This window comes from Actinoplanes derwentensis, assembly GCF_900104725.1.
In the GTDB taxonomy this organism is placed as follows: Bacteria; Actinomycetota; Actinomycetes; order Mycobacteriales; family Micromonosporaceae; genus Actinoplanes; species Actinoplanes derwentensis.
In genome coordinates, this window is the sequence record NZ_LT629758.1 from 286,744 (window position 1) to 401,694 (window position 114,951).

Consider the following 114,951-nt stretch of genomic DNA (forward strand, 5'->3'; position numbering starts at 1 on the left):
GAGGTGTCGGCAAGGGTGTTGGTGCTGCCCGCGGCGAGCTGGACGACCAGCTCCTTGACCTCGGTGGCGGCGATCGCGGCACTGTCCGAGCTGGTGATCGAGGCGCCGTCGAGGATCAGGGTGACGGTGGCGTCCGGGGCGTTCACCACGATCTGCCCGGCCAGCTCACCACTGACCGTGTAGGTGCCGGCCGCGGTGATGGTGACCGTGTTCCCGTCGACCGTCACACCGTCGGCGCTGGAGGTGGCCGAACTGCCGGTCAGGGTGATCGTGCCGGTGGTGCCGGCCTCGTCACTGCCGGCGCTGTGCACCTCTTTGTCGGCAGCCAGAACGGTAGCGGCGTTCTGGGTGCCGTCGACGGTGGAGGCGTCCACGGTCGTGGTGACCGCGACCTCGGTCGCCGAGGTGGAACTCTCCGACGAGGAGCAGCCGGCCAGCATGGCGGCGGCCAGGACCAGGGAGCTGACGGCGGCGATGACCTTATTGCGGAGTCTCATCAGAACCCTTTCATGAAGTTGCGGAGGACGGGACGCCAGCGGTTGGCGGGGAGTTCGGGACGCAGCGCGGCGAGCCCGGTCGCGTACTTCGAGATCGAGCAGGGCCGGTGCCCGAGCGACCAGAGCAGCCGGTCGACGTCCGAGGCGGCTCGCGCCGACTTGGTCTCGATGATCACCGAGTGCGGCATGTGGGTGGTCGAACCGTCCGGGAGTTGCCAGGTCAGGCCGGTGTCGATGGTGACCCGGCTGCCGGTGGACGGGACGAAGAGCGTGTTGCGGCGGTAGTAGGTCGCCATCACCGGCTGGAAATCGAGTCCCTCCGGGCTGATCCCGGCGCCGGCCAGTGTCTCGGCGGTGTAGGCCCGGCCCTCATGGCCCAGGTCGGCACCGTTCCCGGCGTACGGGATCCGCTCCTTCACGGTCTGGCCCCGCCCGCCGCGGGTCTTCACCTCGACGAAATTCAGCCCGCTGTCCAGATAGGTGCGGACCCGGACCTTGAACCGGCGCCGCCGCTGGTAGGCCGCGGCGTGGAAGGCGTCGAGCCCGGCCGTGTCGAAGTAGATCGAGCGGTACCCGAAGGTGCGCTGCTGGTCGATCTGCAGGGCCCGCACGTCGTACGGCATCCGGTCGAGCACAGCCGGCAGCGCGTCGGCGGGCAGCAGGTACTTGCGGTCCAGTCGGGTCAGCAGGGCGGCCTCACCGACCAGTTCCGCCAGCGAGACCGGGGCGAACCGGTGGAAGTGCGGGACCTCGACGGTGACGCTCATCGGGCGTTCACCCGCTCCATCTGCGGGCCCAGCTCGGTGCGGATCCGCGACGCCGCGGCGATCCAGCGGACCTCGACCAGGGTGCTGTCGTTCACCATGTCGACCTGCTTGATCACCATGGTCGTCACCTGGCCGCCGAGCATCGTCTCCAGGTGCGTCTTGAGCGCGGCCTCGTCGGTGTAGGCGACGTCCAGCCGGACCAGCTGGTTGCGGTGCCGGCGGAACAGCGCCGGGTGGTCACCGAGCCAGAGGGCCGCGATCACCAGAGCCATCAGGCCGAGGTGCAGCACGTCCATCACGTCACCGAGACCGGCGATCAGGCCCAGGGCGAGGGCGGCGAAGTAGTACGCGATCTCGTGCTGGCTGATCTCGTCGGACCGGAGCCGGATGATCGACAGGACGCCGAAGAGGCCCAGTCCGAGCCCGGCGCCGACGGCGGTGTTGCCGAGGACGATGGAGACCGCGAGAACGCCGATGTTCACGCCCAGGAAGGCGGTGACCAGGTCCCGCCGGCGGTGCCGCGGAAAATAGACACCGAAGGTCAGAACGAGGATCGCGACGAGATCCGCGGCTACGGCGAGCAACATGGTCACTTGGGGGCTTCCTTCAGGTGGTGTTCATCAGGTGTTTCCATTTCGCCGGATCTGCCTGTCGGCATCCTGTGAGCCTTCTATGGAGCGGATCAGAGGTTCGGAAAGTGTTCTTAGGTAACCCTTAGAAACTGCCGTCGGAGGTCTTAGAAGAGGTCGTCAGGGTTGGCCACCATGACCGCTACCGCCGTGCCCGACGTCCATCGACGGCTCCGCGCCACGCCCTCGTGGTGGCCCGGAGCCGGCGTGACCGCCGCCGGACTGAGCCTGCTGATCGTCACCGCCCTGTGGGTGAGCAACGGCGGGATCACCGATCTGACCAGCGGCGACGCGATCACCGCGGTTGGCCGGCTGACCGGTCTCTACGCCTCCGACCTGCTGCTGATCCAGGTGCTGCTGATGGCCCGGATCCCGCTCGTCGAGCGCGCCTTCGGGCAGGACCGGCTGGCCCGCTGGCACCGGTGGACCGGCTTCTCGTCGTTCTGGCTGATGATGGCCCACATCGTGACGATCACCGTCGGTTACGCGTCCGGCGGCAACGTGCTCACCGAACTGTGGAACCTGATCCTGAACTACCCCGGCATGCTGCTCGCGGCGGCCGGCACCGTGGCGCTGCTGACGGTTGTGGTCACCTCGATCCGGGCGGCCCGGCGCCGGCTGCGGTACGAGTCGTGGCACCTGCTGCACCTCTACGCCTACCTGGGCGTCGGGCTGGCGCTCCCGCACCAGATCTGGGCCGGTGAGGACTTCACCGGCACCGCGTGGGCCCGCGCCTACTGGTGGACCCTGTACCTGGCCGCGGCCGGCGCCGTCCTCGCGTACCGCATCGGGTTGCCGCTTGCCCGCAACCGCAAGCACCGCCTGACCGTGAGTCACGTCGTCGCCGAGGCGCCGGGACTGACCTCGGTCCACCTGTCCGGGGAACGGCTCGCCGAACTGCCGGTCCGGGCCGGTCAGTTCTTCCACTGGCGGTTCCTGGACGGCAAGGGCTGGAGCCGGTCGAACCCGTTCTCGCTCTCCTCCACCCCCGGCGGCGACATGCTGCGGATCACCGTGAAGAACCAGGGCGACGGCAGCTCCCGGATGGCCACGCTGAAGCCGGGCACCCGGGTGCTGATCGAGGGGCCGTACGGAAAACTGACCGGCGAGGACTACGCCGGTGAACCGGTCGTGCTGATGGCCTGCGGCGTCGGCATCACCCCGCTGATGTCACTGCTCGGCGAACTGCCCTTCCCTGACGGCGAGGCCACCCTGGTCTACCGGGCCCGCAACGAGGGTGAACTGGCGTTCCACCGCGAACTGGAGTGGTACGCGTCCCGGCGCGGCGTGCGGGTGGTGCCGCTGACCGGGCCGCGCGCCCGGCGTACCAGCTGGTTGCCCTCCGCGCTGTCCGCCAACAGCGACGCGGACGCCCTGCGGCAGGTGGCGCCTCAGATCGCCGCCTCCCAGGTCTTCATCTGCGGGCCGGAGGAGTGGGCCGGCGCGGCCCGCGCCGCGGCGATCGAGGCCGGCGCCCGCCCGGACCGTGTCCACACCGAACTGTTCGCCTGGTAAGGGAGATCTCCGACATGCCCCGCATCATCCTGTGGATGCTCTCCACCGTCGTCGGGCTGGTGCTGCTCTTCAGCTACCGCACCAGCACCGGACAGAGCACCACGACCGAGACCGTGGCGGTCGCGCCCGCCGAGAGCACGACGGCGGACGGCGAGACCTACACCGGTGACACCGTGCAGACCCAGGAGGGCGACGTCCAGGTGGTGATCACCGTCGCGGACGGCAAGATCACCGCGGTCAGTGTGCCGGTCTACCCCAGTGGCAGCCAGAAACACGACGAGATCAGCGGCAGCGCCATCCCGGTCCTGGTCGAAGAGACCCTCGCGGCCCAGAGTGCGGAGATCGACTCGGTGTCCGGCGCCACCTACACCAGCGGTGGTTACCGGCAGTCACTCCAGTCGGCGATCGATGCAGCCCAGCTTTAATGGGTCCATGCGGATCCTGGTGGTGGAGGACGACGCGGCCGTGCGTGACTCGCTGGCGCGCACCCTGCGGTTCGAGGGGTATCAGGTGGACACGGCCGGTGACGGCCGGGACGCCCTCGACGTGGTGCGGGCCGGCGAACCGGACGCGGTCATCCTCGACGTGAGCATGCCCCGGATGGACGGCCTGGAGACGTGCCGGCGGTTGCGCTCCGACGGTGTGGTGCTGCCGGTGCTGATGCTCACCGCCCGCGACAGCGTGGGGGACCGGGTGGCCGGGCTCGACGCCGGCGCCGACGACTACCTGGTGAAACCGTTCGCGCTGCAGGAGCTGCTGGCCCGGATCCGTGCGCTGCTGCGCCGCTCCCAGCTCGCCACGCCGCCCGCGGTCCTCGAGGATCAAGAGCTTTTGACCTTCGCTGACGTACGGATGAACCCCGGCACCCGTGAGGTGTGGCGAGGCTCGCGGACGCTCAAACTGACCCGTACCGAGTTCGGCATCCTGGAGGCGTTCCTGCGTCATCCCCGGCAGGTGCTGTCCCGGACCGCCCTGTTCGAACAGGTCTGGGGTTACGACTTCGGCGAGCAGTCGAACAGCCTGCACGTCTACCTCGGCTACCTGCGGCGCAAGCTGGAGGCCGAAGGGGAGACCCGGTTGCTGCACACTGTGCGGGGTGTCGGGTTCGTGCTGCGCGAGGAGCCCTTGTGAAAGCTGTGAAAGCCTGGTGGAACAGCCGGACGCTGCATGATCGGCTGTCGCTGCTGGTGACCGGTGCGGTGGCGGCGGCCGTGCTGCTGGTGTCGGCCGGGGCCTGGTTCCTGGTGGCACAGATCCAGCAGCGCAAGATCGACGCCGGGTTGCTGGCCGACGCCCGCACCATCGCCGAGAACCCGTGGCAGTGGCTGCAGTCGCAGGGCACCCGGCCCAGCCCCGGCGACCGCGAGATCGGCCCCTGCTGGCAGATCCTCGACCCGAGCGGCACCGTGGTCGGCGGGTCCGCCACCCGGCTGCCGGTCTCCGCCGCGGCGGTTTCGATCGCCACCACCGGGCACACCGAAGTGCAGGAGAAGGTGGCCCTCGGCCCCGGCGAATACCTGATGCTCACGGTGCCGATCGACGGCGGCGGCGCGGTCCAGGTGGGTGTCGACCCCAACCCCGACAAGCGGGTCCTCGCCCTGTTCGCGGCACTGCTCGCAGCCGGATGCGCGGCCGGGATCGCCGGGGCCGCCCTGCTCGGCCGGACCGTCGCCCGCGCCGGCCTGGCCCCGGTCGACCACCTGACCGAGGCCGTCGAGGACGTGGCCGTGACCATGGACCTGACCCGGCCGATCGAGGTCAGCGGCGAGGACGAGATCGCCCGGCTGGGCCGTTCGGTCAACGCCATGCTGACCGCGATCGACGCCTCCCGGCGGGCCCAGCGGGCCCTCGTCGAGGACGCCGGGCACGAACTGCGCACCCCGCTGACCAGCATCCGCACCAACGTCGAGCTGCTGCTGAAGGTCGAGAGCCGGCCCGAACTGGCGCACCGGCTGCCCCCGGAGGAGAAGGTCAAACTGCTGCACGACCTGGACGCCCAGGTCCGCGAACTGGCCACCCTAACCACCGAACTGGTCGAGCTGTCCCGCGAGGAGACCAGCCGGGAGACGATCGAGCAGGTCGACCTCGCCGAAGTGGTGACGGCCGCGATCGGCCGGGTGCGGATCCGCGTGCCGGGGATCGTCTTCGACACCGACCTGGAACCGGTGACCGTGCTGGGCCGCCCCGGCGAACTGGAACGGATGGCGGTGAACGTCCTGGACAACGCCGCCAAGTGGAGCCCACCCGGCGGCACCGTGGTCACCAGGCTGCGCGACGGGGTGCTGACCGTCGCCGACAACGGCCCGGGGATCGCCGAGGAGGACCTGCCGCACGTCTTCAACCGCTTCTACCGGGCACCCGACGCCCGGGCCATGCCCGGTTCCGGCCTGGGCCTGGCGATCGTCGCGCAGACCGCGGCCCAGCACGGCGGCGCGGTCAAAGCCGGCCCCAACGAACCACACGGCACGATCATGACGGTCACCCTGAGCCGGGTCTTCGCCACTTGATGTGAACGTCCCGAAGTGCTGAGGTGTCAGCGGAATCCGGAATGGACACTGGGGGCACACGTGGCGGACGAGACCGTCGGGATCATCGGGGCCGGCATCGTCGGCCTGGCCATCGGGCGGGAGATCACCCGGCGACGGCCGGGCACCCGGGTGGTGGTCGTGGAGAAGGAATCCGGCCCGGCCATGCACCAGACCGGCCACAACTCCGGGGTGGTGCACGCCGGCATCTACTACCCGCCGGGCAGCCTGAAAGCGGAACTGTGCACCCGCGGCCGGCTGCTGCTGCGGGACTACTGCGCCGAGCGGGGCATCGCCTACGACGAGTGCGGCAAGCTGGTCGTCGCGGTCCGCGCGGACGAACTCGGGCGCCTCGACTACCTGGAGAAACGGGCGCGGGAGAACGGCGTACCAGGGCTGTCCCGGGTTGATCCGGCCGGCATCCGCGAGATCGAACCGCACGCGGCGGGCCTCGCCGCGCTGCATTCGCCGGAGACCGCGATCACCGACTTCCCGGCGGTCGCGGCGGCGTTCGCCGCCGACATCCGCGCGGCCGGCGGCGAGGTCCACTACGACTTCCCGGTCCGCGCGATCCGCCGGGAGACCGGCCGGATCCGGATCGTCGCGGGCGAGCAGGACGTCACCGCCGACCGGCTGATCATCTGCGCCGGCATCCACAGCGACCGGGTAGCCACCCTGGCCGGGGACACCGCCGAACCGCGGATCATCCCGTTCCGGGGCGAGTACATGCGGGTCCGCCCGGACAAAGCGGACCTGGTCCGAGGCATGATCTACCCGGTGCCGGACCCGCGGTACCCGTTCCTCGGCGTGCACTTCACCCGCCGCGTGACCGGCGTCGTCGAGGTCGGCCCGAACGCGGTCCTGGCCACCGCGCGCGAGGGCTACACCCGCGCCGACCTGTCGATCCGCGACCTGGCCGGCATCGCCGCCTGGCCCGGCACGTGGCGGATGGCCCGGCGGCACTGGCGGACCGGTGTCAAGGAGGTCCGCGGTTCGCTGTCGAAGAGCCGCTACATGGCCGAGGCGATGTGCTATGTCCCGGCCATCGGCGCCGCCGACGTGGACCGCGCCGGAGCCGGCGTCCGCGCCCAGGCCCTGGACCGCGACGGCGCCCTGGTCGACGACTTCCGCATCCACCGCCTGGGCCCGATCACCGCGGTCCGCAACGCCCCGTCCCCGGCGGCCACCTCGTCCCTGGCCATCGCTGAACACTTGGTGGACCGCATCGACCTCCCGTGACGCGGCTGTCCTGATGCTCGACGGATGCGGCGACGGCAGCCGTCCGGGGAACCGCGCCGAGAGCCTCCTGAACGACGAGATCCCGCCCACGGCGTACCACGAACATTTCGGCATCGACCGCCGTGCCACCGGATCTCACCGGCGGCTGCCGAGCCGGGCGGTGAGATCCGCGTCTACCTCGGCCAGGACCCGCGGCGGTCGCGGGAAGACGAGACCACCAGGCCGGAAGACCACCATGCACGGGATGATCTCGTAGGTCTCCTCGCCCCGGAACACCCGCAGGAACCAGCGGTGCCCGCCGTCGGAGAGTTCCGCGCCGGTGATCTCGCCGAGCGGGACCCGGAAGCTCCGGGTGATCCAGTATTGGGTGACCGCCTCGTCGTCGATCACCGTACGCATCCGGAAACACCCGACCGGGAACAGCGCGCACACGGCGATCAGGAACAGGCCGAAGACCGCCTTCGACACCGTGTCGGCAGCCGGTTCCCGGACCGCCGGGAGCACGACCGCGACCGCACCCCCGGCGAGCATCGACAGGACGACGAAGCACCAGCCCAGCCACGGCAGGTGTCGATAGGTACGCGACGACATGCGCTCATCGTGCCGGACCGTGTCACGCCCGCCGACGGCACGCGGGTGCCGCCGGTCCTGGATCCCGGCACCGAGTAGCTCGGTGCCGGGATCCAGGACCGGATTCGGTAGATCAGGCGAGTTTCTTGGACTTCTTGATGGCGGCGGTCAGGGCCTCGATCAGCGGGGCGGAGCCGGCCCACGAGTAGATCGGGACGGCCTGCCACGGGAAGACCTGGTTGGCCTTGACGGCGGGCAGGGCACTCCAGCCGGGCTTGGACGCCAGGTCGTTGGGCTGCAGGGTGCCGGTGCGGGCGTCCAGGAAGATGATGTCGGCGTGGTACTTGTCGGCGTTCTCCCAGCTCAGCGACTCGTAGTAGTCGCCGCCGTCGGTCTTCTCCGGGACGATGATGTCGACGCCGAGTTCCTTGAAGTACATGATGTCGGACGACACCTTGGGGTTCGACACGTAGAAGATGTCGGCGGCGCCGGAACCGGCCAGGACCTTGATGCCGCCGGACGCCTTGGCGGCCTCGGACAGGTCGGCGGCGGCCTTCTCGAAGCGGGCCTTGTCAGCGACCACCTTGGCGGAGTTGAGGTCGGCGCCCAGGGAGGCGGCCAGCTCGGCGTACCGCTCGATCGGCTTGTTCAGCGGGACCCGGCCGACGGTGATGGTGGCGGTCGGGGCGAGCTTGAGGATCTGGTCCTTGCTCTCGTCCGGGAGGTACCAGTAGGCGCCCGCGTCGAACATGTGGGTGACCAGCAGTTCGGGGGCGAGAGCGGCGTACTTCTCGACCGAGAACTCGCCCCACGCGTTGCCGATGATCTCGACCTTGCTGATGTCCAGCGAACCGGCCTGGGTCTCGGCGGTGCCGTCGGCCTTCTTGGTCTCGCCGAAGACGCCGACGATCGAGTCCTGCAGGCCCAGGTCGACCAGGGCGGCGGCGGTGCCGGTGAAGGCGACGATCTTCTTCGGGGTGCTGTCGGCGGTGAGGTCCTTGGGCTGGTCGTCGGTGAACTTCCACGGGCCGGCCGCGGCGGTGGAGGCGGCCGGGGACCCACTCTCCGCCGACTCGCCACCACAGGCGGCGAGAAGGGCGCCGGCACCGACGGCGCCACCCGCGGCCAGCAGGCCACGACGGGACAAAGAAACCTGCGAGAACTTCATCATCAAGTCTTTCTGGGGTACGACCGGTCCGGTGACCGCGTGCGATGGTTAGGCTAACCTAACGAGCCGATCGCGCGTCAACACCATCTAGCACACCGGGACGGGAGAACCACGCTGTCCACCATCGACGCCCCTGCCCAACAGGGGTCACACCAACGCCGGCGTTCTTCCACGCGCCTGTTCGGACTTGTCGTGGCACTCGCCGCACTCGCCGCGGTGGCCGGCCTGAGCATCGGCTTCGGCGCCCGCTTCCTGTCCCCGGGCGACGTGTGGGCCGGGCTGTGGGATCCGGCGTCACCGTCCTACCGGATCGTCCACGAGATGCGGCTCCCCCGTACCCTCCTCGGTCTGATGGTCGGCATGGCGCTCGGCCTGGCCGGCGCCATCATGCAGGCCCTGACCCGCAACCCGCTCGCCGATCCCGGCCTGCTCGGCATCAACGCCGGAGCCGCGGCCGGGGTGGCCAGCGCCGCCGTCTTCTTCGGAGTCGGCACCTTCTACGGCTACGTGTGGTTCGCCCTGGCCGGCGCCGCGGTCGTCACCGCTCTGGTCTACGCCGTCGGCGGTGGCCGCTCGGCCACTCCGGCCCGGCTCGCCCTGGCCGGCGCCGCACTGAACGCGACCCTGTACTCCTATGTGTCCGCCATCCTGCTGTCCGACAGCCAGGCCATCGAGAAGGTCAAGTTCTGGACGGCCGGTTCGCTGGCCAGCGCCGACTTCGCCACCGTGCAGCGGCTGCTGCCGTTCTTCGCCGGTGGCCTGCTCGCCGGTCTGCTGGTGGCCCGGCCGCTGAACGCGCTGTCGCTCGGTGACGACGCGGCCCGCGCTCTGGGCGCCCGCCCGTCGGTGATCCGCGGCGCGGTGATCGTGGCGGTCACCCTGCTCTGTGGCGGCGCCACCGCGGCCTGCGGCCCGATCGTCTTCATCGGCCTGCTGATCCCGCACATGGTGCGCCCGTTCACCGGCCCGGATCTGCGCTGGCTGCTGCCGTACACCGCGATCCTGGCGCCGGTGCTGCTGCTCGCCGCGGACGTGCTCGGCCGGGTCCTGGGCAGTCCGGGCGAGTTGCAGGTCGGCACGGTCACCGCGGTCCTCGGTGGTCCCCTGTTCCTCTACCTGGTGCGAGCCGCGAAATGACCACCATGACGATCAAGAAGAAGGTCGGCGTACGACCCCGGGCCGTGGTCGTCGGGGCCGGCGCCGTGATCGCCACCTTCGTGGTGAGCGTGTTCACCCTCGGCACCGGCGATTTCGAGATCGCCCCGGCCGACGTGGTGACCACCCTGTTCGGCGAGGGTGAACCGGCGCACGAGTTCATCATCAACGAACTGCGGCTGCCCCGGCTGATCACCGCGATCCTGGTCGGTGCCGCCCTGGCCGCGTCCGGCGCGGTCTTCCAGTCGCTGGTGCGCAACCCGCTCGGCAGCCCGGACATGCTGGGCGTGACGAACGGCGCGAGCACCGCGGCGCTGACCGTGGTCATCCTCGGCGGCACCAGCACCCAGCTGTCGGTCGCCGCCGTGCTCGGTGGTCTGGCCGCCACCCTGCTGATCCAGTTGATCGCCGGGCGGGCGCTGCACGGTTTCCGGTTCATCCTGGTCGGCATCGGGATGGCCGCGATCCTCACCGGCGTCAGCGGCTATCTGCTGACCCGTGGGGTGCAGATGGAGAACGCGCGGGCGCTGCTCTGGCTCACCGGCAGCCTCGACGGGCGGGACTGGGATCAGGCCGTACCGATGGCGATCGTCCTGGTCCTGGTGTTGCCGGTGCTGTTGCTGGCGTGCGGGCCGGGACTGCGGATCCTGGAGATGGGTGACGACTCGGCGGCCGCGCTGGGTGTCCCGGTGCCGCTGCTGCGCAACGGGGCGTTGCTGTCCGCGGCGCTGCTGGTGTCGTTCGCCGCGGCCAGCGCCGGTCCGGTTAACTTCGTCGCATTGATCGCCCCGCACCTGGCGAAACGGCTCACCAAGGCGCCCGGCCCGAACCTGGTGCCGTCGATCGTGGTCGGTGCCCTGCTGCTGACCGGCGCCGACTTCATCGCCCAGCACCTCCTCGAGGACCGGGCCCTGCCGGTGGGTGTGGTCACCGGCCTGGTCGGCGGTGGCTACCTGGTCTGGCTGCTGACCACCGAACGCAAGGCCGGACGGATCTGAACGACGTGACAGGAGAAATGATGAGGCTCAGCGGCAGCGGGATGACACTCGCCTACGACAAGCGGGTCATCGCCGAGGACCTGAGTGTCGAGATCCCGGACGGCTCGTTCACGGTGATCATCGGGCCGAACGCGTGCGGCAAGTCCACCCTGCTGCGGGCCCTGTCCCGGCTGCTGAAGCCGACAGCCGGCACCGTGTTCCTGGACGGGAAGGACGTTCATTCCCAGCCGACTCGTACGGTCGCCAAGACGCTCGGCCTCCTCCCGCAGTCGTCGACCGCCCCGGACGGCATCACCGTGGCCGAACTGGTGGCCCGCGGCCGCTACCCGCACCAGAGCCTGCTGCGGCGCTGGTCGACCGAGGACGAACAGGTCGTCACCGAGTCGATGGAGGCCACCGGAGTCGCCGACCTGGCCGACCGGATCGTCGACGAACTGTCCGGCGGCCAGCGGCAGCGGGTGTGGCTGGCGATGGCCCTGGCCCAGCAGACGCCGTTGCTGCTGCTCGACGAGCCGACCACCTACCTGGACATCGCGCACCAGATCGAAGTCCTCGACCTCTGCGCCGAGCTGCACGAACGCCAGGGCCGCACGCTCGTCGCGGTGCTGCACGACCTGAACCACGCCGCCCGGTACGCCACCCACCTGATCGCCATGCGCTCCGGCCGGGTCGTCGGCTCGGGGCAACCGGCCGAGGTCCTCACCGCGAGCCTGGTCGAGGAGGTCTTCGGCCTGCCGTGCCGGGTGATCGACGACCCGGAGACCGGCACCCCACTGGTGGTCCCGGCCGCCCGCCGCCGCACTCCGGCGGTCTAGCCGTGGGTCAGGGGCGGTCCTTCTTGGGCAGGGTGGCGACAACAGTGTCGTAGGAGGCGTCGACCGCCTCCAGGATCTCGTCGTCGGGGATGGCTCCGGCCAGGCGTAGCTTGTTCCAGCCGTGCCGGCCGATGTAGGGGCTCACCGATGCGTCGTCGGGGTAGCGGGCCAGCCACTCGTCGGCGTCGTCGCGGCCGGTGCCGCATTTGACGCCCACAGTGGTGCCGTCGCCGAGGAACGCGAAGATCTTCGGGCCGACCTTGGCGACGATGTCGCCGTCCCATGGTTCGTCCTGCCAGGCGCCGGGTTTGGCGAGGCAGTAACGGAGCAGCTTTTCGCCGGTCACCTGCCGTGTCTACGCGATGAGGACCGAACGTGCAAGTACCGCCACGTTCTTTGCAAAATGGACAATTATTCCTTTACCGTCTAGGGCATGTCTGACCGCCCGATCTTCGTCGTCGGCTGCCCGCGCTCGGGCACCACGATGCTTCAGCTGATGCTGCACGCGCACCCGCGGATCGCGCTGCCGCCGGAGAGCCGGTTCCTGCTGCCGGCGTTCTACCGCCGTCACGAGTTCGGTGACCTGGACGATCCGGACCAGCGCCGGGCCCTCGGTGAGTGGATCACCAGCACTCAACATTTCGGGGATCTCGGCCTGGACAAGAGCGCTGTGGTGGACGCGGTCGCGGCGGCACCGGGCACGCTCGGATCGGCGCTCGGCACGGTCTTCAAGCTCTACGCCGGACGGTTCGGCAAGCCGCGCTGGGGCGACAAGCGGCCCGCCTACCTGCGTAATCTGCCGGCCATCCTGCGGCTCTTCCCGGACGCGCAGATCATCAACATCATGCGCGACGGGCGGGACTGCGTGGCGTCACTGAAGGAGACGCCGTGGCGGCCGGCCGACTTCGGGGAGCTGATCGATTACTGGGCGCGGTCAGCGGACGCCTCGCTGCGGGCCGCCCGCACCTATCCGGCGGACGTCTTCCACCAGGTGCGCTACGAGGATCTGACCGCCGACCCGGAGACCCGGCTGCGGGCGATCTGCGAATTTCTGGGGGAGCAGTACGCCCCGGCGATGGCCCGGCCGTCCGAACTGGCCCCGGTGGCGGTGCCGGCCTACAAGACGTGGCATTCGCTGACCCGGTCCGCGGTGACCACCGAACGGGTCAGCAGCTGGCAGCAGCGCCTGACCGAAGAGGAGGTCGCCCACTGCGAGGCGGTCTTCGGTGATCGGCTGACCCGGTTCGGCTACCAGCTGTCCACTCCGGGCCGGCGGACCACCCGGGTCCGGGCGGCCCGCACCTGGCTGGTCGTGCGGGACCGGCTCGGCCCGGCCCGGGACCGCGCGGAGGACGTGAAAGGGCGGTTGCTGGCCCGGCGACGCGGGCCGGCCCTGCCGGCCCGCCTCACCTGATGATGAAAGCGGTCACTCCTGGCCGGTGTACGCCTTGAGCGTGTTCGCCGCCTGCCGGCGTGCCGTCTCCGGATCGGTGCCGAACGCGATGTCCGCCTCGGTCCACGCGTCGGCGCTGAGCCGCATGAAGGTGATGCCGTCCTCGGACATCGACCACGCCATCGCCTGTTCCGGGGTGATCGACGACTCGGGGTGATGCAGGTGGTTGGCCAGGCCCCAGAACGCGCCCTCCCAGCCGAGGCCGACGGCGCCCGGTCCGTACTGCGCCCAGTGCTCGTCGTCGACGTGTGACACGTGCTCCAGCTCGAACCGGGTCCGGTCGCCCTCCGGGACGATCCGCACCTCGACCCAGCTCACCTGGTCGCCGAACTCCCAGGTCGCGGCGATCGAGCGCGGCTTGTCACAGGCGGTGATCGTGCCGCCGGCGTTGCCCTCGAACTGGTACCGCCCACCGAGCCGCAGGTCACCGGAGACCGGCAGGAACCAGCGGCTGATCCGTTCCGGGTCGGTGACCACGTCCCACAGGTCGGCGGGGTCGGTGTCGTGGACTTGGCTGATCGTCATCACCCTCGCCTCACCCGCTTCCAGGCCACGGGTGCCGATGGTCCGGCGTACCCCACTGATCTGCTCTTTGACGTCGATCATCCCGCGTTCCTCGTTTCGGCTGGTCCGGCGCCCTCGGCGAGTCGCCGGAGGCGCTTGCCGCGAGCCACCTCGGTGGACATCGCGGCGAGGTGCGGCGCCCAGAACCTCCGGAAGGGGGCCAGCCACTCGTCGGCCTGCCGCAGCGCGGTGTGATCAACCGCGTAGAGGCGCCGGGCGCCGTCGGGGCGCACGGTGGCGAAGCCGTTGTCGCGCAGCACCCGCAGGTGCTGGGACACGGCCGGCTGGGTGATGCCGAACTCCGCCCGGATGACAGCGGTGACGGCGCCGGAGGTCTGCTCGCCCTCGGCGAGCAGCTCGAGGATGCGGCGGCGAACCGGATCTCCGAGAACATCGAACGCATGCACTCCAGCACCCTATCAGAATAGTCTTATATAAGTATTCACTTAAAATAAAATGAGAGAGAGCCGGGCCCGCCCGGTGGAAGGGAGGCGGGCCCGGCGGCTTCTCGGTGCTCCTCCGTCAACCGGCACGCGGCCGGGCGGCGAAGAAGCACGCCGGGTTGGCGGAGCAGCGCCCCGTTACCCGGCTCGGAGCCGGTTGCGGAGCAGCGCGCCCGATTCGGTGAGCACGCTGGTGCCACTGAACGCCCCGGCGGCGCAGGTGCCCGGCTTGAGTGCCGCGCTGCCCTCGCTCGCGTCGGAGAACGTCCAGTTGGCGTAACCGATCTTCAACCGGTCCAGCAGGTCCAGCCAGGCGTTGGTGCTGGCCGTGTCGACCGCGCCGTCACCGGTGTAGGTGACCGTCCCGAACTCGGTCACGAACAGTGGCAGCGAGGCCGCCGCCCGCTCCACCTCGGCGCGGTAGTTGTCCTTGTGGGACGCCGCGTAGAAGTGGAAGGCGTACATCACGTTGGCCGCGCTGACCGGGTTGCTGACGATCTCCGCGGAGTTGCCGCCCTCGGAGACGCCGAGCGACGACCAGCCGCGGGTGCCGACGATCACGACACCGTCCGGGTCGTTCGCGCGGATCACCGGGATGACCTGGTCGGCGTAGTTCTTGATCTGCGCCCAGCTCACCCCGTTCGGCTCGTTGGCGATCTCGTAGATCACGTTCTTCTTGTTCGCGTGCCGGGCCGACACCTGGGCGAAGAACGTCTTGGCCCGCTCCAGGTTGAACGCCGGGTCGCCCGGAGTGAGGATGTGGAAGTCGATCAGCGCGTACATGCCGCGCTCGCTGGCCTCGTCGACCAGGGCGTTCACCCGGGCGGTGAACCCGGCCGGGTCGGTCTCGTAACCCTGCTCCTGCACGTACATCGAGATCCGGAGCAGGTCGGCGTTCCAGTCGCCGGCCAGCCAGTCCAGGGATGCGTCGGTGTAGCAGGCGGGGAACCACTGGAGGCCGTGTGTGCTCATGCCCTTGAGCTGGACCGGCTGGCCGCTCTCGTTGCACAGCTTGGTGCCGCAGACCTTCAGCTGCCCGTTGATCCCGACCGGGGTGCCGTCGTTGGAGGCGGACGGGCTCGGAGCCGGCGACGACGAGGAGGGTGACGGCGACGGGTTGGTGGTCCCGGTGCAGGAGACGCCGTTGACCAGGCACGCGGTCGGCCGCCCGGTGCCGCTGACGATGAAGCCGAAGCTGGTGGAGCCGCCCGCGGGGATGCCGGCGTTCCAGCCGGCCGGGGTGAACGTGTAGGTGCTGCCGCTGGTCGCGAGCGTGGCGTTCCAGGCCTGGGTGACCGTGGTGCCGGCCGGCAGGGTCAGGTCGACCTTCCAGGTGCTGATCGCCGTGGACCGGTCGTTGTTGACCGTGATCTGGCCCTGATAACCGTTGGTCCATGAGCTCTGCACGGTGAACGCCGCCGTCTCCGCACTCGCCGGGAGTGCGAAGAGAGCGGCGGAGGACGCGGCGACCACCGCTATCACTGTGGCTAGGATGGTGCCGGTTCGGCGTTTCACGGGGACATCACCTCGGGGGGATGATCGCGGGCCGGGGAAAACCCGCCCTGGGAGCGCTCCCAGGGCCTCCGACTGTAACGCCCGAGTAAATCGCTGTCTATTCGACGACCACCGCCAACGGCGCGATCGTCAGGCGTACCGGCGTGCCATGGGTCAATTCCGGCAAATCTCCGCTCGGCACCTGGGCGATCACGAGATGATCGCCGACGGACACCGTGACCCGGCTGAGCGAACCCAGGAAACTGGTCGTCAGCACCCGGGCGGCGGAGTCCGGATCCGGGGCCACCCCGACCGACTCCGGCCGGATCAGCGCCGTCACCGCACCGTCGGCGTGGGTGCCGACCAGCGGCAGCCGGGTGCCGAGCACCTCGACCGTGTCGCCCGCGACCGTGCCCGGCAGGCGGTTGCTGATGCCCACGAAGTCGGCCACGAACGGGGTCGCCGGCCGCAGATAGACCTCGGCCGGTGAGGCCAGCTGCTCCAGCTTGCCGGCCTTCATCACCCCGACCCGGTCGGCGATCGCGAGGGCCTCCTCCTGGTCGTGGGTGACGAAGAGGGTGGTGGTGCCGACCTCGGTCTGGATCCGGCGGATCTCGTCGCGCAGCTGCACCCGGACCTTCGCGTCCAGTGCCGACAGCGGCTCGTCCAGCAGCAGCACCTGCGGTTCGATGGCCAGCGCGCGGGCCAGCGCCACCCGCTGCTGCTGGCCGCCGGAGAGCTGGTTGGGGAAGCGATCCTCGAAGCCGCCCAGCCCGACCAGCTCCAGCATCTCCACGGCCCGCTTCAAGGACGAGCGGCGCAGGCGCAGGCCGAACTCCACGTTCTGCCGGGCGTTCAGGTGCGGGAACAGGCTGTACGCCTGGAACACCATGCCCATGTCCCTTTTGCTGGCGGGTAGCCGGGTGATGTCCTTGCCGTCGACCAGCACGCGGCCCGCGGTCGCCTCTTCGAGGCCGGCGAGGATCCGCAGCGCCGTGGTCTTGCCGCAGCCGGACGGCCCGAGCAGAGCGATCAGCTCGCCGGGGGAGATCGACAGATCCAGATCGTCCAGGGCGTGCACGGTGCCGAAGGTGCGGCGCAGCCCGTCGAGATGAACGGCGACGCCGGTCATGACTTCTTTCCCTTCAGAGAACCTGCGATGGACAGCACGATCAGCAGGACGAACGCGAACAGCAGAGCCGCCAGGGACACCGCCACCGACACGGTGGCGCTGCTCTTGCCCAGGTAGTCGATGGCGACCTGCAGATTGGTGCGATGCAGCAGCGAGGCGATGGTGAACTCGCCGAGCACCAGGGCCACGGTCAGGAACGCGGCGGACAGCACGGCCGACCGGATGTTCGGCAGCACCACCCGCACGATCACGGTGAACCAGCCGGCGCCCAGGCCGCGGGCCGCCTCGGCCAAAGTCTGCACGTCGATCGCGGACAGGCCGGTGTCGATGGCGCGGTAGGCGTACGGCAGGACCAGCACGGTGTACGCGAACACCAGCGTGATCGACGAGCCGCCGACGAAGTAGTTGACCCACGCGTACACCGGTGCCAGCCCGACCACCAGCACGATCGCCGGGATCGTCAGCGGCAGCAGGCACAGGAACTCCACCAGCGGCCGCAGCCGGGGCAGCCGCAGCCGCACCCAGATCGCCGTCGGCACCAGCAGCACCAGCATCAGCATCGTGGTCAGTGCCGCCTGCGCCACCGAGGCGAGGATGCCCTCGGCCAGCGCCGGATAGTCGGCGCTGAGTCTCGGCCAGTTCAGCAGCAGCGGCCAGGTCTCCGGGTCGCGGGCGCTGAACTCGGCCATCGCCACCAGCGGCAGCAGGAAGAACACGCCCATCACGGTCAGGACGGTCCACCGGAAGGCTATCCGAGCCACTTCGCCGTCCTTCTCTGCAGCAGGGCGTACAGGGCCATCACCACGGCCACGACCACCACCATGCCGAGCGCCATCGCCTTGCCCAGGTTCGCCTGACCGAGGACGACCTCGCTGGTCAGCGCACCGCGAATCTGCAACGGGACGATCGGGCTGCCCTGGCTGACCAGGGCGGCGGCGGTGGCGTACGCGGAGAAGGCGTTGGCGAACAGCAGCAGCGCCGAACCGAGGAACGCCGGCGCCAGCAGCGGCCCGGCCACCCGGGTCCAGTAGTGCCAGGTGCTGCCGCCGAGGCTGGTCGCGGCCTCGCGCCACTGCGGGCGGATGCCGTCCAGCGCGGGCAGGAAGACGATCACCATGAGCGGGATCTGAAAGTAGGTGTAGACCAGGGTCAGACCCGGAAGTTCGAAGAGCCACACCCCGTTGGCGTACGGATCCAGCCCGTGTTCCTGCAGCCAGACGGTCACGAAACCGGACAGCCCGATCGTCGCCAGGAACGCGAACGCGAGCGTGACCCCGCCGAACTGGGCCAGCACCCCGGCCGCCGCGGTGACCACCCGCCGGAGCAGGCCGTTCGGTTTACCGGTGACCAGTGCGTACGCCAGCAGCGCCCCGAACACCGCCCCCATCACCGCACTGGACGCCGACAGGGCGATGCTGCGCCCGAACGCCGCGACGATGTACTCGTCCCCGAGACCCCGGACGTTGTCCAGAGTGAACCCGCGCCCGCCGTCCCCGGTGAACGCGCCGATCACCACGACCAGCGTCGGAATGATCAGGAAGATCGCCACGTAGGCGAAGAACGGCACCGTCCCCAGCAGGGCACCGCCCCGCAGGCGCGGCCGGCGGGCCACACGCTGCGGAACGGCGGGTGCGCTCTCAGCCAATTGCCTTGGCCCAGTTCGCGCTCAGGTATTCCTTGGCCTTGGTGTTCTGCGCCTCGGTCGGGACCACCAGCGTGCCCTCCACCTTGGTCAGCGCGGCGTACGCGGTCGCGTCGATGGTGCCGGCCTTCGCCATCGCGTCGGCGCGGACCGGGCGGGCGCCACCTTTGAGCCACAGGTTCTGGCCCTCGTCGGAGTAGAGGTACTCCTGCCACAGCCGGGCCGCGGCCGGGTGCGGGGCGTCGGCGTTGATCGCCTGCACGTAGTAGGAACCGAGCACGGTGCCGGCCGGGACGAGCACCTTCCAGGTCGGCAGCTTCGCCGTCTCGGCGGCGTTCACGTAGTCCCAGTCGAAGACGACCGGGGTCTGCCCGGACTGGATGGTGGCCGAGCTCGGGTCGACGGGCAGGAAGTTACCGGCCTTCTTCAGGTCGCCGAAGAACTCGACACCCTTGGCGATGTCGTCGACGGTGCCGCCGTTCGCCAGCGACGCCAGCTGCACCCCACCGAACGCGGCACCGGCCTGGGTCGGGTCGCCGTTGAGCGCGACCTTGCCCTTGTACTCGGCCTTCAGCAGGTCGGCGACACCGGTCGGGGCCGGGACCTTGGCGCTGTCGTAGCCGATCGACATGTAGCCGCCGTAGTCGTTGACCCAGGTGCCGTTCGCGTCCTTGAGCTCGGCCGGGATCTCACCGAACTTCTCCACCTTGTACGGCGCGAACTTCGCCGTGTTGGCGCTCGCGACCGCGGCGGACAGGTCGAACACGTCGGGCGCGGTGTCCTGTCCCTTGTGCTGGTCGGCGGCGTTGATCTCGGCCTGGCTGGACCCGTCCGGCTGGTCCGAGACGACCTTGATGCCGTACTTGGTGCCGAACGCCTTGATGATCTCGCCGTAGTTCGCCCAGGTCGGCGGCAGGGCGATGACGTTGAGCTGACCCTCCGCCTTGGCGGCGGTGATCAGGGCCTCCAGACCGCCCAGGTCGGCGGCGCTGGTCGCGGTGGCCGCGCCACTGGTGGCGGCCTCCGACTCCTTCTCCGGCGGAGAGCAGGCACTGCTCAGGGCGACCATGGCGACGGCCGTGAGGGTCGCGGCCGCGGACCGGGCGAGGGTGGTGCGCACTGTTGTTCCTCCTTCTGCGGCACCGCAACCGGTGCGCGCTGGGTGGATCATGAAAGTGCTGAATTGAGGGCAGGCGTACGCAGAGAGACCGCACGGCGAATTCAGTGGGTCCCCAGCACCTTTTCACGTGCGCTGTTGATCGAAAAGGGTCGTTGAAGGACTGTTACACGCCCGCTGTCCGCCAGACACCACAAGAGGCCCCGTCGTCCCCTCTGGCGGGAGGGGACGACGGGGCCTCGGGACCGGAAAGCTCAGCTGTGGTCGCTGATGATGTCGCGGGTGTGCGTCGCCTGTTCAGCGAGAACCTGGCTGATCATCGCCTGGGTCTGGTTGATCTGGTCGACGATCGAACCGATCGCGGTGAGCGACCGCACCACGTTCTCCGCGTCGGTCTGGATCGTGTTGATCAGCTCGGTCACGTCCTGGGTGGCCCGGGCGGTGCTCTGCGCCAGATCCTTGACCTCGGTGGCGACCACCGCGAACCCGAGACCGGCCTCCCCGGCGCGAGCGGCCTCGATCGTCGCGTTCAGCGCGAGCAGGTTCGTCTGCGCGGCGATCGTGGTGATCACCTGGACCACGTCACCGATCTTCGTGCTGGACGCGGAGAGCCGCCCGACCACCGAGTTCGCCTCACTGGTGACGCTCGTGGCCTGCCCGGCCACCTGCGTCGCCTCCACCACGTTGCGCTCCACCTCGCGGATCGAGGCCACCAACTCGGCGCCGACGGTGCTGAGCCGGGCGCTCTCCCGGATCCGCTGCAACGCCTGCGAGACCAGGAACGCGGTGTTGCGCAGCGCGGCGGCCCGGCTGTTCGACAGGGTCAGCCGCTCGGTCGCGAAGAAATCAAGCGTGCCGATCACCTGATCCTGCACGATCAGCGGCAGGCAGACCCCCGACTTCACCCCGACCCGCTGAGCCGCCGGGGCGCGAACACAATCGGTCACCTCGGCCAGATCCGGGACGAAAACCATGTCCCGGGCCCGCCAGGTGCGGCCGGCCAGCCCGACCCCCGGCGCGAAACTCGCCGACTGAGTCACCTGCCGGAACTCCTCACCGGCGTCCCCGGACTCCTGGTTGAAGACGAGCGCGCCACGCTCGTCGTCGACCGACCAGAACGAGCCGTACGCCCACCCGAACTCCCGCCGGATGGTGTCCAGCGCCTCCCGGATCGTGTCCGCCTCCCGGTTCGACACCGACACGTGCCGCAGAACCGCGTTGACCGCGGCCAGGTCGGCGGCCGCCTCCGCCTGCCGCTCGGACTCGTTCACCCGTTCCATCGCCTGCGACACCAGCAGGCCCACACTGCGCAACGTGTCCATCCGCTGCTCGGACGGCTGCTCGTCGCCGGAGCCCTCGGTCGCGAAGAAGTCCATCGTGCCGACCACCCGGTCACCCTCGAAGAGCGGGAAGCAGACGCCGCTCTTCACCCCGACCCGCTGGGCCACCGGAGCGCGGACACAGTCGTGCACCTGCCCGATGTCCGGGACGAAGACCAGGTCCCGGCTGCGCCAGGCCCGGCCGGACAGGCCTACCCCCTCGGCGAACGACGCTTTCAGGGTGACCTCGCGGAACTCCGGCCCGGCGTCCCCGGACTCGACGGAGAACCGCAGCACCTTCGCGTCCGGGTCGATCCGCCAGTACGAGCCGTACGCCCAGCCGAACGACCCGCGGACCGCGTCCAGGGCGGCCCGCGCGGCGGCGGCGGAGGAGACGGCCCCGCGCAGCGCCTTCACCACGGTGATCACCGCGGACGTGTTCTGCCGTGCCTCGGCAGCCTCGTCCGCGAGCGCCTGCGTGGTGGTGGTGTTCCGGCTGTTCCAGCCCATGGTCCGCCCCCTGCCCGCGGGCGACGGCCTCGCCGCTCCAACCGTCGATTCGGCCGGAAACCGGAGAAATGAACACCGGAGACCGTCTTGCACCCGGTCCGCTCCGGATCAACCTGTGGCAGACTCTCGGGACCGACATCGGCCCTGATCAGCGAGGACGGTTCGTGACAGCACTGGAGCACGCCGTACCCGGCCGGGCCCGGGTCCTTCCGGCCCGGCTCGCCGCGCTCACCGCCGTGGCCGGGATCGTCGTGCACCTGATCCTGGCCGCCGGTCATGCCGGGCACGCGCCGGTGATCCTGGTCGCGCTCGGCGCGCTCGCCCTGGTCTGCGTGCCGTGCGGCGTCTCGCTCTGGCGCCGCCCCGGCGACCGGGCGTCCTGGGTGACGATGCTGACGCTCACCGGGATCATGACGCTGCTGCACCTGGGGATGAACCCGGCGGGCCCGATGCTGGCGGTGGTCCTGGCGGTCCCGGCGGTGCAGGCGGTCCTCGGCGCGGTCGCCTTCCTGCAGCGGTACGGATACCGCTAGCATTCGTCACCATGAATGTGACAGTGTTCCGTTCCTGGAAACGGGTGGCGGCGACCCTCACGTCCGCACTCCTCGCCACCGCCCTGATCGCGGCCCCGGCCCAGGCCGCCCCGCACCCGGCCGGCACCTTCACGACCACGATCAACGGCGACAGCACCGACGTCTACCACCCGCGGACCGGTACCCGGTTGCCGGTGGTGCTCCTGCTCCAGGGCGCCAACGTCGACAAGGCGAACTACTCGTCGTACGCGGCGGCCCTCGCGTCGTACGGCTTCGTCGTCGCCGTCCCCAACCACAGCCGCAGCATCTTCGGCACCAGCGGCCTGTTCCCCGAGGGAGCCCAAGCCGGCTGGACGGTGTCCTGGGCCACCGCCCAGGACACCGACCCGGCGTCCCCGCTGTACCGGCGGATCGACGAGACCACCCTGCTGCTGGCCGGCCACTCGTTCGGCGCCGCCGCGGCCCTCGGGCTCAGCACCGGCGCCTGCGGCTTCCCGTTCTGCCCGGCCCCCGTCACCACCCCCGCCGAACTGAAGGCGGTGGTCACCTACGGCGGCAACAACGTCAACGGCGACACCCCTGTCCCGGTCGCCAACACGGTGCCGGTCGCCTACGTCCAGGGCCTGGCCGACGGCGTCGCCACCCCGGCCGAGGGCCGCGCCACCTACGACGTGACCACCGGAACCCCGAAGGCGTTCATCACCCTGACCGGCGCCAACCACTACGGCATCACCGACACCCAGAACCCGGCCGGCGCGGCCCCCGACCCGTCCGCCCAGACCCTGCCCCAGCGCACCGGTGTGCAGACCATCGCCCGCTGGTCGGCCCGGTGGTTCCAGGCCCAGACCGGAGACCCCCTCGCCAGCGCTTACGTCTACACCGTCGGCGACCTCCTCGACCCCAACGTCACGGTCACCGCTACCCGGTAGCCATCCGGGCCGGCGACGTGTGTGGACAGCGGTTCAGCGGGAACGTGTCACGCTGGACTCATCCCACCCTTGCGGAGGAACAATGACCGACGCGAGTTTCGCCCGGCCGCGCGCTGAGACCTTCGAGCATGCCGGCGCCACCATCGAGCTGGTCGACGCGTCCACCCTGATCGCCGCGGCCCGGGTCAACCCGGTCGAACCGTTGCGCCGGGCCGAGTGGCCGTCGCCGGTGCATCGGGTCGATCTGATCGTCGACGGCACCGGCGGGCCCGAGCACGTCTTCACCGCGCGGATCACCACCGTGCCCAGCGCCACCGCCACCCGGAGGATGATGCGCGGCTTCGTGCTCAACATCGATCCGCTGGGGCCGCTGCTGGCCAAACGGATCGCCGACGGGGACCAGGTCGTGACCAAGCTGGTCGACGGGGTGGGCATCGCGGCTGCCGCGGCGTACCGGAAACTGGGTCTGGAGAAGCCCGTCGAACCGTCCCTGCTCGCCGACGCCTCCGCCGGAATCGAAGCGTCCGTCACCTATGACGGCTCCGTCGTCCGCCTCGAGTCCCGGGTGCCGCGCGACGACGTCGGGCCCGCCCACCTGCGCGCCTTCGTCACGCTGCTGCTGCAGGCCGTCACCGAGATCGCCGGGCCCGCCTCACTGACCGGGCGCCATTTCGTGGTCAGCCGCGACAACCTGCCCCGCGACACGCCCACCACCCAGGACGTCACCCTCGACATGGTCGGTGGTCTCGCCGAGGTGGTCGCCGAGCTGCGCCAGGTCGCGGTCTCGTTCCGGCATCCGGAGGCGATGGCCCGGTGGGGTGCGCGCCGGCCGCAGGGCATCCTGATGTTCGGCCCGCCCGGCACCGGGAAGACCATGCTGTCGCGCGCTCTGGCCAACGAGATCGGCGCCGACTTCCGGGAGATCCGGACCCCGGAGATCCTCGACAAATGGCTCGGCGGGTCGGAGAAGAACATCAAGGAGATCTTCCGCGCGGCCCGTAGATACCGGACGCCGACTCTGATCCTTTTCGACGAGTTCGACTCGATCGTCAGTTACGCCGGAATGGGCGGCGACGCGGCCAGCCAGGCACTGAACGCGGTCGCCGGCATCTTCAAGCAGGAGATGAACGACCTGATCGAGGAGAACCCGAACGTCATCATCGTGGCCACCACCAACTTCCCGCAGCGGGTCGACGAGTCACTGATCAGATCCGGTCGTTTCGACGTGAAGATCAGCGTCCCGAAACCGGATGACAACGCCCGCGCGGAGATCTTCCGGAAGATGATCCGCGGCCTGATCGGGGTCCATGAACGGTCCGGTTTCCGGATGTTCGCCGAAGACCTCGACGTGGCGGTCCTCGGCTCCGCGAGCGCCGGGATGACCGGCGCGGACATCAAGGAGGTGCTGCGCCGGGTGCAGCTGGCCAAGGCGATGCAGGACGCGCGCGGGGCCACGGTCACCCCGATCTCCCAGGAGGACCTTTTAACGGCGATCAGGACCCTTTGATCGTACGGTCGGCCAAAGCCCTGTCCGCACCGCGCGAGGTGGCGCCGCCCTCACGGTCGCCCCGCGACCGCCGGGCGGAAGCGTTGCCGTCCATCGCGGCCGCTGGGGCGGGGCGACCGAAGTGGTACCCCTGAGCGCGGCGGTAACCGAGCCGGTACAGCTCGGCTGCCTGTTCGGCCGTCTCGACACCTTCGGCCACCGCGACCAGGCCCAGACCGTTGGCGACCTGGATCAGCGAGGTCGCGATGACGGCGTGCCGGCCGGCCATCGTCACGTTCTCGACGAACGACTTGTCGACCTTGAGGATCCGGACCGGGAGGGTCTGCAGCAGGCCCAGCGACGAGTGGCCGGTGCCGAAGTCGTCGAGGGCGATGGAGATACCCAGATCGCTGAGTTCCCGCACGGCCCGGACCGCCGCGCCGCCACCGAAGACGGCGGTCTCGGTGACCTCGATGACCAGGCGGGTGGGGTGCACCCCGGTCTCGGCGAGGATGGCGGCGACGATGTCGGTGAAGGCGGGTTCGGCGAGTTGGCGGGCGGAGACGTTGACGCCGATGCGTTCCGGAGCGACACCGGCGTGCCACCAGTCGGCGTACTGCAGGCAGGCGGTCCGCAGAATCCATTCGCCGAGTTCGACGATGAGGCCGTTGCGTTCGGCCACCGGGATGAAATCGTTCGGCGCGACGTTGCCGCGTTCCGGGTGTGTCCAGCGGATCAGGCTCTCGACGGCGTTCACCCGGCCGTCCGGGAGTTCGACGATGGGCTGGTAGACGAGGTGGAACTGGCCCCGGTCGAGAGCGGTCCGCAGGTCGGCGCCGAGGCGGGCCTCCTCACCGGCGGCGTCGTCGAGGTCGTCGGCGTAGGTGCGGTACCGGCCGCCGTCGGCTTTCGCGGCGTACATCGCGACGTCGGCGCGCCGCAGGATCTCCACCGGGTCGCCGGCGGCCGCCCCGACCGGTTCGGCGATGCCGATGCTGGCGCCGACGAGCAGGTCCTGGCCACCCGCGCGAATCGGCCGGTGGATCGCTGACCGTAGCCGTACCGCAAGATCCTCGGGGTTCGCGGTTTCGGTGTCGGACGGCAGCAGAACGGCGAACTCGTCGCCGCCCATCCGGGCCGCCAGCGAACCGGCCGGGGCCTCGGCCGCGATCCGCTGCCCGACCGCGACCAGCAGTTCGTCGCCGACGGCGTGCCCGAACCGGTCGTTGACGGTTTTGAAACCGTTCAGATCGAGCAGCAGCACGGTCGGCGAGACGGAGGCGACGGCCGCGGTGAGCGCCTGTTCGAAGGCGCGCCGGTTGGCCAGCCCGGTGAGCGCGTCGTGCATGGCCAGGTCACCGAGGCGGGCGGCCTGGGTCTTCACCTGCTGGACCAGGCCCCACATCCGGAACACGACGAGCAGGAACAGGACGACGGCGCCGATCCCGAGGGATTCCCAGGCGATGGCGGCCGGGTCGGCGGCACCCTGGATGAAGAGCAGGGCGGGCGCGATCAACGTGAAGATCATCAGGAGGGCGAGCCGGCCGCGGCCGATCTGCTGGGCGGTCAGCGAGGTGTCCGGCCGCTGCCGCATCGACGGGTGCAGGGCGGCGGCGCCCCAGCAGGCGTACGCCATCAGGAACACCGAGTCGATGTAGCCGCCGGTGTACTCGCCGGTGCTGGAGAGCGTCGTGTAGACGAGGTCGCCGGAGAGCATCAGGACCGCACCGGCCGACATCAGGCGCAGGCTGGGGGTGCGGTTCTCCGGCCGGGTCAGCATCCGGGCGACGGCCGTGGTGAGCAGCACGTCGGCGAGCGGATAGCCGATGGTGACGAGCCGTTCCAAGATCGGCGACCCGGCGTCGGCGAGGGTGGGCCCGACGACGGTGACCCAGAAGATCAGGCCGATGCCGGTGGAGATGACGGCAGCGTCGATGATCCCGCCGCGGTCCCGTTCGCCGTGACCGCGGCCGAGCCGCGACAGAGCCACCCAGAGCAGCGGGTACGCCGACAGGTACAGCAGATCCGCCCAGTACGGGTACGGGTACTCGCCCAGCCGCAGCTCGGTCACGTCGTACGTGATGTCGCCGGAGACGAAAGTCAGCACCCCGACCGCGAACAGCAGCCACGCGCTCCGGTGCTCGGGCCGGTTGCGCAGCACGCCGACGATCATCGCGATGACCCCGGAGAGCCCGACCGTGTTGACGTAGATCTTGGCTTGCAGGCTGTCGTCGGGCACGAGAGGGAAGCACAGAGCGGCGACGAACGCCACCGCCAGCCATCCCGCCCACAGCGGTACCCGCATCCTCACGTCCAGCGCAATCGGCTGCCCGCCGGGCGGGTTGAATAAAGGCTCAGCAGGTCCCCGTTCATGCCGAACGGACCGGTGTGGGGCGATTCCGGCCTGCTGCGGCCTTCCGGCGGGGCGAATGGCTGCCCGTGCTCGGTCTTGTCGCTGTCATGCTGATCGTCCTCGGGATACCGGTCTATCTCGTCACCGTGTCGGGTTTCGACCGCCTGGAGCGTACCCAGGTCGGCAAGGACGCGGAGGAACTACGGGTGGCGATCGGCGCCCAGGCCCAGCGCCTGCAGGATTTCGGGGTGACGAACTCGATCTGGACGTCGCTCTACCGGAATCTGGCGGACGCGGACACCGTACAGTTCGCGGTCGATCTGCCGCCGGCCGTGCTGACCCGCGAGTACGGCTTCTCCGGCGCCCTGCTGACCGACCGGCGGGGCCGGATCCGGGCGGGTGGCCTGATCGACGGCGAGGTGTACCGGCCGGCTCCGGAACCACTGGACGATCCCGCGGTGCTGGCCGGCTATCTGCGTACCGGCGAAGCGGGTTCGTCGTTCTGTGGCCTGACCAGCGTGACCGGCACGCCCACCCAGTTCTGCTCGTTCCCGGTCTACCGCGATGAAGGTCTCGGCACCTCGAACGGTTCGCTGCTGGTCTTCCGGTCGCTGGACGCGGCGGGCCTGGACTCGCTGGCGCGGGCGACCGACGACGCGATCACCATGCGGCCGGAACCGCGGGCCGGGGCCGAGGTGCTGCGCGAGCTGGACAGCGCGTTCGGCACGATCACCGTCTCCACCGTGCTGGTCGGCGACGAGATCGCGGTGGCCTGCACGATCACCGGTGTGGACCGGGTGCCGGTCACGTTCGAAGGGCTCAGCACCCGCCCGATCCGGGCACGGGCGCAGATCACCATGGCCCAGCTGGCGGTGGTGATGCTGTTCGCGGTGGCGATCGCCAGCCTGGTGATCAGCATGGCGATGCGGCGGGCCGTCCGGCACCACGTGCAGCCACTGTGGCACACCACCGAGAAGATCATGGCCGAGGGCGATCTGGACCTGCGGGTCCCACCGTCCGGCGACCCCGACATCGACGGGCTCGGCGCCGCCATCAACGACATGCTGGCGGCGATCGATCAGCACAGCCGGGACTTGGCCGAGCTACGGGCCCGGGAGTCGGCGGAACGCGAGGAACAGGTCCGCGACCGGGAGACCGAACGCGACGACGTACTGCGCCGGGTGGAGATCGAGTCGGAGCAGGTCATCGGCGGGGTGACCTACCAGCTCAGCGACGCGGTCCACGAGGTGGACGCGATGAAGGCGTCGGTGCACGAGGTCAACACCGGGGCGGCGACCGCGTACGAGGCCACCGAACAGATGGCCGAACAAGCGCTGCGCGCCGATCAGGCGGCCGAGGCGTTGACGGTCAGCCTGCCGGCCACCCGCGAGATGGTGGCGGTGATCGCGGCGATCGCCGGCCAGACCCGGATGCTGGCCCTGAACGCGACGATCGAGGCGGCCCGAGCCGGCGAGTCCGGCCTGGGTTTCGCGGTGGTAGCCGACGAGGTCCGCAAACTGGCCGACGACACCGCCGAGTCCACCGAACGAATAACGGCCACTCTGAACACCCTGACCGCCACCGCCACCGACGTATCAAGCGCGGTAGCCACCATGAACGACACGCTACGCGGCGTCCGCACCGCGATCGGCCAGGTCCGCACGGTAGCCGGAGCCCAGCACCACACCATCACCGGTCTGGTGGACCAGGTCCAGAACGCGATCGGCCAGATCAACGACTACTCCACCGACCGAACCCGACTGGCCGAACACCCCGAAGCCCAGTCCGGCGACCTGGAACTCTTCTGACAGGAGCTTCGCAGCTTGCCATGGGGTAATGGTTCGTCATGCGGCTTGAACCACCTTTTGTCACCCCACCCGACCCCCCTTCCGGCACACCTGTCGACCCACCTCCGGCCTCACCGTCCGGCAGGCCTGTCGACCCACCTTCCGGCCTATCTCCGGGTTCGTCGTCCGGCACGCCGCTTGACCCGCCGCCGGGCGCGCCTTCCGGCACGCCTCGCGGCGCGCCTTTTGTCATGCCTTTTGTCAGAGCCCGGACGGCGCTCTTGCCCTTGGCCCCGTTCGCACTGCTAGCGGCCTTGATGGCGGCCGGTTGGTCCCCGCTGCACGACTTCGACCGCTGGGTGACCGCACGCTTGCACGAGGCCGCTCATGCAAGCCCCGAGCTGACCACGGCGATGACCTGGCTGACCAACATCTTCCAGCCGAACGTCTTCCGCCTGGCCTCCCTGATCCTGGTGATCTGGCTACTCCGCCGAGGCGCCCGCCGCACGGCAGCCTGGGTGACGGTGACGATGATCGCCGGCGGCGCATTGGGCGCCCTGCTGAAACTCCTGTTCACCCGTGCCCGCCCCGAATTCCCCGAGCCGATCTCCTGGGCAGCCGGTTACGCCTTCCCCTCCGGCCACACCTTGAACGCGGTCCTGGGCGTAGCAGTCTTCGCCCTGGTCTTCCCCCGCTCATGGTCGCTGTGGCTGATCCCGCCACTGGTAGCGGTAACCCGGGTAGTCCTAGGCGTCCACTGGACCACCGACGTCGTAGCCGGCCTACTGCTCGGCGCCACAGTGCTCCTGGCGACGCTACGAGCTTTCCGGCCCCAACCCCAACCCCACCCCGGTTCCGGCACGCCCGTTGAAGTCCCCACTCCACCCCCACCAGGCAGGCGAAACACTTGACCAGAGCCCGCAAGACTGGTCGAGCGTTCAGGGCAACCTGCCGACGGACGGGTGATAGCGGAATTGTAAGTAGCCCTAAATTTGCCGTTGCCGATTCGCTCCGCCAGCGTGGGAACGCGAATCGCGTTGGTCCGGCCCGGAGCGGCGACACCGTAGTTTCTCCGCAAATGGCCTATCGAATATGGGCTAATACGATGCCCGATTGATTTTGACCACACCATTATCGGGAATTCCCGAGCGAAGCGCAGAGGGCCCAACAAAGACCTGCCAGGTTGTTCCTCGAACATCGCACTGTGACCATCGCAGACGCGGTCATTCGGAACCACGCCGAGTGTCACCGTGACCGACGCCCGGCCCTCACCACAATCATTCAATAAAGAATCACCCCGATCCGATCGAAGCAGCGACGTTCCCGGCCGAGGGTCGATCGGCGCAAGAGCGAGCCGGGTCAGCCGATCCATGTCCACGGATCGCCGCTCGAAATCTTCGGACCGCGACACAGCGACCGAAGTCGCCGCCGCCACCCGAGAAGTCACCATCGCCACCTGAGTAGCTGCCGCGTCGCAGGGTGGACGCACCGACCCCGACTCCGACGTTGACGTTGACGTTGACGTCGACCCTGGCTTTGGCTTCGGCGGCACGGGTGTAAGCGAACTCTGCGGTGAGGCAGGTTCGAGCGAATTCCGCGATGGCGCGGCTACGGGCCGAGTTTGGGGCAGCGCGGGTAGCGGCCGAGCCTGGGACGGCGCGGGTTCGGGCCGAGTCTGGGGCGCGAGTGAAGCCAGCCATTCCCGATCCTCGCGGGAGAGGGGCATGGAGTCGCGTTCACGGATACGGCGAAGCTTTTCGGCGTGGCGGCTTTTAAGGCCCCACGCGCGACGTATCGCGTGATCGCGACGAAACTCATCATGGTCGGGACAGTAGTTCCTCGACTTGGTCCGGTCTCGCATTCCGGCAACGCTGAACAAAGCTGGCTGGCTCATGCATGAATTCTTCCGCACCCTCGCCGAAAAGTGTAAGCGGTTGATCATGCCAAACTGTTGATCATGCCAACCAGGGGAGCGGCGGATCTGCGCTGAAACATTCTTATTAAGAAGCAGATTCAGGTGGCAATATTCCTGCGTGTCGGACGCTGTCGAAATGGCGTTCGGCCATCGGCAGGACGGTTCTTGCGAAGGAGTCAAGTCCGCTTATGCAAGATCAGGTTGGCCGGCCGGATCTCGTTGGCATCGTTCGATTCGCTTGCCGGGCGAGGGCGGCCAAGACCTCGTCGAGCGGCAGGTCTGCTGCGCTGGGCAGGAGGAGGTTCGCGTTCGTGAAGCGGCCGTGGTCGGCGTGGGTGTTCGGGACGGCCACGCAAGGTATGCCGGCCGCCTGCGCTGCGGCCACTCCGTGTGCGGTGTCCTCGAACGCGACCGCCTCGAGTGCCGACAGCCCGAGCCGGTTCAAAGCCAGCAGGTAGACCGCCGGATCCGGCTTGTGCGCAGTCACCTCATCACCGGTCGCCACGACCTCGAACCGTGTCCTCAGCCCTACTCGGTCCAGCATCGTGCCCACGTGGCTGACATCGGAACTGCTCGCCACCGCCAGCCGCAACCCGAGTTCAGCGGCGCGTTTCAGCCAGCTGACGATGCCAGGCGCAGGTTCCAGCGCCGCGTTCAGTTCCGCTCGGTACCCCATGCGTAGCGCGTGGCTCGACGCCCGGTCGTACGCGGGCCCGACGGCCTCGGCGAGCGCTGCATAGCGCGGTTCGTTCGCGTCGCCGCCGTGGTCGGCGAAGAAGCCGGCCGGGTCGAGATCCATGCCGTGCCGCCGCCACTCCCAGCGCCAACTCTCCAGCAGCGTGGTCTCGGTATCCATCAGCAGGCCGTCGAAGTCGAAGATCAGCGCCTTGATCGTCACAGCGGCCAGTATCCCAATCCCGGCCTGACGCCCGACTGGCCTGCCCCCTCATCGCCAGACAGCGGACGGCCCTCGCTGACCCCACGTGTCACCACTACACCTTGGCTTCTGCTGAAGGCGACATCTCTGGTCGGCGCGCTGCCCCTGGGCCACATGCAGTCGCGGGACATCGGCGACGGGCTCGGCGGGCGGCGAGACCTCCCGGTCAAAGGACTCGGCGACCACCTGGACGCCATCCTGCAGGAAGGCCCGCGCCCGCTTCTTCGGCCAGTACCGGCGAACCGGAACACCCAGGACCTCCTCACCGAAGGTCCGCCATGACGCCCGTGGTCCGCCCAGGTGCTGGCAGCTCGGCGATAGAGATCGATGATCGCCTCGCCCAGTCCGGCATCGGATACGTCGTCGTCGATGGTGATCCCGGTGGTACCGAGCCCGTGCGTGACCATCGTCCGGCCCGGGAAGACATGAGCCTCGCCCTACGACATCGGCGAAGGCTACCGGCGATCGCCTCTGGACAGCGCCGCGGTCACCGCCGGGCCCGGACGGCGCAGTGGATCACCGCCGGGCTCGGACGGCGCGGCAGGTCGCCGGACCGGACCGCTCGTAGACGACGCCCTGGTCGAGGACGAAGGAGGCCAAACGGAGCCGTCCGTCACGAGACCGGGACCGAAATCGGGCGGGGATCATAGGTCGAGCAGTTCGACCGTCACGGCTGTCACCGAACCGGGCGTCAGCGATTCGGCCTTGCGGATGGACCGCTTCACCGGGAGGACGTAGGTGTTCCGACCTCGGTCCGGGAAGACTGAGGTCGTCCAGGAACTGCCGCCCACGGCGGCCCGGACCCGCAGCGATCCGAAACCCCGGGTCAGGCCGGCGGCCCGGTCCCGGATCTCCTCCGACGCCTCCTCGGGCAGGCTGACGAACGTCCAGCTCTCATCACGGCGTGCCTCCCAGATCCACAGTTCGCTCTCGAATTCCACTCGCACTCCCGCAGCATGCCACCGGGGTATGACATTCCGAGCCAGGCCTCGGCCTGCCTCGCTGCGCGTCACGACCGCAGCTGCACCGGGGCCGGGGGGACTGCCGGGCAGAGCTGTCGTGCAGAGCTGTCGTGCAGAGCTGTCGGGCAGGGAGCTGTGGGGCGGGAGCTGTCGGGCGCAGGATGCCATGCGTCTCGGCGCGCGGGGTGTAAGCGCCGTCCGACGTGGACCAATCGATGTCGTCAACATCGGGTCAACTCAGGCGGTGTAACCATGGAGGCATGACGAAGCTGACTGCGCGGGAGATCGCGGCACGGGCGCCTCAGGGCTGGGTTCTGTTGCCGGGAGTGTTGCGGGCTCGGCTGCGGACCGGGAGCTTCGCGGTGGGGCTGGAACTGGTCAACGCGATCGGGGCGGCGGCTGAGAAGGCTGATCATCATCCGGATCTGGATCTGCGGTTCACGCATCTGGACGTAACGTTGAGCAGTCACGACGTGGGCCGGGTGACGGGGCGTGACCTGCGGATGGCGGCTACGGTCAGCGAGTTGGCAGCGGGGGCGGGAGTGCCACTGGAGGCGGCTGGGGTCGTACGTCTGGAGCTGGCTCTTGATTCTCCGGCGAGAGCGACGGTGTTGCCGTTCTGGCGGGCGGTGCTGGGGATGGCGGTGCATTCCGACGAGTTCGGTGAGGATCTGCGGGACCCGTCCGGCGTGCTTCCGGCGGTGTGGTTTCAGGAGTCCGGTCTTGAGGGGTCGTGCCAGCGGTGGCATCCGGACCTGTGGGTCGATCCGTCCGAGGTGCCGGGGCGGATCGAGGCCGCGGTGGCAGCCGGCGGCACGCTGGTCAGTGACGCGGAGGCGCCGGCGTTCTGGGTGCTCGCCGACCCGGAGGGCAACCGGATGTGCCTGTGCACCTGGCAGCATCGCGAGGGCGAGGGGCCGGGGCAGGACAAGAACGGCGAGGGGCCGGGGCAGGACAAAAGCGGCGAGGAGCCAGGGGAGTAAAGGCGCCACGGGGAGACAAGGCGGCGATGCGCGGCGTGAGGCGGCGATGCGCGGCGATAGGCGGCGTGAGGTGGGCAAGGGCTGAGCGGGGTGGACCGAGACCACCCCGCTCAGCCTCGCCGCCGATCAGGCCGCGATCGGGGCCTGATCGGTGACCGGAGCCGGCGCCCCGCCGGACAGGTGCCGTAGGTAGGCCGGCAGGGTCAGGAACTCGGGGCAGGTCCGCTCGGTGAGCAGGACCGTCAACAGCGTCCGGGCCTGGCCGAAGCAGCGTGCCCCTTCCTCGTCCAGGGCGCCGGTCTCGCTGAGCACGTCGAGTTCCTCGCGCAGCATCCGGCCGACGAGGGCCGCCGTCACCGGCACGCCGTAGTCGGTGGGGGTGCCGGTGGAGATCCACTGCCAGAGTTGGGCCCGGCAGATCTCGGCGGTCGCCGCGTCCTCCATCAGGCCGCCGAGTGCGACGGCGCCCCGGCCGCCGATCCAGGCGGCGATGTAACGCAGTGCCACGCTGGCGTTGGTGCGCAGCGCGACCTCGGTGACGGTGACGTCGGTGGACCGCACTTGCAGCAGGTCGGCGGCGGTGACTCGCACGTCGTCGCGTTTGCGCACGATCTGGTGCGGTTCGGCGCCGAGCCACTGGTCGAACACCTCACGGCAGGTTTCGACCAGGCCGGGGTGTGCGACCCAGGAGCCGTCGAAGCCGTCGCCGACTTCGCGCCGTTTGTCCTGGCGGACCTGGTTGAGGGCGCGTTTGGCGGCGACCGGGTCGCGGCTGGGCACGACCGCGGCCATACCGCCGATCGCGTGGGCGCCGCGCCGATGGCAGGTGCGGACCAGTAGTTCGGTGTAGGCGCGCATGAACGGGGTGGTCATGGTGACCTGGGAGCGTTCGGGCAGGACCACGTCCGGACGGTTCTTGATCATGCTGAACAGGTAGTCCCAGCGGCCCGCGTTCAGGCCGGCCGAGTGTTCGCGCAGTTCGTAGAGGATCTCCTCCATCTCGAACGCCGCGTTGATCGTCTCGATCAGGACGGTGGCCCGGATCGTGCCGCGGGGGATGCCGAGGTATTCCTGGGCGAAGACGAAGACGTCGTTCCAGAGGCGGGCCTCCAGGTGCGACTCCAGTTTCGGCAGGTAGAAGTAGGGGCCGCTGCCCCGGTCGATCTGCCGCTGCCCGCAGTGGAACAGGTAGAGACCGAAATCGAACAGCGACGCCGACACCGCCCGCCCGCCGATGCGCAGGTGGCTTTCGGGCAGGTGCCAGCCGCGCGGCCGGATCATGATCGTGGGAAGTTCGCCCGATATGCGATAAGTCCGATCTGCGCTGGCGAATTCCAGCGTCCCGTCCAGCGCGTCGCGCAGGTTGAGCTGCCCGAGGACGACGTTCTCCCAGGTGGGTGAGGTGGCGTCCTCGAAGTCAGCCATCCAGACGCGTGCACCCGAGTTGAGGGCGTTGATGGTCATCTTGCGTTCCGGCGGGCCGGTGATCTCGACCCGCCGGTCGCTGAGCCCCGGCGCAAGAGGGGCCACCCGCCAGGACGGATCGTCCCGGATGTGCGCGGTGCCGGTGAGGAAGTCCAGATCGGTGGTGCGGGTGGTCCGGCGGCGGCGACGGCGTTCCAGCAACTGGACCCGGCGGGCGCCGAACTCACGGTCGAGGGCCGCGATGAACGCGACGGCCTCGGGCGTCAGGATCTCGGCGTGACGGCCGGCGGTCGTACCGGTGATGGTGATCTCTTCAGCGCCCATGTCCGTCCCCTTCTCAGAACTGCTCGGCCTCGGTGGAACCGGACAGGGCGGTGGTGCTGCTGTCCGGGTTCAGAGCGGTGGAGACGGCGTCGAAGTAGCCGGTGCCGACCTCGGCCTGGTGCTTGGTGGCGGTGTAGCCGTCGGCCTCGGCCGCGAACTCGGCTTCCTGCAACTTCACGTAGGCGCTCATGCCGGTCTCGGCGTACCCGCGGGCCAGTTCGAACATCGAGTGGTTGAGCGCGTGGAACCCGGCCAGGGTGACGAACTGGAACTTGTAGCCCATCGCGCCGAGTTCCTTCTGGAAGCGGGCGATGGTGTCGTCGTCCAGGTTCTTGCGCCAGTTGAACGACGGCGAGCAGTTGTACGACAGCAGCTTGCCCGGGTGCGCGGCGTGCACGGCCTCGGCGAACTTGCGGGCGAAGTCGAGGTCCGGCTTGCCGGTCTCCACCCACAGCATGTCCGCGTAGTCGGCGTAGGCGATACCGCGGGCGATCGCCGCGTCGTCACCGGGCCGGACCCGGAAGAAGCCCTCCGAGGTGCGCTCCCCGGTGAGGAACGGCTGGTCACGCTCGTCCACGTCGGTGGTCAGCAGATCGGCGGCGAGCGCGTCGGTGCGGGCGATCACCAGCGTCGGCACTCCGGCGACGTCGGCGGCGAGGCGAGCCGCGTTGAGGGTCCGCACGTGCTGCTGGGTCGGGATGAGAACCTTCCCGCCCAGGTGTCCGCACTTCTTCTCGCTGGCCAGCTGATCCTCCCAGTGCACACCCGCCGCACCGGCCACGATCATGGCTTTCATCAGCTCGAACGCGTTCAGCGGCCCGCCGAAACCGGCTTCCGCGTCGGCCACGATCGGCGCGAACCAGTCCCGCTCGTACCGGCCGGCCGCGGTGTCGATCTGGTCGGCGCGCAGCAGCGCGTTGTTGATCCGCCGGACCACCGCGGGCACCGAGTTCGCCGGGTAGAGCGACTGGTCCGGGTAGGTGTGGCCGGACAGGTTCGCGTCCGCGGCCACCTGCCAGCCGGACAGGTAGATCGCCTTCAGGCCGGCGCGCACCATCTGGGTCGCCTGGCCGCCGGTCAGTGAACCGAGCGCGTTGATGTAGTCCTCGGTGTGCAGCAGCTCCCACAGCCGGGCCGCGCCGCGTTCGGCGAGGGTGTGCCGTTCCTGGAGGGTGCCCCGCAGCCGGACCACGTCGCTCGCGGTGTAGTCACGCTTCACACCGGCCCAGCGGGGGTTGTCGGCCCATTCCCGAGTGAGGTCCTCTGGGGTACCGCCACGGTTCTCGGTCGTCATCAGAAATTTCCCTTCCCTTGCGTCAGGACCCCACTCTCACGCCTTTCAATGGAGGAGATGAAGGTTTTCGAAACGAAAGAAACGCAGAATTTCTGGTACGTTGAAACTCGTGAGCGCTTCCGAAACAGAGCCGTCCGTCGATCTGGTAACTCTCGGGCAACGGCTGCGTCATCTCCGCAAAACGCGTGGAATGACCCTGGAGCAGCTCAGTGCCGCCGTCGGCCGGGCCCCGTCCCAGCTGTCGCTGATCGAGAACGGCAAGCGCGAGCCCAAACTGTCGGTGCTCCAGTCGATCGCGAGCGCGCTGGGCGTACCCATGCAGGATCTGCTCCGCCCGGAAGCGCCGAGCCGCCGCGCCGGCCTGGAGATCGAACTCGCCCGCGCCCAGCAGAGCCCCGGCTACGCCGCGCTCGGACTCCCCGCCGTCAAAACCGGGCGGCGGCTGCCCGCCGACGCCCTGGAATCACTGATCGGCCTGCACCGCGAACTCGGCCGGGTGCTCACCGAGCAGAGCGCCACCCCCGAGGTGGCCCGGCGCGCCAACGCGCAACTGCGCGCCGACATGCGGCAGCGCGACAACTACTTCGCCGAGATCGAGGCGGCGGCGGCAGAAGTTCTTCGGTCGGTACGGCACGCCACCGGCCCGCTGTCGCAGCGCGGGATCCTCGACATCGCCGCCCAGATCGGGTTCAGCCTGCACTACGTCAACGACCTGCCGGCGTCCACCCGATCGGTCACCGACCTGAAGAACCGGCGCATCTACCTGCCCCAGGTGGCCAGCGGGAAAGGCCACGACCCGCGGGCCGTGGTGCTGCAGACCCTCGGGCACTTCGTGCTCGGGCACGCCGACCCGGCCGGTTACGGCGACTTCCTGCGACAGCGGGTCGAGGTCAACTATTTCGCGGCGGCGCTGCTGATGCCGGAGAAGTTCGCCGTCGACTTCCTCGCCGCCGCGAAAGCCGACCGGGCGCTGGCCATCGACGACTTCCGGGACGCGTTCGGGGTCTCCTACGAGACGGCGGCCCACCGGTTCACCAACCTGGCCACCCACCACTTCGGCATTCCGGTGCACTTCGCGCGGGTGCACGAGACCGGGATCGTCTACAAGGCGTACGAGAACGACAACGTGCGCTTCCCGTCCGATGTGACCGGCGCGATCGAGGGCCAGCCGGTGTGCCGCAAATGGGCGTCCCGGACGGTGTTCGAGGCCGAGGACCCGTATTCGTCGTTCTACCAGTTCACCGACACCACCGCCGGTACGTACTGGTGCACCGTGCACGTCGAGTCGACCCGGGCGGGGGAGTTCTCGGTGACCGTCGGAACACCGTACGAGCATGCCCGCTGGTTCCGTGGCGGCGACGTGTCCGGGCGTACCGTCTCGAACTGCCCCGACCCGGACTGTTGCCGCCGCCCACCCGCCCACCTGGTGGACCGCTGGTCCGGAAACGCCTGGCCCAGCGCCCGCGTCCACTCGCACCTGCTGGCCGCCCTGCCGCCGGGCACCTTCCCGGGCGTCGACAACCGTGACGTCTACGACTTCCTGGACCGGCGGGCCTAGAAGACCGGTACGCCTGGAGGGCCGCCCGAGTCTGAGAGTTCTCCCAGAGTCGGGCGGAGATGTCGTAGGTGGACGATAGCTTCGTCGCATGCGGCTGTTGGTGGTGGACGACGAGGCGACCGTTCGTGAGCTGCTGTCCGACGCGCTGCGCTTCGCCGGATTCACTGTCGCGTCGGCCGCCACCGGCGCCGAGGCGGTGGCCCTGGCGGCCCGTGAACCACCCGACTTGATCCTGCTGGACGTGACGCTGCCCGGCATGGACGGTTTCGAGGTGGTCCGCCGGATGCGTGCCACCGGTGGGAAGGTGCCGGTCCTCTTCCTCAGCGCCCGGGACGCCCCCGACGACAAGGTCACCGGGTTGTCAGCCGGCGGCGACGACTACGTGACCAAGCCCTTCCATCTGCGGGAGCTGATCGCCCGGATCGAGGCGATCCTGCGCCGGGCCGGGTCCGGCCCGCCGTCGATCGGCGGCCTGACACTCGACCCCGACACCAGTGAGGTGACCCGTGACGGCCGGGTGGTGCGCCTGTCACCGACCGAGTTCCGGCTGCTCCGTCACCTGATCGCCCATGCCGGCCGGGTCGTCTCCAAACCGGACCTGCTGGCCGCGGTCTGGCGCTACGACTTCGCCGGCGACACCGGCATCGTCGACACCTATGTGAGCTACCTCCGACGCAAGATCGACACCAGTCCTCCCCGGCTGATCCACACCCAGCGCGGTGCCGGTTACGTCCTGAAAGTCCCGCCACCATGAGTGACCCGGGCATGGCGGCGGTGCACCGCCCGATCCTGGGATCGTTGCGGGTCCGGCTGCTCGGGATCACCCTGGTGCTGCTCACCGCCGGGCTGGTGACCAGCGGCGTGCTGGTGGCCGGGGTGCTCCGGCAGCATCTCGTCGACCGGGTGGACCGGCAGGTGTCCGCGCTGGCACAACTCATGGCCCGGCTCGACCCCACGCTGGTCCGGGCCTTGGACCAGACCGGGCGGGCCCGGCTCCTCGCCGGCCTCGACCTGGTCGGCGACATCGACGTGGTCTACCTCGACGACTCCGGCCGGGTCGTGCACCACACCGGCACCGTCACCGGCGGCGATTCGCCCCAGCCCCCACCACCGCCAGCGGTCCTCGCTGGCGCCCCGCCCACCGTCCTCGCCGGTGCCCCGCCTACCGCTCTCGCCGGTGCCCCGCCCGCCGTCTTCCCCGACGGCCCGCCCGTCGGGGAAGGAGGAGGACCGCACGCTGTGGAGGGAGGCGAGGGCTCGCACTGGCGGCGGGTGGTCGTCGCGCGGGACGACGGTGTGGTCGCGGTGTCCGCGTCCCTCGCCGCCGTCGACGCCATCATGACCCGGTTGCGACTGACCGGGCTGATCGCAGGTGTGGTTTTGATCCTCGTGCTAGGAGTGACCGGGTGGTTGGCGATCCGGGCGGCGTTCCGGCCGCTGCGGGCCATCGAGGAGACCGCCGCCGGGATCGCGGGCGGTGATCTGAGCCGGCGCATCCCCACCCTGGCCGCCGCCGGGTCGGAGACCGAACGCCTCACCACCGTGCTCAACGGCATGCTCGACCGGATCGAGGAGGGCGTCACGGCACGGGCCGAATCCGAGGCGCGGATGCGGCGGTTCGCCGCGGACGTCAGCCACGAGCTACGCACTCCACTGTTCGGTATCGCCGGCTCCGCCGAGTTGTATCTGATGAGCCGCGACACCGAACCGGACCAGGACGGTCGCAGGGCGGAGGCGGACCAGGGCGGCCGCACGGCGGAGGCGGACCAGAGCGGCCGCATGGCAGAGGTGGACCAGGGTGGTCGCATGGCAGAGGTGGACCGGGACGGCCGCATGGCGGAGGTGGACCGGGCCATGCGGCGGATCGACACCGAGGCCCGCCGGCTCACCAGCCTGGTCGAAGACCTGCTGCTCCTGGCGCGCCTCGACGAGGCGCGGGCCGGTGCCACCGGAGGCTCGCCGGGCCGGGCGCCGATGGACCTGCGTACTCTCGCGGTGGACGCCGTCGACGATCTGCACGCCCTCGACCCGGAACGCCCGGTGAGCGTCACCGGTCTGTCCGGTACGGGCCCGCCCGAGGCCGCCCCGGTCCTGGGTGACGAGGCCCGGCTGCGGCAGATCGTCACCAACCTGGCCGGTAACGTGCACGCGCACACCCCGCCGGGGTCACCGGTCCGGATCCGGACCGGCCGGGACGGTGCCGACGCTGTCCTGGAGTTCGCCGACAGCGGTCCCGGAATCCCGCCCGGGGAGTCCGAACTGGTCTTCGAACGTTTCCACCGCGGCGACACCGCCCGTTCCCGGCCGGGTGGGGCGGGCCTCGGCCTGGCCATCGTCCGTTCGCTGGTCACCGCTCACGGTGGGGTCGTGCGGGCGCTGAGCACACCCGGCGGCGGGGCGACCTTCCACCTGCGGATCCCGGTCCGGGAGAACACACCGGAATGCTGCGGATGTGCCCAGGTGGGCCCGGCAGGCTGCCCGGCATGCTCGAACTTCGTGGACTGACGAAACGATACGGACCGATGACCGCCGTCGACGCTCTCACCGTCGAGTTCCGGCCGGGAGCGGTCACCGGCTTTCTCGGGCCCAACGGGGCCGGTAAGACCACCACGATGCTGATGGTGCTCGGGCTGCTCCGGCCGACCGCCGGGACGGCGCGGGTCGGTGGCCGCCCTTACCACGACCTCGCGGAGCCGATGCGGGAGGTCGGGGCGATGCTGGACGCGCACGCCGTACACCCGGGAAGGTCTGGCCGGGCTCATCTGCGTGCCCTCGCCGCGGGCAACCGGCTGCCGCGCGCCCGTGTCGACGAGGTCTTGGACCGGGTGGGGTTGAGCGCGGTGGCCGGGCGCCCGGCCGGGGTGTATTCGCTCGGCATGCGACAGCGGCTCGGTCTGGCCGCCGCTCTGCTCGGCGATCCGGCCGTGCTGCTGCTGGACGAGCCGGTGAACGGTCTCGATCCGGCCGGGATCGCCTGGTTGCGGACCCTGCTGCGGGATCTCGCGGGGGAGGGCCGCACGGTCGTGCTGTCCAGTCATCTGATGTCCGAGATGGAACTCACCGCCGACCGGCTGGTCGTCATCGGTCACGGTCGGCTCGTCGCCGACACCACTCTGGCCGCCTTCCTGGACCGGGCCGCGCCCGCGGCGCTGCTGGTCCGGGCCGCCGGTGATCCGGTTTTCGATGCGGCGCTGCGTGCCGCCGGTGGGGCGGTCCGTGACCTTCCGGAGGGCGGGTGGCTGGTGTCCGGGCTCGCCGCGTACGAGGTGGGCCGCCTCGCTCTCGCCCACGGCACCGTGCTGACCGAGCTGACCTCCCGCCGGGATTCGCTGGAGGACGTCTTCATGTCCGTCACGTCGTTCGCCGGAGACCTCCGATGACCGCCACCGCCCGCCTCGGGTGGATCTCATCGGTCGCCGCTGTCCGGTCCGAGGGGGTCAGGTTCTGGTCGCTGCGGGCTCCGGCGGTGCTTGTGGTCGCCGTGGTCGTGGTGACCGGCGCGTTCGCCGCGTTGATGGCGTTCGCTCAGGCCCGCCAGTGGGACGGCGGGGCTTTCGACCCGGCCCGGGTGAGCCTGGCCGGGATCATGATGACGCAGATCGCGGCGGGTGCCCTCGGGGTCCTGGCGTTCACCACCGAAACCGCCTCCGGGACGATCCGCTCCACGCTGGCCGCGATCCCGCGCCGGAGCCGGGTCCTGACCGCGAAGATCGTCACGGTGGGCCTCGCCGCCATGGCGGCCGGAATCGTTGCCGCCTTCACCGCTTTCCTCATCGCGCGCCCGGTGCTTCGCACCCAGGGTGCCCCGGTTGCGGCACTGACCGATCCCGGTGTCTTCCGGGCCGTTCTCGGTGCCGCGTTCTACCTGACCGCGGCCGCTCTGGTGGGTTTGGCGCTCGGCGTGCTCACCGGTTCCACGGCGGCCTCCTTGTCGATCATGACCGGTGTCCTGTTGATCGTCCCGATCTTCATCCCGACCCTGCCGGCCGGGCTCGCCCGGTGGGCGATGAAGTACTGGCCGTCCACCGCCGGCCTCCGGGTCACCGCTACGGCCCACGATCCCGCGCTGCTGGCGCCCTGGGCCGGGTTCGCGGTCCTGGCGGCCACCACGGCCACCCTGCTGGCGGTGGCCTTTCTGGCCCTGCATCGTCGGGACGTGTGACACCGTCAACCGGTGGCGAAACCGGCCAGTCGCTGCCGGGCCGCGGTCTCGAACGGCTGGACGCCCGCGGTCAGCCGGGTCACCAGTTCGTCGGTGGTGGCCCGGGCCTGCTCGATCACCTCCGGCGGGTAGCCGTAGAGCACCTGGTGGTCGGCGAACTCGTCCTCGTCGAGCACCCGCACCTCGCCGTCCCACAGCCGGATCACGTCCAGGTCGAGGTCCACGGCGTGGATCGCCTCGTCGTCGACCCGCGGCCGGGTGGTGACGTCGATGTAGACGGCGATCGGGGTGTCCGCCCCGGCCGCGTTGAACCAGGCGATCCAGGAGCCGGTGGCCGGCACCAGCGTGACGAAGTCGTGCGGCTGTACGACCGGTGGATCCTCACCACGGCGCATCACGGTTCCGCTGCGCCCGCCGAACCACTGGCCGTGCTCGTCCTCGCCGAGGCGCTCCAGCCGGTAGACCCAGTGCCGGCGCCCGCCCCACTTGGTGAACCGCATCTCCACGTTCATGAGGCGATGGCGGCGACGGCCTCGATCTCGATCAGCAGGTCTGGCCGGAACAGCCCGGCCACCTGGACCAGCGAACTGGCCGGCGGCTGCGTGACGTCGACGAACTCGTCACGGACCCGCCGCACCAGCGGCAACTCGTCGACGCCGGTGACGAAGTAGGTCAGTTTGACCACGTCGCCCCAGCCCGCCCCGGCGGACGCGAGGACCGCACCGAGGTTCTGGAAGACCAGCCGGGTCTGCTCCTCCCAGCCTTCCGGGACCTTGCCGTCGGCGTCGACGGCCACCTGACCCGAGGTGTGCACGATCCGGCTGCCCGCTCCGACGACGGCGACGTTGCTGTATCCGTTCGCGGCGGGTGTTCCAGGGAACTCGATGGTCGGCATTCGTCCACCTTAGAGATCGGCCCTACGGCGGCAACCCGGTTTCCGGTCCCTGAAAATTATTAACAATGTTTACTGTTAAGGATATTTAATTTACGTTGGTGAACACGTCCCCCACTGTTCGAGGAGCTGAGCATGAGGCGCAGGTTCACCCTCTCCGTGCTGACCGGGACCGCGGTCGCCGGTTCCCTCCTGGTGGCCGTCTCCCCGGCGTCCGCCCACGGCTACATCTCGTCCCCGCCCAGCCGCCAAGCCAACTGCGCCAGCGGCGCGGTCTCCGGCTGCGGCGACATCGTCTACGAACCGCAGAGCGTGGAAGCCCCGAAAGGCTCGACGCAGTGCAACGGCGGCGGCAGCCGGTTCGCCGTCCTCAACGACACGTCGAAGAACTGGCCGGCCGCGACCGTCGGCACCAGCGTCACCTTCAACTGGGTGCTGACCGCCCGGCACTCCACCTCGACCTGGGAATACTTCATCGGCGGCACCCGGGTCGCGTCGTTCAACGACGGCGGCGCCCAGCCGGGTGCCACCAAGTCGCACACGGTGAGCCTGGCCGGGTTCAGTGGCCGGCAGACGGTGCTGGCCCGCTGGAACATCGCCGACACGATCAACGCGTTCTACTCGTGCGTCGACGTGAACATCGGCGGCGGCGGCACTCCGACGCCGACCCCGACCCCCACCCCGACGGTCAGCCCGACCCCCACCCCGACGCCGACGGCCTCCAGTGGGACGACGACGTGGACGGCCGGGACCGCGTACCAGGTCGGCGCCCGGGTGACCTACAACGGCGTCAGCTACCAGTGCCGGCAGGCGCACACCGCGCTCGCCGGCTGGGAACCCCCGTACACCGCGGCGCTGTGGGCCGCGGTCTAGCGCTCCGGGCCGCCCTCGTACTCCTGCTGAGCGTTGCGGCCTGCGGGACACCGCCGGCCGCGGCGCCCAACGGCACCGATGTGATGTTCCTGCAGATGGGGCTGGTGCAGATCGCCGAGGGGGACCGGGTCGCCCAGGTCACCGAGCGGAGGGCGGCCGATCCGGAGATCCGGGCGGTCGCCACCGAACTGCGCGCCGCGTGGCGTACCGAGGTTCCGATGATGCGCGGCTGGCTGCAGGAGTGGGGGAAGCCACGGGAAGCCGATCCCGGCGACGGGCCGCACGCCGGGCACGGTGCCCTGCACGCGTTGCGTGAGGAGGACTTCGCCGGGCTGAGCGAGTTCGAGGGAAGTGAGTTCGACCGGGCCGCGGTGGCGTTGCTGCTCGGTAACCTGCACAACGCGATGGAGACCATCCGGATGCAGGCGGCCGATGGTTCGTACCCGCAAGCGGTTGATCTCGCCGAACGCATGACCGAGTCGCGGCAGCATCAGATCCAGCGCCTGCTCGCGCTGGCCGCGGGCGAAAAACCCGAGGGCGAACAAGACGATTGATGGGTACGTTCGGCGCGTGCCCGAACTGATCACACCGACCACGCGACTGTACGAATCCTGGACCGAGTCCCGCGACGAGTGGGGCCACGACGAGCACCCGCCCGGCGCGGGTCTGCGGGCCACCGACGAGGTCGGCACGGCTGCCGGGTTCGCCGCCTGGGTCGCCCGCCTGCGTGCGGCGGAGGTGAGCGTGCCCGACGGCTGGGTGCGGTGCTCGTTCCGCTGGATCGTCGAGGGCGATCGTTATCTGGGCGCGATCGCCCTGCGTCACGAGCTGAACGACTTCCTACTCGACGCCGGCGGCCACATCGGGTACGGCATCCGCCCGTCGGAACGCAAGCGGGGCCTGGCCACATGGGCGCTGGCCGAAGTCCTGCCGCTGGCCCGTGAGCTGGGGCTGGACCGGGTGCTGATCACCTGTGACGACGACAATCCCGCCTCGGCGCGGGTGATCGAGCGCCACGGCGGTGTCCTGGAGGACGTGCGGGACACGACGCTCGGCATCGTCCGGCGTTACTGGATCACGCTGTAGCCAGGGGAGTGGCGGGCAGGGCGCCGACGGTGGCGCGCAGCGTCTGCAGCAGGGCCGTGACCAGGGGGTCGGTGCGGCGGCGTTTCGAGGTGGCCGCACCGACGTACCGGCACGGCGCGGGTGGGGCGACCCGGGCCGCGGTCAGCCCGGAGGCGTCGGCGGTGAGCGCCACCTCCGGGATCATCGCGATGCCCACGCCGGCCCGGACCAGGGACTGCGCGAACTGGTAGTCGGTGCCCCGGCACGCGGTCTCCACCTGGAATCCGGCCAGGGCCGCGTAGTGGTCGAGCATCTCGCTGATCGACATGCAGCCGTGCACCCAGCGTTCCCCGGCGAGTTCGGCGATGGCTACCGAGGTGCGCCCGGCGTGCCGGTGCCCGGCCGGCAGGACGATCCACATCGGGTCGTCCAGCAGTGGCAGCCAGTCCAGTCCGGCGGGGATCGGCGGTGGCCCGTCGAAGTGGTAGACCAGCGCCAGGTCGGCCGCCCCGGAGCGGACCAGCGGCAGGCTCTCCTCCGGTTCGCTCTCGATCACGGTCAGTTCGACCGCCGGATGGCCGGTGGTGAACCCGATCAGCGCGTGCGGCAGGATCCGCTGCCCGCCGCTGGTGAAGGTGGCCACGGTGAGGCTCTCGACGCGTTCGGTGGCGAGCCGGGCGATCTCGCGTTCGGCGGTCAGCAGCTCGGCGTCGATGGTCTCCGCGGCGCCGATGAGGACCCGGCCGGCGTCGGTGAGTTCGACGCCGCGGGTGCTGCGCCGGACGACGGCCGTGCCGACGGCTCGTTCCAGGGCGCTGATCTGCTGGGAGACCGCGGACGGGGTGAGGCGCAGCCCGGCGGCCGCGCGGTTGAAGCTGCCGTGCCGGGCGACCTCGCTGAGCACGCGCAGACGACGCGGATCGATCATCAGTTTTCCTTAACACGGCATCAGTAAGTAGCCACTTCCGCTTACCACCGTACGGGTCCAGGGTGAAGAGGTGAATCGTCTCGCCTGGTATCTCTTCGCCGCGGTCTCCGTCCTGTGGGGGATTCCGTACTTCCTCATCAAGATCGCGATCGAGGACCTGTCGCCGCTGCTGGTGGTCGCCGGTCGCGCCGCGATCGCCGCCGCCGTCCTGATCCCGGTCGCCCTGCTCCGCGGCACCCTCGGCTCGCTGCACGGCAACTTCCGGACCGTCGCGCTGATCTCGGCCGTGCACATCATCGGCCCGTTCCTGCTGATCACCTACGGCGAGCAGCACATCACCTCGTCGCTGACCGGCATCCTGATCGCCGTCGAACCGGTGGTCATCGCATTGATGATGGCGCGGACCGAGCCGCTCACCCCGATGCGGACGGCCGGGCTGCTGACCGGGTTCGCCGGTGTGGTCGTGCTGGTCGGGGTGGATCTGGGCGGCGACCGCTGGGGTCTGCTCGGTGCCGGGATGGTGCTGCTCGCCGCGATCAGTTACGCCTGGGCCGTCATGCTCGTGCAACGCCGGGCCGCGCATCTGCCGCCGGAGGCGCTCACCGTCGGCACCACGGTGACCACCACGGTCGTGCTGGCCCCGCTCAGTCTGCTGGTGCTGCCGACCGGGCCGGTGGGACTGGACGCCTGGGGTGCGCTGATCGCTCTCGGGGTGCTCTGCACGGCGGTGGCGCTGCTCGCGTTCTACCGTCTGATCGCCCTGGCCGGGTCGAACCGGGCGGGCCTGGTCACCTATGTCAACCCGGTGGTGGCGGTGCTGCTCGGTGTGGTCCTGCTCAATGAGCCGATCGGGGTGGGCACAGTGGCCGGTTTCGCGCTGGTGGTGGCCGGATGCTGGTTGTCCACCCGGCCGACGGTGGCACTGACCAGGTCCTCTGTCTAACCGCTGCGATATTGCCAGCCAACTCACAGCAAGTCGACAGCTGACAAACCTGTCCTGCACAGGATTTTTGCGAAACCTTTGCCAAGTCTTCAAGATCAGTGGGAAGACCTGGAGAAGGAGCGCCATGCGGCAGTCGGGGACGACAGAACCGGTCGAAGCGATCTACGGTGGTCGTCATGTCGAGTGACCGCCCGATCTTCGTCGTCGGTTGTCCCCGGTCCGGTACGACGATGCTGCAACTGATGTTGCACGCGCATCCGCGGATCGCGCTGCCGCCGGAGACCCGCTTCCTGCTCGCGGGCTACCAGAAGCGCGCCGAGTTCGGTGACCTCACCGAGGCCGCCAACCGGGAGGAGCTGGCCCGCTTCATCGTCACGTCGGCACACTTCGAGGACCTGGGCCTGGACCCCGAGCAGACCGCCGAGGCGATCGTGGCCGGCCCGCCCACGCTCGGTTCGGCGTTCGGCGTCGTCTTCCGGATGTACTCGGAGCGGTTCGGCAAACCCCGCTGGGGCGACAAACGGCCGCTCTACCTGCGGCATCTGCCGACGATCCGGCGGCTCTTCCCGGACGCGCAGATCATCAACATCATGCGGGACGGGCGGGACTGCGTGGCTTCGCTCAAGGAGACGCCGTGGAAACCGTCCGAGTTCGACACCCTCATCGACTACTGGGCCAAGTCGGCCGACGCGTCGCTGATGGCCGCCCGGCGCTACCCGAAGGACGTCTTCCACCAGGTGCGTTATGAGGACCTGGTCGCCGACCCGGAACCGCATCTGCGCCGGATCTGTGACTTCCTGGAGGAGGACTACGACCCGGCGATGAGTACGCCGAACAAGCTCGCGTCGGTGGCCGTGCCCGAGTACAAGACCTGGCACACCCTCACCCACCAGGCGCCCACCACCGAACGGATCCAGAGCTGGCGCACCCGCCTCACCGACGAGGAACTGCGCCGGTGCGAGGCGGCGTTCGGTGAGCAGCTCACCAAGTTCGGGTACCGCCCGTCGATCCCGGTGCCACGCACCGCCCGGATGCGCTCGGACGCCAAACTGATCGCCCGGCACCGGCTCGGCCCGGCACGGCAGGCGGCCCGCAACCTGTTCCGCCCGGCCGAGGTGGCCGAGCCGCCGGTCGCCGCGCTGCTCACCAAGGGCCAGCTCAAAGGAGTCGCCGCCTAGGGAGATGCCCGAGGCCGGGGTGTGATTCGCACCCCGGCTCCTCTAGGACACCAGCCGCCGCTCCCAGGCCCACGCGGCGATCTCCACCCGGTTCCGGGTGCCCAGCTTGGTGTGGATGCTGCCGAGATGGGTCTTCACGGTGCCGACCGAGATGAACAGCCCACCGGCGATCTCCGCGTTGGTCTGGCCGCGGGCGGTCAGGCGGACCACCTCCAACTCCCGGGGGACAGCCCGCCGTCGCCCCCGACCGGAACCGGAGCCGCCAGATGACGCAGCAGCCGGACCGTGATCGACGGGCTGACCAGCGCGTCCCCGGAGGCGGCCGCCCGCACCGCCTCGATCAGCAGAGCCGGGCCGGAGTCCTTGAGCAGGAAACCGGCCGCGCCGCCGAGCAGGGCCTGATGCACGTACTCGTCGAGGTCGAAGGTGGTCACCACGACCACCTTCACCGGGTCCGGCACGTCCGGCCCGGCCAGTAGCCGCAGCGCCTGCAGACCGTCCATCCGCGGCATCCGGATGTCCATCAGCGCCACGTCCGGTTTCAGTCGCCGCGCCTCGGCGACCGCCTTCACCCCGTCCGCGGCCTCGCCGACGACCTCCATGTCCGGCTGCGCGCCGAGGATCATGCCGAAACCGGTCCGGACCATCGCCTGGTCGTCGGCGATCAACACCCTGATCACGAAACACTCCACTCCAGTGGCAACACCGCGTCGACCACCCATCCGCCTGCGACACCCGGTCCCGCGGTGATCTTCCCGCCGACCGTGCGGACCCGCTCGGTGAGGCCGACGAGACCATATCCGGGGCGTTCGCGCGGTGTGGGCGGGCGGGGTGCGGGTCCGTCGTCGCTCACTCTGACTGCCAACTGCCCGGCCGTACGAGTGAGCTGCACCTCCACCCTGCCCGCCTCCGGGGCGTGCTGTCTGATGTTGGTGAGAGCCTCCATCACCACCCGGTACACCGAGGTGGAGACCTCCACCGGCAGTCCGGTCATGTCGCCGTCGAGGTGCAGCCGGGCCACCGCCCCACCAGCCGCGGTGAACTGCCCGACCAGGGTCTCCAGATCGCCGACCCCGGCGACCGGAGCGAGCGGCGCGTCCGGCCGGGACTCCGGGTCCCGCAGCACCCCGACCATCCGCCGCATCGACGCCATCGTCTCGCTGCCCGCCTGCTCGATCTGCTCCAGGGCCAGCAGCACCCGTTTCGGGTCCTGCTCGGCGATGAACCGGGCCCCCTGCGCCTGCACGACGATGCCGGTGACGTGATGGGCGATGAAGTCGTGCAGGTCGCGGGCGAACTCGGCGCGCTGCTCGGCCCGGACCGCGTCGACCGCCCGCTGCCGGTTGCTCTCCAGCGTGCGCAGGTAGACCCCGATGCCGATGGCGGCCGCCCCGGCCAGCGCCTGGATCAGGCCGAAGGTGACCACATAACCACTGTCCAGCTGGCCGGACCGCAGTGGCACCAGGCCCACGGCCAGCAGCAGCACCGCCACCGCCGGGACCGCCCACACCGCCCGGCCCCGGCGCGCCACCACCATCAGCGTCCCGAGCAGGGCCACCGACTCGGCCAGACCCCAGAGCGTGTTGGCCGCCCCGTGCCGGTAGAGGAACACACTCAGCACCATCGAGTGCAGGCCCAGCACGAGCGCCGCTCCCGGCAGGACCACCGAGTCCTGCCGGTGGGCGGGCAGCCAGACCGCCGCGGCGATCATCGCGGCCGCCACCCGCCAGAGGGCGACCGAGACACTGTCACCGGCCAGGCCCCCTTTCACGTCGACGATGCCGAGGAGAGCCAGCAGCCCGAGGGCGGAGAGCTGGCCCATGCGGAGCAGGGCGAGGTTCATCATCGTGACCCAGCGTAGGCGGCCGGATGTCGGTCTCCATCGGCCGAAAGTAATAGCCCGGTCCCTGACTTGCGAGGGATGCGGCGGGGTGTCGCGTTCGGCCAGGATCGATCGTGTCCGATCCCCGTGAGCTTGGAGTTCCCGCATGCAGAGGCAGTCCGCACCCGTCACCGACCGCGATGGCCTGGCCGCGGTCGCGGCGGTGGACCTGGTGAAGGTCTACGGCACCGGCGACACCGCGGTCCGCGCGCTCGACGGCGTGACCGTGGGGTTCCAGCGTGGCCGGTTCACCGCGATCATGGGCCCGTCCGGCTCCGGCAAGTCGACGCTCATGCACTGCCTGGCCGGTCTGGACACGGCCACCACGGGCCAGGTGCTGCTCGGTGGCACCGACCTGACGAAACAGCCGGACAAGGTGCTCACCAAGGCCCGGCGGGAGCGGATCGGTTTCGTCTTCCAGTCGTTCAACCTGCTGCCGCAGCTCACCGCGGCCGCCAACATCACGCTCCCGCTCGACCTGGCCGGCCGTCAACCGGACGCCGCCTTCCTGGACCGGCTGATCACCACCCTCGGGCTGGCCGGCCGACTCGGTCACCTGCCCAGCGAACTCTCCGGCGGCCAGCAGCAGCGGGTCGCCCTGGCCCGGGCCCTGGCCTCCCGCCCCGAGGTGGTCTTCGCCGACGAGCCGACCGGCAACCTCGACTCCCGCTCCGGCGCCGAAGTGCTCAACCTGCTCCGGGACTCGGCCCGCGACCTGGGCCAGACCATCGTCATGGTCACCCACGACCCGGGCGCCGCCGCTTACGCCGACCGGGTCGTCCTGCTCGCCGACGGGCGGCTGGCCGGCGAGATCCACGGTCCGGACACCGCCTCCGTCACCGCCGCCCTGCAGAGCCTGGCGGCCGGCCGATGAGCGAGCCCGTGACCGTCTCCGCCGGCGCCGGGCAGGTGGCGCGATGAGTGTCGTGCTGCGTACCCAGCTCGCCGGAGTCGGCCGGCGTCCGGCCCGGCTGCTGCTCACCGGGCTGGCGGTGCTGGTCGCCTCGTTCGTCGTCTACGCCACCGTGCTGGCCCAGCAGATCACCGAGCGCAGCGTCCTCAACGGGCTCAGCGGCACCCCGGAAGCCGCCGGCCTGGTGGTGCGCGACGGCGACCTGCGGGCCGCCGACCTCACCGCGATCAGCGGGCTGCCCGGAGTCGCCGAGGCGGTCGCCCGCACCGACTCCTACGTGCGGACACCCGGCGGGGACCTGGTCGTCGCCACCGATCCCGGCAGCGGGCCACTGAGCACGGTGACGGTCACCGCGGGCCGCTATCCACGGGCGCCCGGCGAGATCGCGGTCACCCCACGGACCGCGGAGCGGATGGATCTGCAGGTCGGCGCCACCGTGCCGGTCACCGTGGGGGAGAACGGCAATCAGACTCTGACCGTGGTCGGGACGGTGCTGCCGCGCGACGACGTCGGATTCCTGGCGTACTCCGGGCTCGACACGGTCCGGGCGCTCTCCGGCGGTAACGACTTCGTGAGCCGGATCGACGTGCGGCTCGACGGCAAAGGGGACTCGTCCGGCGTACGGCAGAAGGTCCTTGATCTGCTCCGAGGCCGGGAGGTCGTGCCGGAGGTCAGCACGGGACAGGCGACCCGGCTGGCCGAGGCGCGGGCGGCGGCCGACGAGATCGACCAGCTCTTCATCGTGGTCCGGGTGTTCGTCGCGGTCGCCGTGATCGCGGCCGGGCTGATCGCCGCCTCCACGTTCCGGATCGTCTTCGCCCAGCGGATGCGGCAACTCGCCCTGCTCCGCGCGGTCGGCGCCGGCCGGGGTGCGCTGGCCCGCGCGCTCGCCGCCGAAGGTGCCCTGACCGGCCTGGTCGCCGGGCTCACCGGGGTACTGGCCGCGCTCGCCGTCGGCCACCTGCTCCCACCGGTGCTGTCCGCCTTCGGATTCGCCCTGGCCCGACCCGGCTTCCCGCTCGTCGAGGCGGTCCTCACCGTCCTGCTGGCTGTGCTGATCACCGTCGTGGCGGTGCTCGCCCCGGCCTTCTCCGCCGCCCGGGTGGCGCCGCTGGAAGCGCTGCGCTCGGCCGCGACCACCGGCGCCCGGCCGGGCATCGGAGTACCGCGCCTGGTCACCGGGCTGCTCTTCGCCGCGGCTGCGGCCGGAGCCGCCGCCCTGGTCTGGAGCAACCTGCCCAGCCCGGGGGAGGACTACGACCGGGGCGAAGCGATGCTGCTCGGCGTCGTCGGGTCCGGCGGACTGGCCTTCATCGCCCTGATCGCGCTCGGCCCGGTGCTGGTCCGGCCGGTCCTCGCGGTCGCCGGCTGGCCGCTGCGGCGCCTCGGCCCGGTCGGGCGGCTAGCCGTCGGCGGGGTCGGCGGCAGCACCCGGCGGGCCGCGGCGGTGTCGGTGGTGGTCGCGCTCGGCGTCACCCTGGTCACCGGCGTGCTCGTCGGCGGCGACTCGATCCGGGTGCTCGCCACCCGGGAAGCCGTGGCCGCCGCCCCGGCCGACTTCGAACTGCGCGGCCCGGCCGGGGTCGCCCTGACCGACGGGGTGGCCGCGAGAGTCCGGCAGAGTCCCGAGGTCACCCGGGTCGTCACCTACCGCTGGGCCGACGGGATCACCATCGGCGGCATGGAGGGCTGGGCGGCCACCGACGTCCCGGTGGCGTCGGTGCCCCGGCTCGCCGACCTCGACGCCCAGTCGGGTTCGGTCGCCGACCTGGCCCCCGGCCGGGCCGTCCTCAGCAGCATCGTCGCGGAGGTCGACGGGCTCGGCGCGGGCGACCAGGTCACGGTCGGGCTCGGCGGCACGGCGATCCGGGTGACGGTCGCCGCCGTCGTCGGCGGGGAGACGCCGCTGCACACCGGTGTCCTGCTCGACCCCGCCGACCTGACGAGACTCGGGGTGTCCGCCGCGCCGACCGGGCTGCTCGCCGACGCCGCCGAAACCGGTGAGTCCGGCCGTACCGCCGGGCTGCGGGCGCTACGCACCGCCGCCACCGCTCAGGCGGACCTGGCCGTCGCTGTCCTCGCCGACCAGTACGACCAGGTCAACGACGCCCTCGCGGTGCTGCTGACGGTCGCGCTGGCCCTGATCGGCCTCACCGTGCTGATCGCCGTCGTCGGGGTCGGCGCCACCACGGCCCTGTCGGTGGTGGAACGGTCCCGTGAATCGGGCCTGCTGCGGGCTGTCGGCATGTCGCGGGGCGGGCTGCACACCATGCTCACCACCGAGTCCGCGCTCTACGGGGTGATCGGCGCGGTGCTCGGGGTGCTGCTCGGTGTGCCGTACGCCTGGCTCGCCGTCTCCGCGATCGGCCTGGACGCCCCGCTGACCCTGCCGGGACGGCAGCTCCTCGCGGTCTTCGCCGTGCTCGTCACCCTGACCGCGCTGGCCGGTGTCCTACCGGCCCGTAGAGCGGCGAGAACCAGCCCGGTGACCGCCCTCGGCACCGACTGACCCCCATCCGAGTCACCATCGAACCCCGGATCTCCACGCGGCGGTGGTGCTTGCTGTGTGTGGTGAGCCGGGGTTCTGGCTTTCCATACTGGACTGTGGGAAAAGCCGGGGGAGGGATCGGCGAGGGCTGATGGGTTGGCGGGGGTGTGAGGTTGTCTACAGCGGCCCGGTGAAGCGGCCCTACGGGACAGAACGGATCCGGAACGTCCGGTATGGTTCGCCCGCTATCGACGGGTGATCACTGCGGGGGACGGATGAGACGCAAGCTGGCTATCGGGATCGGGACGGCTACCGCCGTGCTGGCCGCGGGCGGTGGAGTGGCCGCACTGACCTGGCCTTCCGGGTCGGGGGCGGCAGCGCCGGCGGCGGTGCCGGCCGCCGAGCCGGTCACCGTGACCGGCACCCTCGCGCCGGACCCGAATCCCGCGCCGCCCCGGGTGAAGACCACGCTGCGCTCGGTGGACCTGACGGTCTCCGGCACCAAGGCCGATCTGCCGCAGCGGACCACGAAACGGTTCAGCCTGCTCGGGGTCACCTGGAACGACGGCCGCAGCGCTCCGGACGGCACCCTCGAAGTGCGGACCCGCAGCGTCGCCACCGGCGAGTGGTCCGGCTGGCAGGCCCTGCAGTTGCGCGACGACGCCCCCGACGGGGCGGAGGCGGCCGACCTCGGCCGCGGCGCCACCGCCCCGCTCTGGGTCGGCCCTTCCGACGGAGTGGCCGCCCGGATCGCCGGTAAGGGCTCCGGCCTGCCTGCCGGCCTGCGGATCGACATGATCGACCCGGGGAGCGACAGCGGCGGCAAGGGCGGTGGTGAGCCGGCCCCGAGAGCGTCGGCACCGGCCCCGGAGTCCCCGGCGCCCACCCTGTCGACCGAGGCCCCGGCCCCGGCGGAACCCTCCGAGGAGCCGACCGAACCGGTCGTCGAAGAGCCTGTACCGGGCGAGCCGGTCACCGGGACGCCCGCGCCGGCCGGCCCGGCCGTCGAGGAGACGGAACCCGCCGAGGACGGCAGCAAGGTCGACGACCTGACCGATGAGGTGGTCACCCCGGCGGCCGAGTCCGGCAAGGACTCCGCCAAGGCGTCCATCACGGCGGCCACCACCGTGCCGGTCGCGGCTCAGTTCCCGACCTACTACTCGCGGGCGGCGTGGAGCGCCGACGAGACCATCGTCAAACGTGACCAGATCGTGGAGGCCAGCAGCGTCCAGGTGGTCTGGCTGCACCACACCGCGCACGCGGCGAACACCGCCAACGACTACCAGTGCTCTGAGGCTCCGGCGATCGTCCGGTCGATCCAGGCCTGGGACATCAAGGGCGACGGATATTCCGACATCGGCTACAACTACCTGGTCGACAAGTGCGGCCGACTTTACGAGGGCCGGGTCGGGGGCGTGGAGAAAGCGATCGTTCCCGCCGCGGTCAAGGGCTTCAACACCGGTTACGCCTCGATCGCGGTGATCGGCAACTACGAGACCGCCGCGTCCACCGCCGCGGTCGAGACGATCGTCGCGCAGGTCGCCGCGGCCCGCCTCGGTAAGTACGGGTTCAACCCGACCAGCATGGTCACGCTCAAGGCGTCCATCGCCAACGACAAGTTCAAGCCGGGTGACACGTTCACCGTGGCGCGGCTGGCCGGTCACAAGGACGCCGACGCCACCCTCTGCCCGGGAGTGAACCTCTACGCCCGGCTGCCCGAGATCCGCGCCAAGTCGCAGCAGATGGTGACCGGCCTGTCGATGAAGCCGGTGACCGGCGGCGGGCTGGCCGCGGGCGCCTACCACGTGAAGAAGTCCGCGACGCTCAACTGGGCGGTCGGCACCGCCTCCGCCGAGATCGCCGGGTTCGACATCCTGGTCGACGGGGCGGTGGCCGCCACGGTCGCCGGGGACAAGCGCACCGCCACGGTGGCGCTCACCGCCGGCCGGCACAACGTCACGGTGCTGGCCCGGCACATCGCCGGCAGCACCGCCCGGGTCGGCGTGGTGATCTACGGCGACGTGACCGCTCCGACGTACGCCAAGGTCGTGGGGTTGTCCTTGCGTACCGGCACCTACAGCGCGACAGTGGTCCCGGTGCGGCTCACCCCGAACGGCGCCGACAACCTGAAACTGGCCGGTTACCAGGTCAGCCGGCCGAAGCCGGCGACGCTCGGGCCGGTCAGCAGCTGGGCGACCACGGTGAAACCCGGCGCGAATGTCTGGACGGTCACCGCGAAGGACGTGGCCGGCAACACCCGGGCCGCCTCGATCACCCGGAAGGTGGTCCTCTCCCCGGAGACCGCCGCGAAGAAGACCGGCACATGGACGAAGAAGACCCACACCGCGTACCTCGGTGGCAAGAGCCTCACCGCGTCGGCGAAGAACGCGAAGCTGACCTGGGCGTTCACCGGCCGGTCGGCGTCGCTGCTGTTCTCCCGGGTGGCCAAGAGCGGCAAGGTGGCGATCTACGTGGACGGTAAGAAGGTCACCACGATCGACCTGAAGTCCACCAAGACACTGAACCGGCAGGCGGTGTGGACCCGCGACCTGGCCTACGGCAAACACACCGTGGCCATCGTCGTTCAGGGCACGTCGGGGCGCCCGGCCGTGGTGTCCGACGGTCTGGCGTACATCAAGTAGTTCGTCGAGGGTTGTCGCGCCGCTCCGGACCGGGATGGTCCGGCGGCGCCGGGGGCAGGGTGAACGAGAACGTCGCGCCCTGCCCCTCCTCGCTCTCCGCCCAGATCTCCCCGCCGTGCCGTTCCACCGCCCGGTGCACGGTGGTCAGCCCGATGCCGGTGCCGGGGAAGTCGCGGGCGTCGTGCAGCCGGGCGAACGGGCGGAACAACGAGCCCGCCTGATCGGCCGGGAACCCGGCACCGTTGTCGTGGATGTGGAACCGGGCGCCGTCGCCACCGATCTCGACGGCCGGGTGCTCGACCTTGCGGGTGAACTTCACCGCGTTGGTGATCAGGTTCTCCAGGATGACCCGGACCAGTCCCTCGTCCCCGTCGGCGGACATGCCCTCCCGGACGGTGAACGCGACCTGCCGGTCCGGGTCGCGGGCCGCGACGTCGGCGATCACCTGATGTGCCGTCGCCGTCATGTCGAAGATCTCCCGGCGCAGTTCGCCACGGCTGGCGCGGGCCAGGATCAGCAGCGACTCCACCAGGTCGGCCATCCGCATCGCCGCCGCGTGAATGCGGGTCAGCCGGTGTTTGGTGGCCTCGCCGAGCGGCTCCTCGATCTCCTCCAGCATGTGCTCGGCGAAACTGCTGATCACCTGCAGCGGGCCGCGCAGGTCGTGCGAGACCGAGCCGGAGAAGGCCTCCAGCTCCCGGTTGCGCCACTCCAGTTCCTCGACCAGTGCCGCCCGGGTCTCGGCGAGCTGCCGGGCGGCCCGTTCCTCGGCCGCGTCGAGTTCGCGGCGCATCAGCTCCTCCCGGATGCGGCGGGCCTCGTCGTGCGACTGCTTGCGGCGGATCTGCGCCCGCACGTGCACCCGCAGGCCCTCCTGCACATCGGCGTCGCGCACGTAGTCGTCGGCCCCGGCCGCCAGACAGTCCAGCATCCGGTCCTCATGCCCGGTCATCACCAGCGGCAGATCCCCGGCCTGCGGGGCGCCACGCAGTCGACGGCATTCCTCGCGGGCCCGTTCCAGGTCGTCGCCGAGCCCGAGGACGATGCAGTCGACCGGCTGGGCGGCCAGCAGTTCGACGGTGTCGTCCATGGTGGTGGCCTGCACGATGTCGTAGCCGTCGGCGCGCAGCGGTTCGGCCCAGCGTTCCAGTTCGGCCCGGTCGGTGCCGACGATCATCACCTTGCCCGGCCCGTGCAGACCACTGATCGCCTCGAGCGGCAGCTGTTCGGCGCTCTGCCGCAGCACCACCGCCAGTTTCGCCAGCACCACCGCCATGTCCTGCTGTTTGCGGACGAACGCGTCGGCACCGGCGTCGAGCATCTGCATCTCGGTCGCGTAGTCGTCGGCGGCCGTCATCAGCAGGCACGGGGTGTCGCGCAGGGCCGGGTCGAGGCGGATCCGGCGGATCACGGTGGCGCCGTCGATGCCCGGCATCACCCCGTCGACGATGATCGCGTGCGGCCGGCGGTCGGCGGCCATCCGCAGCCCCTCCTCACCGCCGGTCGCGGTCAGCACCGCGTAACCTTCCGGTTCGAGCAGTTCGCGCAGCTGTTCCCGGAAGGTCATGCTGTCGTCGATGACCAGGATGATGGTGCGGTCGCCGGCCCGGTCCGGGATCTCCCCGAGCAACTGGCGGGTACGGGCCACCACATAACCGGCGTCGTACGGCTTGCCCACGTACTCGTCCGCACCGGTCCGCAGTCCGGCGAGCCGGTCGGACACCTCGCTCTCACTGGACAGCAGCATGGTGATCACCCCGTCCCGTCCGGGGGTGCGCCGCAGTTCGGTGAGCAGTTCCAGTCCGTCGGCATCGGGCAGCAGCACGTCCAGGACGGCCGCGTCGAACGGTTTGGCCGCGAACGCCGACCGCGCCTCGGCCCCGGTGGCGCAGAGGATGGTGACGAACCCGTCGTCGGAGAACGCCTCGTGCAGGTCCATCCGCACGGTCAGGCTGTCGTCTACGATCAGCACGGTCGGTGTCATCGGTGGACCGCCGAGGACAGTTCGGCGACGCGGGTGGCGATCCGGGCGGGCGGGAGCACATGTTGCGCGGCCCCGAGCAGCGCCGCTTCCCTGGGCATGCCGTAGACGACGCAGCTCCCCTCGTCCTGGGCGAACGTGACCGCGCCCCGGTTGCGCATCTGCAGCAGCCCGGCCGCCCCGTCCCGGCCCATCCCGGTGAGCAGGCAGCCGATCGCGGACGGCCCGAACTCGTCGGCGACCGATTCGAACAGCACGTCCACCGACGGCCGGCAGGAGTGCCGTTGCGGGCCGTCGCTGAGCCGCAGCAGCTGATCCCGGACGAGCACGTGCCGGTCCGGGGGCGCGAGCAGGATCTGGCCGGCGGCCCGGCTGACCGGGGTGCCGTCGGTGGCGTACCGGACGTTGCGGCCGGTCTGCCCGGCCAGCCAGTCGGAGAACGCCACCGCGAACTGTTCACTGGTCGCGATGTGCTGCACGATCAGGATCGGGGTGGAGAAGTTCGGCGGCAGCGAGCACAGCAGTTCGGTGAGCGCGCCGGGGCCGCCGGTGGAGGCGCCGACCGCGACCACGGACACCCCGCCACCTCGCACCGGTGCCGGCATCGGGACCGGCAGCGGGGCCGGTGCCGCGCCGGTGGTCCGCTGGCCCAGCCGGGCCCGTGGGTGGGTGATCACCCGGATCCGCGCGACCAGCCGCAGCGACGTGCGCAGGCGCACCGCCCAGTCCGCGTCCGAGGCGTCACCGCGGGGCTTCTCCAGCACGTCGACGGCCCCGGCGGCCAGGGCGTTGTACGTGCTGAACAGCTCCTGCCGGTCCGCTGACGACACCACCAGGATCGGTGTCGGATGGGCGGCCATGATCTGCTCGGTGGCCTCCAGCCCGCTGATCCCGGGCAGCATCATGTCCATCGTGATCACGTCGGGCCGCAGCCGGGCGGTCATCTGCACGGCCCGTTCACCGTCCAGAGCCTCCCCGACGATCTCCAGGTCCGGATCCGGGGCGAGTGCCTCCCGCAGGTGGTGCCGCATGGTGGAGGAGTCCTCGACGATCAGCACCCGGGTCATGAACGGACCACCAATCGCCGGATGTGACCGAGCAGCTGCTGCTGGTCGAACTCGCCTTTGACCACGTACGCGCTGGCTCCGGCGTCGCGGCCCCGGTCCCGGTCGGCGGCGCTGGCCCGGGAACTGACCAGGATCGCCGGCACCACGGCCAGTTTCGGATCGGCGCGGGTCCGTTCGACGAACGTGAAACCGTCGATGCCGGGCATGTCGATGTCGGTGAGGAACAGTCCGTACCGCCGGGCCCGGGCCTTCTCCAGGCCCTCCTCACCGGACGCGGCCAGGTCCACCTCGTAGCCGGCCGACTCCAGGATGCTGCGTTCCAGCATCCGGGTGGTCAGCGAGTCGTCGACGACCAGGATCGGCAGTGGCGCGGCGACCGTGGCGGCGACCGGCCGGGCACCCTCCTGATGGCCGCGGAACACCTCGTCGGCCAGGCCCTGCGGGTCCAGCACCAGGCGCGGGTTGCCGTCGGCGTCCACCGACACGCTGCCGACCACCGCCGACGCCGGGGCCAGCTCCGGCAGCGGACGGGCCACCAGACCGGACGTGCCGGCCAGCCGGTCCACCCCGATCGCGAAGGTGCCGCCGGTGGTGTTCACCACGACCGCGGCGCCGATGCCCGGCGTCTCCGGGACGGTCGAACCGGTGTAGAGGGCTTCGGCGAGCGGCAGGAACGGGGCGGCGCTGCCGTCGTAGACGATCCGGCCGGACACCGCGGCGGCGGCCGCCTCCTCCGGGCTCAGCCGCACACACGCCCGGACCACGTCCAGCGGCAACGTTGCCACCGTGCCTCCGGCCTCCACGTTCAGCCCGGTCATCGCGAGCAGCGCGAGCGGGAAGATCAGCTCCACGGTGGCGCCCCGGCCGGGGACACTGTGCACCTGCACCTCGCCTTGGAGCTGGGCGGCGACCTCGCGGACCGCGTCCATGCCGATGCCCCGCCCGGACACCTCGGTCACCGCCGGGGACGTGCTGATCCCGCCGTGCAGGACCAGGCCGAGCAGCTGGTCACTGTCCGGCGGCCCGCTTCCGGTCTCCAGCAGGCCACGTTCCTCGGCGGTACGGCGTAACGCGTCCAGATCGAACCCACGGCCGTCGTCGACGCACCGGAACCGGGCGAACCGCCCGCGCCGTTCCACCTCGACGGTGATCGTCCCCTCGGCCGGTTTCCCCGCGGCCAACCGTTCGGCCTCCGATTCGATGCCGTGCACCACCGCGTTGCGCACCACGTGCAGGAAACCGCCGCTGACCGGGCTGAGCAGGTGCGCCCCCATCCGGAGCCCGACGCCGCGAGCCTCGAACCGGACCCGTTTGCCCTCCCCGTCGGCGGCGTCGCGCACCGCCCGCCGCAGGGTGGTGAAGACCGAACTGACCGGGACCAGCCGCAGCCCCTCGGCCCGGGACCGGACGTCCTCCAGCTCCCGTTCGATCTGGTCGACCGAGTCGGTGAACCGGCGGCCCGCCGACCCGAGTTCGGCGGCCAGCCGTTCCGCCGCCGCCCGGGTCGCCGTCGCGCCGCCCCGGCCCACCCGGAGCTGGTCGGCGAGGTTCTCGGCGGCCCGGTGCAGCCGTTCGACGGTGGCGCATCCGGTGCGCAGCGGCGCCATCCGGGTGTTGGTCTCACCGATCGCGTCCAGCAGTTCGTCCAGGTCGGCGGTGGCCGTCTTGGGCGCGAGCGAGATCTCCTCCCGCTGCTCCACCTTGGCGGGCTTCTCCGCCGCCGTCTCCGCCGAATGCGAAGGCGACGGCGAGGCCGACGCGGCCGGGGGCGCGGCCGGATTCTCGATCATGGTGACACAGGCCGCGATCGCGTCGTTGAGTCGCAGCAGCTCCCGCATCTGTTCGGCGGCCAGCGGCGCCGCGTCGTCGCCCCGGTGCGGGACCAGCACCTCCTCGAACGCGTGCGCGTGGTCGGCGATCTCCTTCTGCTTGACCACCCGGGCCGCGCCCTTGAGCGTGTGCGCGACCCGCAGCAGCATCGCCACCGGTTCCGGGCCGGGCCGCTGGTCCAGGTCCAGCACACCGGCGCTGATCTGATCGACCAGTTCGCGCGCCTCGACCCGGAAGTACCGCAGCGGATCCTTGCCCTCGGCCATCAGTGGCGTCCGGTGCCGACGAGTTCCAGCAGGTCCCCGGAGAGGGTGGAGAGGTGGGCCGCGGTCTGTTTGGTCTGCACCGCGCTGGCCTCGGTCTCCCGGGACACCCGTGCGGTGTCCGAGACGGCCACGTTGACCTGCTCGACGGCGGTGGTCTGCTGCTTGGTGGAGAGTTCGATCTCCCGGGTGGCGTCGTTGGTGGTGGAGACGAGCTGGGCGATCGCCCGGAACGAACTGGTGGCCGCGTCGAACTGCCGGGACCCGGCATCGACCGCCTTGGCCCCGATCTCGGTGGCCATCACGGTGGTGTTGACCGCGCCGCGGACGTCCTCGATCAGGGCCCGGATCTCCTTGGCCGACCCGGCGGTCCGGTCCGCGAGCTTGCGGATCTCCTCGGCCACCACGGCGAACCGGCGGCCCCACTCGCCGGCGCCGCTCGCCTCGATGGTGGCGTTGATGGCCAGGATGTTGGTCTGTTCGGCCAGCTCCGACACCAGATCCGCGACCAGGCCGATCTGCTGCGACTTCTCGCCCAGCGCCAGCATGTGCTGCACGATCTGGTCGACCTGGGAACGGATCGCGGTGATCGAGGTCCGGGTCTGGTCGATGGTGGAGTCGCCGTTGCGGGCCGCCGACTCGGTGTCCTCAGCGATCCGGGACACCCGCTGTGCCGCCTCGGAGATCTGCCGCGAGGTGATCAGCAGCTCGGAGATGGTCGTGGTGATCTCACTCATCGCACTGGCCTGGTCCCGGCCGCCGCTGACCTGCTGGGCAGCCGCCGCCTCCAGCTCGGCCGACGAGCTCTGGATGTGGCCGACCGCGGCGCCCACCTCACGCTTGAGGTCCCGGCTGAGCCGCCAGGCCACCGCGCTCGCGCTCGCCGTGGTGAGCAGACCCAGCACGATGATGACCACGATGGCCTGGGTGGCCCGCGTCGACGCCGCGTCCCGGGCCACCCTGACATCGGCGGTGACCTGGGTTACCAGCGAGGTCAGCGCGTTCTGCAGCTCGACCCGGACCGGTTTGACCTTGTCCTGGTTCAGCTTGACGATGTCGTCGATCCGGGCGGTGCTCGTGTCGGCGGCGCGCACCGCCATGATCTCCTTGACCGCGGCCGCGTGCCGGTCGTCGATACCGGCGATCTCCATCAGCAGCTTCTGCAGGTCCGGATCGGTCAGGGACGTCTGCAACTCGCTGAGCTGGCGCCGGAACTCGGTGTGGTTGTCGTCGGTGAGCGCCAGGTTCTCGGCCGTCGGGAGCAGCAGGTAGGCGCGGTAGTCGGCGATCCGTGCCTCCATGTAGACCTTCAGGTTCTGCGCCCCGGTCAGATTCTCGGTCGCCGAAGCGATGGCGGCGTCCTTGGCGTTCACCACGAACACCAGGCCGACCACCGACGTGATGATGGTGAGCAGGGTGAACAGAACGGTGATTCCGACACCGAAGGCGAGTTTGCCTCCGAACGTGCGTCCGGCCATCACGGGATCTCCTCGGGAACGGGCTGGTGTCCGGCCAGCTGGTGGACGAGCGCGCGGACAGCCGCAACGTCGATGATCGGGCGGTCGCCGTCCGGCAGCCGGACCAGCCCCTGCAGGCAGCCGCGCTGCCCGTCGTCGGTGGAGGCGGTGACCACGTCGCCGAGCGGCACCCGCAGATGCCGGTCCAGCTCGTGGAAGGCCAGCGCCAGCGGCGGGGTCCCGGCGGTGAGCAGCAGCCATCGGGGCCGCTGCGGGATGCTGTGCCCGAGCAGGGCCGCCAAGTCGTAGACCGGCACCACGGTGCCGGCGAAACCGGCCACCCCGAGCAGCGCCCGTACCGTCGTCGGCAGTGCCATCACCGGCCGGTCCGGGTGCACCCCGGAGGCCTCGGACAGGCGCAGCGCGTACGGCCGCCCACCGGCCCCGACCGCGAGCAACTCGATCGACTCGCCGTCCATGGTGCGAGCCGGCTGGGCGAACGACCTGTCGAAATCCGCCCGCAGCTCCTCGACCCGGCCCGCCACACTCATCGCCGCACCCCGCACGCGTCCAGTTCGGTACGGCACAGGGTGGTCAGGGCGAGCCGCCCGAACCCGCCACCGAACAACATGATCCGCTCCTCGGACTCGGCCGCGAGCAGCCGCAGCGCCGCCTCGAGATGATCGGCCGCCCCGGTGTCGTCACCGCGCCGCCGGGCCAGCAGGCCCATCCGCAGCCGGGGCATCGCGAACTGCGAATCCAGGTAGGCGGCCAGCTTGTACTGCCCGGTCGCCTGGTCGGCGCAGTCCAGCTCGTGACAGATCCCGAGCAGATGGTGGGCGTCCGGCTGCGGCCCGCCGACGTCGATCAGCCGGTGCGCGGTGGCGCGGGCCTCGTCGACCCGGCCGAGCTGGGCCAGCAGCACCCCGCGCAGCAGCACCTCCCGGTCACCGAGGGCGTCGAGGGCCTCGGCGAACCGGTCGTCGCGCAACAGCCCGAGCGCCCGCCGGTACGCGTCCGCCCCGAGGTCCGGGCCGGCCATCGGCGGTCGGGCGACCCGGACTGCCGGCGGCGACGCGGGCGCCGGCGCCGGCTCGGGGGCGGCCGGGGTTACCTGCCGCTGGTAGTAGACGGTGCCGCCGACGTGACACACGACCATGCCGTCGGGGCGCGGACCCATCGAATCGGTGTGCCCGAGGAAGAGATACCCGCCGTCGGCCAGCGCCCGGGTCATCTTCCGGTACAGGTTCGCCCGCACGTCGTCGGTCAGGTACATCAGCAGGTTGCGGCAGAAGATCAGGTCGTAGCCGGCGGTACGCCACAACTGCGGGTCCTCACCGGCCACGTTGTGCTCGGCGAACCGGACCGTGGCGGCCACCCGCTCGTCCACCCGGTAACCGTCCGAGGTACGCCGGAACCACCGGGTGCGGACGTCCTCCGGGGTGTCCCGCAGCGACCACGGCGAATAGGACGCCGACCGGGCCTTCGCCAGCACCTGCCGGTTGGCGTCGACACCGACCACCGTGACGATCCAGTCGTCGGCGGGTTTCGCCGTCGCCGCGGCGATCGCCAGCGAGTACGCCTCCTCACCGGACGAGCAGCCGACCGAGAAGATCCGCAGCACCCGCTGCCCGGCACGGGACTCGATCAGGTCCGGCAGCACCCGCTCCTGGAGGACCCGGAACTGTTCCTCGTGCCGGAAGAAATAGGTCTCGGTGATGCTCAGCGCCTGGGCCAGTTCGGCGATCTCGGCGGTCCACCGCCGCCCGTCCAACCGGTCCAGATAGTCGCGTTCGCTCAGCCCGTGCGCCTTGGCGCGGGTGGTCAGCACGGTGGCCGTCTGGGTGAGGTCGTTGTCGGCGAACGTCCAGCCGAGCCGCTTCTGCAACAGGTCCCGGAAGCGGGCCAGGGATTTCGATCCGGTCATGAGCCGTCCTCCGGTGGGCTGCCGGCCGCCTCCCAGACCTCGTCGGGGACCGCCTGGATGCTGCGCAGCAGGATCAACGGCTCGGTGCCGATCGTGCCGACGCCGGCGATCAGGGCCTTGGCGGCGCCGGTGAGCAGCGCGGCCGGGCCCTCCGGCGGTTCCACCTGGACCTCCTGGACACCGATGACCGGCCCGGTGGCGCAGACGATCATCCCGCGCCCGGCCTGCACCGCCACGTAGCGCTCGATCTGGCCGGTGATCCCGGTGAGCAGCCGGGTCACGTCGATCACCGGGGACGGCGTACCGCGCACGATGGTCAGGCCGCGGACATAGGGTGGAGGGCCGGCGAGCGGCCGGGTCGCCAGTGGCCGCATGGTCTCCACCACCTCGTCGAGTGGCAGCGCGCAGTAGAGCGGCCCGGCACGGAAGAGCAGCGCCAGGACGCCCGCGTCCACCGCCTGTGCCACGCCGCCCGGTTGCCCCGCCACGGCCTCAGGCTAGTCACCGTTTTGCGAGCTTCGCTCGCTTTCAGGCCATCCGGCCGGTCCCGGCCCGCGGCTGTCCTCCGCGTGCCGGGACCGCCCTGTTCAGGGGGCCTTGCCGTCGCTGCCGGTGAACCGGACCGGCAGCGACGGGGCGCGGTGCCGGGGGATCCGCACCGATTCCGGCGGCCGTCCCGCCACCGGCAGGTCATGCCCAGTGGCGGGCGGCCACAGCCGGGGTGGCCGCCGGGCCGCCAGGTCCTCGGCCCAGCCGAAGGCCAGCACCGCCAGCCCGGTCAGCAGCACCGCCGTGACCAGGGTGACCGGCTTCTCCATCCGGCCCAGGTCGTCCACGGTCAGCCAGGTGAGCAGTGGCCAGATCGCCGCGACGGCCAGGTTGTGCCACAGGTAGACGGTGACCGCGCGGGAGTTGAGCACCTCCACCGCCCGCTCCAGCGGCCGGAACCGGGACAGCGCCGAGACGTCCGGCTGCCAGCGCAGCACCAGCAGCACGAACGCCAGGGACCAGAGGGCCTGCGACTCGGGCACGTCGTTGAGGTCCCAGGGGTGTTCGTCGCCGGGGTGGCCGCTCTGCCAGTAGAGCGCGGCGCCACCCAGCACCGCCACGATCGTCAGCACCCGGCCGGGCCGCAGCCGGGCCAGCAGCCCGTCGCGGTGCGCGAAACCGGCGATCCAGCAGGCCCCGTAGGTGATCAGGTCCCACATCACCGCGTCCACCGGCTCCGGCAGTTCGAGGTTGCTCTTGTCGATCACCGCTATCGCCAGGACCGGGGCGGCCACCAGCAGCCAGGCGGCGCCGCCCAGGGTGCGCCACGCGGCCCAGAGCAGCGGTGACAGCAGCACGAACCAGAGGTAGGCGCGGATGTACCAGAGCGTCTCCCAGGCGTCGATGCCCGCCTCGCTGCCCGGCGGGTCGCTCAACGGCAGGACCCAGAAGATCAACTTCCAGGGGGTGTACGGGTGACTCCCGCCCTGCTCCAGCGTCCAGCCGGTGGCGATCATGGCCGGGACCGCGATCGCGCCGAGCAGCCACAGTGGGGGCAGCAGTCGGCGCAGCCGGGACGTGACCACCGGGCCGGCCGATCGTTTCTGCAACGACGCGGCGGTCAGGGAGCCGGCCACCGCGAACATCACGCCCATCGCCGGGAACACGATGGACAGCCACGGCCAGCCGAAGAGGTGATATACGACCACCCGGACGATGGCGGCGGCACGGAGTATGTCCAGGTATCGATTGCGCACCGGGGAACCGTAGCGACGGAATCGGTCCACTAGGGACCACCGGCCGGGCGGCAGATCCACCGGATGGGATTACCCCGACAGGGGGAGTGGCGCCGGAATCCTGTGCGTCTGTGCGACGTGTGTGCGTGACCGGGACCGGAGGCGTGCCGTTGGTCAGACGGCGAGCGCCCCGGACCGGCCGGAGCGCCCGAGCATAGGGATCGACATGCGGAAACCTCTGGTAGTGCTCGGTCTGGCCGTGGGTCTGCTGCTGGGTGCACCGGCCTGGGCCGGAGTGGATCCGATCGTGGCGTCCCGGACCGGGGTGACCGCCGACTCCGTCTCGTCGAGCCCGCTGGCGCCGTTCCAGCAGCAGGTGCTCGCTCTGGTCAACCAGAACCGCCGCCGGGCCGGTTGCGGGGCCCTCACGCTCGACCAGCGGCTGATCGCGGCCGCCAACCGGCACGCCGCCGACATGGCCCGGCGGGAGTATTTCGACCACGAGTCGCCGGGTGGCCGGGACGTCGGCGAGCGGGTCACCGGGGCCGGGTACTCGTGGAGCCGGTACTCGGAGAACATCGCCAAGGGGCAGGACAGCCCGTTCCAGGTGGTGAACGCCTGGATGGACAGCCCCGGTCACCGGCGCAACATCCTCGACTGCGCCCTCGACGAGATGGGCACCGGCTTGGCGGTGGCGTCCGACCGGACGACGTACTGGGTGCAGGACTTCGCGTCGCCCCGCTGACCCGGTTTCCCGGAGTGGTTTCGTCTCAAGCCGGTGGCTCCGGGTGCCGATGGCATACCGGTTTCGTGTCACCGCCCTTCCCCGGTACGTGATTTCTGGGGTGGCTGTGCTTCGATGTGCGGACATCAACTCCTGGGGAGGACGTTGTGGCAAGGAGACGGGTTACCGCCCGCCTCGTCGGCACCGTGACGGCGGTGCTGGTCGGCAGCGGGATCGGCGCGTTCGCGCTGACGCCGGCGAGCGCGGCTCCGGTGACCGCTGCCGTGACCACCACGGTGGTCACCAAGGCGGCTGCCGCGTCGTGCGCGACGGGCAAGTACCAGAAGCAGGTCGAGGGCTACCTCAAGAAGCTGGGCGGGTTCGGTGCGGTGACGGTGGACGGCAAGCAGTCCGCCGCCGACTGTGCCGCGATCGTGAAGTTCCAGAAGCGTTACGGGATCCAGCCCGCGAAGGGCCTGGCCGGCCCGACCACGGTCGACGTGGCGAAGCGGCTGGCGTCGACGAAGACGGCGGCCTGCAAGGCCAAGAAGTCGGGCACCACCTTCTGTGTCAACCTGACTCAGCAGACCAGCTGGGTCATGAAGAACGGCAAGGTGCTCTACAAGCCCACCATCGTCCGGACCGGGTACGAGGGGTACCGGACGCCGGCGGGCACCTACAAGATCAACAAGCGGACGAAGAAGGAATGGTCCGACCCGTACGAGGTGTGGCTGCCGTACTGGCAGCGTTTCATCGGCGGGATCGGGTTCCACCAGACCACGACCTACATCCACGACAAGTGGCGCGGGTCGCACGGCTGCGTGAACCTTCTCCAGGCCGATGCCAAGGCGTACTACAGCGTCGGCAAGATCGGTATGACGGTGAAGACGTTCGGGCGCCGTCCCGGCACCTGATCCCTCATCGTCTGCGGGCCGTCCCCTTCCATCGGGGCGGCCCGTTTCCGTGCCCACCGCATTCGGCCCGGCGGTCGCGGGGTGACCCCGCGCCGCGCGGACCCCGCGTGCGGGTACGGGACCGTTTCGTCGACCGTACGAGATAGGCGTTCTTGATTTTCGGCATAGAGTGGCCACTGTGCATCGCAGCCGCTCACGTGCAGTGATCATCGCCGGTGTCGTGCTCCTGGCATCGCAGACCGCCGTCTCGTGCGACGAGGAGACCAGCGCGGTCCGGCTGGGTAACGCCGAGGTCGCGACGATCGACGAGATCGTCGAGGCGCCCGGCACGGTGACCGCGCGGACCGCCGCCACCCTCACCGCGCCGGCCGCCGGCACGCTGGGTGAACTCCACGCCGAGCCGGGGCAGCGGGTCCGTAAGGGCGACGTGCTCGCCGTCATCGACTCGCCCGACCTGACCCGCCGCCGCGACGCCGCCCGCGAGGCCCTCGCCCAGCTGCCCTCCGGCTCGCCGGCCGGCATCGGCGGGATCTCCGAGTTCACCGCCGTCCGCCGGCGCACCGACGAACAGGCGGCGAAAGCCTTCGAACAGGCCCGCGAGTCCGCCGCCGCGATCGCCGACCCACAGGTCCGTAAAGCCCTGCTGGACCAGGTCGGCGCCGCCGAAGCCGGCTACCGGACCGCCTCGTCGGCGTCGGCCGCCGCCCTGCGGTCGGTGCAGAGCGGCGTCGCCTCCCTGGGCCGGGCGATGGGCTCGCTCTCCGCGGCGCAACGGCTGCAGGCCGAGCAGGCGTACGAGCTGGCCGACGCCGCCGTCGACGCCCTCACCCTGCGCGCCCCGGTCGACGGCGTGGTGCAGCTCGGCGGCCCGGCCCAGCCCGCCTCCGGGGGTTCCCTCGCCGGGCTGCTGGCGGGCGGCCAGGCCCCGGCGGTGGCCGGCGGTGCCGTCGCGGGCGTGGACCCGGCGGTACCCGAAGGCGGCTACCTGGCGGCCGGGACCCCGGTGGTGACCGTCGTCGACACCGGCCGTCTCGGGCTGACCGCCGAGGTCGACGAGACCGACGTGCTGCTCGTCGGCGACGGCATCGGCGCCGACATCGAACTCGACGCGGCACCCGGAGCGGTGTTCACCGCGAAGGTCCGGTCGGTCGACCTGCTGCCCACCACCTCGGCCCGCGGCGGCGTCTCCTACCAGGTGCGCCTCGACCTGGGCCCGCTGGAAAAAGGATCACCGACCCCTCGGCCCGGGATGAGCGCGATCATCCGGCTCAAGGTGCGCCAGGCGGCCGACGCGATCACCGTGCCCGCCTCGGCGATCGTCAGCACCGGCGGCCGGGAGAGCGTCTGGACCGTGCGCGCCGGGCGCTACGAGGCGGTTCCGGTCCGGCTCGGGGTGCAGGGCGAGGACACCGTGCAGATCACCTCCGGGGTGAACGCGGGGGAGCGGGTCGTGATCGCCGGAGCCGACCAGGTCACCGCCGGTGCGGAGGCGCCGTGAGCGCCATCGTCGCCACCGACGTCAGCCGGACCTACGAACTCGACGGCGTCTCGGTGCAGGCCCTGCGTGGGGTGTCACTGACCGTCGAACCCGGCGACTACCTGGCCATCATCGGCACCTCCGGCTCCGGCAAGTCCACCCTGATGCACCTACTCGGCGGCCTGGACCGGCCCACCGGCGGAACCCTGCTGATCGGCGGGCGCGACGTCTCCCGGCTCACCCCGAACGAGATGGCCGAACTGCGCAACACCACCATCGGATTCGTCTTCCAGTCGTTCCACCTGCTCGCCCGCACCACCGCCCAGGACAACGTCGGCCTGCCCCTGGTCTACCGCGGCGCCGGCCGCCGGGAACGCCGCGAACGCGCCACCGCCATGCTGGACCGCGTCGGCCTCGGCCACCGGATCACCCACCGGCCCAACCAGATGTCCGGCGGCGAGCAACAGCGCGTCGCCATCGCCCGTGCCCTGGTCACCGGCCCGTCCGTGCTGCTCGCCGACGAACCCACCGGCAACCTCGACTCGGCCACCGGTTCCGACGTCCTGGGACTGCTGGAGACGCTGGTCGCCGACGGGGTAGCCGTCGTCCTGGTCACCCACGACCGGGAGGTCGCGGCCCGCGCCCACCGGCAGATCCGGATGAAGGACGGGCTGATCGTTGAGACTCGCTGAAGCCTGGCGGGTCGCTCTCGACGCGCTACGCGCCAACCGGCTCCGCAGCATGCTCACCATGCTCGGCGTCATCATCGGGGTGGCCGCCGTGGTCGCTCTCGTCGCCATCGGCACCGGCACCAAACAGCAGATCGAGAACCAGGTCGAAGGCCTCGGCTCCAACCTGCTGATCGTCGTCCCCGGCCGCCTCGAAGCCGGTGCCGCGCCCACCTCGTCACCGCTCACCCTGGACGACGTCGACGTGGTCAACCGGGTCGTCGGCGACCGCAGCCGGGTCGCGGTCACCATCTCCTCCGGCGAGACGATCCGGGCCGGCCGCCGCAGCGGATACGCCAGCATGCAGGGCGTCTTCGAAACCACCCCGACGGTCTTCGTCCGACGGCTCGACCGGGGCGCCTACTTCACCCGCACCGACGTCAACACCGGCCGCCGGGTCGCCGTCCTCGGTGCCGGAGTGGCCGGCGACCTGTTCGGCGACCGTGACCCGATCGGCCGGCAGATCACCATCGGCGGAGTCCGGTTCCGGGTCGTCGGCGTCTTCGAACAACTCGGCCAGAGCCTCGGCGTCGACCGCGACGGCGAGGTCCACGTGCCGGTCACCGCCGCCCAGCGCCTGCTCGGCACCGAACGCATCGACGGCCTCGCCATCCGCGCCCCCGACCGGGAACGCATCGGCGAACTCTCCGCGGCGGTCGTCGCCGCCCTGGCCGAACGGCACCCCGACACCGACTTCTCCGCCGTCACCCAGGAACAGATCCTCGGCGTGCTCGGCGACATCCTCGGCGTCCTCACCGGGGTCCTGGCCGCCATCGCCGGCATCAGCCTGCTGGTCGGCGGCGTCGGCGTCTCCAACATCATGCTGGTCTCGGTCCGCGAACGCACCAAGGAGATCGGGCTGCGCAAAGCCGTCGGTGCCCGCCCCCGCGACATCGGCGTCCAGTTCCTCCTGGAAGCGGTACTGCTCACCACCACCGGCGGCGTCCTCGGCATGGCCCTCGGCGCCGGCACGGCGTTCCTGGTGGACCGGCTGACCCCGGTCCCCGCAGCCATCACCTGGTGGTCGATGACCCTGGCCTTCGGCGTCTCCGCGGCCGTCGGCATCGTCTTCGGCGTCGTCCCCGCTCAGCGGGCCGGCCGCCTCGACCCGGTCGTCGCGCTGCGGACTGAATAGCGTTGTTCAGTCCGCGTCAACCGCCCTGCTTTCCGGTGAGAGGGGCCAAGATCTCCGGAGACCTGCGGGGGTACGGACCCCAACCGTCCCGCAGCACGTGGATGTAGACGGCCTCGAGACAGACCCCGATCCGTTCGACCAGGTCGCTGTCCTCCTGCGAACCCAGCCGGATCGCCCGCGCGAAATGATCCAGGGCTTCCATGTGCCGCCCCTGATCGAAACAGCTCCGTCCGGCGTTCTCGTGCACCACACTGCGTACCGCCGGAGCCACCTCGGCCTCCACCGCCCGCTGGAACAGCCGGTCCGCCTCCATGTGGTCGCCCCGCAACCGCAGTACATGCGCCAACTCGGCCTGCGCGATCACCTGCGACTGCAGATCCTGCGCCGACTCGGCGTGCGCCAGCGCCAGCCGGCTCGCCGCGGCCGCCATCCCCAACTCCCCGAGCAGGCGGTACACCTCGGCCCGCACACTGAGCAGCCCCGCCTTGACGATGTTGTCGGCCTCGTCGGTCAGCGGGCCGTCCAGGCGCTCACCCAGCGCCCGCAGAGCGTCCCGGTCATCGACGACCTCACGCAGGGTCCCCCCGTCCAGCCGCCACCGGATCGCGGAGAGATCATCGGCGGTCAGTGGCAGATGCGGCGCCAGTTCCGGCCCCGGCTGGTCCTTCTGTCCCCGTTGTCCCGGCTGTCCCGGCCGTGGGGAGTCGGCCTTTCCGGCAGTGGTCTCGTTCTGTTCCTTGTGCTGACCGGTGCCGGCGGGCTGCTGCCCGGACGTGCCGTCGATCCCGGTCTCCCGGCCGTCCGCGGTATCCCGCTGCTCAGCAGTTACCGAGACATCCGCCGCGGCCCTGTCCGTGCCTGATCCGTCCGTGCGGGACTCATCCGGTGCTGACGCGGTTGCGTCCGGCCCGGTCTCGGCCGATCCGTTCGCTGCCGGGCCGGTGCCGGTCAGACCTTCAGTGATCTTCGCGGCGGTCGTCTTGGCAGCGGGCGCCCCGCCCCCGCCCTCGCCGTCACCATCGCCACGCACCGCGCCCGGCTCGTCGTCATCCGACACCTTGGTGACGAACCAGCCACTCCCGAACGCGCTGTCCCCCGACCGTCGCGGCTCGGTAGGCCCGGAATTCTCCAGCTGAGCGATCGGCCGAAGATTGTGCAGAGTCCCGTCCGGATCCATGTAGGGCATGTCCGCCGGGAACCGCTCATCCGGCCCGGCCGGCGGCTGGCTCTCCGCCTTGCCGGCGGCTTCTGCCTTGCCCGCGGCTTCTGCTCTACCCGCGGCTTCCGGCCGTTCCTGTACGTCATCCGCAGGCGGATTCGCGGCACTCTTGGCCCCGGCACGAGGCCAGTTGTCGATCTCCGCCCCGACACGCGGCCAACTACCGGTCCCAGCCTGAACACCGGCCGCAGCCTGCCCCGCACCCGAAGCCTCGACGCTCGCGGCCCCCGGAATCCCGGTCTGCGTAGTCCCCGAAGTCCCGGCACGCGCCCGGTCGTCCGTCGCGGGCCCGCTCTCGGCCGCCTGCCCGGGCCGGATGAGCGGGAACCCGATCTTCTCCCGCCCGGCCCCGTTCTCGCTGTCCGAGTCCCCGGACTCCGCCTTCTGCGGCCGGCCCGGTTTCGGCAGAGCGATAGTGGGCCGCTCGGTGACCGGCCTGAAGTCCGCGTCCTGCCCGTCCGTATGCCGTCCGTCTCCGGATTGTCCGTCCGCGTGCGGTTGGTCCTGGAGCCGTTCGTCCTCGAGCCGTCCGCCCGCATGCCGTCCGGTCGTGCCGGCCGGCATGCTCTCGCTCAGCCATCCGTCCAGGGTCCGGCCTTCTTCCGGCCGTCCCGAAACGGGCGCGGCCGTCGAACTGTTCTGCCCGGCCGTGGCCATGGGCTGCCGAGCATCCGGCCACGCCGCCCCCGGGGCGGGTGCCCCGGACCGGGGCATGACGCCGTCCCACACCGAACCAGCCTGCCCGGCCGAACCGTGCTGGTCTCCGCCCGAGGCGTGCGCGGGTGGCGCCGACCGGGGAGCGGTCCCAGCCTGCCCGGCGGAACCGGGCTGCTCTCCACCAGCGGCGTGGGCGGGAGGTGCCGACCGGGGAGCGGCTCCACCGGAGGTGGGCGTGACCGCGGTCCCGTCCCATCCGGTACCGGACCGCGGCATGGACCCGTGACGCCCGACACCACTCCACTCATCGGTAGGAGCGGCGTGTGCCCCACCGGCCTGACGCGCGGGCGGCGCGGACCGTGACACAGCCCCGCCCGAGGTGGGTGCCGATCCCGGCAGTCTTCCGTCCGGCGCCGGAACCGTTCCCGGCACATTCCCGCCGGAGGTGGGTGCGACCGCGCTTCCGTCCCAGCCGGTACCCGCCTGTGGCTCGGACGAGTGCCGTCCGTCCCCGCTCCAGCCGGCCTGAGGAGCGGCGTGCGCGCCTCCCCCGGACCGGGGCGTCGCCCCACCGGCGTTGTTCCCACTCCAGCCACTGCCCGACTGCGGCGCCGTTCCCGGCCCGGCAGGCGCGACGTTCCGCCCACCGTCCGGAACCGGTCCCACCTGGGGCGCGGTCTCGTTCCGTCCGACGCCTGATCCGGCGACCTGGGGTGCGGCAGTCTCCTGGAAAGGCGATGCCGATGCCGGCGTCGGTCTGTTCCATCCAGCGGCCGGTTCTTGCCGAACCACAGCCGGTTCTTGCCGAACCACAGCCGGTTCTTGCCGAGCCGCGGGCGGCCAGGCGTTCTCCGGCGCGGACGCTCCAGGCTGCGACCCTACGGCCGGACCCTGTCCCGTCGTCTGAGGGTTCTGCGCAGCGGGCGGCCAAGGCTCCACGCCCGGCCTTCCCGCTGCCAAAGGCATCCCACCCGGTGTAGGTGCCCCGCTCTGCGGCCGGTCTCCGGGCTGCACGGGCCGAGCGGCCGGCGGCCAAGCCTGTTCCGGCGCGGGATAGCCACCGGGCGGTCCCGCCGTGGCCGGTTGCCCCATACCGGGGTTCCACTCACCCGGAACCTGCGGCCGAGCCGGCGAAACCGGCCGAGACCCGGCCGGAGGCTGCGACGCGTCGGGAACCATCGCCCAGGGCCCGTCCCCCTCTTCCAGGAACACATGAGCGGTCCGAGGCGTCTTCCGCGAACGCTGCTGCGGAACGTCCGACCAGCCCTCACCCTGCGGAGCCCAGCCCTCATCACCACCGCGACGCCCGTCCGCCGGATGAGCCCAGCCCTCGCCGCCACCGTGACGCCCGTCCGCCGGTCCCGGATAGCCACCCGGAACACCCGGCACACGCCCGTCCTCACCGGGACGCCCACCAGCGATCTGACCGCTCTCGTTCGGCCATCCCGCTGAACCACGCCCGTCTCCACCGGCCCATCCACCGCCGACTTGGTCACCCGCACCCGGGCGAGCACCAGCCACCCGGCCATCCACACCAGCCGGCCCACCGGCCACCCGCCCATCGGCTCCGACCGGACCGCCGGGCGCGCGCCGATCGGCACCCGGAACAGTCCCGGCAGCACGGCCACCCTGGTTCGGCACACCGGCAGGGAACCCCGTACCGGCGGGCCAGCCACCACTGGAATCAGCCCGACCGTCGGGAGACGTCTCGGCCCATCCGGGTTGTTGCGGTCCGTTCGCCCCGGTCACCCGGGTCGGCGGCACCGGAGCCGGTGCGGCCAGGACACGCGGCGCAACCGGCGGCTCGGCCTTGACGACACGCGGCGCGGGAGGCGGTGCGGACTTACTGACAACCTTCGGCTGTACGGGTGGGTCAGCGCGCCGGACCACCCTCGGCCCGTCCGCACTCGTTCCGTTGTCCGGTCCGGTGCGCCCGGTGTTGTCGCCGACGCCGTGCGGTACCCGTCCCACGGAGCCCTCGGCCGGTTCGGCGGGCACATCGCCACCGGTGTGCCGCTGCCCGGGAACGAGCCGAGCCATGGCGGCCCGCCAGCCACCTTTGTGCCCGTCCTCGCGCTCCCCGGCCGCATGCCCCTGCTGCGTCGGATCGTGAGCCGCGGCCCCGTGCTGAACCGGCCCGTTCGAAGCCACTCCGTGCTGAACCGGCGCCTGATAAGCACCTGGATACGCCGCTGATCCCGGCTGCTCCGGCCCACGCTGCGCGGTTCCTGGCTGCGCGGATCCGTGAGCCGCCGGCCCAGGCTGTTCCGGTCCGCGTTGTGCGGGTCCCTGTGGTGCCGACCCGTATGCCGCCGGTCCCTGCTGTGCCGGACTGTGCTCCGCCGCGCCCCGATCCGCGCCTCCGCGCAGAGCCGCGTCGCTCTCCGGCTGCCCCGTCCCGGCGTGTCCCGGCTGCGCGCGGTCGGTCGCCTCCGGCGTGCGTTCGCCACGTTCCCACAGTTCACGGGCCGCCGCATGGTCGGCTGCCGGTGTCTCACGCCCGTTCGGTCCAGCCGGGGCGTCACTACGAGCGCCCCGGACCTCGCGAACGTTTCCGCCCTCAGGACCACCCGGAACGACCGGAGCACCCGGAACGACCGGAGCACCCGGAACGACCGGACCACCCGGAACGACCGGAACACCCACGCGTCCTTGCGGCTTCACCGCTTCGACCGTGGGCATCTCCGGAACGTCCACCGGACGAGCCGGCGCCTCGGAGCCGGTGATCCCGCGACCGTTCGCCGCCCGTACCGAATCGTCAGGCTTGTGACCCTCGTGGTTTCCGGCCACGGCGGGCTCGACGGCATCGCGAGCGCGGTCGCCGAGGTCGTCCGACACACGTGCCGCGATCCCCTGGTCCCGGCCGCCGTCCACCGGCTCCGGAGCGGCGCCGCGTGAATCACGCTGACCCGGGGTCCCACGGTCGCTGTCCGGGCGCTCACCGGTACCCGGCTCGGCGAACCCGCGAACGCCCCGGCCGTCGTCCACGACCTGGTCCGCGATGGGCCCACCCGGAGTCCCGGAGGGTTCCGAACCCACACGGTCGGCACCACCGGCGGTGACACGCCGGTCGTCCGTGCCGCGGTCCCCGACATCAGCCACCGGCCTGACACGGTCGCCAGCGTCGGCTGCGGGCCTATTGCGATCTCCTGCATCGACTACGGGCCTGCTGCGATCCCCGGCGTCCACCACAGGCCTGCTGCGGTCGCCAGCGTCGGCAGCGGGCCTGCCACGGTCCCCGGCGTCGGCGGCCGGCCGGATGTCGGGGCGGACCGGCGACGCGGTGCCGCGAACCGGCTGCGGAGTGTCGGTGCGCTGGTCGTCGGTTCCGGCGCTTCCCGGTACCTGGGCACGCCCGGTGACCGCCCGATCATCACGCCGTGCGGCGGGCCGGCGGGTGTCGGCGTCGTCGCGTCGCGGGCGCCGTCCGCCGACCGGCCGGATCGGGCCGAAGTCGTCGTCCTCCCAGGTCTGCGGAGCGCGTCCACGGTCGAACGGCGCGACGTCGCCCCGGGCGGAGCGGTCGGGCTCCTCCCAGTATTCGTCGGTACCCAGCTCGATGGTCCGCGGCTGGTCGTCGTTACGAATCGGCTGTTCGCCGCGTTCGATGGTGCCTTCGTCGTCCCAGAGTTCGTCGGCCCCGATCTCGACGGTGCGCCGTCCACGTCCACGGCGATCGTCCCGGCCGGGGGAGCGCCGGTCGTCGAGCTGCTCCCGCCGCTCGTCCCGCCGCTCGTCCCGGGGGTCGGCCCGATCCTCGCGGACCGGTTCCCGGCGCCCGTCGAGAACGGGTTCCCGATGGCCGTCACGGACCGGTTCCCGGCGGTCGTCGTGCGGGGCGCGCGGGTCGTACCCGGCCCAGCGCTCGTCGCTCCGGGCGGCCGGCTCGTCCCAGCGCGCGGGGGTGTCCTCCCGCGTGGTGCGGGGCTCCTCACGGCGGCGCCCGCGGCGGGACGGGGTCTCGTCCCAGCGCTCGCCGCGCCGGTCCCGGTCGTCACGGGGATCCCGGTCGTCCCGGCGGTCCCGGGCGGCGGGCAGATCCCGCAGATCGTCCCGGCGATCCCGGTCGTCCCGGCGACTGCGGTCGTCGCTCCGGACCCGATCATCCCGGACGTTCCGGTCGTCGACCCGGCCCCGGTCACCCCGGCGATCCCGGTCGTCACGCCGATCCCGCAGATCGTCACGGCCCTGCAGATCGTCACGGTTCCAGACATCGCCCTGATAGCGGGCGGACGCGTACCGGTCGTCAACACGGTCGTCAACACGGTCGTCGTCACGGCTCGAACCGGCCGTACGCTCATATCGATTGTCGCCGCGCGGCCCGGAGGCGCTGCGGCGAAGGTCCGGCCGAGCCGCCGGATCCACGATGGGGAAGTCGGGTTTGTCGAAGTCGACGCCCAGCTCGGGCCGGTTGAAGTCGATGTCGTCGAAGTCGTCGCCGACCAGGTTGTCGACGTTGGTGTCCACCGGCACGAAGTCGGGTTCGTCGAGCCAGCTGGGCCGCGCCGAGTCGAAGGAGGCTTTCCGCTGCCGCCGGGCCGCGAGCTCGTCCTCGGACATGCCGCTGCGGCCGCGCGTCGGCATGACGGCGTCCGGTACTTCACGCTTGGTGTAGTGCCGCTCCTGAATGACCGCCGAACTAGGCATGATCGAGTACTCGTCGTACTCGTCGGCCCAGTATTCGTCGTCCTCGTAGCTCATGACGAGGCTCCGAACCGGCCGGGGGAGAACCCACCGCCCCGATGCCGCATGGAAGCCACCGTCCTCACCCTGTACCACCTCCGCACACCGGTGCCCGCCCCTCGCGCTCCGGATCAACGCCTGCCACGTGGTGGATGTGGAAGGTTAACCACGGATTTGCGCAGTGCGCCACCGCACCGCGGGCCCCCGTCACCGGCCGCGCGGACACTCCGCGAGCCTCGATCACACCGGCGCCGCAGTTCGCCGGAAGTACGCGATCACCCGGGTATACGTCCGGAAAGCCCTCCCGGTTCAATGGTTTGAGCAGTGACTATGACAAAGATCCCGAAGAGCCGCCGAGGCCCCCGGAACGGCCGCTCCACCCAACGCGAACCGTCCCCGACCGGTCACGTCCCAGGTATCGGCTTAAGAATTTTTTAAGCTTCTTTTCAGGCCAGCTAAGAACTTGCGGTTGACCCCGAACAGGTGACCCACCGTCACCCCCGTGCCCCCACTCATCCACACCCCGACTCCAGCGAACCCACCGCCACGCGTCGCCGGTCCACCACCACAATCGGCACCGAAACGCCCGCCGAGCTCCCAGGTCGATCCCGGGGGTGGCGAAGGACACCCCCGGCATTCGCGGATCATGACAGGCGTCCCTGGCACGGTTGATGAGCGCCAGGCCCCATCCCAACCCACCCACCAAGACCGACAACCTCAAGATCAAACCCTTTTCTTGTACGGCTACCACCGCCCGCTCACCCCGCAGCCCACGCACCCCGCCCCACCCGCACGTCTCGACCACCACCTGCACGCCTCAGGCCATCCGCGCGTTGCGAGCCATCTGACCGCCTCGGATCACTCGGGTGCCTCGGATCACCTGGACGTCTCGGGCCATCTGGGCGCTGTGAACCACCCGGTCGGCGGCCGCCACCCCCCAACTCCTGGCGGTCGAATCGGACCCGAGAACACCGTGAAGGCGATCCCCCTCGCCCGTCACGGTCGGCGGATCTTGGTGCTCGGCCGGGGCCGGGAGACGGCGGCGGGAGCCCATCTCCCACCGCCGTCTCCTCCCACCGGCATCGGCCGGGTCGTCCCACGAGCGACCCCGCCGCGTGTTCCATCGAACGTTCCTGAAGGCCCCCGCCCCGAGCGCCACCCCGCCGGCGGACGAGGGGCCGCACCGTGCCCCGGAACCGCCGGCGAGACCCCCTCCTCGCAACGGTTCCGGGCGCGGTCAGGGAGGGCGCGGCAACGGAACCGGCCTTCCGTAGCCGCGCCCTCCTCACCCCCGTCAGACCTGAGCCAGTCCGTCGTGACTTCAGGCTCGTCCAACGCCGCAGCGCTGGGCCTTGCCTCTCCCTGAGCACCGCAACGGGAGGCACTCGGCCTTCTGAGCATCCGCCAAGGGGGGCGGTCCGGTTCCCGAGCATCCGCCAAGGGGCCGCGAACAGCCCGAAGGGACGTTCCATGTCCCGAGCATCGCGGGAGGGGCGCTCCGATTCCGGGCAACCGCCAGGGAGTATTCCAAGTCCCGGGCGCCGCCGAGGGAGCGCTCGGTTTCGGCTGGGCAGTGGAAGTCGCCGCCTGTGGGCCGGGGTGGGTCAGGCGCGGCCGTCGAGGGTGAATCCGCCTACTCGGGACGGTAGGACCAGGCCGGCTGCGGCCAGGGCGCTGAGCAGGATGGACAGTTCCGCGCGGGTCAGCGTCGGGGCGCGATCCGGTTGGGGGTGGGGGACTTCGAGGGCGATGGCGGCTTCGATGGCGCACATGCCGATGGCTGTCTCGATCGCCCAGACCCGGTGGGTGCGGAGTCCGTTGTGGGCGGAGGCCGCGAGTTCGCCGTGCAGTCGTAGCAGCCGGCGCAGGTCGACGGCGAGTTGTTCGATCGGTAGTCCGTGCGGCATCGGTTCCGGGGTTCGCCGCTGTCGTCGTCGTTCGGCGGCGGTCGAGCACCAGCGTGTCAGGTAGCGGACTCCCGCCATCACCAGTCCAGCGGCGATGAGGACGAGAACGAGCCGACTGGCATCGAGGAGGGTCACGGGTGTTTCCTCCACCAAAATATGGGTTGGTCTACCCCCGACCTTCCGCTGCCGCCCCGCCACCCGTCAACGGACTTTGTGCGACTCGGTGAACATCGCGGCGGAGCGTCCCCGAAAGCGGGATCGACCACCTGCGCCCGACGGCCCCGGGCGTCTCAGATGACGGCGCGGCGGGCGATTTCGAACAGGCCGCTCCGGTCGCCGAAGGTTCGGCGGACCGCCTCGCCCATCTGGGTGAACAGGGCGTCGCCGCCGAAGTCGCATTCGGTGATCGCGTTGACTTCGCCGACCAACAGGTGGACGGCGAGTTCGTCCTCGTGGCCGGTGGGCAGGTAGCCCTCGCCGGGCAGGTCGGTGCCGAAGACCCGGCCGGCCAGCCGGGCGTCACCGTCGGATGTGTCCGGTTCGGTGCCGTGCAGGTAGAGGAGTGCCGCGGTCTCCGGGCGCAGTATCCGCTGGAACACGCACGGTTCCAGGTCCTGGGTGTCGACGAGGGCTCCACCCCAGAACGGGTCGGTGACCTCGAAACCGGCGGCGGTCAGCGCGGCGGCGGCGGTACGGCCGCACGGGCCGTCGTCCCAGGTGATCACCGGGGGTATCCGCTGGTCGGCGCGGGGGTACAGGCCGGGAACGCCGGCCAGCGCCGTGAGGAGTCGGGCGGGCGTCATCGGGTGATCATGGCAATCGCCCGCCGAAAGGTAAAGCGCCGCCGGTGAATACGAGGCCCACCGGCGGCCGGTGAATACGAGACGGTGGCCGGTGCGGGTCACGGGACTCGGGACGGACGTACCGGAAAGGAAGTCAGGGGTTTGGGCTCGCCGTGGTGTGCCGCAACGATGCCGATCCCAGGATCCGGGTCACCGTGACCTCGATGACGACCCGTTCCGGGTTGGGCCGGGGCACCCGGTAGCGGGCGGCGTAGCGCTGTTCCGCGTCGCCGACCGCGCCGGGGTCGTCGCGGATGACGGCGAGGCCTTCGACGGTGCTCCAGCGGGGGCCGTCGATCTGGCAGATCGCGACGCGGGTGGCACCGCGCCGCACGTTGCGGACCTTGGACGAGCCACCGGAGGTGATGATCCGGGCGATGCCGGTGCTGACGTCCAGGGTGGCGCCGACCGCGACCACGTGGGGTGAGCCGTCGGCGCGCAGCGTGGTGAGGGTGCACAGGTGGCGTTCGGTCCAGAACTGGGCGAGCGCGGGCGAGTCGAGGGGGACGGTGCCGCTCACGGGCGTACTCCAAAGGGGTTGGTCATGCGGTTTCGGCCGGGAGATCGCCGCGGTGGACGGCTGCGACAAGTGCCGCGTGGTCTTTTTCGACCTGGTCGGCGTACGCCCGGGCGAAGCGCGCCAGGGATTCGTCGAGTTTCGCCGAACCGCCGACGTAACCGGCGATCATCGAGGCCCCGCTGGTCCGGGCGTGGGATTTGGCGAGCAGGTAGCCGCAGATGCCGGCGTAGTCGGCGAGCGCGCCCGCGTTGACGTCCTCGATGAGGATGGCGCCTTTCATGTCGCGGAACTGCCGCACGTAGTACTGGTGTTCACCGACCGTGGTCCAGCCGAGCAGCGGGTCGCTGACGGTCTGCAGCGCCTGCTGGTATTCGACGACCCGCTGTCCCTGATGCCGGTGCCAGGCCAGCGCGCCGTGCTGGTGTCTCGCGACGACCGAGCGGCGGGCCTGCTTGAGTTGCAGGAAGAGCACGTCGTCGGAGCTGCTTCCTTCACAGAGCGCGACGTACGCCCGGAGCCCGACCGATCCGACGCCGACGACCTTGTGCGCGATGTCGACGATCCGGTAACCGCCGAGGATCCGCGCCCAGTGTGGTTTGAGGGTGCTCAGGTAACCGTCGAGGGCTTCGGCGAGCTGGTCGCGTTCGTCGTCGGGCAGCCGGGTGATCAGTGGTGGTTCCTCGACGAGCCGGGCGGTGCCGTCGTGCCGTTCGGTGAACCGGGGCAGCGCCCGGTCGCTGGTGCGCCGGCGGGCCCGGCGGGCGGCGCGCCCGATCTCGTCGCGGAAACTGGCCCGGCTGGCGGCCGACTGCATCGCTTCGACGTCGAGCTGGTCGAAGGAGCGGCGCAGCAGTGGCTGTTCGGCCAGGTGCAGGATCTGTTCGCGGTACTCCTCGACGCAGTGCTGGACGGCGTCGGCGCACGCGGACTCCCGGAACCCGTTGAAGCGGCCGGCGGTGTAGACGCTGACCACGAGCCGGCGCAGGTCCCATTCCCAGGGACCGGGGTGAGCCTCGTCGAAGTCGTTGAGGTCGAAGACCAGTGCGCGTTCGGGGGAGGCGTAGAAGCCGAAGTTGCCGAGGTGGGCGTCGCCGCAGATCACCGGGGTGATGCCGGTGCAGGGCAGGTAGGCGAAGTCGTCGGCCATCAGTCCGGCGGTACCGCGCAGGAAGGCGTAGGGGGAGGCGATCATCCGGCCGATCCGGACCGGGACGAGCCGGTCGACCCGGCCCTCGTGCGCGGCGACCACCTGGGCGACCGGGTCGGGCCGCCGGTCGGGCTCGCGCCAGTGGGCCATGTCGGAGCGCGGCGACCGGTCCCGCAGCGAGCGGCCGATCTCGTAACGTTGGGCGCGGGGCGCGGCGGCCCGGCGCAACGAGGTGAAGCCCTCGTCCGCTAGGCTGCCGAGCACACTCGGGCCGTTGATCAACGGTGGTTCCATCGCTGCCGAGCGTACGTGTCGCGGGACATCATCCGCGCGGGGCTCGTGAAAAACGGATGTTATCGATAACATTTCGGCAACACGAGCGGTGACGCTCTCCTGGGAACCGGATCTGGCGAGGTACGCAAGTGGACAAGATCAGCCGCAGTCCGGCCATGACCGACGTGGCCCGCCTCGCTGGAGTCTCGCACCAGACCGTCTCGCGTGTCCTCAACGACCATCCGAACGTCAAGGAACAGACCCGGATCCGGGTCCGCGCCGCCATCGCCGAGCTGGGCTACCGGCCGAACCGGGCGGCTCGTGCGCTGGTCACCGGCCGGTCCCAGCTGATCGGCGTGGTCGCCCGCAACAGTACGCTGTACGGCCCGGCCACCATGCTGAGCGAGTTCGAGCAGGCCGCCGCGGACTCCGGTTTCGCAGTGAGCGTCGGCAGCGTCCGCGAGCTGGACCGCTCCTCGATGGGCGCGGTGGTCGAGCGGCACCTGGATCAGCGGGTGGCCGGTCTGGTGGTCATCGCGAACACCGTGTCGGCGGTGGAGGCGCTAGCCGACATCCCCGAGGACCTGCCGGTGGTCTTCATCGACGGCGATCCGGCCAGCGGCCGGCCGTTGGTGACCGTGGACCAGGTGGCCGGTGCCCGGGCCGCGACCCGGCACCTGCTGGACGCCGGGCACGAGACGGTCTGGCACGTCTCCGGGCCGACGGACTGGTTCGACTCGGCCGGCCGGATCCAGGGCTGGCGGCAGACCCTGGAGGAGGCGGGCCGTGAGGTGCCGCCGCTGCTGTCGGCCGACTGGTCGGCCGCCGAGGGGTACCGCACCGGGCAGATGCTGGCCCGGATGCCGGAGGTCACGGCCATCTTCACGGCGAACGATCACCTGGCCCTGGGCATCCTGCGGGCGCTGAGCGAGCGGGGCCGCCGGGTGCCGCACGACGTGGCGGTGGTCGGGTTCGACGACGTGCCCGAGGCGGCCTACTTCATCCCGCCGCTGACCACCGTCCGGCAGGCCTTCGGTGACGTGGCCCGGGCGGCGTTGAGCCTGCTCCTGGGGCAGATGGGTGACGAGGCGGGCACGGCCCGTCAGATCGTGGTGCCGGCGCAGCTGGTGGTCCGGGAGAGCGCGCCCTCGCGGGCTCGCGGGTAAGTAAGGAACGCGCCCGCGCGCGCCCGAGTGATCTTGCCCGGCCCAGGTTAATGGGCCGTTACCTCGTTGTTGCCGAGGCCCGTTGACACCAGATTTGTTAGCGATAACACTGGGGTCGTTCCGCCGGAATGTGGCCGCTACCACGTCTCCGGCCGCGCCCTCCGGAGGTCCACCACCCATGATCATCGATATGACGGGGATTGGTTCCGGGGTGCATTACCTGCCATTGGGCGATTTCGGGGCCTTCTCCGACCGTAAGATCGACAAGTCGGTCACGGCCCGGGCCCGCCCTCGCCTGACTCTGTCGCGCGGCCAGGGCCGTACCATCGCGGACCCGGCGGCTCCGCTCGTCTCGCACGAGCCGGCGCCTGGTCACGAGTCCGTGCAGAACCATCGAACGAAGGAAAGCCGATGACACCGCAGATCTGGTTCCTGACCGGTAGCCAGCATCTCTACGGCCCGGAGACCCTCCAGCAGGTCGCCGACCAGTCCGCCGAGATCCAGCGGACCCTGGCCCACGGCCTCTCCGGCGCCGAGATCGTCACCAAGCCGGTGCTCACCGACGCGGGCTCGATCAAGCAGGTCATGCTCGAGGCCAACGCCGACCGGGACTGCATCGGCGTCATCGCCTGGATGCACACGTTCTCCCCGGCCAAGATGTGGATCGGTGGCCTGGACGCGCTGCGCAAGCCGCTGCTGCACCTGCACACCCAGCACAACCAGTCGCTGCCGTGGTCGACCATCGACATGGACTTCATGAACCTCAACCAGGCCGCCCACGGCGACCGGGAGTTCGGGTACATCCAGGCCCGCCTCGGTGTGCCGCGCAAGGTGGTCGCCGGTCACGTCGCCGACCCGTCGGTGGTCGCCCGGATCGACTCCTGGGCCCGTGCCGCGACGGGTGTGCAGCACGTGCGCGGGCTGCGGCTGGCGCGATTCGGTGACAACATGCGCAACGTGGCGGTCACCGAGGGCGACAAGGTCGAGGCCGAGCTGCGCTTCGGCGTCTCGGTCAACACGTACGGCGTCAACGATCTCGTCGAGGTCGTGGACCAGGTCGCCGACGCCGAGATCGACAAGCTGGTCGCGGAGTACCGGGACCTGTTCGAGGTCGACGCCGCGCTGCTCGGCGACCGGATCGAGTCGCTGCGCTACGCCGCTCGCATCGAGGCCGGTCTGCGGCAGTTCCTCACCGAGGGCGGGTTCGGCGCCTTCACCACCAACTTCGAGGACCTCGGCGGCCTGCGCCAGCTCCCCGGCCTGGCCGTGCAACGCCTGATGGCGGACGGTTACGGCTTCGGCGGCGAGGGCGACTGGAAGACCTCGGTCCTGGTCGCCACGGTCAAGGCGATGGGTTCCGGAACCGGCCGGGGTACCTCGTTCATGGAGGACTACACCTACCACTTCGGCCCGGGCGAGCCTAAGATCCTCGGCGCGCACATGCTCGAGGTCTGCCCGTCCATCGCGTCGTCGAAACCGCGAGCCGAGATCCACCCGCTGGGCATCGGTGGCCGGGAGGACCCCGTGCGCCTGGTCTTCGACGCGGCCCCCGGCCCGGCGGTGGTCATGGGTATGGCCGACATGGGCGACCGGTTCCGTCTGGTCGCGAACGAGATCGAGGTGATCCCGCCGGACGAGCCGCTGCCGAACCTGCCCGTGGCCCGTGCGGTGTGGAAGCCAGCCCCCTCGCTCTCGACCTCAGCCGAGTGCTGGATCATGGCCGGTGGTCCGCATCACACGGTGCTGACTCAGGCGGTCGGTGCTGAGACCCTGCGCGATTTTGCGGAAATGGTTCAGACCGAGCTCCTGCTGATCGATGAGCGCACCACACCGGCCGACTTCTCCGACCGGGTGCGCTGGAACCAGGCGTACCACCGTCTGGCTCGCCCCCTGTAACACCGTTCTCAAAGAGGAGATCCACCGTGAAATTGAACCGGCTCGCGGCAGTCGTCACCGCCGTCGCGATGACCGCCACCATGGCGGCTTGTGGCAACGCGGAGAAGACCGCTGACAAGGAAGCCGCCTCCGGCGGCGACAACACCGGTGCCCTGGTCGGCATCACCATGCCCACCCGCTCCTCGGAGCGGTGGATCCACGACGGCGACAACCTCAAGTCGCAGCTCGAGGGCCTGGGCTACAAGGTCGACCTGCAGTACGCGGAGAACGACATCCCGACCCAGACCCAGCAGCTGGACAGCCAGATCACCAAGGGCGCCAAGCTGCTGATCATCGCCTCCATCGACGGCGAGGCGATCACCAGCCAGCTGGAGAACGCGGCCTCGGCGGGCATCAAGGTCATCGCGTACGACCGCCTGATCCGTAAGAGCCCGAACGTGGACTACTACGCCACCTTCGACAACTTCAAGGTCGGTGTGCAGCAGGCGACCTCGCTGCTGACCGGTCTGAAGGTGCTCAAGGCCGACGGCTCCGACGCCGGCCTGAAGGGCCCGCTGAACGTCGAGCTGTTCGCCGGTTCGCCGGACGACAACAACGCGACCTTCTTCTTCAACGGCGCGATGAGCATCCTGCAGCCGTACATCGAGAAGGGCACCATCGTCATCAAGTCCGGCCAGAAGGACTTCGCGACGGTCGCCACCCTGCGCTGGGACCCGGAGACGGCCCAGAAGCGCATGGAGAACATCCTGACCTCCACCTACAAGGGTGGCGCCAAGGTCGACGGCGTTCTCTCGCCCTACGACGGCATCTCGATCGGTATCCTCTCGGCCCTGAAGTCGGCCGGTTACGGCACCGGTTCGGCCTACCCGATCGTCTCGGGCCAGGACGCCGAGCTCGCTTCGGTCAAGTCGATCATCGCGGGTGAGCAGTACTCCACCATCTACAAGGACACCCGCCAGCTGGCGAAGACCACCGGTGAGATGGCCGACGCGGTCCTCAAGGGCCAGACCCCGGCGACCAACAACACCAAGGACTACGACAACGGCAACAAGGTCGTTCCGGCCCAGCTCCTCGAGTCCCTGATCATCACCAAGGACAACTACCAGAAGGAACTGGTCGACAGCGGCTACTACAAGGCCGACCAGCTGAAGTAATCCGGGTTCCGCGCCCCGCCCGGCTCACCGGGTGGGGCGCGGCCCTCACCGGCCCAAGGAGGGTTGGCATGACCGACACAATCCTGCGGATGAGCGGCATCACCAAGACGTTCCCGGGCGTCAAGGCGCTGCAGGACGTCAACCTGGAAGTACGCAGAGGAGAGATCCATTCCATCTGCGGGGAGAACGGGGCCGGCAAGTCGACCCTGATGAAGGTGCTGTCGGGTGTCTACCCGCACGGCACCTACGAAGGGGACATCGAGTTCGAGGGCGAACCCTGCAAGTTCTCCGGAATCCGCGACAGCGAGCACCGTGGCATCGTCATCATCCATCAGGAGCTGGCACTCGCGTCGAATCTTTCCATCGCGGAGAACATTTTTCTCGGTAACGAGCAGTCGACCCGCGGCTGGATCGACTGGAACAAGACCAACGCCGCCGCCGACGAACTGCTGCGCCGGGTCGGCCTCTCGGAGAGCGGTGTCACGCCGGTCGTCGAGCTGGGTGTCGGCAAGCAGCAGTTGGTGGAGATCGCCAAGGCGCTCTCCAAGAAGGTGAAGCTGCTGATCCTCGACGAGCCCACCGCGGCGCTCAACGACGAGGACTCCGCGCACCTGCTCCGGCTGCTCAGCGGCCTGCGCGACGAGGGCATCACCTGCGTGATCATCTCGCACAAGCTCAACGAGGTGATGGGCGTCTCGGACCGGGTCACCATCCTGCGGGACGGTAAGACGATCTGGACCGAGGACACCGCCGACCTCACCGAGGAGAAGATCATCTCGGGCATGGTCGGCCGGGACATGGAGCACCGCTACCCGGAGCACACGCCGACCATCGGCGGCGAGGCGCTGCGGATCGTGGACTGGACCGTTCACAGCCCGACCCAGCCGGACCGGGCACTGGTCCGCAAGGCCAACCTGACGCTGCGGCGCGGCGAGATCGTCGGCCTGGCCGGGCTGATGGGCGCCGGGCGCACCGAGCTGGCGATGAGCGTCTTCGGCCGGTCGTACGGGGTCAACATCTCCGGCACCCTGATCAAGGACGGCAAGGAGATCCAGGCCCGTAACGTCCGGGAGGCGATCGACCACGGCATCGCCTACGCGACCGAGGACCGTAAGCGGTACGGCCTGAACCTCATCGAGGACATCAAGCGCAACGTCTCGGCGGCCGCGCTCGGCAAGCTCGCCAAGGGCGGCTGGGTCGACGGCAACGAGGAGTACCGGGTCGCCAACGAGTTCCGCGCCAGCATGAACATCAAGGCGCCGAATGTGGAGGCGGTCGTCGGCAAACTGTCCGGCGGCAACCAGCAGAAGGTCGTGCTGTCCAAGTGGATCCTCACCGATCCGGACGTGCTGATCCTGGACGAGCCGACTCGCGGTATCGACGTCGGTGCGAAGTACGAGATTTACACGATCATCAACCGGCTCGCCGACGAGGGGAAGGCCGTCCTGGTCATCTCGTCCGAGCTGCCCGAGCTTCTCGGGATCTGTGACCGCATCTACACCCTCTCGGCCGGCCGGATCACCGGCGAGGTGTCGCGCGCGGAGGCCACGCAGGAGAGTCTGATGACTCTCATGACAAGGGAAGTACAGGAGGTAGCGCCGTGACGGCCGCACCAAGCAGTGCCGGTGTGAGGGCCGGCAAGGGGCCGAACGGTCTTTCGGGCCCGGCACCACGCAAGGTCAACTTCGACTTGAAGCAGAGCGGTATCTACATCGCTCTCGCGCTGATCGTCGTGGCGTTCACCGTGGCTACCGGTGGTGACCTGCTGGCCCCGCAGAACCTCAGCAACATCATCGTCCAGTATTCGTACATCCTGGTACTGGCGATCGGCATGGTGCTGATCATCATCGCCGGCCACATCGACCTGTCGGTCGGTTCGGTGGTGGCCGCCACCGGCGCGTTCTCCGCGGTCCTGATGGTCGAGATGAACCTGCCCTGGCCGATCGCTGTGCTGGCGACCCTGGTCTTCGGCGCGCTCATCGGTGCCTGGCAGGGCTACTGGGTGGCGTACTTCGGTATCCCCGCCTTCATCGTCACCCTGGCCGGCATGCTGCTGTTCCGCGCGATCACCTACAAGATCCTGGGCAACAAGGGCATCGGCCCGTTCCCGGAGGAGGTCCGCACCCTCGCGAACGGCTTCACCCCCGGCTTCATGAACAACGTCGCGCTGGGCCCACTGGGCGGCGCCGACCTGTTCAGCATCGTCGTCGGCGTCCTCGTCGTGGTGGGCATGGTCATCGTGCAGTACCGGACCCGCAGCGCGCGGGTCCGCTTCAACCAGGCCGTCGACCCGGCGTGGCTGTTCGCCCTCAAGGTCGCCGTCCCGGCCGCGCTGGTGATGTTCCTGGTCATCCAGCTCGCCCGGTTCCGCAACCTGCCGTGGGTGCTCATCCTGCTGGCCGTGCTGGTGGTCGGCTACACGCTGGTCACCAACCGGGCCGTGTTCGGCCGCCAGATCTACGCGGTCGGTGGCAACCTGCAGGCCGCGACGCTCTCCGGCGTCAAGGTCAAGTCGGTGGTGTTCTGGCTGTTCGTCAACATGGGTGTGCTCGCCTCGCTGGCTGGCATCATCTTCGCCGGCCGGCTGAACCTGGCCGGCCCGACCGCCGGTAACAGCTTCGAGCTGGATGCCATCGCCGCCGCGTTCATCGGCGGCGCCGCCGTCCAGGGTGGTGTCGGCAAGGTGGTCGGCGCGATCACCGGCGGCCTGATCATGGGCGTGATCAACAACGGCGCCGGCCTGCTCGGCTGGCAGACCGAGTCGGTCATGTTCTTCAAGGGCGCGGTCTTGCTCGCCGCGGTCGCCTTCGACGTGTGGTCCAAGCGCCGCACCGCCGGCGCCAAGTGAGCTGAGTCGTTCCGGCGAAGGCCGGTGCCTCCTTCCGGAGGCGCCGGCCTTTTCTATACCGAACGGGCGGTGGCCAGGCCGAACGTGGACGGCTTGACGTCGCCGGGGAAGACCTCGGACAGCGAACCCAGACCGCATCGCTTCTGCAGGATCTCGCCGATCACCGAGCGGTAGTCGGTGGTGACCGCCAGATCGCCGTCGGCCAGGTCGCGCGGGCCCAGACCGGGCCAGGTGCCGTAGACCCGGCCGCCCCGGATACCACCGCCGAGCAGCATCATCGCGTTGCCGTGGCCGTGGTCGGCGCCCCGGGAACCGTTCTCCTTCACCCGGCGGCCGAACTCGCTGATCGTCAGCACGGTCACGTTCTTCATCGCGGTCTCGCCCAGGTCGGTGACGAAGGCGTGCAGCGCGGTCGAGAGGCCGGCCAGGTTGTCGTACATCCGCTGGCCCTTGATCGCCGGTCCGAGGCCCTCGTGCATGTCCCAGTCACCGCAGTCGACCGCGGCCGTGACCAGCCCGGACCCGGCTCTGATCAGCCGGGCGACGTCCCGTAGCGCGGCACCCAGCTCACTGTCCGGGTAGTCCGCGCCGTTCGCCGGAGCGTAGGAACCCTGGAGCCGGCCGGTGGCCTTGAGCGCCCGGTCGGCGGCTCGGGCCGGGGCGGCGAGAACCGCGGGAGCGTCGGCGTACATCGCCCGCAGCGCGGCGGCCATCGGCCGTTTGCCGTCGGCGGCCAGGTGGAACTCGTCGACACCCTTCATCGACACGTCCAGCGCCGGGCCGGCCATCAGACGGGCCGGCATCGGATCGCCCATCGAGACCGCCGCGAGTGGCCCGGCCGCACCGGTCAGGCCCAGCATCCGGTCCAGCCAGCCGCTGCGGACCGCGCTGCCGGGCGCGGCGTTCTCCATCGCCTCCATGGCGGCGAAATGCGACCGGTTGGCGTTCTCCTGGCCGACCGCGTGCACCGCCGCCAGCCGCCCGGCCCGCCAGTGCGGTAGCAACGGCGCGAGTGCCGGATGAAGGCCGAACATGCCGTCCCCGGCGAGGACAGCCGATTTCGGCACGGCGATCCCGGGCCGGGCCTGGTAGTAGTCCTGGGATCCGATCGGCGCGAACGCGGACAGCCCGTCGAAACCTCCCCGCAGCGACACCACGACCAGGGTGTCCCCGGTGTACTTACCGGCCGCGAAGGCGAGCTGAGTGCTCAGCCCTTCAGCGGCCAGCCCGGTCAGGGTGGCTCCGGCCCCCACCAGCAGCCCCCGGCGGGTGAGTTCGTCACAGCACAGCGTCTTCGTCGTCATGGGATCACCTCAGCTGGAAGGAGGGCGAGTCGAGGACCAGGGCGATCAGGTACGGCGCGACACCGGCCAGCGCCTTGTCCTTGACGGTCAGGGGACTCGTCGGCATCTTCGCGGCGACACTGAGCACCGCGGCGGTGTGCCCGGCCGGCAGCTTCGCCCCGATCAGCCGGGTGGCGAGGGCGTCGACAAGCGCGCCGTACGTCCCCGGCAGCACCGGCACCAGCGACTTCAGCAGGTCGGCCGGACGGGTCAGCTGCGCCGGGTACCAGCCGGCGGCCAGGTTCAGGTGCAGGTTGCAGCGGGCCAGGAACGCCGACGGAGACGCCCAGGCGGCGGCCACGTCCGGGTAGCCGTCCGGGGTGCTCCACCGCAACGGCGCGTTCCCGGCCGACACCAGGTGGTTGTAGAGGGCGTCCAGGGACTTCACCCCGGACTTGTCGGGGCCCAGGCCGAGCGCCCGGACCGCGGCGACGGTGTCCTCGAACGGGGTACGGGCCTTCTGGCCCACCGACGCGGCGAACTCCGGCGACAGGAACAGGGCCCGCAGGACCGGCGCGATCGCGGTGTCACTGTCCCGGTAGACCTTCGCCAGTTTCGCCACCAGCGACGCGGGCGCCTCGTCGGCGACGAACCGGACACACAGCTTGCGGGCGATACGCTCGGCGGTCTTCGGGTGCCGGGCCAGGTGGTCCAGGAACGCGCATGCGGCGGCCTCGCCGTCCCGGCCGGTGTTCGCGTGCCGGAAACCGAGGATGTCGACGGCGCCGGTGGCGTGCAGCGAGGCGTCGTAGACGTACCCGCCGGACTTGCCGACCGTCATGCCGGTGAGCAGGCGGGCCGCGGCCAGCACGTCGGCCTCGGCGTAGTCCAGGCCGACGGTGTGCAGCTCCATCAGCTCACGGGCGTAGTTCTCGTTCGGGTGCGCCCTGCTGGACGAGCGCTGGTCCAGGTAGGTGAGCATGGCCGGGTGCCGGGCACTGGCCTTCAGCATGTCGGCGAACTTCCCGAACGCGTGCTCGCGGATGACGGTGCGGTCGTAGTCGGAGCGGGTCTCCCAGATGCCGCTGGACGGCGCGGTGACGTGCAGGTGGTTCGACCAGAACGCGACCGCCTGCTCGAACAACTGCCGCTCGCTCCACGCGGCCCGCGCGATGGTGGCCCGGCCTAGCTGCTTGAACGACTCGTAGTTCTCCTTGCGCGACTGGGCCCGTACCGCCGCCGGGGTGGCCCCGGCCAGCGGCAACCGCGCCAGGATCGCCTCGCAGCGGGTGTCGCTGATCCGCGCCGGAGCGAACTGCCGGTCCAGCCAGCCCGCGACCCCCAGCTTGCGCGCTTGAGCGAGCGACGCCGGCGTCGCGCCGAAGGTGGCCCGGCGCAGCAGGTGGGCGATCGGGTCGCTGCCCAGGGTCGCCGCCAGACCGGTCGCGGCGGGCGCGGCGGCACTCGCTCCGGACGCGGTGGCGGCGAGGCCGGTGACGGTGAGGGCGGCGGTGGCGACGGAACCGGCGAGCACGGTACGGCGGGTCGGCGTGGTCATGCACTTCCGTTCGGTCCGGGTCCCGTGACGAGTCACGGCTGCAACCGTGACTAACGAACCCGCAATCCGCGCGCACCTGTTACCGGAAACCGAGTCCTCAATTAGTCTCAAGACCGTGGATCAGGCTGAAACGGTACGCACTCCGTCCTCCTGGGTCGTCGTGGGACTCGATAACGGCGGCACCTGCAACAACGCCACCGTGCTCGACGCGACCGGGCAGTTCCTCGTCAATAATCTGGTGGAGAATCCGAGTCGTGTCCTCGACGGGCCGGAATCGGCGGTCGAGGCACTGGCCGAGGCGTTCAAGAACATCCTGGAGCTGACCAGCACCCCGCTGTCGCTGGTTCGCGCGGTCGGGCTGGACACGCCCGGCCCGGCCAGCGCGCACGGGGTGATCTCGTCGAAGGGCGCCACCAACTTCAACCAGGTCTCCTGGCACGGCTTCGACATCCGGGGCGCCCTGGAGACCCGGCTCGGCCTGCCGGTGGTCTACAACAACGACGGCAACGCGGCCGCCCTCTATGCCCACTACCAGCACTTCGGTGCGGTCGCCGGGGAGAACTCGTCGGTCGCGGCGATCGTCGGCACCGGCCTCGGCGGTGGTGTGGTGGAGGCCGGGCAGGTGGTCCGCGGGTCGGCCGGGATGGCCGGTGAGCTGGGGCACGTGCAGATCCCGCTGCACGGCGTCCTCGAGGACGACCAGCCGGTCCCACAGTGCAATTGCGGGTTCGCCGGTGACGTGGAGAGCATCGCCTCGCTGACCGGCATCCGCAACAACCTGCTGCCCTACTGGCTGAGCCGTTTCCCGGACCATCCGCTGGCCGGCGAGCCGATCGAGAAGGCGGCCAAGGCGCTGCGCGGTTACGGCGAGAAGGACGACGCCCTCGCGCTCGCCGTCTTCGGCCAGCAGGCCAAGGCCATCGGCAAACTCTTCACCATCGCCGCCAACTTCACCGACCCGTCCGCCTACTTCCTCGGCGGTGGTGTGGTCGAGGCCCAGCCGCATTTCCGGCAGTGGTTCCTCAACAACGTCCGGGAGAACACCGAACTGCGCGACGAACAGAAGGCGGTTGCCACCTTCGCCCTGGTCCCCGACCGGGACATGGCCGGGGCCCGGGGCGCCGCGGTGGCCGCACTGGCCGAAGCGTCCGCGGTCTAGGACGCCTGGTCCTCCTTGAGGGCCGCCGGAACGTCCGGGAACATCGGCAGGTAATCGCTGAGGCCCAGGGTGTCGAAGAGCCGGCGCAGGAAGCCCGACGGGGCGGCGAGACGCACCCAGCCGCCCCGCTCGGCCGCCCGGCCGTGCGCGGTGACCAGCACTCCCACGCCCATGGAGTCACAGAAGTCGAGCCCCGAGACGTCCACCACCACTCGCGGGGCGGGACGCTCGACCAGGCGGCTCAGATTGGCCTTGAGTGCCGGCGCGGTGTCGATGTCCAGAGATCCGCGCAGGACCAGGACGGCCGTGTTCGGGGGATGATGCGCGACCGATACCTGCATGTTCGTCTGTCTTTCCTGTGGAACGGGCTTGCTTGAGGATCGATGTCCACCCTATGCGAGCCCGCCCCACTATGCAGATCGCGCCCCTCAGGGCGCGTTACGCCACTTGCGGCCGTTGCGGCCGATCAGCCGGTCCGCGTCGGTCGGGCCCCAGGACGCCGCCTCGTAGCTCGGGATCGGCGAGCGGTCCCGCTCCCAGTGCTCGATGATCGGGTCGACGACCCGCCAGGACTGCTGCACCTCGTCGCTGCGGATGAACAGCGACGCGTCACCGATCAGCGCGTCCAGGAGCAGCCGCTCGTACGCCTCCGGGGACTCCTCGACGAACGTGTTCTCGTAGGAGAAGTCCATCGTCGCGGTCCGCACCCGGAACGAGTGGCCGGGCACCTTGGCGCCGAACCGCAGCGAGATGCCCTCGTCCGGCTGGATCCGCAGGATCAGCGCGTCGGCGTCCAGGCCGGTCAGCTGGTCGGTCGGGATCGGCAGGTGCGGCGGCCGCTGGAACTGCAGCGCCACCTCGGTCAGACGAGCGGGCAAGCGCTTGCCGGTACGCACGTAGAAGGGCACGCCGGCCCAGCGCCAGTTGTCCACGTTCAGCCGCATGGCCGCGTAGGTCTCGGTGCGCGACAGCGGGTCGACCCCGACCTCCTCGCGGTAACCGGCCATCAGCTCCTCACGGGTGCCGCCGCGGGTGTACTGACCGCGGACGGCGGCCTCGGCGATGTCCCGGTCACCGGGCAGGCGGATCGCCTGCAGCAACTTCACCTTCTCGTTGCGCAGGCCCTCGGCTGCGAACGACGCCGGCGGCTCCATCAGGGCCAGGGCGAGCACCTGGAGCACGTGGTTCTGCACGATGTCACGCATCGCGCCGGCGCCCTCGTAGAAGCCGCCACGGGTGCCGACACCCAGGGTCTCGGCCACGGTGATCTGCACGTGGTCGACCCAGGACCGGTCCCAGATCGGCTGGAAGATCGAGTTGGCGAATCGCAGCGCGAGGACGTTCTGGACGGTGTCCTTGCCCAGGTAGTGGTCGATGCGGAAGACCTGGTGCTCCTCGAACGCGCCGTGCACCACCCCGTCCAGCTCGCGGGCGGTGGCCAGGTCGCGCCCGTACGGCTTCTCGATCACCAGGCGGGAGAACGAGGTCTCGGTCGCCTGGTTGAGGCCCGCGCCGGCCAGCCCGTTGATCACCGGCTCGAAGGCACCCGCCGGGGTCGACAGGTAGAACAGGCGGTTGCCCGAGGTGCCGCGGACCGCGTCCAGCTCGTCGAGGGTCTCGGCGAGGCGCTTGTACGTCTCCGGGTCGTCGTAGCCACCGGCGACGTAGCGGACTCCGCCGGCCAGCTGCCGCTTCTCCAACAGGCTGCGGCCGCCCAGTGCGCTCTCCGCGAACTGCTCGTCGCTCATCGGGGTTCGAGCCACCCCGACCAGGGCGAACTGATCCGGCAGGCGGCCGTGGCGCGCGAGGTTGTCCACCGCGGGAAGCAGCTTGCGCCGGGTGAGGTCACCGGAGGCGCCGAAGATCACCAGGGTGGCTGGCGGGGCGCTGCGCTCTTGGATGAGCTGGGGTGCGTGGTCCATCTTTCGAGTCCTCCGACAGGGTCGTAACCGTCCGTTTGAACCTTACGGCCGCAGGACGGTGCAGGGTTCATCCGCTTCCTGGAAAGCGGGACAACGTGTCGGTGAACACGTCCATACTTCGATGCAGCGCGGACTTATGCCAGATAAGTGGCAAACTAGGCTCAAAAGGTCTGGCAACGGAGGGGGACCCCGTGAAGTACCGGCTCGTGACCCGTAGTGACTTCGACGGGCTCGTGTGTGCCGTGCTCCTGCGCCATCTCGAAATGATCGACGACATCCTGTTCGTGCATCCGAAGGACGTCCAGGACGGCGTCGTCGACGTGACCGACCGGGACATCCTGACGAACCTGCCGTACGACGGGCGGGCCTCGATGGTCTTCGACCACCACCACTCGGAGACCCTGCGCAACGACGGCGACCGGAGCAACCACGTCATCGACGCGGACGCGCCGTCCGCGGCCCGGGTGATCTACGAACACTTCGGAGGGCGGGAGCGGTTCCCGAAGGTCACCGACGAGCTGATGCTCGCCGTCGATCAGGCCGACTCGGCGGACTACTCGCTCACCGACGTCCTCAGCCCGACCGGCTGGACGTTGCTCAACTTCCTGATGGACAGCCGCACCGGTCTCGGCCGGTTCCGCAACTTCCGGATCTCCAACTATCAGCTGATGATGCAGCTGATCGACGCGTGCATCGAGCACAACGACGTCAACGAGATCCTCGCGCTGCCCGACGTGATGGAGCGGGCCGAGCTGTTCCACGAGTGCTCGACCCGGTTCGTCGAGCAGTTGCACCGGGTCTGCCGGGTGGACGGCGACGTGGTGATCGTCGACCTGCGCGACGAGGAGGTGATCGAGGCGGGCAACCGGTTCATGGTCTACGCGCTCTTCCCGGAGGCCCGGGTCTCGGTGCACATCATCTGGGGACGGCAGAAACTCAACACCGTCTTCGCGTGCGGCAAATCGATCCTGGACCGCTCGTCGCCGGTGGACATCGGTGAGGTGATGCTGCGCTACGACGGCGGCGGTCACCTCGCGGCCGGCACCTGCCAGGTCCCGCACGACGTGTCGGACCGGGTGGAGGGCGAGATCATCGACGCGCTGCGAACCGAGCGCGTGGTCTCGGTCTGAACACCGCACAGGCGGGGCCGTGAGAACGGCCCCGCCCGTACAGCGCGCGGATCATGGGCCTTGCCCAGGCCCCACCCGCCGGTCGTGGCTCCGCGCCCCACGCGCTCACCACGACTCCTCACACCCACCCGCGTGAGGTTCTTCCTATACGCAGGACCCGGCCTGCTGGAAGTCTCTGTTATCCCTTGAAAGCCCACTTGCTGCCGGTACCGGCCCCGACGGGTTCCTTGTCGGACTCGTCGTCGGCGACCGGATCGTCACCGGCCGGCTTGTCGTCGGGCTCGCCCGGCTCCTCCTCGGCCCGGTGCCGGCCACGCAGCACGGCCCAACCGGCCCCGAGCAGCGCCAGCACAGCCACGATCCAGCCGGAGACGGCCATCCAGGACGGGCCCTTCTCCGCCTCGGCGAGGATCGCGGCGAACGCCAGGTCCTCGGCGCTGACCGTGGTCTCGGCGGTGCCGCCGTGGTGGGAGACCGGGGTGGTGCCGTCCGACGGGGTCAGCGTCATCGTCGCCGGCATGACCGGACCGGCGCTGCCGTCGGCGTACTTGGTCTCCACCGTGAGCCGCATCGTGCTCAGCGTCGGCAGTGGCCCGAGCGCGGCCCGCAGGTCGGCGGACTGTCCGGGTGCGATCGTCGTGCCGTTCACCCCGATCCAGGTGATCGCGCTCGCTGCCTCGGTCACCGGGGTACCACCGTGGATGGTGTTCAGCGGGACCTGCAGTTTCTGATAGGTGATCTTCGGGGCCCAGTCGTCGATGGACAACGGGTACACCTCGGCCACCGGAGTGTCCGCGGGGATCCGCAGTGTCACCTCGGTGATCGGGGCGGTGCCCTCGTTGGTCACATGGAAGTCCAAGCTCGCTCCACTGCCCTGCGGCGCGCTCGCCGGACTCACCGTCACGTCAGCCATGGCCGGAGCGGCGGCTGACAGCACACCGACAGCGGTCACAGCGGTCATCACGCCCGCACGGCGGGCCATCCTCAGATGCCTCACGACATGTAGTTCGGATCACCGGCCCGGATGGTTCAACGTAGCCCCAGAAGATTTCCTGGAGATCTCGTGACCGATGATGAACGTATGCGTGACGTGCCCATCGACAGTGACATGATCCGGCTCGGCCAGTTCCTCAAACTGGCGGATCTCATCGAGACCGGCGGCGAGGGCAAGATCCTCATCGGCTCCGGGGACGTGACAGTCAACGGCGAGGTCGACACCCGCCGCGGACGTCAACTTCATCCGGGTGACGTCGTCGAGGTGCTCGGCCGCCAGGCTCGGGTGGTTTCCTGAGATTCGGCGGAACCCGGACGGGGTCCGTTTCGTCGTACCTCACATGACCATCAACCGCGGTCTGCTGACCGCCGCCGCTGTCCCCCTGCTGTTCCTGCTGGGCGCCTGCGCCCGGCCCGGCGCCGCCGACGAGGCGGGCTCCTCCACGCCCGTCACCGAGAGCACCACCGCCGACCCGGACTCGATCGCCCTGCGCGTCGAGTACCGCGGCGGCTTCGTCCCGGCCGAGACCATCCCCGGCCGGATCCCCAGATTCAGCGTCTACGCCGACGGGCGGGCCCTGAGCGAGGGACCGGTCACGGCCATCTATCCCGGTCCGGCGCTGCCGAACCTCCAGGAGATCAAGCTCAGCGCCGCGCAGGTCAAGGAGCTGACCGACGGGGCGCTCGCGGCCGGGGTCAAGTCCGGCGGTGACTTCGGGACGCCCAACGTCGCCGACACCCCGAGCACCCGGATCGTCGTCGCCACCGCCGGCGGCGAGCAGACCGTCGAGGTGATGGCCCTCAACGAGGCGAACCCCGACGACAAGTCGCTGACCGCGGCGCAGCACGCCGCCCGGAAGAAGCTGACCGAGTTCCTGGCCTCGGTGGACCGGCTGTTCGCCGAGACGGCCAGCCCGGCGTCGAAGCCGTACCAGCCGACCCGCCTGGCCGTGCTGGCCCAGCCCTATCAGGACACCGGTGACGGCGCCGGTGGCGCGACGGTCGCCTGGCCCGCCGCGGCGCTGCCGGGCGCGGCCCTGAACGAGCAGCTCAAGATCAACTGCGTGACCGTCGAGGGTACGGAGCTGGAAGCCGTCTGGAAGCTGGCCGGTACGGCCAACGCGCGCACCCCGTGGGAGTCGGCCGGCAAGAAGTGGCAGATCATCTTCCGCCCGCTGCTGCCCGAGGAGACCGGCTGCGACTCCCTGAAGAGGCAGGCGTGACCCCGATCGGTGAGCCACTGCCACCGGACATCACGGTCCCGCCGGTAGCCGAGCGGACCGGCCGCGTCATCCCGCTCCGGGACCGGCCGGATCAGCCGGTCAAACGGCCGCAAGCCTGAATGCCGTGTGGGGCGGCCCCGGGGCCGCCCCACACGCATCACCTCAGTGGACCTGAAGCAGGTCGACCACGAAGACGAGAGTCTCGTTCGGCTTGATCGCACCGGCCGCGCCCCGCGCGCCGTAACCCAGGTGCGGCGGGATGATCAGCTTGCGACGGCCGCCCACCTTCATACCGGCGACACCCTGGTCCCAGCCGGCGATGACCTGCTGGCCGGCCACCCGGAAACCGAACGGCTCGCCCCGGTTGTAGGAGGCGTCGAACTCCTTGCCCGTGGACTGGGCGACACCCACGTAGTGGACGCTGACGAAATCGCCGGCCTTCGCCTCCTGGCCCTGACCCTCGGCGATGTCCTCGATCACCAGTTCGGTGGCCGGAGCCTCGGGAATGGTGCCGACATCGGGCTTGCTCATGAATCCTCCAGATTTCTTACCGGACCCGGCCATGCAATCACAGGCCGGTGGCCGATGAACGAGCGGTGCCTGAACTCCGTACCTCCGGGTGGCTCTTCCCACCGCCGCCCACCTGGAGATCCTCATGCACGTCCGCCGTCTCGCCGCCGCCGGTCTGCTGGCCGCGGCCGCCGTTCCCGCCGTGCCCGCGCCCGCTCTCGCCCACGGCTCGCCGACCACCCCGATCAGCCGCAACTCCGCCTGCGCCGGCAACGGGACCCGGCGGGACACCGCGGCGTGCAAGGCCGCACTCAAAGCCACTGACGGATTCCTCGGCGCGTACGACAACCTGCGGCTCGCGAGCGTCGCCGACGACCGTGAGCGGGTGCCGGACGGCAAGCTCTGCTCCGGGGGCCTGGACAACTACCGCGGGCTCGACCTGGCCCGGGACGACTTCCCGGCCACGAAGGTGAAGTCCGGCCGGAACCTGAAGATCGCGTACCGGGGGACCATCCCGCATCAGGGGTCGTTCCGGCTGTTCCTCACCGAGAGCGGTTACGACCCGGCGGAGAAGCTCGCCTGGGGTGACCTGACGAAGCTGGACGAGATCAAGGATCCGCCGCTGACCGGTGGGTCGTACCGGATGACCGTGGATCTGCCCAAGCGGACCGGACGGCACATCCTCTACGTGGTGTGGGAGACGTCCAGCACCCCGGACACCTACTACTCCTGCTCGGATCTGGTCTTCCCCGACCCGGTCCCGGTGGCGACCAAGGCGGCTCCGTCCCCGTCGCCTTCAAAAGTGCCCAGCACGACACCCAGCGCGCCGCCGACCGTGACACCGAGTGCACAGCCGGTTCTCGCCGCCACCCGGAAGGAGGACACCGGGATGATCGATCTCGGACATTGGCTCATCGGGGGTGCGATCGGCATCGCCGCCCTGGTAGCGGCCGGTGCGGGCCTCTCCAGACTGCGCCGCCGCGAAACCCGTTGAGGGACTTCGGAAATTTCTTTTGAACCGTCCGCAACTGGATCTCGTATTGCCGGTCGTCGACGATGCATCGCCTGTCAGACCCCCCACAATATCGACGAAGGGCCAAGCATGAGTCGTGTTCGATACCGCGCCCAGGGCCGCAGCAACTCGTGGCTGTCCCGCCGTAAAGTGCTGGCGCTCGCCGCCACCGGAGTAGGCGTCTCCGCCGTCTCGGTGGCCGGTCTGAGCCTCGCCGGCACCTCGTCCGAGGAGAGCAAGGACGACGGCGCCCCCCTGGTGATCTCTCTGCGCGACGTCAAAAAGGGCACGATCGAAGTCTTCTCCGGTGAGAAGAGCAAAGTCGTCACCGACAAGGACCTGGTGAACAGGCTCCTCAAAGCCGCCGGACGCTGACCTTTCCTCGACAGGAGAATCCCCGAGCATGTCCTCCCACCGCGAAGCGCCGGAAATCAGCAAGGACCCGGTAGCCGACAGTTCCGACCTGTACGCGTTCGTCAGCCCCGACGACCCGGACACCGTCACGATCATCGCCAACTATGTGCCGCTCCAGCTCCCGTCGAGCGGCCCGAACTTCTTCGAGTTCGGCGACGACGTGCTGTACGAGATCCACATCGACGCGAACGGTGACGCCCGCCCGGACATCACCTACCAGTTCCGGTTCCGTACCGAGCTGCGCAACGACAAGACGTTCCTGTACAACACCGGTCAGATCAAGTCGCTCGACGACGAGAACTGGAACCGCCGGCAGTTCTTCTCGGTGACCAAGGTCGACAGCCACGGCAAGAGCACGGTGCTGGCCAGCAAGCTCCCGTGCCCGCCCTGCAACGTCGGCACCGTCTCCATCCCGGACTACGCGAAACTCGCCGAGGACGCCGTCCACAAGCTCAAGAGCAAGGAGAAGGTCTTCGCCGGCCAGCGCGCCGACGCCTTCTTCGTGGACCTCGGCTCGATCTTCGACCTGGCGGTGCTGCGCCCCTTCCGGGACAAGCACCTGGTCGGCCAGGCGCTGTTCGACAAGGCCAGCAAGGCCGTCAACGCCACCGACAAGACCAACGTGCACAGCATCGCGATCCAGATCCCGCTGGACATGGTGCGCCGCGACGGCAAGAAGCGGGTCCGGGCCAAGGACGCCGGCGCCGTCATCGGCGTGTGGACCTCCGCCAGCCGCCGCCGGGTCGAGGTGCGCGGTGAGAAGGGCGGCAACGACGTCGTCGTCGGCCCGCAGGTGCAGGTCTCCCGGCTCGGTAACCCGCTGTTCAACGAGGTCATCGTCCCGATGGCGGAGAAGGACAAGTTCAACAGCCTCCCGCCGAGCGAGGACAAGAAGTTCGCCGAGTTCGTCGCCACGCCCGAACTGGGAGCGCTCCTTCCGGTGCTCTACCCGGGGCTCTTCGACAACCTGGCCGCGCTGAACAAGAAGAAACAACCGCGCGCCGACCTGCTCGCGATCCTGCTCACCGGAATCCCGGACGGCATCATCGACGGGTTCCAGAACAACACCGGCAAGGTCCAGGCGGACATGCTGCGGCTCAACACGGCCATCGCACCGGCCGCCAAGGAGAACAAGTTCGGTGTGGTCGGCGGTGACCTGGCCGGTTTCCCCAACGGCCGCCGGATCGCCGACGACGTGGTCTCGATCTCGCTGCGGGCCGTCGCCGGTGCCACCGTGCCGCTGGTCGACAAGGAGTTCAAGGCGGACGCCGCGGCCGGGCTCGTCGAGCAGGGCCTGAGCATCAACGACGTCAGTGCGAAACTGCTCAAGAAGTTCCCCTTCCTGCCCACCCCGTTCGACGGTTTCAACAACCCGTCCTGAGCCAGATCCACACCCGGAGGAACTTTCAGATGAGCATCGGCCACGGCGACCACCACCATCACCACCACACGCTCGCCCCCTCCGGGCAGGGCACGGTGATGCTGAACATCGGTGACGGGATCGGCGCGCTGATCATCCAGACGCCCAGCTGGCTGCACGGGCACGAGATCGAGGTGTCCCCGGTGGGTGACACGTCGGCGCGCACCCACGCCGCGGTCCGTGCCCGGTACGTCCGGTCGGGTGTCACCTACTGTGTGGTCATCGACAGTCTCGCCGAGGGCCGCTACGTGGTCTGGCAGGACGAGGACACCCCGCTCACCCAGGTCGACGTGCGTGGCGGCGCCGTCGCCGAGGTCACCTGGCCGGCCAATCTGGTCCCCGGTAGGACGCCGCTCACCGTCTAGTCTGGACGGCATGGCAGGCGGTCGGCTCCCGGGCCCGGCGTCACCGGGCGCGGGAGCCCCGGCACATGTGGGTCTGCGCACCAGTGACATGGCGGAGGCCCGGGAGTTCTGCCGTGAGCTCTACTACGGCACGTTGCAGATCGAGCCGGTCGGGGACCCCGGCCGGCTGGAGTTCAGCGCCGACGTGGCCTCACTGGGGCCGATCACGCTCGGCGACATCCGGTACGGGACCGACGTCCACGTCTCGATCGGTTCCCTGGAGACGTCGTATCACGTCCTCATCCCCCTCACCGGGTGGCTGCGATCCCGGCACCGGGGCGCGGTGGTCCTCGCGGACCCGACCCGCGCCGTGGTCTACCGCCCCACCGGCGACATCGAACTGGACTGGCCCGGCACCTGCCGCCTGCTGAGCGTCAAGGTCGAACGCGCCGCCCTGGAACGCGAACTGGACGCCGCCCTGGACCAGCGGGTCGTCTCCCCGATGCCGCTGGGCGCCAGCTTCGACCTGGTCGACGGCCCCGGCCGCACCTGGTCCGCCCTGGTCCGCCTGCTGCTCACCGAGCTGAGCGCCCCCGACACCCTGGCCATCCGCCCCCGGATGGCCGCCCGCTGGCGCGACATGGTGGTGCGGGGCCTGGCCTTGACGGTCGAACACCCCTACGGCGAGGAACCGGCCGGCCTGCAGGGCCCGCACCGTCCCCGCACGGTGAAACGGGCCCTGGACGCGATCCACGCCGAACCCCGCCGAGGCTGGACCGCCCGCGACCTGTCCACGGTCGCCGGCGTCGGCGTCCGGGTCCTGCAGGACTCCTTCCGCCGCCACGTGGGCATGTCCCCGCTGACCTACCTGCGCCGCCTGCGCCTGGACGAGGTCCACGCCGAACTCTCCCGCTCCGACCCGGGCCAGACAAACGTCAGCGAGGTCGCCTACAGCTGGGGTTTCACCCATTTGGGCCGGTTCGCCGGCGCCTACCGCTCCCGCTTCGGCGCCACCCCGTCCCAAACCCTCAGAGACAGAACCTGAACCCCCTTCTCCGGTACGCCCCACACCCCCACAATCGCACCACCCCGCCCGCCCCGTCCCCGCAAGGCAGGCGCCTCTCCAGGCCACCCCGCGGCCGCCGGGCCGAATGCGGTGGTCCAGGCCAACCCCGTTGCGGTGGTCCAGGCCAACCCTGTTCCCAACGGGCCAACCCTGTTCCCAACGGGCCAACCCTGTTCCCTCCAGGACAGCCCCATCGCCCAGCGGGCCACCCCCGTTCCCTCCAGGCCGTCCTCGTTCTCCGTCGGCCCGTTCCTGTTTTCCTGTGGTCCGTCCTCGTTGCCCTCCGGGCCGCTCCTGTTCTGCTCCAGGCCGTCCCCGTTTCGCGCCGGGCCGATGCTGCGTCTCTTCCGTGCCAGATCCAGAGCCTCTCCGAACCAGCTCGGTGCCTACCAGCCGAACACGGTGTTCCAGCCCGGTCCCCGTATGCGTCGGCTATTTCCACAACCTGGCCTGTACCCGGGAATGCCACCAACCCGGCCCTTGCTGGCATCGCCCGACTGGCATCACGCTAGCGGTACGGGCGCTCCTAGAATGGCGGTCCAGTAGTTTGGCATGATCGACTTCTTACAGTTTTCCGTGACGGTGCGGGAGAATTATTGTATGAGTCAGCCAGCGTTGTTCAGCGTTTCCGGAATGCGTGACCGAACCAAGGCAAGAAACTATTCCCCAAGTCGCGACGAGTTCCGCCGCGACCACGAGATACGTCGCGCGTGGGGCCTTCAGCGCCGCCACACCGAGAAGCTCCGCCGTATCCGTGAACGCGATTCCATGCCCCTCTCCCGCGAGGACCGTGAGTGGCTGGCTTCTCTCACACCACGGTCTTCACCACCACCACTGCCGCCCACGCTCGCGCCGCCCGCGCCCGCGCCGCCCGCGCCCGCGCCGCTCACACCGCAGGCTCCGATCACGCCGCAGGCTCCGCCGATGCCCATGCCCATGCCCATGCCTAGGTCTGTGCCGCCGGCGTCGAGGTCAGAGGTTTCGGCCTCGTATGCGGTGGGTTCGGAGTCTGAGTCGCCGTTGATCTTGGTGCCGTGGTTCGAGGGGTCTGCTCTGCGGTTGGCGGCGGCGGATCGGCGGGTGCTGTTGGGTTCCGCGCTGATCGGGCTTCAGTCGGGAATACTGTTGCTTCGACCGGGCCAGGGTGGGTTTTTATTGAATCATTGTGGTGTCGGCCGGATGGTGGTCGCGGTGACACTCGGCGCATTTTCGGGCGGCGCTGTTTGTGGTGGTCGCCGTGCTATGGCTGGGGAGAAGTCACTCAGGTTTGCGTCTGGAGTTCTGTTGTCTGAGTGGGGGTCTTCGAGAAAGCTCTGGTTGAAAAATATTGAACGTCGCGTGCGGCGAAAAGACGATTTAATTGTCGGGAGAATCGGCTTTTTCGTAATTCTGGAACGGGGTTCCGGAATTCATGGTTCGGCGCCGGTGAGGCAGTCTTGGTCACCGCGCGCGAATCCGGCTGATTTTGCCGTGGTGGTCCGTCTCGGGAAAGTCCGGTGGCACTACGGCATTGTGCCACCGGGGATCGGTGCCATTGTCGTTTTCGGACAGCCCGGAGGTTGGCGGCCGGCCGGGACTCTCTGCGACCACGGCAGTGGTTCTGGGCTGGTTTGCGGGGGCCTCAGCATTTGCCGCTGCCGAAGGCGGGGCCTTCTCGTCGACGTTCACGCCTCGCATGCCTCGCACACTTCACGCCTCGCATGCCTCGCACGACCTACTTGCTGGCTATCGGGCGCCCGGGCTGGTGTTGGCGTCGGGGTGAAGACACCTGACTGCGGCGGGGAAGGGGCCGGGCCGTAAATGGCCGCCTGGTGGGGTGGGTGGGCTGGGGGCAAGCGTCTGATGCCGTTGACGGCTGACCGGGCCAGATCCGGCGTGGTTGGCCCTGAGGGGCGCATTCGGCCCGGCGGGCGCGGGGGGACCGGGAGGGACGCCCCGCCTCGCGAGGACGAGGCGGGGCGGGGTGGTGCGGTTGTGAGGCTGTCTGGCGTACCGGAGAAGGGTTAGAGTTCGATTCTTTGGCCCTTGCCGATTACCACCACGCCGTTGTCGCTGACCGTGTAGAGCTTGCGGTCCTTTTCCAGGTCCACGCCGATCTGGGCGCCCTCGGGGATGATCACGTTCTTGTCGATGATCGCGTTGCGGATGACCGCGCGGCGGCCGACGGAGACGCCCTCCATGATGACCGCGCCGTCGACGTGGGCCCACGAGTTCACCCGGACGTTGGGGGAGATCACCGAGCGTTCGACCAGGGCGCCGGAGACGACCACGCCGGGGGAGATCATCGAGTCTATGGCGCGGCCCTGGCGATCGTCGTAGCCGTGGACGAACTTCGCGGGGGGCCAGGAACCGTAGTTGGTGAAGATCGGCCAGTCGTGGTTGTACAGGTTGAAGATCGGCAGGGTGGCGATCAGGTCCCGGTGGGCCTCGTAGAACGAGTCCAGGGTGCCCACGTCGCGCCAGTAGCCGCGGTCGCGGTCGGTGGAGCCGGGGACGTCGTTGTCGCGGAAGTCGTAGACGTTCGCCTCGCCCTTCTCCACCAGCATCGGGATGATGTTGCCGCCCATGTCGTGCTTGCTGTCCGGGTTCTGGGCGTCGGCGGTGACCGCCTCGCACAGCGCCCGGGTGGTGAAGACGTAGTTGCCCATCGACGCGTAGACCTCGTCGGGGGAGTCGGGCAGGCCCACCGCGTCCTTCGGCTTCTCCCGGAACGCCTTGATCCGCTTGCCGTCGGGGCCGACGTCGATGACCCCGAACTGGTCGGCGAGCGACAGCGGCTGGCGGATGCCGGCGACGGTGACCGCGGCGCCCGAGGCGATGTGGTCGTTGACCATCTGCTTCGGGTCCATGCGGTAGATGTGGTCGGCACCGAAGACGATGACGTAGTCGGGCGACTCGTCGTTGATCAGGTTGAGACTCTGGTAGATCGCGTCGGCGGAACCGGCGAACCAGCGCGGGCCCAGGCGCTGCTGCGCGGGGACCGGGGTGACGTAGTTGCCGAGCAGAGTCGACATCCGCCACGTCTTGGAGATGTGCCGGTCGAGAGAGTGCGATTTGTACTGCGTCAGAACGACGATCTTCAGATAACCCGCGTTCGCCAGGTTCGACAGCACGAAATCGATCATGCGATAGATACCGCCGAAGGGCACGCCGGGTTTGGCCCGGTCAGCCGTCAACGGCATCAGGCGCTTGCCTTCCCCACCAGCCAGAACGATCGCAAGCACCTTGACAGCCATGGGGAGGACGCTAATATTCCGGCCGCCTGTGCGCCACCCGAAAGGGCGGTTCGAAATATCTTGCTGGCGCTGCAAACTTCTTGCGAGTCCCCGGGGGAGTCAGGCCGCCGGTCTCACCGCCGCCTCCCGCAATAGTACGTCGATCGCCTCCGGGGCCGCCGGGCGGCCGAAGTGATACCCCTGAACGAGCGGGCAGTCCAGCTCCCGCAGCAGGTTCGCCTGGGCCGCCGTCTCCACTCCCTCAGCGACCGCGAGCAGGTCCTGACTGCGGGCCAATTCCAGGATCGCCCTGGTCAAGCTCACGTCCTGGGGTCGCGGCGGGTCCTGATGGCGGCGGATGAAGGACTGGTCGATCTTGAGAATGTCGACCGGCAGAGTGTGCAGATAGGCCAGCGACGAGTACCCGGTGCCGAAGTCGTCGATGGCGATCCGGATGCCGTAGGCCCGCAGGATCCCCAGCACATTGGTGTCCGCGGCGTCGACGAGTACCGATTCGGTGATCTCCAGCACCAGAGCCGCCGCCGGCAACCCGGTGTCCGCCAGGATCCGCAGCACCGAGTCGGCGAACCCGGGATCGCGCAGCTGATGGGTGGAGACGTTGACGGTCAGGTAGAGACCGTGCTCGTGGTGCCAGACGGCGGCCTGCGCGCACGCCAGCCGCAGTGCCCGCGCGCCGATCGTCCCGATCAGGCCGGTCTGTTCGGCCACCGGGATGAACACCCCCGGCGGGATCAGCTCGCCGTCCTGGCGCCAGCGCATCAGCGCCTCCACCCCGGTGATCCGCCCGGTGGCGGTGTCCACCACCGGCTGATAGTGCATGAACAGGCTGCCGTCGAGGATCGCCTGCCGCAGTCCGGCCGCGATCCGGGCCCGGTCGGACTGCTCGGCCCGCAGCGACTCGTCGAACCGGGCGATTCCGCCGCCGGCCTGTTTCGCGGCCCGCAGCGCCAGGTCGGCGTCGCTGAGCACGGCGTCGTTGCCGGTCACCCCACCGGCGATCCCGGCCCGCGCGGTGAGCGGGATCCGCCGGTCGTCCACCAGGAACGGCGCCGAACCCACCGCCTCGACCACCCGCGCGGCCAGCCCGGAGGCGTCGGCCCCGGGACCGAGCAGGAAACCGAACTCGTCGCCGCCGATCCGGGCCACCATCTCCACCTCCGCCGCGAACAGCAGCAGCCGCCCGGCGACCTGCCGCAGCACCGCGTCACCGACCGAGTGCCCGTAGGTGTCGTTGACCTCCTTGAACCCGTCCAGCGCGCAGAGGATCAGCCCGTACGGCCGGTCCCCGGCGACGGCCCGGCCCAGGCGCTCGGTGAGCAGATCCCGGTTGGCGAGACCGGTCAGCGCGTCGTGCTCGGCCCGGTACGTCAACTGATCCTGCAGCAGCCGCTGTTCGTCCAGGGCCCCCCGGGCCTCGCGGGCCCGCCGCCCGGCGAGCCGGGCCAGCCCGACGATCCGCAGCAGCAGCAACCCGCTGAGCCCGGACGTGAGCAGGGCCGGCACGATCACGACGGCGCTCGGGTTCGCGATCGCGGGCAACAGCGGGGCGGCGACCGCGGCGGTGTACATCGCGATCAGCGCGGTCCGGCCGTTCCCAGCGGCCCCGGCCCGGAACTTCCCGGCGTCGGGGTGCACCGCGGCCGCGGCCAGCAGCACCCAGGCGCACTGGATGAGCAGGTGACAGATGCCGCCGGGCTGGAACGGCCCGGTGCCGACCGACCCGGTCGCGGCGTAGACCATGTGCGGGGCGATCATCGTCACCGCACCGGCGGCGAGCAGCCGGGCCGGGCCACGGCGCGGGTCGGTCAGATTGCGCAGCGCGGTCCCCAGCAACGTCAGGTCGATCACCGCGTAGAGCGCGGCCAGCGCCCGGTCGACCTGCTGGTAGCCGGGGTCCCCGAGATACGGCAGCACGATGAACGACCACGCCAGCATCGCCACCGCGAGCACCACCGCGCCGGCCTCGGCCGCCGAACCGGGCCGCCGGCGCCGGCCGAACTGGAAGGCCCCGGCGGCGAAGAGGGCGTACGGCAACGCCAGCGACAGCCCCATCGGGGTGTTCGTCGGCGGGGCGTCGTGCAGCCCCCACCCGGCCGATACGACCAGCCCGGCGGCGACCGCCGAGAGCATCAGCCACCAGGCGCACCGGTGCCGGGTGGCGGTCCGCCAGAGGACCATCACCCAGGCGGTCTGGAGCAGCAGCCATACGGCGGTGCTGTCCAGCGCACGGGCGGCGAACACGGCCACGAAGCCACCCGCGAGGGTGTACTGCCAGGCCGGGATGCGGGGGATCTGCACGTCCGTCATGGGACCGCGCCCCGGTTGCGGAACGGTAGCGGCGGCGGTCGGGTTGGGGAGTGTGGGGAACACCGCCGGGGCGGGCCGGTGGCATCTGCGGCTAAGCTTCGCTCGTGTTGCGTGCAGATCTCATCTCCCGCGAGTACCCGCCCGAGGTCTACGGCGGCGGCGGCGTCCACCTCGAATACCTGGCCCGGGACCTGCGCGCGCTAGCTGACGTGCGGGTGCACTGTTTCGGTGCGCCACGGGACGAACCCGGTGTCATCGCGTACCCGGAGCCCGCCGAACTGGCCGGGGCCAACGCCGCGCTGCGCACCATGGGGGTGAATCTGGCGATGGCCCAGGGGTGCGCGGGGGCCGACGTGGTGCACAGTCACACCTGGTACGCGAACTTCGCCGGCCACACCGCGAAACTGCTGCACGGCGTCCCGCACGTGCTGACCACGCACAGCCTGGAGCCGTTGCGGCCGTGGAAGGCCGAGCAGCTCGGCGGCGGTTACGCGCTCTCGTCGTTCTGTGAGCGGACCGCGATCGAGGGCGCCGACGCGATCATCGCGGTCTCCGGCGGGATGCGGCGGGACGTGCTCAAGGCGTACCCGTCGGTGGATCCGGACCGGGTGCACGTGATCTACAACGGCATCGACACCGAGCTGTACCAGCCGGATCGCGGCACCGACGTCGTCGACCGTCTCGGCATCGACCGCAACCGGCCCAGTGTCGTCTTCGTCGGGCGCATCACCCGCCAGAAGGGCCTTCCCTATCTGGTCCGGGCGTGCAAGGAGCTGCCGGCCGACGCGCAGATCATCCTGCTCGCCGGCGCCCCGGACACCCCGGAGATCCTCACCGAGGTGGCGTCCCTGGTCGCGGATCTGCAGAAGACGCGGGACGGTGTCATCTGGGTGCAGGAGATGCTGCCCAAGCAGGACGTCATCCAGGTCCTCACGCACGCCACCGTCTTCGTCTGCCCGTCGATCTACGAGCCGATGGGCATCGTGAACCTGGAGGCGATGGCCTGCGAGACCGCCGTGGTCGCCACCGCGACCGGCGGCATCCCCGAGGTGGTCGCCGACGGTGAGACCGGCGTGCTGGTTCCGATCCAGCAGCTGGAGGACGGCACGGGTACGCCCGTCGACCCCGCTCGGTTCGTCGCCGACCTGGCCACCGCTCTGACCCGGCTGTTGAACGACCCGCAGCTGGCCGAGCGGATGGGTAAGGCCGGCCGGCGTCGCGCCGTGGAGAAGTTCAGCTGGTCACGGATCGCCGAGGACACCCTCGAGATCTACCGGACGGTGCTGTGACTCTGCTGCGCAGGCCGCCGGTGTGGGCGGCGCTGCTGCTGGCGGCCGGGCTGTTCACGGTCGCCGTGCTGGGGCTGGGCTTGGCGCGGGCGGCGTTCTTCGCCCCGCCGGAGACGTCGGCCGCCGCCGACCGGATCGTGGTCGCCGAGACGCCCGGCCCGGTCGAGGCCGGCGTCTGCGGCACGGTGCCGGTGAAGGCCGCCCGCGAACTGCGGGGCATGTGGCTGACCACGGTCTACAACATCGACTGGCCGAGCAAGCCGGGGCTGCCCGAGGCGAAGGTCAAGTCGGAGTACCTGAAGTGGCTCGATCTGGCGGTCGCGCAGCGGCACAACGCCATCTTCGTCCACGTCCGGCCCAGCGGGGACGCGTTCTGGAAGTCCGACTACGCGCCGTGGTCTAACTGGCTGACCGGGAAGTTCGACGACACTGATCCGGGCTGGGATCCGATGCAGTTCATGGTCGACGAGGCGCACGCGCGGAACCTGGAGTTCCACGCCTGGTTCAACCCGTACCGGGGCACCCAGCCGGCGCCGTCCGGCACCGGGACCGACCTGACCAAGCTGGTGAAGAACCACCCGCTGCTGGTGCATCCGGAATGGCGGATCGCGTACCCGACGGGCAAGGCCGGCCGGCTCTACTTCGATCCGGGTGTGCCGGAGGCCCGCAAGTTCGTCGAGGACGCGATGCTGGAGGCGGTGGAGAAGTACGACGTGGACGGTGTCCACTTCGACGACTTCTTCTATCCGTACCCGGAGGAGGGTGAGGACTTCCCCGACGACGCGTCGTTCAAGAAGTACGGCAAGGGCAAGAGCCGGGCCGACTGGCGCCGGGAGAACGTGAACACCCTGGTCCGTGAGATGCAGCAGCGGATCGCCGAGCTGAAGCCGTGGGTGAAGTACGGGATCAGCCCGTTCGGCATCTGGCGCAACGGCGGTGAGGGCTCGGACACCGCCGGGCTGGAGAGTTACAGCGCCATCTACGCCGACACCCGCAAGTGGGTACGGGAGGGCTGGCTCGACTACATCGTCCCGCAGCTGTACTGGACGATCGGGTTCGGCAAGGCCGACTACGCCAAGACGCTGCCCTGGTGGACCGAGACGGTGAAGGGCACCGGGGTGCAGTTGTGGATCGGGATGGCCGACTACCGGGTCGGGGAGAAGGGCGACTGGAGCGATCCGGGGCAGCTCGACCGGCAGATGGTCCTCAACGACAAGTTCGGGGTGCAGGGGCAGGTGCACTTCAGCGCCAAGCAGCTCCGGCAGGACCGCCTCGGTTCGGTGACCCGGTACGTGGCGAAGCACTACGCCGCTCCCGCTCTGCCTCCCCGGATGGCCCGCCTGCCGGCGACTCCTCCGGCGGCGCCGCAGATCACCGGGGCACAGCGCGCGGCGTCGGGTGCGGTCACCCTGACCACTGCGGCTCCGGGTGGTGGTGCCAGCTGGGCCCTCTACCGTTCGGGTGATGGCGCGGCGGCTCTCGTGGCCACCGGCCGGGCGGGTACCCCGGTGGTCGATCCGTCGGCTCCGGCCGGTCCGGCGACCTATTGCCTCAGTGGCCTGGACCGGTCCGGTAACGAGGGGTCGTTGAGCAGCCCGTTCACCAGCGCCGGTTAACAAACGCCGGTTCGGCCCGAAACGTACTTGTTGTGGCGTTAGCGTGAGCCGTGACCAGATTCCTGGCCCTCACGGCCTCGCTGACGCTCTCCACCGTCCTCGCTCTACCGGCCGCCGGGTACGCGACGGTGCACCCCGGCCCGGCCGCTGCCCGGACCGTCGCCCCGGACCCGGCGGACAAGCTGACCGCGGCCCTGCTCACCGGGCCGGAACTGCCCACCGGTTACGCGCCGCAGTTGGACGCCATCGACGACCTGTTCGCGCGGATCCCCGGCGAGATCGCCTCCTGCGGCAAGACCGCGGCCCTGCCGGCCGGCACGGTCTTCCGCGAGTTCGTGCGCGGGGCCAAGGACGAGGAACTGCTGGTGGAGACGCTGTCCGAGCCGGGGGGTGCCGGCACGCGGGCGGCGGTGACCGCGCTGCGGGAGGCACAGCGCAACTGCGCGTCGTTCACCCGCAAGCCCGGCGAACTGCCGATGGAGCTGCGGTTCGCCGTGTCCAAGTCCGCCGCCGGCCCGAAGATCGGCGAGGCCAGCGCGGTCGTCGGTTTCGTGATGACCGTGCCCAGCATGGAACTCACCGTCAACGGGCGCCTGATCTCGGTCGCGGCCGGCGGCACCCAGGTCACCATGCTGCTGATGACCGAGAAGAAGCCGAAGGCCGCCGACCTGACCGCCGCCGCCCGAGCGGCGGTCACGAAGGTCCTCAGCCGGTGACCCGGCCGTCGGCCACCTCCAGCCGGCGGTTCACGGTCACCGCCTCCAACATCCGGCGATCATGCGTGACCAGCAGCAACGTGCCGGTGTAGGAGGACAGGGCCGACTCCAGCTGCTCGATCGCCGGCAGGTCCAGATGGTTGGTCGGCTCGTCGAGGACCAGCAGGTTCACCCCGCGCGCCTGCAACAGGGCCAGGGCCGCGCGGGTGCGCTCGCCGGGGGAGAGCGTCGCGGCCGGGCGCATCACGTGACCGGACTTCAAGCCGAACTTCGCCAGCAGGGTACGCACGTCGGGATCGTTCCATTCCGGCACCGCCGCCCCGAACGCCCGGGACAACGGCTCGCCGCCGAGGAACAGCCCGCGCGCCTGATCGACCTCGCCGACCACCACACCGGGACCGAGATGCTGGGCGCCGTCGTCCAGCGGGAGCCGCCCGAGCAGCGCCGCGAGCAGGGTGGACTTGCCGGAGCCGTTGGCCCCGGTGATCGCGATCCGGTCGGCCCAGTCGATCTGCAGGGTCACCGGGCCGAGCGCGAACGACCCGCGCCGCACGACCGCGTCCCGTAGGGTCGCCACCACCGCACCGGCCCGGGGCGCGGCGGCGATCTCCATCCGCAGCTCCCACTCCTTGCGCGGTTCCTCGACCACTTCCAGGCGTTCGATCATCCGCTCGGTCTGCCGCGCCTTGGCCGCCTGTTTCTCACTGCTCTCGCCCCGCTGCGACTTGGCGATCTTGTCGTTGTCCGGGGCCTTGCGGCGGGCGTTGCGCACTCCCTTGTCCATCCAGGCGCGCTGCATCCGGCCGCGTTCGAGCAGGTCCTCCTTCTTGTCGGAGTACTCCTCGAACTGCTCGCGGGCGTGCCGCCGGGCCCGGTCCCGCTCTTCCAGGTAGGCACCGTAACCGCCGCCGAACAGCTTGACCTGCTGCTGGGCCAGGTCGAGTTCGAGCACCTCGGTCACCGTGCGGGTGAGGAACTCCCGGTCGTGGCTGACCAGCACGACACCCGCGCGCAGCCCGGCCACGAACGCCTCCAGACGGCCCAGCCCGTCCAGGTCCAGGTCGTTGGTGGGCTCGTCGAGCAGGTAGATGTCGTAGCGGCTGAGCAGCAGCGACGCCATCCCGGCGCGGGCCGCCTGACCGCCGGAGAGCGCGGTCATCGGCAGGTCCAGATCGAACCCGAGCCCGACTTCGTCGATGCGTTCGTCCAGGTCGGCGCCGCCCAGGTCGAGCCAGCGGTCCAGGGCGGCGGCGTACCGGTCGTCGGCGCCCGGTTCGCTCTCGGCCAGAGCGAGAGCGGCGTCGTCCATCGCGGTCTGCGCGGCGCTCACCCCGGTGCGGCGGCCGAGGAAGTCGCGTACCGTCTCGTCCGCGCGCCGCTCGCGTTCCTGCGGCAGATAACCGACGTTGGCGGTGGGCGGGCTCAGCGAGACGCTGCCGCCCTCGGTCGGGATCAACCCGGCGAGGGTACGTAACAGCGTGGTCTTGCCCGCGCCGTTGACCCCGACCAGCCCGATCACGGCGCCGGGCGCGACGACCAGGTCGAGTTCGCTGAAGAGGGTGCGGTCCCCGTGTCCGGCCGCGAGTTCCCGGGCGATCAGTGTTGCGCTCATCGCGTCTGATTTTAGGCGTACCCCACCGCATCGATGTTTGGCGATACGGTGTGCCGATGCGAGTGCTGGCCAGGAGCCTTACCGTTCTCCTCGTTCTCGCCGGGTCCGCGATGATCACCGCCGCCCCGGCCGCCGCCGCGACCGGAACCCAGCCGGTCCACGACTACGCCACCGCCGTCCGCGAACAGGTCTGGGTGCAGACCCCCGTCGACAGCGACTCCGACGGGCGGCCCGACCGGGTCGCGGTGCGGATCATCCGGCCGTCCACCACACGGAAGGTGCCGGTCATCTTCCAGGCCAGCCCCTACTACGCGGGCATCAAGGACATCCCCAACCACGACGACGTCGACCGGGACGGGAGTCTCGCCGCCTCGGCCGCCCCGGCTGTCGACAGGGCCGCGGACATCACCTTCGCCGGATACCTGGACAACTACTTCGTACCGCGCGGTTATGCCGTGGTCTTCGCCGACAGCCTCGGCTCCGGTGGCTCGGACGGCTGCCCCACCTCGGGCGGGCGCAACGAGACCCTCGGCATGAAAGCCGTGATCGACTGGCTCAACGGGCGCGCCCCCGGCTTCGACGCCGCCGGAGCCCCGGT

Annotated in this window: 99 protein-coding genes and 1 pseudogene (2 of these 100 cut by a window edge); 54 read left to right on the top strand and 46 right to left on the bottom strand. The window is 70.2% G+C overall.

The window, feature by feature from the left end:
- The 3 genes in view from BLU81_RS01245 to BLU81_RS01255 are tightly spaced (each overlapping or abutting the next) and all read right to left on the bottom strand, a layout consistent with a single transcriptional unit that may run on beyond the window.
- Positions 1-497 carry the beginning of a carbohydrate-binding domain-containing protein gene (locus BLU81_RS01245; RefSeq protein WP_092540812.1) on the bottom strand. The gene continues 1,309 nt to the left of window position 1, outside the view, so only the first 497 of its 1,806 coding nucleotides appear in the window; its start codon is at positions 495-497; its stop codon lies beyond the left edge, outside the window.
- Positions 497-1,264, bottom strand: a complete 768-nt coding sequence (locus BLU81_RS01250) for a polyphosphate polymerase domain-containing protein (RefSeq protein ID WP_092540814.1) — start codon at positions 1,262-1,264, stop codon at positions 497-499. Before BLU81_RS01250 ends, BLU81_RS01245 begins: the two co-directional genes overlap by 1 nt.
- A complete protein-coding gene (locus tag BLU81_RS01255; protein ID WP_231954729.1) occupies positions 1,261-1,851 on the bottom strand; it encodes a DUF4956 domain-containing protein in 591 nt (196 codons plus the stop codon). Before BLU81_RS01255 ends, BLU81_RS01250 begins: the two co-directional genes overlap by 4 nt.
- Before the next feature lie 177 nt (positions 1,852-2,028).
- Here BLU81_RS01255 and BLU81_RS01260 point away from each other — a divergent pair, with 177 nt between their 5' ends.
- From BLU81_RS01260 to lhgO, 5 genes are read left to right on the top strand one after another with little or no spacing between them, the layout of a single operon-like run.
- The gene (locus tag BLU81_RS01260) at positions 2,029-3,408 is read left to right on the top strand and encodes a ferredoxin reductase family protein (protein ID WP_092540818.1); all 1,380 of its coding nucleotides are present in this window, start codon (positions 2,029-2,031) and stop codon (positions 3,406-3,408) included.
- Between the two features lie 14 nt (positions 3,409-3,422).
- Entirely contained in the window at positions 3,423-3,833 is a 411-nt protein-coding gene (locus tag BLU81_RS01265) for an FMN-binding protein (protein ID WP_092540820.1), read from the top strand.
- Positions 3,834-3,840: 7 nt separating this feature from the next.
- Positions 3,841-4,539 carry a response regulator transcription factor gene (locus tag BLU81_RS01270; RefSeq protein WP_092540822.1) on the top strand — a complete coding sequence of 233 codons (699 nt, stop codon included), beginning with the start codon at positions 3,841-3,843 and terminating at the stop codon, positions 4,537-4,539.
- Complete coding sequence (locus BLU81_RS01275) at positions 4,536-5,915, top strand: HAMP domain-containing sensor histidine kinase (RefSeq protein ID WP_231953962.1); 1,380 nt, start codon at positions 4,536-4,538, stop codon at positions 5,913-5,915. Before BLU81_RS01270 ends, BLU81_RS01275 begins: the two co-directional genes overlap by 4 nt.
- A 60-nt stretch (positions 5,916-5,975) precedes the next feature.
- A complete protein-coding gene (lhgO, locus tag BLU81_RS01280) occupies positions 5,976-7,172 on the top strand; it encodes an L-2-hydroxyglutarate oxidase (RefSeq protein WP_092540824.1) in 1,197 nt (398 codons plus the stop codon).
- Between the two features lie 135 nt (positions 7,173-7,307).
- Here the strand turns inward: lhgO and BLU81_RS01285 are convergent, their stop codons facing one another.
- Both BLU81_RS01285 and BLU81_RS01290 read right to left on the bottom strand, forming a co-directional pair.
- Complete coding sequence (locus BLU81_RS01285; RefSeq protein ID WP_092540826.1) at positions 7,308-7,763, bottom strand: hypothetical protein; 456 nt, start codon at positions 7,761-7,763, stop codon at positions 7,308-7,310.
- Positions 7,764-7,875: 112 nt separating this feature from the next.
- Positions 7,876-8,910, bottom strand: a complete 1,035-nt coding sequence (locus BLU81_RS01290) for an ABC transporter substrate-binding protein (RefSeq protein WP_092556426.1) — start codon at positions 8,908-8,910, stop codon at positions 7,876-7,878.
- Between the two features lie 177 nt (positions 8,911-9,087).
- On the opposite strand from BLU81_RS01290, the gene BLU81_RS01295 reads away from it, so the two are divergent.
- The 3 genes from BLU81_RS01295 to BLU81_RS01305 are packed head-to-tail and all read left to right on the top strand — an operon-like array spanning position 9,088 to position 11,878.
- Positions 9,088-10,047: a FecCD family ABC transporter permease gene (locus tag BLU81_RS01295; RefSeq protein WP_373873259.1), complete on the top strand. Its 960-nt coding sequence runs from the start codon at positions 9,088-9,090 to the stop codon at positions 10,045-10,047.
- Positions 10,044-11,063: a FecCD family ABC transporter permease gene (locus BLU81_RS01300; RefSeq protein ID WP_092540828.1), complete on the top strand. Its 1,020-nt coding sequence runs from the start codon at positions 10,044-10,046 to the stop codon at positions 11,061-11,063. The genes BLU81_RS01295 and BLU81_RS01300 overlap by 4 nt, the downstream gene beginning before the upstream one ends.
- A gap of 17 nt (positions 11,064-11,080) precedes the next feature.
- Positions 11,081-11,878, top strand: a complete 798-nt coding sequence (locus tag BLU81_RS01305; RefSeq protein ID WP_092540830.1) for an ABC transporter ATP-binding protein — start codon at positions 11,081-11,083, stop codon at positions 11,876-11,878.
- A gap of 7 nt (positions 11,879-11,885) precedes the next feature.
- Here the strand turns inward: BLU81_RS01305 and BLU81_RS01310 are convergent, their stop codons facing one another.
- The gene (locus BLU81_RS01310) at positions 11,886-12,224 is read right to left on the bottom strand and encodes an MmcQ/YjbR family DNA-binding protein (protein WP_092540832.1); all 339 of its coding nucleotides are present in this window, start codon (positions 12,222-12,224) and stop codon (positions 11,886-11,888) included.
- A gap of 87 nt (positions 12,225-12,311) precedes the next feature.
- Between BLU81_RS01310 and BLU81_RS01315 the strand changes: the two genes are divergently transcribed.
- Positions 12,312-13,292 (top strand): sulfotransferase family protein, encoded by a 981-nt coding sequence (locus BLU81_RS01315; RefSeq protein ID WP_092540834.1) that lies wholly within the window; start codon positions 12,312-12,314, stop codon positions 13,290-13,292.
- Between the two features lie 12 nt (positions 13,293-13,304).
- Here the strand turns inward: BLU81_RS01315 and BLU81_RS01320 are convergent, their stop codons facing one another.
- The 8 genes from BLU81_RS01320 to BLU81_RS51360 form a co-directional block, all read right to left on the bottom strand.
- The gene (locus BLU81_RS01320; RefSeq protein ID WP_092540836.1) at positions 13,305-13,937 is read right to left on the bottom strand and encodes an SRPBCC family protein; all 633 of its coding nucleotides are present in this window, start codon (positions 13,935-13,937) and stop codon (positions 13,305-13,307) included.
- Positions 13,934-14,302 (bottom strand): ArsR/SmtB family transcription factor, encoded by a 369-nt coding sequence (locus tag BLU81_RS01325; protein ID WP_092540838.1) that lies wholly within the window; start codon positions 14,300-14,302, stop codon positions 13,934-13,936. Before BLU81_RS01325 ends, BLU81_RS01320 begins: the two co-directional genes overlap by 4 nt.
- Before the next feature lie 174 nt (positions 14,303-14,476).
- Complete coding sequence (locus tag BLU81_RS01330) at positions 14,477-15,853, bottom strand: cellulase family glycosylhydrolase (RefSeq protein WP_092540840.1); 1,377 nt, start codon at positions 15,851-15,853, stop codon at positions 14,477-14,479.
- A gap of 97 nt (positions 15,854-15,950) precedes the next feature.
- Positions 15,951-16,964: an ABC transporter ATP-binding protein gene (locus BLU81_RS01335; protein WP_092540842.1), complete on the bottom strand. Its 1,014-nt coding sequence runs from the start codon at positions 16,962-16,964 to the stop codon at positions 15,951-15,953.
- Positions 16,961-17,725, bottom strand: a complete 765-nt coding sequence (locus BLU81_RS01340) for an ABC transporter permease (RefSeq protein ID WP_231953964.1) — start codon at positions 17,723-17,725, stop codon at positions 16,961-16,963. Before BLU81_RS01340 ends, BLU81_RS01335 begins: the two co-directional genes overlap by 4 nt.
- On the bottom strand, positions 17,713-18,609 hold the full coding sequence (locus BLU81_RS01345) for an ABC transporter permease (RefSeq protein ID WP_231953971.1): 897 nt from the start codon (positions 18,607-18,609) through the stop codon (positions 17,713-17,715). The genes BLU81_RS01340 and BLU81_RS01345 overlap by 13 nt, the downstream gene beginning before the upstream one ends.
- Complete coding sequence (locus tag BLU81_RS01350; protein ID WP_231953973.1) at positions 18,602-19,726, bottom strand: ABC transporter substrate-binding protein; 1,125 nt, start codon at positions 19,724-19,726, stop codon at positions 18,602-18,604. Before BLU81_RS01350 ends, BLU81_RS01345 begins: the two co-directional genes overlap by 8 nt.
- Positions 19,727-19,977: 251 nt before the next feature.
- Positions 19,978-21,552 (bottom strand): GAF domain-containing protein, encoded by a 1,575-nt coding sequence (locus BLU81_RS51360; RefSeq protein WP_092540850.1) that lies wholly within the window; start codon positions 21,550-21,552, stop codon positions 19,978-19,980.
- A 164-nt stretch (positions 21,553-21,716) separates the two neighbouring features.
- Here BLU81_RS51360 and BLU81_RS01360 point away from each other — a divergent pair, with 164 nt between their 5' ends.
- The 3 genes from BLU81_RS01360 to BLU81_RS01370 all read left to right on the top strand — a co-directional run bounded on the left by BLU81_RS01360 (position 21,717) and on the right by BLU81_RS01370 (position 24,521).
- The gene (locus tag BLU81_RS01360; RefSeq protein WP_157751077.1) at positions 21,717-22,085 is read left to right on the top strand and encodes a hypothetical protein; all 369 of its coding nucleotides are present in this window, start codon (positions 21,717-21,719) and stop codon (positions 22,083-22,085) included.
- Between the two features lie 11 nt (positions 22,086-22,096).
- The gene (locus BLU81_RS01365; protein WP_157751079.1) at positions 22,097-23,014 is read left to right on the top strand and encodes an alpha/beta hydrolase family protein; all 918 of its coding nucleotides are present in this window, start codon (positions 22,097-22,099) and stop codon (positions 23,012-23,014) included.
- An 82-nt stretch (positions 23,015-23,096) separates the two neighbouring features.
- A complete protein-coding gene (locus BLU81_RS01370) occupies positions 23,097-24,521 on the top strand; it encodes an ATP-binding protein (RefSeq protein WP_092540856.1) in 1,425 nt (474 codons plus the stop codon).
- On the opposite strand, the gene BLU81_RS01375 is transcribed toward BLU81_RS01370, so the two are convergent.
- Positions 24,508-26,805 carry a putative bifunctional diguanylate cyclase/phosphodiesterase gene (locus BLU81_RS01375; protein ID WP_172890475.1) on the bottom strand — a complete coding sequence of 766 codons (2,298 nt, stop codon included), beginning with the start codon at positions 26,803-26,805 and terminating at the stop codon, positions 24,508-24,510. The two genes, BLU81_RS01370 and BLU81_RS01375, sit on opposite strands and share 14 nt — an antisense overlap.
- Before the next feature lie 155 nt (positions 26,806-26,960).
- Here BLU81_RS01375 and BLU81_RS01380 point away from each other — a divergent pair, with 155 nt between their 5' ends.
- A complete protein-coding gene (locus tag BLU81_RS01380) occupies positions 26,961-28,661 on the top strand; it encodes a methyl-accepting chemotaxis protein (RefSeq protein WP_092540858.1) in 1,701 nt (566 codons plus the stop codon).
- Between the two features lie 296 nt (positions 28,662-28,957).
- Positions 28,958-29,551 (top strand): phosphatase PAP2 family protein, encoded by a 594-nt coding sequence (locus tag BLU81_RS01385; RefSeq protein ID WP_231953981.1) that lies wholly within the window; start codon positions 28,958-28,960, stop codon positions 29,549-29,551.
- A gap of 1,200 nt (positions 29,552-30,751) precedes the next feature.
- Here the strand turns inward: BLU81_RS01385 and BLU81_RS01390 are convergent.
- Entirely contained in the window at positions 30,752-31,453 is a 702-nt protein-coding gene (locus BLU81_RS01390) for an HAD family hydrolase (protein ID WP_092540862.1), read from the bottom strand.
- A gap of 683 nt (positions 31,454-32,136) precedes the next feature.
- Positions 32,137-32,439 carry a DUF1905 domain-containing protein gene (locus BLU81_RS01395; protein WP_092540864.1) on the bottom strand — a complete coding sequence of 101 codons (303 nt, stop codon included), beginning with the start codon at positions 32,437-32,439 and terminating at the stop codon, positions 32,137-32,139.
- A 275-nt stretch (positions 32,440-32,714) separates the two neighbouring features.
- On the opposite strand from BLU81_RS01395, the gene BLU81_RS01400 reads away from it, so the two are divergent.
- Entirely contained in the window at positions 32,715-33,437 is a 723-nt protein-coding gene (locus BLU81_RS01400; protein WP_092540866.1) for a VOC family protein, read from the top strand.
- 126 nt (positions 33,438-33,563) lie between these two features.
- Here the strand turns inward: BLU81_RS01400 and aceB are convergent, their stop codons facing one another.
- Entirely contained in the window at positions 33,564-35,186 is a 1,623-nt protein-coding gene (gene aceB / locus BLU81_RS01405; RefSeq protein WP_092540868.1) for a malate synthase A, read from the bottom strand.
- Positions 35,187-35,199: 13 nt separating this feature from the next.
- On the bottom strand, positions 35,200-36,480 hold the full coding sequence (gene aceA / locus BLU81_RS01410; RefSeq protein WP_092540870.1) for an isocitrate lyase: 1,281 nt from the start codon (positions 36,478-36,480) through the stop codon (positions 35,200-35,202).
- Between the two features lie 109 nt (positions 36,481-36,589).
- Between aceA and BLU81_RS01415 the strand changes: the two genes are divergently transcribed.
- The 5 genes from BLU81_RS01415 to BLU81_RS01435 all read left to right on the top strand — a co-directional run bounded on the left by BLU81_RS01415 (position 36,590) and on the right by BLU81_RS01435 (position 42,200).
- Positions 36,590-38,038: a helix-turn-helix domain-containing protein gene (locus tag BLU81_RS01415; RefSeq protein ID WP_092540872.1), complete on the top strand. Its 1,449-nt coding sequence runs from the start codon at positions 36,590-36,592 to the stop codon at positions 38,036-38,038.
- A gap of 88 nt (positions 38,039-38,126) precedes the next feature.
- A complete protein-coding gene (locus BLU81_RS01420) occupies positions 38,127-38,792 on the top strand; it encodes a response regulator transcription factor (RefSeq protein WP_092540875.1) in 666 nt (221 codons plus the stop codon).
- Positions 38,789-40,543 (top strand): sensor histidine kinase, encoded by a 1,755-nt coding sequence (locus tag BLU81_RS01425; RefSeq protein WP_197686094.1) that lies wholly within the window; start codon positions 38,789-38,791, stop codon positions 40,541-40,543. Before BLU81_RS01420 ends, BLU81_RS01425 begins: the two co-directional genes overlap by 4 nt.
- Before the next feature lie 17 nt (positions 40,544-40,560).
- Positions 40,561-41,418, top strand: coding sequence for an ABC transporter ATP-binding protein (locus BLU81_RS01430; protein ID WP_231953990.1), 858 nt, complete (start codon positions 40,561-40,563; stop codon positions 41,416-41,418).
- Entirely contained in the window at positions 41,415-42,200 is a 786-nt protein-coding gene (locus BLU81_RS01435; RefSeq protein WP_092540879.1) for a hypothetical protein, read from the top strand. The genes BLU81_RS01430 and BLU81_RS01435 overlap by 4 nt, the downstream gene beginning before the upstream one ends.
- Positions 42,201-42,205: 5 nt before the next feature.
- Here the strand turns inward: BLU81_RS01435 and BLU81_RS01440 are convergent, their stop codons facing one another.
- Positions 42,206-42,712, bottom strand: a complete 507-nt coding sequence (locus BLU81_RS01440; RefSeq protein ID WP_092540881.1) for a DUF402 domain-containing protein — start codon at positions 42,710-42,712, stop codon at positions 42,206-42,208.
- On the bottom strand, positions 42,709-43,095 hold the full coding sequence (locus BLU81_RS01445) for a RidA family protein (RefSeq protein WP_092540883.1): 387 nt from the start codon (positions 43,093-43,095) through the stop codon (positions 42,709-42,711). Before BLU81_RS01445 ends, BLU81_RS01440 begins: the two co-directional genes overlap by 4 nt.
- A gap of 132 nt (positions 43,096-43,227) precedes the next feature.
- Here BLU81_RS01445 and BLU81_RS01450 point away from each other — a divergent pair, with 132 nt between their 5' ends.
- The 3 genes from BLU81_RS01450 to BLU81_RS01460 are packed head-to-tail and all read left to right on the top strand — an operon-like array spanning position 43,228 to position 45,051.
- Complete coding sequence (locus tag BLU81_RS01450) at positions 43,228-43,965, top strand: lytic polysaccharide monooxygenase (protein WP_092540885.1); 738 nt, start codon at positions 43,228-43,230, stop codon at positions 43,963-43,965.
- Complete coding sequence (locus BLU81_RS01455) at positions 43,950-44,519, top strand: DUF305 domain-containing protein (protein WP_231953992.1); 570 nt, start codon at positions 43,950-43,952, stop codon at positions 44,517-44,519. The genes BLU81_RS01450 and BLU81_RS01455 overlap by 16 nt, the downstream gene beginning before the upstream one ends.
- Before the next feature lie 16 nt (positions 44,520-44,535).
- On the top strand, positions 44,536-45,051 hold the full coding sequence (locus BLU81_RS01460; RefSeq protein WP_092540887.1) for a GNAT family N-acetyltransferase: 516 nt from the start codon (positions 44,536-44,538) through the stop codon (positions 45,049-45,051).
- Here the strand turns inward: BLU81_RS01460 and BLU81_RS01465 are convergent.
- Entirely contained in the window at positions 45,041-45,958 is a 918-nt protein-coding gene (locus BLU81_RS01465) for a LysR family transcriptional regulator (RefSeq protein ID WP_092540889.1), read from the bottom strand. The genes BLU81_RS01460 and BLU81_RS01465 overlap by 11 nt on opposite strands.
- A gap of 70 nt (positions 45,959-46,028) precedes the next feature.
- Between BLU81_RS01465 and BLU81_RS01470 the strand changes: the two genes are divergently transcribed.
- Both BLU81_RS01470 and BLU81_RS01475 read left to right on the top strand, forming a co-directional pair.
- Positions 46,029-46,901, top strand: a complete 873-nt coding sequence (locus BLU81_RS01470; protein ID WP_092540892.1) for a DMT family transporter — start codon at positions 46,029-46,031, stop codon at positions 46,899-46,901.
- Between the two features lie 176 nt (positions 46,902-47,077).
- A complete protein-coding gene (locus BLU81_RS01475; RefSeq protein WP_092540894.1) occupies positions 47,078-48,079 on the top strand; it encodes a sulfotransferase family protein in 1,002 nt (333 codons plus the stop codon).
- A gap of 42 nt (positions 48,080-48,121) precedes the next feature.
- On the opposite strand, the pseudogene BLU81_RS01480 reads toward BLU81_RS01475, so the two are convergent.
- Both BLU81_RS01480 and BLU81_RS01485 read right to left on the bottom strand, forming a co-directional pair.
- A pseudogene (locus tag BLU81_RS01480) lies at positions 48,122-48,759 on the bottom strand (response regulator).
- On the bottom strand, positions 48,756-49,925 hold the full coding sequence (locus tag BLU81_RS01485) for a sensor histidine kinase (protein WP_092540896.1): 1,170 nt from the start codon (positions 49,923-49,925) through the stop codon (positions 48,756-48,758). Before BLU81_RS01485 ends, BLU81_RS01480 begins: the two are co-directional and overlap by 4 nt.
- A gap of 142 nt (positions 49,926-50,067) precedes the next feature.
- Here BLU81_RS01485 and BLU81_RS01490 point away from each other — a divergent pair, with 142 nt between their 5' ends.
- From BLU81_RS01490 to BLU81_RS01500, 3 genes are all read left to right on the top strand, one after another.
- Positions 50,068-50,835, top strand: a complete 768-nt coding sequence (locus BLU81_RS01490) for an ABC transporter ATP-binding protein (RefSeq protein WP_092540898.1) — start codon at positions 50,068-50,070, stop codon at positions 50,833-50,835.
- Positions 50,836-50,878: 43 nt separating this feature from the next.
- Positions 50,879-53,383, top strand: coding sequence for an FtsX-like permease family protein (locus tag BLU81_RS01495; protein WP_092540900.1), 2,505 nt, complete (start codon positions 50,879-50,881; stop codon positions 53,381-53,383).
- A 254-nt stretch (positions 53,384-53,637) separates the two neighbouring features.
- Complete coding sequence (locus BLU81_RS01500; protein WP_092540902.1) at positions 53,638-56,004, top strand: N-acetylmuramoyl-L-alanine amidase; 2,367 nt, start codon at positions 53,638-53,640, stop codon at positions 56,002-56,004.
- Here the strand turns inward: BLU81_RS01500 and BLU81_RS01505 are convergent.
- From BLU81_RS01505 to BLU81_RS01540, 8 genes are all read right to left on the bottom strand, one after another.
- Positions 55,997-57,976, bottom strand: coding sequence for a response regulator (locus tag BLU81_RS01505; RefSeq protein ID WP_231953994.1), 1,980 nt, complete (start codon positions 57,974-57,976; stop codon positions 55,997-55,999). The genes BLU81_RS01500 and BLU81_RS01505 overlap by 8 nt on opposite strands.
- A gap of 8 nt (positions 57,977-57,984) precedes the next feature.
- Positions 57,985-59,052 (bottom strand): chemotaxis-specific protein-glutamate methyltransferase CheB, encoded by a 1,068-nt coding sequence (cheB, locus tag BLU81_RS01510; protein WP_092540906.1) that lies wholly within the window; start codon positions 59,050-59,052, stop codon positions 57,985-57,987.
- Positions 59,049-61,148, bottom strand: coding sequence for a hybrid sensor histidine kinase/response regulator (locus BLU81_RS01515; protein WP_092540908.1), 2,100 nt, complete (start codon positions 61,146-61,148; stop codon positions 59,049-59,051). Before BLU81_RS01515 ends, cheB begins: the two co-directional genes overlap by 4 nt.
- Positions 61,148-62,623, bottom strand: coding sequence for a methyl-accepting chemotaxis protein (locus tag BLU81_RS01520; protein WP_092540910.1), 1,476 nt, complete (start codon positions 62,621-62,623; stop codon positions 61,148-61,150). Before BLU81_RS01520 ends, BLU81_RS01515 begins: the two co-directional genes overlap by 1 nt.
- Positions 62,623-63,153 carry a chemotaxis protein CheW gene (locus BLU81_RS01525; RefSeq protein ID WP_092556436.1) on the bottom strand — a complete coding sequence of 177 codons (531 nt, stop codon included), beginning with the start codon at positions 63,151-63,153 and terminating at the stop codon, positions 62,623-62,625. Before BLU81_RS01525 ends, BLU81_RS01520 begins: the two co-directional genes overlap by 1 nt.
- Complete coding sequence (locus BLU81_RS01530) at positions 63,150-64,529, bottom strand: CheR family methyltransferase (protein ID WP_092540912.1); 1,380 nt, start codon at positions 64,527-64,529, stop codon at positions 63,150-63,152. The genes BLU81_RS01525 and BLU81_RS01530 overlap by 4 nt, the downstream gene beginning before the upstream one ends.
- Positions 64,526-65,017: a chemotaxis protein CheW gene (locus tag BLU81_RS01535; RefSeq protein WP_231953996.1), complete on the bottom strand. Its 492-nt coding sequence runs from the start codon at positions 65,015-65,017 to the stop codon at positions 64,526-64,528. Before BLU81_RS01535 ends, BLU81_RS01530 begins: the two co-directional genes overlap by 4 nt.
- A gap of 99 nt (positions 65,018-65,116) precedes the next feature.
- The gene (locus BLU81_RS01540) at positions 65,117-66,274 is read right to left on the bottom strand and encodes an acyltransferase family protein (RefSeq protein WP_092556440.1); all 1,158 of its coding nucleotides are present in this window, start codon (positions 66,272-66,274) and stop codon (positions 65,117-65,119) included.
- 205 nt (positions 66,275-66,479) lie between these two features.
- Between BLU81_RS01540 and BLU81_RS01545 the strand changes: the two genes are divergently transcribed.
- The 5 genes from BLU81_RS01545 (at position 66,480) to BLU81_RS01565 (ending at position 71,231) form a co-directional block, all read left to right on the top strand.
- On the top strand, positions 66,480-66,998 hold the full coding sequence (locus BLU81_RS01545) for a CAP domain-containing protein (RefSeq protein WP_092540914.1): 519 nt from the start codon (positions 66,480-66,482) through the stop codon (positions 66,996-66,998).
- Positions 66,999-67,144: 146 nt separating this feature from the next.
- Entirely contained in the window at positions 67,145-67,891 is a 747-nt protein-coding gene (locus BLU81_RS01550) for a L,D-transpeptidase family protein (protein ID WP_092540916.1), read from the top strand.
- A gap of 178 nt (positions 67,892-68,069) precedes the next feature.
- Positions 68,070-69,389: an efflux RND transporter periplasmic adaptor subunit gene (locus tag BLU81_RS01555; protein WP_092556442.1), complete on the top strand. Its 1,320-nt coding sequence runs from the start codon at positions 68,070-68,072 to the stop codon at positions 69,387-69,389.
- Complete coding sequence (locus tag BLU81_RS01560; protein ID WP_092540918.1) at positions 69,386-70,060, top strand: ABC transporter ATP-binding protein; 675 nt, start codon at positions 69,386-69,388, stop codon at positions 70,058-70,060. Before BLU81_RS01555 ends, BLU81_RS01560 begins: the two co-directional genes overlap by 4 nt.
- Positions 70,047-71,231 carry an ABC transporter permease gene (locus BLU81_RS01565; protein WP_092540920.1) on the top strand — a complete coding sequence of 395 codons (1,185 nt, stop codon included), beginning with the start codon at positions 70,047-70,049 and terminating at the stop codon, positions 71,229-71,231. Before BLU81_RS01560 ends, BLU81_RS01565 begins: the two co-directional genes overlap by 14 nt.
- A 16-nt stretch (positions 71,232-71,247) precedes the next feature.
- Here the strand turns inward: BLU81_RS01565 and BLU81_RS01570 are convergent, their stop codons facing one another.
- From BLU81_RS01570 to BLU81_RS01590, 5 genes are all read right to left on the bottom strand, one after another.
- A complete protein-coding gene (locus BLU81_RS01570) occupies positions 71,248-77,808 on the bottom strand; it encodes a hypothetical protein (RefSeq protein ID WP_092540922.1) in 6,561 nt (2,186 codons plus the stop codon).
- A 1,586-nt stretch (positions 77,809-79,394) separates the two neighbouring features.
- Entirely contained in the window at positions 79,395-79,832 is a 438-nt protein-coding gene (locus tag BLU81_RS01575) for a hypothetical protein (protein ID WP_231953998.1), read from the bottom strand.
- Between the two features lie 155 nt (positions 79,833-79,987).
- Positions 79,988-80,500 carry a hypothetical protein gene (locus tag BLU81_RS01580; protein WP_092540924.1) on the bottom strand — a complete coding sequence of 171 codons (513 nt, stop codon included), beginning with the start codon at positions 80,498-80,500 and terminating at the stop codon, positions 79,988-79,990.
- 133 nt (positions 80,501-80,633) lie between these two features.
- Positions 80,634-81,059, bottom strand: coding sequence for a PPOX class F420-dependent oxidoreductase (locus tag BLU81_RS01585; protein ID WP_092540926.1), 426 nt, complete (start codon positions 81,057-81,059; stop codon positions 80,634-80,636).
- Between the two features lie 22 nt (positions 81,060-81,081).
- Entirely contained in the window at positions 81,082-82,500 is a 1,419-nt protein-coding gene (locus tag BLU81_RS01590) for a DUF2252 domain-containing protein (RefSeq protein WP_172890476.1), read from the bottom strand.
- Positions 82,501-82,655: 155 nt separating this feature from the next.
- Between BLU81_RS01590 and BLU81_RS01595 the strand changes: the two genes are divergently transcribed.
- The 6 genes from BLU81_RS01595 (at position 82,656) to mmsB (ending at position 89,543) form a co-directional block, all read left to right on the top strand.
- Positions 82,656-83,645: a LacI family DNA-binding transcriptional regulator gene (locus tag BLU81_RS01595; RefSeq protein ID WP_092556448.1), complete on the top strand. Its 990-nt coding sequence runs from the start codon at positions 82,656-82,658 to the stop codon at positions 83,643-83,645.
- A 178-nt stretch (positions 83,646-83,823) separates the two neighbouring features.
- Complete coding sequence (locus BLU81_RS01600; protein ID WP_092540928.1) at positions 83,824-84,060, top strand: hypothetical protein; 237 nt, start codon at positions 83,824-83,826, stop codon at positions 84,058-84,060.
- Positions 84,057-85,541: an L-arabinose isomerase gene (gene araA / locus BLU81_RS01605; protein ID WP_092540930.1), complete on the top strand. Its 1,485-nt coding sequence runs from the start codon at positions 84,057-84,059 to the stop codon at positions 85,539-85,541. The genes BLU81_RS01600 and araA overlap by 4 nt, the downstream gene beginning before the upstream one ends.
- A 26-nt stretch (positions 85,542-85,567) precedes the next feature.
- The gene (gene chvE, locus BLU81_RS01610; protein WP_373873256.1) at positions 85,568-86,695 is read left to right on the top strand and encodes a multiple monosaccharide ABC transporter substrate-binding protein; all 1,128 of its coding nucleotides are present in this window, start codon (positions 85,568-85,570) and stop codon (positions 86,693-86,695) included.
- Between the two features lie 68 nt (positions 86,696-86,763).
- Complete coding sequence (gene mmsA / locus BLU81_RS01615; RefSeq protein WP_092540932.1) at positions 86,764-88,299, top strand: multiple monosaccharide ABC transporter ATP-binding protein; 1,536 nt, start codon at positions 86,764-86,766, stop codon at positions 88,297-88,299.
- Complete coding sequence (gene mmsB, locus BLU81_RS01620) at positions 88,296-89,543, top strand: multiple monosaccharide ABC transporter permease (protein ID WP_092540934.1); 1,248 nt, start codon at positions 88,296-88,298, stop codon at positions 89,541-89,543. The genes mmsA and mmsB overlap by 4 nt, the downstream gene beginning before the upstream one ends.
- A gap of 53 nt (positions 89,544-89,596) precedes the next feature.
- On the opposite strand, the gene BLU81_RS01625 is transcribed toward mmsB, so the two are convergent.
- Positions 89,597-90,847 (bottom strand): DUF1501 domain-containing protein, encoded by a 1,251-nt coding sequence (locus BLU81_RS01625; protein ID WP_092540936.1) that lies wholly within the window; start codon positions 90,845-90,847, stop codon positions 89,597-89,599.
- A 4-nt stretch (positions 90,848-90,851) separates the two neighbouring features.
- Positions 90,852-92,384 carry a DUF1800 domain-containing protein gene (locus BLU81_RS01630; RefSeq protein ID WP_092540938.1) on the bottom strand — a complete coding sequence of 511 codons (1,533 nt, stop codon included), beginning with the start codon at positions 92,382-92,384 and terminating at the stop codon, positions 90,852-90,854.
- 115 nt (positions 92,385-92,499) lie between these two features.
- Between BLU81_RS01630 and BLU81_RS01635 the strand changes: the two genes are divergently transcribed.
- Positions 92,500-93,543: an ROK family protein gene (locus BLU81_RS01635; protein WP_092540940.1), complete on the top strand. Its 1,044-nt coding sequence runs from the start codon at positions 92,500-92,502 to the stop codon at positions 93,541-93,543.
- Here the strand turns inward: BLU81_RS01635 and BLU81_RS01640 are convergent.
- Positions 93,540-93,884, bottom strand: coding sequence for an STAS domain-containing protein (locus BLU81_RS01640; RefSeq protein WP_092540942.1), 345 nt, complete (start codon positions 93,882-93,884; stop codon positions 93,540-93,542). The genes BLU81_RS01635 and BLU81_RS01640 overlap by 4 nt on opposite strands.
- Before the next feature lie 87 nt (positions 93,885-93,971).
- Positions 93,972-95,465, bottom strand: a complete 1,494-nt coding sequence (gene zwf, locus BLU81_RS01645; RefSeq protein ID WP_092540944.1) for a glucose-6-phosphate dehydrogenase — start codon at positions 95,463-95,465, stop codon at positions 93,972-93,974.
- Between the two features lie 191 nt (positions 95,466-95,656).
- On the opposite strand from zwf, the gene BLU81_RS01650 reads away from it, so the two are divergent.
- Positions 95,657-96,595, top strand: a complete 939-nt coding sequence (locus tag BLU81_RS01650) for an exopolyphosphatase (RefSeq protein ID WP_092540946.1) — start codon at positions 95,657-95,659, stop codon at positions 96,593-96,595.
- A gap of 178 nt (positions 96,596-96,773) precedes the next feature.
- Here the strand turns inward: BLU81_RS01650 and BLU81_RS01655 are convergent, their stop codons facing one another.
- Entirely contained in the window at positions 96,774-97,556 is a 783-nt protein-coding gene (locus tag BLU81_RS01655; RefSeq protein WP_203794488.1) for a DUF1775 domain-containing protein, read from the bottom strand.
- A gap of 120 nt (positions 97,557-97,676) precedes the next feature.
- Here BLU81_RS01655 and BLU81_RS01660 point away from each other — a divergent pair, with 120 nt between their 5' ends.
- Genes BLU81_RS01660 through BLU81_RS51365 form a run of 3 tightly spaced genes read left to right on the top strand, consistent with a single transcriptional unit; the run spans position 97,677 to position 98,930 of the window.
- The gene (locus tag BLU81_RS01660; RefSeq protein ID WP_092540950.1) at positions 97,677-97,886 is read left to right on the top strand and encodes an RNA-binding S4 domain-containing protein; all 210 of its coding nucleotides are present in this window, start codon (positions 97,677-97,679) and stop codon (positions 97,884-97,886) included.
- Between the two features lie 43 nt (positions 97,887-97,929).
- Positions 97,930-98,811, top strand: coding sequence for a hypothetical protein (locus tag BLU81_RS01665; RefSeq protein WP_092540952.1), 882 nt, complete (start codon positions 97,930-97,932; stop codon positions 98,809-98,811).
- A complete protein-coding gene (locus tag BLU81_RS51365) occupies positions 98,808-98,930 on the top strand; it encodes a hypothetical protein (protein WP_269460977.1) in 123 nt (40 codons plus the stop codon). Before BLU81_RS01665 ends, BLU81_RS51365 begins: the two co-directional genes overlap by 4 nt.
- 43 nt (positions 98,931-98,973) lie before the next feature.
- Here the strand turns inward: BLU81_RS51365 and BLU81_RS01670 are convergent, their stop codons facing one another.
- Entirely contained in the window at positions 98,974-99,342 is a 369-nt protein-coding gene (locus BLU81_RS01670) for an FKBP-type peptidyl-prolyl cis-trans isomerase (RefSeq protein WP_092540954.1), read from the bottom strand.
- Between the two features lie 88 nt (positions 99,343-99,430).
- On the opposite strand from BLU81_RS01670, the gene BLU81_RS01675 reads away from it, so the two are divergent.
- The 6 genes from BLU81_RS01675 (at position 99,431) to BLU81_RS47505 (ending at position 104,527) form a co-directional block, all read left to right on the top strand.
- Positions 99,431-100,315, top strand: a complete 885-nt coding sequence (locus BLU81_RS01675) for a lytic polysaccharide monooxygenase (RefSeq protein WP_231954000.1) — start codon at positions 99,431-99,433, stop codon at positions 100,313-100,315.
- A gap of 108 nt (positions 100,316-100,423) precedes the next feature.
- A complete protein-coding gene (locus tag BLU81_RS01680; protein WP_092540956.1) occupies positions 100,424-100,708 on the top strand; it encodes a hypothetical protein in 285 nt (94 codons plus the stop codon).
- 28 nt (positions 100,709-100,736) lie between these two features.
- On the top strand, positions 100,737-102,128 hold the full coding sequence (locus BLU81_RS01685; RefSeq protein WP_092540958.1) for a DUF4331 domain-containing protein: 1,392 nt from the start codon (positions 100,737-100,739) through the stop codon (positions 102,126-102,128).
- A gap of 29 nt (positions 102,129-102,157) precedes the next feature.
- Complete coding sequence (locus BLU81_RS01690; protein WP_092540960.1) at positions 102,158-102,532, top strand: phospholipase; 375 nt, start codon at positions 102,158-102,160, stop codon at positions 102,530-102,532.
- 10 nt (positions 102,533-102,542) lie between these two features.
- Positions 102,543-103,556, top strand: a complete 1,014-nt coding sequence (locus BLU81_RS01695) for an AraC family transcriptional regulator (RefSeq protein ID WP_231954002.1) — start codon at positions 102,543-102,545, stop codon at positions 103,554-103,556.
- An 815-nt stretch (positions 103,557-104,371) separates the two neighbouring features.
- Positions 104,372-104,527, top strand: coding sequence for a hypothetical protein (locus tag BLU81_RS47505; protein WP_157751083.1), 156 nt, complete (start codon positions 104,372-104,374; stop codon positions 104,525-104,527).
- Between the two features lie 1,053 nt (positions 104,528-105,580).
- On the opposite strand, the gene glgC is transcribed toward BLU81_RS47505, so the two are convergent.
- Together glgC and BLU81_RS01705 are read right to left on the bottom strand one after the other, a co-directional pair.
- On the bottom strand, positions 105,581-106,813 hold the full coding sequence (gene glgC / locus BLU81_RS01700; protein WP_092540962.1) for a glucose-1-phosphate adenylyltransferase: 1,233 nt from the start codon (positions 106,811-106,813) through the stop codon (positions 105,581-105,583).
- 99 nt (positions 106,814-106,912) lie between these two features.
- A complete protein-coding gene (locus BLU81_RS01705; RefSeq protein ID WP_092540964.1) occupies positions 106,913-109,120 on the bottom strand; it encodes a putative bifunctional diguanylate cyclase/phosphodiesterase in 2,208 nt (735 codons plus the stop codon).
- A gap of 104 nt (positions 109,121-109,224) precedes the next feature.
- On the opposite strand from BLU81_RS01705, the gene glgA reads away from it, so the two are divergent.
- The 3 genes from glgA to BLU81_RS01720 are packed head-to-tail and all read left to right on the top strand — an operon-like array spanning position 109,225 to position 112,741.
- Positions 109,225-110,409: a glycogen synthase gene (gene glgA, locus BLU81_RS01710; RefSeq protein WP_231954004.1), complete on the top strand. Its 1,185-nt coding sequence runs from the start codon at positions 109,225-109,227 to the stop codon at positions 110,407-110,409.
- Positions 110,406-112,025 (top strand): glycoside hydrolase family 10 protein, encoded by a 1,620-nt coding sequence (locus BLU81_RS01715; RefSeq protein ID WP_231954005.1) that lies wholly within the window; start codon positions 110,406-110,408, stop codon positions 112,023-112,025. Before glgA ends, BLU81_RS01715 begins: the two co-directional genes overlap by 4 nt.
- Before the next feature lie 50 nt (positions 112,026-112,075).
- Positions 112,076-112,741 (top strand): hypothetical protein, encoded by a 666-nt coding sequence (locus BLU81_RS01720; protein WP_092540966.1) that lies wholly within the window; start codon positions 112,076-112,078, stop codon positions 112,739-112,741.
- On the opposite strand, the gene BLU81_RS01725 is transcribed toward BLU81_RS01720, so the two are convergent.
- The gene (locus BLU81_RS01725) at positions 112,731-114,353 is read right to left on the bottom strand and encodes an ABC-F family ATP-binding cassette domain-containing protein (RefSeq protein WP_092540968.1); all 1,623 of its coding nucleotides are present in this window, start codon (positions 114,351-114,353) and stop codon (positions 112,731-112,733) included. The genes BLU81_RS01720 and BLU81_RS01725 overlap by 11 nt on opposite strands.
- A 56-nt stretch (positions 114,354-114,409) precedes the next feature.
- Between BLU81_RS01725 and BLU81_RS01730 the strand changes: the two genes are divergently transcribed.
- On the top strand, positions 114,410-114,951 hold the 5' end (the start) of the coding sequence (locus BLU81_RS01730; RefSeq protein ID WP_092540970.1) for a Xaa-Pro dipeptidyl-peptidase. The gene runs 1,234 nt beyond the window's last position; the window shows 542 of its 1,776 coding nt (coding positions 1-542); the start codon lies at positions 114,410-114,412; its stop codon lies beyond the right edge, outside the window.

What these genes read in the sequence shown, in the direction of transcription:
- BLU81_RS01400 (WP_092540866.1), top strand. Translation starts at nt 32,715, where the DNA reads ATGACGAAGCTGACTGCGCGGGAGATCGCGGCACGGGCGCCTCAGGGC.
- BLU81_RS01600 (WP_092540928.1), top strand. Translation starts at nt 83,824, where the DNA reads ATGATCATCGATATGACGGGGATTGGTTCCGGGGTGCATTACCTGCCA.
- BLU81_RS01315 (WP_092540834.1), top strand. Translation starts at nt 12,312, where the DNA reads ATGTCTGACCGCCCGATCTTCGTCGTCGGCTGCCCGCGCTCGGGCACC.
- BLU81_RS01365 (WP_157751079.1), top strand. Translation starts at nt 22,097, where the DNA reads ATGAATGTGACAGTGTTCCGTTCCTGGAAACGGGTGGCGGCGACCCTC.
- BLU81_RS01545 (WP_092540914.1), top strand. Translation starts at nt 66,480, where the DNA reads ATGCGGAAACCTCTGGTAGTGCTCGGTCTGGCCGTGGGTCTGCTGCTG.
- BLU81_RS01500 (WP_092540902.1), top strand. Translation starts at nt 53,638, where the DNA reads ATGAGACGCAAGCTGGCTATCGGGATCGGGACGGCTACCGCCGTGCTG.
- BLU81_RS01695 (WP_231954002.1), top strand. Translation starts at nt 102,543, where the DNA reads ATGGCAGGCGGTCGGCTCCCGGGCCCGGCGTCACCGGGCGCGGGAGCC.
- BLU81_RS01270 (WP_092540822.1), top strand. Translation starts at nt 3,841, where the DNA reads ATGCGGATCCTGGTGGTGGAGGACGACGCGGCCGTGCGTGACTCGCTG.
- BLU81_RS01665 (WP_092540952.1), top strand. Translation starts at nt 97,930, where the DNA reads ATGACCATCAACCGCGGTCTGCTGACCGCCGCCGCTGTCCCCCTGCTG.
- BLU81_RS01370 (WP_092540856.1), top strand. Translation starts at nt 23,097, where the DNA reads ATGACCGACGCGAGTTTCGCCCGGCCGCGCGCTGAGACCTTCGAGCAT.
- BLU81_RS01335 (WP_092540842.1), bottom strand. Translation starts at nt 16,964, where the DNA reads ATGACCGGCGTCGCCGTTCATCTCGACGGGCTGCGCCGCACCTTCGGC.
- BLU81_RS01530 (WP_092540912.1), bottom strand. Translation starts at nt 64,529, where the DNA reads ATGACCGGATCGAAATCCCTGGCCCGCTTCCGGGACCTGTTGCAGAAG.
- BLU81_RS01630 (WP_092540938.1), bottom strand. Translation starts at nt 92,384, where the DNA reads ATGACCACGCCGACCCGCCGTACCGTGCTCGCCGGTTCCGTCGCCACC.
- BLU81_RS01450 (WP_092540885.1), top strand. Translation starts at nt 43,228, where the DNA reads ATGAGGCGCAGGTTCACCCTCTCCGTGCTGACCGGGACCGCGGTCGCC.
- BLU81_RS01380 (WP_092540858.1), top strand. Translation starts at nt 26,961, where the DNA reads ATGCTGATCGTCCTCGGGATACCGGTCTATCTCGTCACCGTGTCGGGT.
- BLU81_RS01625 (WP_092540936.1), bottom strand. Translation starts at nt 90,847, where the DNA reads ATGACGACGAAGACGCTGTGCTGTGACGAACTCACCCGCCGGGGGCTG.
- BLU81_RS01640 (WP_092540942.1), bottom strand. Translation starts at nt 93,884, where the DNA reads ATGCAGGTATCGGTCGCGCATCATCCCCCGAACACGGCCGTCCTGGTC.
- BLU81_RS01515 (WP_092540908.1), bottom strand. Translation starts at nt 61,148, where the DNA reads ATGGCCGAGGGCAAGGATCCGCTGCGGTACTTCCGGGTCGAGGCGCGC.
- BLU81_RS01265 (WP_092540820.1), top strand. Translation starts at nt 3,423, where the DNA reads ATGCCCCGCATCATCCTGTGGATGCTCTCCACCGTCGTCGGGCTGGTG.
- BLU81_RS01705 (WP_092540964.1), bottom strand. Translation starts at nt 109,120, where the DNA reads ATGACGGACGTGCAGATCCCCCGCATCCCGGCCTGGCAGTACACCCTC.
- BLU81_RS01435 (WP_092540879.1), top strand. Translation starts at nt 41,415, where the DNA reads ATGACCGCCACCGCCCGCCTCGGGTGGATCTCATCGGTCGCCGCTGTC.
- BLU81_RS01255 (WP_231954729.1), bottom strand. Translation starts at nt 1,851, where the DNA reads ATGTTGCTCGCCGTAGCCGCGGATCTCGTCGCGATCCTCGTTCTGACC.
- BLU81_RS01655 (WP_203794488.1), bottom strand. Translation starts at nt 97,556, where the DNA reads ATGACCGCTGTGACCGCTGTCGGTGTGCTGTCAGCCGCCGCTCCGGCC.
- aceB (WP_092540868.1), bottom strand. Translation starts at nt 35,186, where the DNA reads ATGGGCGCTGAAGAGATCACCATCACCGGTACGACCGCCGGCCGTCAC.
- BLU81_RS01685 (WP_092540958.1), top strand. Translation starts at nt 100,737, where the DNA reads ATGTCCTCCCACCGCGAAGCGCCGGAAATCAGCAAGGACCCGGTAGCC.
- BLU81_RS01570 (WP_092540922.1), bottom strand. Translation starts at nt 77,808, where the DNA reads ATGAGCTACGAGGACGACGAATACTGGGCCGACGAGTACGACGAGTAC.
- BLU81_RS01680 (WP_092540956.1), top strand. Translation starts at nt 100,424, where the DNA reads ATGAGTCGTGTTCGATACCGCGCCCAGGGCCGCAGCAACTCGTGGCTG.
- BLU81_RS01375 (WP_172890475.1), bottom strand. Translation starts at nt 26,805, where the DNA reads ATGCGGGTACCGCTGTGGGCGGGATGGCTGGCGGTGGCGTTCGTCGCC.
- BLU81_RS01520 (WP_092540910.1), bottom strand. Translation starts at nt 62,623, where the DNA reads ATGGCCGGACGCACGTTCGGAGGCAAACTCGCCTTCGGTGTCGGAATC.
- BLU81_RS01490 (WP_092540898.1), top strand. Translation starts at nt 50,068, where the DNA reads ATGCAGAGGCAGTCCGCACCCGTCACCGACCGCGATGGCCTGGCCGCG.
- BLU81_RS01660 (WP_092540950.1), top strand. Translation starts at nt 97,677, where the DNA reads ATGCGTGACGTGCCCATCGACAGTGACATGATCCGGCTCGGCCAGTTC.
- BLU81_RS01595 (WP_092556448.1), top strand. Translation starts at nt 82,656, where the DNA reads ATGACCGACGTGGCCCGCCTCGCTGGAGTCTCGCACCAGACCGTCTCG.
- BLU81_RS01485 (WP_092540896.1), bottom strand. Translation starts at nt 49,925, where the DNA reads ATGATGAACCTCGCCCTGCTCCGCATGGGCCAGCTCTCCGCCCTCGGG.
- BLU81_RS01725 (WP_092540968.1), bottom strand. Translation starts at nt 114,353, where the DNA reads ATGAGCGCAACACTGATCGCCCGGGAACTCGCGGCCGGACACGGGGAC.
- BLU81_RS01430 (WP_231953990.1), top strand. Translation starts at nt 40,561, where the DNA reads ATGACCGCCGTCGACGCTCTCACCGTCGAGTTCCGGCCGGGAGCGGTC.
- BLU81_RS01305 (WP_092540830.1), top strand. Translation starts at nt 11,081, where the DNA reads ATGATGAGGCTCAGCGGCAGCGGGATGACACTCGCCTACGACAAGCGG.
- mmsA (WP_092540932.1), top strand. Translation starts at nt 86,764, where the DNA reads ATGACCGACACAATCCTGCGGATGAGCGGCATCACCAAGACGTTCCCG.
- cheB (WP_092540906.1), bottom strand. Translation starts at nt 59,052, where the DNA reads ATGACCCGGGTGCTGATCGTCGAGGACTCCTCCACCATGCGGCACCAC.
- BLU81_RS01250 (WP_092540814.1), bottom strand. Translation starts at nt 1,264, where the DNA reads ATGAGCGTCACCGTCGAGGTCCCGCACTTCCACCGGTTCGCCCCGGTC.
- BLU81_RS01590 (WP_172890476.1), bottom strand. Translation starts at nt 82,500, where the DNA reads ATGGAACCACCGTTGATCAACGGCCCGAGTGTGCTCGGCAGCCTAGCG.
- aceA (WP_092540870.1), bottom strand. Translation starts at nt 36,480, where the DNA reads ATGACGACCGAGAACCGTGGCGGTACCCCAGAGGACCTCACTCGGGAA.
- BLU81_RS01385 (WP_231953981.1), top strand. Translation starts at nt 28,958, where the DNA reads ATGGCGGCCGGTTGGTCCCCGCTGCACGACTTCGACCGCTGGGTGACC.
- BLU81_RS01525 (WP_092556436.1), bottom strand. Translation starts at nt 63,153, where the DNA reads ATGAGTGTGGCGGGCCGGGTCGAGGAGCTGCGGGCGGATTTCGACAGG.
- BLU81_RS01495 (WP_092540900.1), top strand. Translation starts at nt 50,879, where the DNA reads ATGAGTGTCGTGCTGCGTACCCAGCTCGCCGGAGTCGGCCGGCGTCCG.
- BLU81_RS01670 (WP_092540954.1), bottom strand. Translation starts at nt 99,342, where the DNA reads ATGAGCAAGCCCGATGTCGGCACCATTCCCGAGGCTCCGGCCACCGAA.
- BLU81_RS01300 (WP_092540828.1), top strand. Translation starts at nt 10,044, where the DNA reads ATGACCACCATGACGATCAAGAAGAAGGTCGGCGTACGACCCCGGGCC.
- BLU81_RS01580 (WP_092540924.1), bottom strand. Translation starts at nt 80,500, where the DNA reads ATGACGCCCGCCCGACTCCTCACGGCGCTGGCCGGCGTTCCCGGCCTG.
- araA (WP_092540930.1), top strand. Translation starts at nt 84,057, where the DNA reads ATGACACCGCAGATCTGGTTCCTGACCGGTAGCCAGCATCTCTACGGC.
- BLU81_RS01465 (WP_092540889.1), bottom strand. Translation starts at nt 45,958, where the DNA reads ATGATCGATCCGCGTCGTCTGCGCGTGCTCAGCGAGGTCGCCCGGCAC.
- BLU81_RS51360 (WP_092540850.1), bottom strand. Translation starts at nt 21,552, where the DNA reads ATGGGCTGGAACAGCCGGAACACCACCACCACGCAGGCGCTCGCGGAC.
- BLU81_RS01690 (WP_092540960.1), top strand. Translation starts at nt 102,158, where the DNA reads ATGAGCATCGGCCACGGCGACCACCACCATCACCACCACACGCTCGCC.
- BLU81_RS01445 (WP_092540883.1), bottom strand. Translation starts at nt 43,095, where the DNA reads ATGCCGACCATCGAGTTCCCTGGAACACCCGCCGCGAACGGATACAGC.
- BLU81_RS01440 (WP_092540881.1), bottom strand. Translation starts at nt 42,712, where the DNA reads ATGAACGTGGAGATGCGGTTCACCAAGTGGGGCGGGCGCCGGCACTGG.
- BLU81_RS01425 (WP_197686094.1), top strand. Translation starts at nt 38,789, where the DNA reads ATGAGTGACCCGGGCATGGCGGCGGTGCACCGCCCGATCCTGGGATCG.
- BLU81_RS01320 (WP_092540836.1), bottom strand. Translation starts at nt 13,937, where the DNA reads ATGATCGACGTCAAAGAGCAGATCAGTGGGGTACGCCGGACCATCGGC.
- zwf (WP_092540944.1), bottom strand. Translation starts at nt 95,465, where the DNA reads ATGGACCACGCACCCCAGCTCATCCAAGAGCGCAGCGCCCCGCCAGCC.
- BLU81_RS01285 (WP_092540826.1), bottom strand. Translation starts at nt 7,763, where the DNA reads ATGTCGTCGCGTACCTATCGACACCTGCCGTGGCTGGGCTGGTGCTTC.
- BLU81_RS01260 (WP_092540818.1), top strand. Translation starts at nt 2,029, where the DNA reads ATGACCGCTACCGCCGTGCCCGACGTCCATCGACGGCTCCGCGCCACG.
- BLU81_RS01290 (WP_092556426.1), bottom strand. Translation starts at nt 8,910, where the DNA reads ATGAAGTTCTCGCAGGTTTCTTTGTCCCGTCGTGGCCTGCTGGCCGCG.
- BLU81_RS01475 (WP_092540894.1), top strand. Translation starts at nt 47,078, where the DNA reads ATGTCGAGTGACCGCCCGATCTTCGTCGTCGGTTGTCCCCGGTCCGGT.
- glgC (WP_092540962.1), bottom strand. Translation starts at nt 106,813, where the DNA reads ATGGCTGTCAAGGTGCTTGCGATCGTTCTGGCTGGTGGGGAAGGCAAG.
- BLU81_RS01420 (WP_092540875.1), top strand. Translation starts at nt 38,127, where the DNA reads ATGCGGCTGTTGGTGGTGGACGACGAGGCGACCGTTCGTGAGCTGCTG.